Origin of the sequence: Microbacterium sp. NPDC089186 (assembly GCF_040685115.1) — a bacterium.
In the GTDB taxonomy this organism is placed as follows: Bacteria; Actinomycetota; Actinomycetes; order Actinomycetales; family Microbacteriaceae; genus Microbacterium; species Microbacterium galbum.
The window spans coordinates 564056-648271 of the sequence record NZ_JBFBHJ010000004.1; the positions used below are offsets into that span (position 1 = coordinate 564056).

Annotated in this window: 69 protein-coding genes and 1 riboswitch (1 of these 70 running past the window's edge); of the genes, 37 read left to right on the plus strand and 32 right to left on the minus strand. The window is 71.0% G+C overall.

Translation table 11 applies throughout. From position 1 onward, the window contains the following. A protein-coding gene (locus AB0N82_RS16485; protein WP_363393188.1) for a response regulator crosses the window boundary here: on the plus strand, positions 1–109 show its end. Its footprint begins 572 nt before the window's first position; 109 of the gene's 681 nt are visible here — the last part of the coding sequence; its start codon lies off the left edge, out of view; the stop codon is at positions 107–109. A 296-nt stretch (positions 110–405) separates the two neighbouring features. Here AB0N82_RS16485 and AB0N82_RS16490 read toward each other — a convergent pair whose 3' ends face one another. From AB0N82_RS16490 to AB0N82_RS16525, 8 genes are all read right to left on the minus strand, one after another. Then, on the minus strand, positions 406–1518 hold the full coding sequence (locus AB0N82_RS16490; protein WP_363393191.1) for an adenosine deaminase: 1113 nt from the start codon (positions 1516–1518) through the stop codon (positions 406–408). Between the two features lie 26 nt (positions 1519–1544). Continuing rightward, a complete protein-coding gene (locus tag AB0N82_RS16495; RefSeq protein ID WP_363393194.1) occupies positions 1545–2846 on the minus strand; it encodes a thymidine phosphorylase in 1302 nt (433 codons plus the stop codon). Next, positions 2843–3244 (minus strand): cytidine deaminase, encoded by a 402-nt coding sequence (locus tag AB0N82_RS16500; protein ID WP_298874382.1) that lies wholly within the window; start codon positions 3242–3244, stop codon positions 2843–2845. The genes AB0N82_RS16495 and AB0N82_RS16500 overlap by 4 nt, the downstream gene beginning before the upstream one ends. A 43-nt stretch (positions 3245–3287) precedes the next feature. After that, on the minus strand, positions 3288–4583 hold the full coding sequence (locus AB0N82_RS16505; RefSeq protein ID WP_315993375.1) for an ABC transporter permease: 1296 nt from the start codon (positions 4581–4583) through the stop codon (positions 3288–3290). After that, on the minus strand, positions 4580–5944 hold the full coding sequence (locus AB0N82_RS16510; protein WP_315993376.1) for an ABC transporter permease: 1365 nt from the start codon (positions 5942–5944) through the stop codon (positions 4580–4582). Before AB0N82_RS16510 ends, AB0N82_RS16505 begins: the two co-directional genes overlap by 4 nt. Next, entirely contained in the window at positions 5941–7461 is a 1521-nt protein-coding gene (locus AB0N82_RS16515) for an ABC transporter ATP-binding protein (RefSeq protein ID WP_363393199.1), read from the minus strand. The genes AB0N82_RS16510 and AB0N82_RS16515 overlap by 4 nt, the downstream gene beginning before the upstream one ends. Positions 7462–7624: 163 nt before the next feature. Then, entirely contained in the window at positions 7625–8731 is a 1107-nt protein-coding gene (locus AB0N82_RS16520) for a BMP family ABC transporter substrate-binding protein (protein WP_315993378.1), read from the minus strand. Positions 8732–8955: 224 nt separating this feature from the next. Then, positions 8956–10074 carry a mannose-1-phosphate guanylyltransferase gene (locus AB0N82_RS16525; RefSeq protein ID WP_076674157.1) on the minus strand — a complete coding sequence of 373 codons (1119 nt, stop codon included), beginning with the start codon at positions 10072–10074 and terminating at the stop codon, positions 8956–8958. Between the two features lie 227 nt (positions 10075–10301). On the opposite strand from AB0N82_RS16525, the gene sdhC reads away from it, so the two are divergent. The 15 genes from sdhC (at position 10302) to AB0N82_RS16600 (ending at position 26670) form a co-directional block, all read left to right on the plus strand. After that, a complete protein-coding gene (gene sdhC / locus AB0N82_RS16530) occupies positions 10302–10736 on the plus strand; it encodes a succinate dehydrogenase, cytochrome b556 subunit (protein WP_074615813.1) in 435 nt (144 codons plus the stop codon). Next, positions 10736–11194, plus strand: coding sequence for a succinate dehydrogenase hydrophobic membrane anchor subunit (locus AB0N82_RS16535; RefSeq protein WP_315993379.1), 459 nt, complete (start codon positions 10736–10738; stop codon positions 11192–11194). The genes sdhC and AB0N82_RS16535 overlap by 1 nt, the downstream gene beginning before the upstream one ends. Before the next feature lie 46 nt (positions 11195–11240). Then, the gene (gene sdhA / locus AB0N82_RS16540) at positions 11241–13070 is read left to right on the plus strand and encodes a succinate dehydrogenase flavoprotein subunit (RefSeq protein ID WP_363393205.1); all 1830 of its coding nucleotides are present in this window, start codon (positions 11241–11243) and stop codon (positions 13068–13070) included. Between the two features lies 1 nt (position 13071). Next, positions 13072–13857: a succinate dehydrogenase iron-sulfur subunit gene (locus tag AB0N82_RS16545; protein ID WP_363393207.1), complete on the plus strand. Its 786-nt coding sequence runs from the start codon at positions 13072–13074 to the stop codon at positions 13855–13857. A gap of 201 nt (positions 13858–14058) precedes the next feature. Further along, complete coding sequence (locus AB0N82_RS16550; RefSeq protein ID WP_363393210.1) at positions 14059–15258, plus strand: YihY/virulence factor BrkB family protein; 1200 nt, start codon at positions 14059–14061, stop codon at positions 15256–15258. Between the two features lie 59 nt (positions 15259–15317). After that, a complete protein-coding gene (locus AB0N82_RS16555) occupies positions 15318–16166 on the plus strand; it encodes an exodeoxyribonuclease III (protein ID WP_363393213.1) in 849 nt (282 codons plus the stop codon). A gap of 43 nt (positions 16167–16209) precedes the next feature. Continuing rightward, entirely contained in the window at positions 16210–17214 is a 1005-nt protein-coding gene (trpS, locus tag AB0N82_RS16560) for a tryptophan--tRNA ligase (RefSeq protein WP_363393216.1), read from the plus strand. Positions 17215–17396: 182 nt separating this feature from the next. Continuing rightward, positions 17397–18260, plus strand: a complete 864-nt coding sequence (locus tag AB0N82_RS16565; protein ID WP_315993384.1) for a DNA-formamidopyrimidine glycosylase family protein — start codon at positions 17397–17399, stop codon at positions 18258–18260. Between the two features lie 424 nt (positions 18261–18684). Next, positions 18685–19758: a bifunctional diaminohydroxyphosphoribosylaminopyrimidine deaminase/5-amino-6-(5-phosphoribosylamino)uracil reductase RibD gene (gene ribD, locus AB0N82_RS16570; RefSeq protein WP_363393219.1), complete on the plus strand. Its 1074-nt coding sequence runs from the start codon at positions 18685–18687 to the stop codon at positions 19756–19758. Continuing rightward, positions 19758–20414 (plus strand): riboflavin synthase, encoded by a 657-nt coding sequence (locus AB0N82_RS16575; protein WP_315993386.1) that lies wholly within the window; start codon positions 19758–19760, stop codon positions 20412–20414. The genes ribD and AB0N82_RS16575 overlap by 1 nt, the downstream gene beginning before the upstream one ends. After that, complete coding sequence (gene ribA, locus AB0N82_RS16580) at positions 20411–21679, plus strand: GTP cyclohydrolase II (RefSeq protein WP_315993387.1); 1269 nt, start codon at positions 20411–20413, stop codon at positions 21677–21679. Before AB0N82_RS16575 ends, ribA begins: the two co-directional genes overlap by 4 nt. Beyond that, a complete protein-coding gene (gene ribH, locus AB0N82_RS16585) occupies positions 21679–22152 on the plus strand; it encodes a 6,7-dimethyl-8-ribityllumazine synthase (protein ID WP_315993388.1) in 474 nt (157 codons plus the stop codon). Before ribA ends, ribH begins: the two co-directional genes overlap by 1 nt. Before the next feature lie 325 nt (positions 22153–22477). Further along, positions 22478–22831, plus strand: a complete 354-nt coding sequence (locus AB0N82_RS16590) for a Fe-S protein (protein ID WP_363393223.1) — start codon at positions 22478–22480, stop codon at positions 22829–22831. Positions 22832–23035: 204 nt separating this feature from the next. Next, complete coding sequence (locus tag AB0N82_RS16595) at positions 23036–24487, plus strand: MFS transporter (protein ID WP_315993390.1); 1452 nt, start codon at positions 23036–23038, stop codon at positions 24485–24487. Between the two features lie 308 nt (positions 24488–24795). Beyond that, positions 24796–26670: an ABC transporter ATP-binding protein gene (locus AB0N82_RS16600; protein ID WP_363393226.1), complete on the plus strand. Its 1875-nt coding sequence runs from the start codon at positions 24796–24798 to the stop codon at positions 26668–26670. A gap of 139 nt (positions 26671–26809) precedes the next feature. On the opposite strand, the gene AB0N82_RS16605 is transcribed toward AB0N82_RS16600, so the two are convergent. After that, positions 26810–28699 (minus strand): phosphoenolpyruvate carboxykinase (GTP), encoded by a 1890-nt coding sequence (locus tag AB0N82_RS16605; protein ID WP_363393229.1) that lies wholly within the window; start codon positions 28697–28699, stop codon positions 26810–26812. Between the two features lie 116 nt (positions 28700–28815). Between AB0N82_RS16605 and AB0N82_RS16610 the strand changes: the two genes are divergently transcribed. Then, entirely contained in the window at positions 28816–30255 is a 1440-nt protein-coding gene (locus AB0N82_RS16610) for a helix-turn-helix domain-containing protein (RefSeq protein WP_315993393.1), read from the plus strand. Positions 30256–30400: 145 nt separating this feature from the next. On the opposite strand, the gene AB0N82_RS16615 is transcribed toward AB0N82_RS16610, so the two are convergent. After that, positions 30401–31873, minus strand: coding sequence for an NAD-dependent succinate-semialdehyde dehydrogenase (locus tag AB0N82_RS16615; RefSeq protein WP_363393233.1), 1473 nt, complete (start codon positions 31871–31873; stop codon positions 30401–30403). Between the two features lie 255 nt (positions 31874–32128). After that, a complete protein-coding gene (locus AB0N82_RS16620; RefSeq protein ID WP_363393236.1) occupies positions 32129–33964 on the minus strand; it encodes an FAD-dependent monooxygenase in 1836 nt (611 codons plus the stop codon). A gap of 96 nt (positions 33965–34060) precedes the next feature. Between AB0N82_RS16620 and AB0N82_RS16625 the strand changes: the two genes are divergently transcribed. The 4 genes from AB0N82_RS16625 (at position 34061) to AB0N82_RS16640 (ending at position 39634) form a co-directional block, all read left to right on the plus strand. Beyond that, on the plus strand, positions 34061–34765 hold the full coding sequence (locus AB0N82_RS16625; protein WP_315993396.1) for a helix-turn-helix domain-containing protein: 705 nt from the start codon (positions 34061–34063) through the stop codon (positions 34763–34765). Positions 34766–35079: 314 nt separating this feature from the next. Then, positions 35080–36732, plus strand: coding sequence for a thiamine pyrophosphate-binding protein (locus AB0N82_RS16630; protein WP_363393239.1), 1653 nt, complete (start codon positions 35080–35082; stop codon positions 36730–36732). After that, complete coding sequence (locus AB0N82_RS16635; RefSeq protein ID WP_363393242.1) at positions 36729–38198, plus strand: FAD-linked oxidase C-terminal domain-containing protein; 1470 nt, start codon at positions 36729–36731, stop codon at positions 38196–38198. The genes AB0N82_RS16630 and AB0N82_RS16635 overlap by 4 nt, the downstream gene beginning before the upstream one ends. Before the next feature lie 668 nt (positions 38199–38866). Continuing rightward, positions 38867–39634 carry a hypothetical protein gene (locus AB0N82_RS16640; protein WP_363393245.1) on the plus strand — a complete coding sequence of 256 codons (768 nt, stop codon included), beginning with the start codon at positions 38867–38869 and terminating at the stop codon, positions 39632–39634. Positions 39635–39890: 256 nt separating this feature from the next. Here the strand turns inward: AB0N82_RS16640 and AB0N82_RS16645 are convergent, their stop codons facing one another. Next, positions 39891–41273, minus strand: a complete 1383-nt coding sequence (locus tag AB0N82_RS16645) for an MFS transporter (protein ID WP_315993400.1) — start codon at positions 41271–41273, stop codon at positions 39891–39893. Between the two features lie 118 nt (positions 41274–41391). On the opposite strand from AB0N82_RS16645, the gene AB0N82_RS16650 reads away from it, so the two are divergent. The 6 genes from AB0N82_RS16650 (at position 41392) to AB0N82_RS16675 (ending at position 48359) form a co-directional block, all read left to right on the plus strand. Next, a complete protein-coding gene (locus AB0N82_RS16650) occupies positions 41392–43041 on the plus strand; it encodes a fumarylacetoacetate hydrolase family protein (RefSeq protein ID WP_363393248.1) in 1650 nt (549 codons plus the stop codon). After that, complete coding sequence (locus AB0N82_RS16655; protein ID WP_315993402.1) at positions 43038–43724, plus strand: GntR family transcriptional regulator; 687 nt, start codon at positions 43038–43040, stop codon at positions 43722–43724. Before AB0N82_RS16650 ends, AB0N82_RS16655 begins: the two co-directional genes overlap by 4 nt. 73 nt (positions 43725–43797) lie before the next feature. Continuing rightward, positions 43798–45318, plus strand: a complete 1521-nt coding sequence (gene hpaE, locus AB0N82_RS16660) for a 5-carboxymethyl-2-hydroxymuconate semialdehyde dehydrogenase (RefSeq protein WP_315993403.1) — start codon at positions 43798–43800, stop codon at positions 45316–45318. 71 nt (positions 45319–45389) lie between these two features. Beyond that, positions 45390–46538, plus strand: a complete 1149-nt coding sequence (gene hpaD / locus AB0N82_RS16665) for a 3,4-dihydroxyphenylacetate 2,3-dioxygenase (protein WP_315993404.1) — start codon at positions 45390–45392, stop codon at positions 46536–46538. A 250-nt stretch (positions 46539–46788) separates the two neighbouring features. Then, positions 46789–47574: a fumarylacetoacetate hydrolase family protein gene (locus AB0N82_RS16670; RefSeq protein WP_363393253.1), complete on the plus strand. Its 786-nt coding sequence runs from the start codon at positions 46789–46791 to the stop codon at positions 47572–47574. Then, positions 47559–48359 (plus strand): HpcH/HpaI aldolase/citrate lyase family protein, encoded by an 801-nt coding sequence (locus tag AB0N82_RS16675; protein ID WP_315993406.1) that lies wholly within the window; start codon positions 47559–47561, stop codon positions 48357–48359. The genes AB0N82_RS16670 and AB0N82_RS16675 overlap by 16 nt, the downstream gene beginning before the upstream one ends. On the opposite strand, the gene AB0N82_RS16680 is transcribed toward AB0N82_RS16675, so the two are convergent. Then, entirely contained in the window at positions 48353–49192 is an 840-nt protein-coding gene (locus AB0N82_RS16680) for a helix-turn-helix transcriptional regulator (RefSeq protein ID WP_315993407.1), read from the minus strand. The genes AB0N82_RS16675 and AB0N82_RS16680 overlap by 7 nt on opposite strands. Before the next feature lie 102 nt (positions 49193–49294). On the opposite strand from AB0N82_RS16680, the gene hxlB reads away from it, so the two are divergent. After that, on the plus strand, positions 49295–49867 hold the full coding sequence (gene hxlB, locus AB0N82_RS16685; RefSeq protein ID WP_315993408.1) for a 6-phospho-3-hexuloisomerase: 573 nt from the start codon (positions 49295–49297) through the stop codon (positions 49865–49867). Positions 49868–49896: 29 nt separating this feature from the next. After that, positions 49897–50520, plus strand: coding sequence for a 3-hexulose-6-phosphate synthase (gene hxlA, locus AB0N82_RS16690; protein WP_144782503.1), 624 nt, complete (start codon positions 49897–49899; stop codon positions 50518–50520). 70 nt (positions 50521–50590) lie between these two features. Here hxlA and AB0N82_RS16695 read toward each other — a convergent pair whose 3' ends face one another. The 3 genes from AB0N82_RS16695 to glyA all read right to left on the minus strand — a co-directional run bounded on the left by AB0N82_RS16695 (position 50591) and on the right by glyA (position 53634). Then, the gene (locus AB0N82_RS16695; protein WP_144829129.1) at positions 50591–51073 is read right to left on the minus strand and encodes a cytochrome C5; all 483 of its coding nucleotides are present in this window, start codon (positions 51071–51073) and stop codon (positions 50591–50593) included. Between the two features lie 149 nt (positions 51074–51222). After that, positions 51223–52104 carry a bifunctional methylenetetrahydrofolate dehydrogenase/methenyltetrahydrofolate cyclohydrolase gene (locus AB0N82_RS16700; RefSeq protein ID WP_363393258.1) on the minus strand — a complete coding sequence of 294 codons (882 nt, stop codon included), beginning with the start codon at positions 52102–52104 and terminating at the stop codon, positions 51223–51225. A gap of 255 nt (positions 52105–52359) precedes the next feature. Further along, positions 52360–53634: a serine hydroxymethyltransferase gene (gene glyA / locus AB0N82_RS16705; protein WP_363393261.1), complete on the minus strand. Its 1275-nt coding sequence runs from the start codon at positions 53632–53634 to the stop codon at positions 52360–52362. Positions 53635–53691: 57 nt separating this feature from the next. Then, positions 53692–53777, minus strand: a riboswitch (ZMP/ZTP riboswitch). Between the two features lie 352 nt (positions 53778–54129). Between glyA and AB0N82_RS16710 the strand changes: the two genes are divergently transcribed. The 3 genes from AB0N82_RS16710 (at position 54130) to AB0N82_RS16720 (ending at position 57441) form a co-directional block, all read left to right on the plus strand. After that, positions 54130–54516, plus strand: a complete 387-nt coding sequence (locus tag AB0N82_RS16710) for a YrdB family protein (RefSeq protein WP_363393264.1) — start codon at positions 54130–54132, stop codon at positions 54514–54516. Continuing rightward, positions 54513–55916: an FAD-linked oxidase C-terminal domain-containing protein gene (locus AB0N82_RS16715; RefSeq protein WP_363393267.1), complete on the plus strand. Its 1404-nt coding sequence runs from the start codon at positions 54513–54515 to the stop codon at positions 55914–55916. The genes AB0N82_RS16710 and AB0N82_RS16715 overlap by 4 nt, the downstream gene beginning before the upstream one ends. A 124-nt stretch (positions 55917–56040) precedes the next feature. After that, the gene (locus AB0N82_RS16720; protein ID WP_315993414.1) at positions 56041–57441 is read left to right on the plus strand and encodes a L,D-transpeptidase family protein; all 1401 of its coding nucleotides are present in this window, start codon (positions 56041–56043) and stop codon (positions 57439–57441) included. Positions 57442–57822: 381 nt separating this feature from the next. On the opposite strand, the gene AB0N82_RS16725 is transcribed toward AB0N82_RS16720, so the two are convergent. Continuing rightward, positions 57823–60042 (minus strand): NADP-dependent isocitrate dehydrogenase, encoded by a 2220-nt coding sequence (locus AB0N82_RS16725; RefSeq protein WP_363393270.1) that lies wholly within the window; start codon positions 60040–60042, stop codon positions 57823–57825. Positions 60043–60156: 114 nt separating this feature from the next. Continuing rightward, complete coding sequence (locus AB0N82_RS16730; protein WP_363393273.1) at positions 60157–60702, minus strand: hypothetical protein; 546 nt, start codon at positions 60700–60702, stop codon at positions 60157–60159. A 128-nt stretch (positions 60703–60830) separates the two neighbouring features. Between AB0N82_RS16730 and AB0N82_RS16735 the strand changes: the two genes are divergently transcribed. Both AB0N82_RS16735 and AB0N82_RS16740 read left to right on the plus strand, forming a co-directional pair. Then, a complete protein-coding gene (locus AB0N82_RS16735; RefSeq protein WP_315993417.1) occupies positions 60831–61283 on the plus strand; it encodes a GNAT family N-acetyltransferase in 453 nt (150 codons plus the stop codon). A gap of 78 nt (positions 61284–61361) precedes the next feature. Next, positions 61362–61547 (plus strand): hypothetical protein, encoded by a 186-nt coding sequence (locus AB0N82_RS16740; protein ID WP_363393276.1) that lies wholly within the window; start codon positions 61362–61364, stop codon positions 61545–61547. Between the two features lie 64 nt (positions 61548–61611). On the opposite strand, the gene AB0N82_RS16745 is transcribed toward AB0N82_RS16740, so the two are convergent. The 4 genes from AB0N82_RS16745 to AB0N82_RS16760 form a co-directional block, all read right to left on the minus strand. Then, positions 61612–63429 (minus strand): ABC transporter ATP-binding protein, encoded by a 1818-nt coding sequence (locus tag AB0N82_RS16745; RefSeq protein ID WP_315993419.1) that lies wholly within the window; start codon positions 63427–63429, stop codon positions 61612–61614. Continuing rightward, on the minus strand, positions 63426–65345 hold the full coding sequence (locus AB0N82_RS16750) for an ABC transporter ATP-binding protein (RefSeq protein WP_363393279.1): 1920 nt from the start codon (positions 65343–65345) through the stop codon (positions 63426–63428). Before AB0N82_RS16750 ends, AB0N82_RS16745 begins: the two co-directional genes overlap by 4 nt. A 286-nt stretch (positions 65346–65631) precedes the next feature. After that, positions 65632–66129 (minus strand): methylated-DNA--[protein]-cysteine S-methyltransferase, encoded by a 498-nt coding sequence (locus tag AB0N82_RS16755; RefSeq protein WP_363393282.1) that lies wholly within the window; start codon positions 66127–66129, stop codon positions 65632–65634. Beyond that, positions 66126–67838: an AlkA N-terminal domain-containing protein gene (locus tag AB0N82_RS16760; RefSeq protein ID WP_363393285.1), complete on the minus strand. Its 1713-nt coding sequence runs from the start codon at positions 67836–67838 to the stop codon at positions 66126–66128. The genes AB0N82_RS16755 and AB0N82_RS16760 overlap by 4 nt, the downstream gene beginning before the upstream one ends. A 287-nt stretch (positions 67839–68125) precedes the next feature. On the opposite strand from AB0N82_RS16760, the gene AB0N82_RS16765 reads away from it, so the two are divergent. Further along, positions 68126–69553, plus strand: a complete 1428-nt coding sequence (locus tag AB0N82_RS16765; protein ID WP_363393288.1) for an NAD(P)/FAD-dependent oxidoreductase — start codon at positions 68126–68128, stop codon at positions 69551–69553. A 64-nt stretch (positions 69554–69617) separates the two neighbouring features. Beyond that, positions 69618–70133, plus strand: coding sequence for a DUF1697 domain-containing protein (locus tag AB0N82_RS16770; RefSeq protein ID WP_363393290.1), 516 nt, complete (start codon positions 69618–69620; stop codon positions 70131–70133). Here AB0N82_RS16770 and AB0N82_RS16775 read toward each other — a convergent pair. From AB0N82_RS16775 to AB0N82_RS16820, 10 genes are all read right to left on the minus strand, one after another. Continuing rightward, the gene (locus AB0N82_RS16775; protein ID WP_363393293.1) at positions 70114–71094 is read right to left on the minus strand and encodes a DMT family transporter; all 981 of its coding nucleotides are present in this window, start codon (positions 71092–71094) and stop codon (positions 70114–70116) included. The two genes, AB0N82_RS16770 and AB0N82_RS16775, sit on opposite strands and share 20 nt — an antisense overlap. A 420-nt stretch (positions 71095–71514) precedes the next feature. Beyond that, positions 71515–73125, minus strand: a complete 1611-nt coding sequence (gene purH / locus AB0N82_RS16780; protein WP_315993425.1) for a bifunctional phosphoribosylaminoimidazolecarboxamide formyltransferase/IMP cyclohydrolase — start codon at positions 73123–73125, stop codon at positions 71515–71517. A gap of 62 nt (positions 73126–73187) precedes the next feature. Then, positions 73188–73787, minus strand: a complete 600-nt coding sequence (purN, locus tag AB0N82_RS16785) for a phosphoribosylglycinamide formyltransferase (protein WP_363393297.1) — start codon at positions 73785–73787, stop codon at positions 73188–73190. 139 nt (positions 73788–73926) lie between these two features. Further along, positions 73927–75417 (minus strand): DUF6350 family protein, encoded by a 1491-nt coding sequence (locus AB0N82_RS16790; protein WP_363393300.1) that lies wholly within the window; start codon positions 75415–75417, stop codon positions 73927–73929. Positions 75418–75457: 40 nt separating this feature from the next. Next, the gene (locus AB0N82_RS16795) at positions 75458–76363 is read right to left on the minus strand and encodes a CbiX/SirB N-terminal domain-containing protein (RefSeq protein ID WP_363393303.1); all 906 of its coding nucleotides are present in this window, start codon (positions 76361–76363) and stop codon (positions 75458–75460) included. Beyond that, complete coding sequence (locus tag AB0N82_RS16800) at positions 76360–77499, minus strand: uroporphyrinogen-III synthase (RefSeq protein ID WP_363393306.1); 1140 nt, start codon at positions 77497–77499, stop codon at positions 76360–76362. Before AB0N82_RS16800 ends, AB0N82_RS16795 begins: the two co-directional genes overlap by 4 nt. After that, positions 77496–78755 carry a uroporphyrinogen-III C-methyltransferase gene (gene cobA / locus AB0N82_RS16805; RefSeq protein WP_363393309.1) on the minus strand — a complete coding sequence of 420 codons (1260 nt, stop codon included), beginning with the start codon at positions 78753–78755 and terminating at the stop codon, positions 77496–77498. The genes AB0N82_RS16800 and cobA overlap by 4 nt, the downstream gene beginning before the upstream one ends. Further along, the gene (gene nirD, locus AB0N82_RS16810) at positions 78752–79285 is read right to left on the minus strand and encodes a nitrite reductase small subunit NirD (protein WP_363393312.1); all 534 of its coding nucleotides are present in this window, start codon (positions 79283–79285) and stop codon (positions 78752–78754) included. Before nirD ends, cobA begins: the two co-directional genes overlap by 4 nt. Continuing rightward, positions 79282–81861: a nitrite reductase large subunit NirB gene (gene nirB / locus AB0N82_RS16815; protein WP_363393315.1), complete on the minus strand. Its 2580-nt coding sequence runs from the start codon at positions 81859–81861 to the stop codon at positions 79282–79284. Before nirB ends, nirD begins: the two co-directional genes overlap by 4 nt. 314 nt (positions 81862–82175) lie before the next feature. Continuing rightward, positions 82176–82613, minus strand: coding sequence for a nitroreductase family deazaflavin-dependent oxidoreductase (locus AB0N82_RS16820; protein ID WP_076674042.1), 438 nt, complete (start codon positions 82611–82613; stop codon positions 82176–82178). Positions 82614–82689: 76 nt separating this feature from the next. Here AB0N82_RS16820 and AB0N82_RS16825 point away from each other — a divergent pair. Further along, positions 82690–84216 (plus strand): NCS2 family permease (locus tag AB0N82_RS16825; protein WP_363393318.1); only part of this gene is annotated, 1527 nt, incomplete at its 3' end.

Below are 84216 nucleotides of genomic sequence, written 5' to 3' on the forward strand. Positions count from 1 at the left end.
GCGGTATCTGGAGCACCTCGCCGACGACGGCGAGTGCGTCCGCAGCCTCGACTACTCCACCGCCGGTCGCCCGAGCACCCGCTACACGCTCGCGACCCCGCCGGCGTAGTCCCCGGCCCCCGTCCGGCCCGGCGCGGCGCGGCGCCTTGCAGGCTCTCGCCCTCCCCCCGGCATCCCCTTCGTCGAGTGTCCAGGACACCCCGCATCCCGGCGCGAGGCGCGGCGTGTCCCGGACACTCGCACGCGCTGACGCGAGCGAGACGCGTGGGTCCCCCTTCATCGAGTGTCCAGGACACGCCGCGTTCCGGTGCCCGGGACGGCGTGTCCTGGACACTCGACAGGGGCGAGGGCATCGCACGACGACGTGGCGCGCACCCGCGGGTACGCGCCACTCGACGCCGCGACTCAGCGCTGGAAGCCGTCCGAGATGATCTCGATGAGCTCTTCGCGCTCCTCCACCGGGAGGAACGCCCCGGCAGCGGCGTTGAGCTGGAAGGCCTCGAGATCGTCGAGGCCGTACTCGAACGCCTCCGCCAGCAGCCCCAGCTCGCGCGTGAGCGTCGTCGCACTCATCAGGCGGTTGTCGACGTTCACCGTGACCGAGAAGTCGAGCTGGTACAGCAGGTCGAAGGGGTGGGCGTCCATGGTGTCGCCCCAGGCTTTGACGGCGCCCGACTGCAGGTTCGACGTCGGCGACAGCTCGAGCGTGATCTCGCGGTCGCGCACCCAGCGCGCCAGGTCGCCGAACGTGACCTGCACGTCTTCTCCCTCGCGGGACACGACGTCGAGGTCGTTGGCGATGCGCACACCGTGGCCGAGGCGGAGGGCGCGCCCGTCGATCAGTGCGGAGCGGATGGACGCCAGACCGGCGCCCTCCCCCGCGTGCACCGTGGTCGGGAAGAACTGCTCGGCGAGGTACTCGAACGCGGCACGGTGGCGGCTGGGGAGGAACCCGTCCTCCGCCCCCGCGAGGTCGAACCCGACCACGCCCCGCCCGCGCCACGAGACGGCGAGCTCGGCGATCTCGCGCGAATTGTCGGCGTGGCGCATCGCGGTGAGGAGCTGGCCGACGCGGATGTCGTGTCCGCGGGCGTCCGCGGCATCCTCTCCTTCCTCGATGCCCTCCTGCACGGCGTCCACGACGTCGTCGAGGCTGAGACCGCGGGTGAGGTGCTGCTCGGGCGCCCAGCGCACCTCGCCGTACACGACGCCGTCGGCGGCGAGGTCTTCGACGAACTCTTTCGCGACGCGCACGAGACCCTCGCGCGTCTGCATGACGCCCACCGTGACGTCGAACTTCTCGAGGTAGTCCTCGAGCGAGCCGCCGTCGATGTGGTCGCTGAACCAGGCCTTCAAGCCCTTCGCATCGTCGGCGGGGAGGTCGAGGTCGATCTCGTCCGCGAGCTCGAGCACGGTCTGCGGACGCAGTCCCCCGTCGAGATGATCGTGCAGCGACACCTTCGGGAGGTTCTTCACCTTCACGCCGTCGACGCGGAAGTCCTCGGTGGCTGTGCCCATGGGGGTGCTCCTCTTGCTGGATGCCATCACGCGGTGATGCGTTCGCGCACGATCGACGTCGCCGCCGGGGCGGTGTCGCCGATCTCCCACGCACCGTCGACCGCGTCAAGGGCGCGCGCGAAGCGCGTCTCATCGTCGGCCGACAGGGTGAACAGCGGCTGGCCGGCGGCGATGGACTGGCCCACCGTCACGTGCAGGTCGATACCCGCCGCGTGCACGACGGCATCCTCCGCCCGCGCGCGACCCGCGCCCAGACGCCAGGCCCCGATGCCGAAGGGCAGGGCGTCGACGCGCGTGACGACACCGGAGCGATCGGCGACGACCGTGTGCGTCTCGCGCGGAGTGGGGAGGGCGGCATCGGGGTCGCCGTCCTGGGCACGGATCATGCGCTTCCACACGTCCATCGCGCGACCGTCGCGAAGCGCCGCCTCGACGTCGGCATCGGGCCGGCCCGCCAGCGTGAGCATCTCGCGGGCGAGGGCCACGGTCAGCTCGACCACGTCGGCGGGTCCGCCTCCCGCCAGCACCTCGACCGACTCGCGCACCTCGTTGGCGTTGCCGATGGCGAGGCCCAGCGGGGTGTTCATGTCGGTGAGCAGCGCGGTGGTGTTCACACCCGAGTCGGTGCCGAGCGCGACCATCGTCTCGGCGAGCTCGCGCGCGCGGTCGATGTCCTGCATGAAGGCACCCGAGCCGAACTTCACGTCGAGCACGAGCGAGTCGGTGCCCTCGGCGATCTTCTTCGACATGATGCTGGAGGCGATGAGCGGGATGGCCTCCACTGTGCCGGTGACGTCGCGAAGCGCGTAGAGCTTCTTGTCGGCGGGGGCGAGCCCCGTGCCCGCGGCGCAGATGACCGCGCCCACGTCACGCAATTGGGCCATGATCTCGTCGTTCGACAGCGCCGCACGCCAGCCGGGGATCGACTCGAGCTTGTCGAGAGTGCCACCGGTGTGGCCGAGCCCCCGGCCCGAGAGCTGCGGCACGGCGACACCGAAAGCGGCCACCAGCGGCGCGAGCGGCAGGGTGATCTTGTCGCCCACGCCTCCCGTCGAGTGCTTGTCGACGGTCACCTTGCCGAGGGAGGAGAAGTCCATGCGCTCGCCCGACGCGATCATGGCGTCGGTGAGCACGCGGATCTGGTCGCGACCGAGGCCGTTCAGCAGCACTGCCATCGTGAACGCCGACATCTGCGCGTCCATGACGTAGCCGCGCGTGTAGGCGTCGACGAGCCAGCGGATCTCGCCCTCGGTGATCGCGCGTCCGTCGCGCTGAGCGCGGATGATGTCGACGGCGTCGTACGACTCCACCGATCCCTGACCGCTCATCGCGCCGCCTCCTCGAGGTCGCGGGGCCCGAACGCGTCGGGCAGCACCTCGTCGATCGTCCGGATGCCGCTGACCGTTTCGAGCAGCATCCCGGGGATCGCGTGCTCGAAGAGCAGCTGACGGCAGCGACCGCACGGCATGAGGGTGCGTCCCTCGCCGTCGACGCAGACGAAGGCCACCAGCTGACCGCCGCCCGACATGTGCAGCTCGGAGACCAGGCCGCACTCGGCGCACAGCGTCACGCCGTACGAGGCGTTCTCGACGTTGCAGCCCGAGACGATGCGCCCGTCGGCGACGAGCGCTGCGGCGCCCACCTTGAAGCGGGAGTAGGGCGCATAGGCGCGGTGCATGGCATCCGTCGCCGCGGCGCGGAGTTCATCCCAATCGATGTCGGTCATCGTGGTGCGGGGGGTCCTCTCGTGAAGGGGGAAGCGGGCTGGGTCAGCCCTTGATGTACGGTTTGCCGGCGGCCGCGGGTCCGCGGACCTTTCCGACGAGACCGGCGACGGCGAAGATCGTCACGACGTACGGCAGCATGAGCATGAACTCGCTGGGCACGGGCGATCCGATCACGCCGAGGGTGTTCTGCAGGTTCGATGCGAAGCCGAACAGCAGAGCCGCGAGCGTGGCCCGGATCGGGTCCCACTGGCCGAAGATGACCGCGGCGAGCGCGATGTAACCGGCACCCGCCGTCATCTCCTTGTTGAAGGCGCCGACCGAGCCGAGCGTGAAGAACGCGCCGCCGAGGCCCGCGATGGCCCCGCCCAGCGAGACGTTCCAGAAGCGCGTCTTGGCGATGTTGATGCCGACGGTGTCGGCGGCCTGGGGGTGCTCTCCCACCGCGCGCAGGCGCAGGCCCCAGCGCGTGTGGAACAGCCCGAGGTAGACCAAGGCGACCGTGACGTACATCAGGTAGACGATGACGGTCTGGTTGAACAGCATCGGTCCGATGATCGGGATGTCGGCCAGGAAGGGGATGGGCAGACGCGGGAAGCGAGGCGGCGAGTTCAGCGTCGCGGCGTTGGGCGCGAGGACCTGCGAGAACAGGAAGCTCGTCAGGCCCACCACGAGCACGTTGAGCACGACACCGACGATGACCTGGTCGACGAAGTACTTGATCGCGAAGGCAGCCAGCACGAACGACACGAGCACGCCGGAGACCCCGGCCGCGAGCAGCCCGATGAACGGGTTGCCCGTCGCGGTGGCCACGATCGCGGAGGTGAACGCCCCCGCGAGCAGCTGACCCTCGATGGCGATGTTCACGACGCCGACGCGCTCGCTGAGCACACCCGCCATGGCACCGAAGATGAGCGGAACCGACAGGCTGAGTCCACCGGCCAGCAGACCGGTCAGCGGGATCACCGAGGTGGTCGCCCCCGCGGCCGCCCAGGTGAGGAAGCCGACCATGAAGACGAGGGCGAAGATCACGGCGAGCCAGATCGGGGGGCGGCGGCGTGCCCGCACCATCATCACGCTCGCGAGCGTGACCACGGCGAGCAGCACCGTGCAGACGATGCCGGTGACGACGCCGCCGAGGACGACCTCGGGCAGTTGCAGGAACTCACCGGGACTCGAGATGCGGAAGACGGCATCGCCGTCCTGCCGGGCGACGATGAACAGCACGGCGGCCAGCACCGTGATGACGCCGTAGACGATGGGCGCCTTCCAGCTGACGACGACAGCGGTGTCGAGCGTCTCCGGAGCCGTGGCCTCGGGGTGTGCGGCGGTGGTGCTCACCGGGCCGCCTCCTTCTTCTTGGCGGCGCGCACCTTGGGCTGGCGCGCCCCGGGGGCCGGCAGACGGAAGATCGCGCGCACCAGCGGCGGCGCCGCGATGAAGAGCACGATGAGCGACTGCACGACCAGGACGATGTCGACCGGAACGCCGTTGGCCGCCTGCATGGCGAAGCCGCCGGCCTTGAACGCGCCGAACAGGATGCCGGCGACCAGCACGCCGACGGGGGTGGAACGACCGAGCAGGGCCACGGTGATGGCGTCGAAGCCGATACCGGCGTCGATGCCGCTCGAGAAGCCGGTGGTCACCGTGCCGAGCACCTGGTCGACGCCCGCGAGGCCCACGAGGGCTCCCGAGATGAGCATCGCGTAGACGTACATCGACTTCACGTTGATGCCGGCCACGCGCGCCGCGTTCGGGTTCAGGCCCACGGCGCGGAAGCGGAAGCCGAGCGACGAGCGCTCGAGGATCCACCAGACCACCGCGACGGCGACGAGCGAGAGCACGAAACCGAAGTGCAGGTTGTACCCGGAGCCGAAGAGGTCGGGGAACACCGCGGTGTCCTTCATCGGAGGGGTCGTGGGGTTGTTCGATCCCGGTGCCTGCAGCAGCCCGGGGGTGCGCAGGAGGTAGTACACGATGTAGAACGCGACGTAGTTCAGCATGATCGTCACGATCACCTCGTGCGCCCCGGTGCGCGCCTTGAGCACACCGGCGATACCGGCCCAGACGGCTCCCGCGACGACACCCGCGACGAGGGCGACGATCATGTGGATGCCCCACGGCAGGTCGAACGCGAAGGCGACCCATCCGCCGGCAGCGGCGGCGACGAGCATCTGGCCGCGACCACCGATGTTGAACATGCCGACGCGGAAGGCCAGGGCGACACCGAGACCGGCCGCGATGAGCGGCGTGGCGAAGGTGAGCGTCTCGGTCAACGGCCGGATGCCGGTGGCGAACTCCGGACGACGGAAGTTGTAGATCGCGCCCTGGAAGAACGACGAGTACGCACCGGAGACCGACTGCCAGATGGCGGCGAGGGTGTCGCCCGGTCGCGCGAAGAAGTACCCCGCTGCGGCCTGCACGTTCTCGTCGGTGGCGGCGATCATGATGGCGCCGACGAGCAGCGCCAGGATGACGGCCAGCACCGAGATGATGGCGTTGCCGGTGGCGATCTCGCGGAACGCCCGCCGCCAGCGGTTCTCGTCGTCCGCCGGTTCGGGGGCGACCACGCGTGCCTCCGTGGCGGGATCGATGCGGGATTCGCCCTCGAGGGCGAGGTCGGCCTGACCGGCCTCGGCGACCTCCGCGGCGCGCTCGGCGCGCGCGGCGGTCGGGTCGTGCGGGCTGTGCGGATCGCTCACGCCGCGACTCCTTCGTTCTGGGGCGCTTCGCCGGCCATCATGAGGCCCAGCACGTCGCGCGAGGTGTCGCCGGGGACGATGCCCACGACGCGACCGCGGTACATCACCATGATGCGGTCGGCGAGGGCGGTCACCTCGTCGAGCTCGGTGGAGACCACGATGACGGGGACTCCGGCGTCGCGCGTCTCGATGACGCGCTTGTGGATGAATTCGATGGAGCCGACGTCGACGCCACGGGTCGGCTGGGCCGCGACGAACAGGCGCAGGTCACGGCTCAACTCGCGCGCCAGCACGACCTTCTGCTGGTTGCCGCCCGACAGACGCCCCACCGGGGTCTCGATCGAGGGAGTGCGCACATCGAACTCGGTGACCTTCTCGCGCGCGAAGTCGGAGAGGGTGGACAGCTGGATCGCGCCGCCCTTGACGAACGGCGCGCCGTCGGCGCGGTCGAGCATGAGGTTCTCGGCGATGGAGAACTCCCCCACCAGACCGTCTTCCTTGCGGTCTTCGGGGACGAAGCCCACCCCCGCGTCGAGGACCGCGCGCACGCTCCGTCCGTTCAGCTCCGTCCCGTCGAGAACGACGGAACCCTCGACGCGCTCCTGCAGCCCGAGCAGCGCCTCGGTGAGCTCGGTCTGACCGTTGCCCTGCACACCGGCGATGGCGAGCACCTCGCCCCGACGCACGTCGAAGCTCACGTCGTTGACGACGAGCTGTCCGATGGGGTCGACGACCGTGAGGTTCGACACCGAGAGGCCGACGTCGCCGAGCGTCGGCTCCTCCTTCTGCACGGTGAGCTCGACCGCGCGGCCGACCATGAGCGAGGCCAGCTCGGCGTTCGAGGCGCGCGGGTCGGCCTCGCCCACGACCTTGCCGAGACGGATGACCGTGATGCGGTCTGCGACCTCGCGCACCTCGCGGAGCTTGTGGGTGATGAAGACGATCGAGGTCCCCGCGGCCTTGAGCTGGCGCATGATCGCCATCAGCTCGTCGGTCTCCTGCGGGGTGAGCACGGCCGTGGGCTCGTCGAAGACGAGCACCTTGGCATCCCGGGAGAGAGCCTTGATGATCTCGACGCGCTGCTGCACGCCGACGGGCAGGTCGTCGACGAGGGCGTCGGGGTCGACGTCGAACCCGAAGCGATCGGAGATCTCGCGCACCTTCGCGCGGGCGGCCGCGAGGTCGAGGCGACCGCCGACCTTGGTGGGCTCGTGGCCGAGCATGACGTTCTCAGCCACCGTGAAGACGGGGATGAGCATGAAGTGCTGGTGCACCATGCCGATTCCCGCGCGCATCGCGTCGCCGGGACCGGAGAAATGCTGGACGGCGTCGTCGAGCAGGATCTCTCCCCCGTCGGCCTGGTAGAGGCCGTAGAGGACGTTCATCAGGGTGGACTTGCCGGCACCGTTCTCGCCGAGCAGGCAGTGGATCTCTCCGGCCTCGACGGTGAGGTCGATGTGATCGTTCGCCACCAGGGACCCGAAGGTTTTCGTGATCCCGCGGAGTTCGAGCTTCATGTTCCCGATCCTAAGTTCTGTGGCATCGGACGAGGGAGGCGTCCGACGAGACCGACCCGCCTCGTGAGCGGATCGGCGTCTGGGGAGGAGGGGCGCAGGGCGCCCGCTCCATGAGGAGGGGAGGCCGGCATCGCGCCGGCCTCCCCTGGAGAGTGGAGTTCTCTCAGCCGGCCAGGTAGGACTCGACCTTGATCTTCCCGCTGATGACGTCGGCCTTCAGCGCGTCGACCTTCGACGACAGGTCGGCCGGGACACGGTCGGACCAGTCGTGGAACGGGGCCAGGCCCACGCCGTCGTTCTCGAGCGTGCCGACGAACGGGGCGGTGTCGAACGAGCCCTCGCCCGCGGCGACGATCGCGTCCTTGGTGCCCACGTCGATGCCCTTGAGGATCGAGGTCAGCAGCAGGTCGCCGATGCCGGGGTCGGTCTCGTACACGTCGGCGTCCACGCCGACGAGCGCGATCTCGCGGCCGGAGTCCTGGATGGCGACGGCGGCCGACTGGTAGATCGGGCCACCGACGGGCAGCAGCACGTCGACGTTCTGGTCGATGATCGCCTGCGCGGTCTGGCGCGCGGTGTCGTTGGCCTCGAAGCCACCGGTGAACGAGCCGTCCTTGGCGGTGCGGTCCCACCCGACGACGCGCACGGACGCGTTGTTGTCGGTGTTGTACTTCTCGACGCCCTGGGCGAAGCCGTCCATGAAGATCGTCACGGTCGGGATGTTCATGCCGCCGAAGGTGCCGACGACGCCGGTCTTCGACGTGCCCGCGGCCAGGTAGCCGGCGAGGTACGCCGCCTGAGCGGTGTCGAAGATGATCGGCTTGATGTTCGGGGCGTCGGTGGTGCCGTCGAAGTTCTGGTCGACGGTGTCGTCGATCGAGACGTACTGCAGGTCGGGGTTCGCCGTGGCGGACTCCAGCGCGGCGGGGGCGAGCAGGAAGCCGACGGTGATGATGGTGTTGCAGCCCTGGTCGACGAGGTTCTGCAGGTTCGACGCGAAGTCGGTCTCGGACTGCGACTGCACCTCGATGGGCTTCTTCGAGCCGAGCTCGGAAGCGGCGGCGTCGAGGCCCTCCTTGCCGAGCTGGTTGAACGACTTGTCGTCGAATCCACCCGAGTCGGACACCATGCAGGGCAGGTAGTCGCTGGCGCCGGCGGCGGCACCACCGGATGCGCCGTTGCTCTCGGGTGCGGCGCCGCAACCGGCGAGCAGCGCCGCGGCGCCGATCATGGCGAGGCCGCTGACGACGGCCTTCTTCGTGGTCTTCACGAATGGTCCTCCAAGACGGATGCCCCCAACGGGTTCGGGGGACGATCCCGTCACGTTACCTACTGTGTCGGCGGGCTTGCGTCCCCGAGAGCCTCGCGCGCATCAATGGTTACAAAGACGCAATCTCGCGTCACGCGACCGCCACACGCCACAGCGGGCGAGACACTGGATGCCACGCGGGGCGGCATCCGGTGTCAGCGGCGTCCGAGCCGAGGCCTCTCGTGTCAGAGGACGTCGCCGCGGCCGGTGAGCTTGAGGGCGTCGACGACGCCCTTCACGCGCTGCGCGTTCTCGCTCGTGGTCACCAGGAGCGCGTCGGGGGTGTCGACCACGACGATGTCGCGCACGCCGATGAGGCTAATCACGCGCTTGGTCTGCGAGACGACGATGCCGCTGGAGGCGTCGGAGAGCACGCGGGCGTCCTCACCGAGGATCGCCAGCTCGTTGCGGCCGCCCGAGGAGTTGAGTTTCGACAGGCTCGCGAAGTCCCCCACGTCGTCCCAATCGAAGTGCCCCGGGATGACCGCCAGGCGCCCCTTCTCGGCGGCGGGCTCGGCGACGGAGTAGTCGATGGCGATCTTCTTCAGTCCCGGCCAGATGCGGTCGACCGCGGGGCCGCGACGATCGCGGTCGTCCCACGCCTCGGCGAGCTCGAGCAGCCCCGCATGCAGCTCGGGCTCGTTTACGGCGAGCTCGGCGAGCAGCACGTCGGCGCGGGTGATGAACATGCCCGCGTTCCAGAGGTACGCGCGGTCCGAGAAGTACTCCTTCGCGGTGTCGAGGTCGGGCTTCTCGACGAAGCGCTCGACCATGTACGCCTCGGGGGCGTCGTCGACGATGAGCTCGTCGGACTGCTTGATGTAGCCGAAGCCGACGGAGGGCTCGCTCGGCTGTATGCCGATGGTGCAGATGTATCCGGCCCGTGCGACGGCCACGGCCTGACGAACGGCGAAGTCGAACTGACGGGTCTGGCGGATGACGTGGTCGGCGGCGAACGAGCCGATGATGACGTCGGGCTCGCGGCGCACGAGGATGGCGGCGGCGAGACCGATCGCCGCGGAGGAGTCGCGCGGCTCCGATTCGAGGAAGACGTTGTGGTCGGGGACGCCGGGGAGCTCCCGTTCGACGGCCGCGCGGTGGGCACGGCCCGTCACGACGGCGATGCGGTCGGCACCCGAGAGCGGGGCGAGGCGATCCCACGTGTCGCGCAGCAGCGTCTGGCCCGACCCGGTGAGGTCGTGGAGGAACTTGGGGGCGTCGGCGCGCGACAGCGGCCACAGGCGGCTGCCGATCCCACCGGCGGGGATCACGGCGTAGAAGTCGTCGATAGCGATGTCGGCCATGGCTCCGACCCTACTGCCCGCGCGCACGCGCGCTTTTCCGCGCGGTGACGGGTGATCGACGGCACCGGAACGCGGCGTCGGCGGCATCCGAAGATATCTCGATGTCGAGAGAGTCTTAGGCGGCCCTAATCCCCGCCGTTCATAGGCCGGACGTAGTATTCGATGGCGCCCGTGTGACGCTCGGACCCGCGTGGGTCCCACACCGTGTTCGATCAGGGAGGACGACCGTGTCAGCACCAGCACGTGCCACGCCGTCGGTGAAAGAGACCACTTCGAAGAGGCCTCGCGGCACTCTCTACCGCGGCCGTGAGGGCATGTGGTCGTGGGTCCTTCACCGCATCACCGGCGTGGCGATCTTCTTCTTCCTCCTCGTGCACATCCTCGACACGGCGCTCATCCGGGTCTCGCCCGAGGCGTACGACGCCGTCATCGGCACCTACAAGAACCCGGTCATGGGTCTCGGCGAGGTGGCCCTGGTCGGCGCGATCGCGTACCACGCGTTCAACGGCCTGCGCATCATCCTGGTCGACTTCTGGCCGTGGGCCACGCGCCACCAGCGCCAGCTGTGGTGGGGCGTGCTCGGTCTCTGGGTCGTCACCATGCTCGGGTTCACCCCGCGCCACCTGATCAACGTCTTCAGCGCCGTCACCGGGAGCCACTGATGTCCGTCGCCCAAGAAGCCGCCACGATCCCCGCGCCCCGCACGCCCTCCGTGCGCAAGAAGGGCACCAACCTCGAGAAGTGGGGCTGGATCTACATGCGCGCCTCCGGCGTGCTGCTGATCGTCCTGATCTTCGGCCACCTCTTCGTCAACCTCATGACGGGCGAGGGCATCCACCAGATCGACTTCGCGTTCGTCGCGGGCAAGCTCGCCTCGCCGTTCTGGCAGTGGTGGGACGTGCTGATGCTCTGGCTGGCCCTCATCCACGGCGCCAACGGCATGCGCACGATCGTGAACGACTACGTCACGAACGCCCGCATCCGCACGATTCTCGTGGGCTCGCTGTGGGTGTCGGCCGGGTTCCTCATCCTGCTCGGCACGCTCGTCGTCTTCACCTTCGACCCCTGCCTCGGCGTGACCGAGAGCAGCTCCCTGTGGGACGTGTGCCAGGCGGCCTGAGCCGACGGCATCCCTTCTTTCCCCTGACAGCAGAGGTATCGCACACGTGAGCACTCAGACCAGCTCGGACTCGATCGTCAAAGACGGCGTCCACTACCACCAGTTCGACGTCGTCATCGTCGGCGCGGGCGGCGCAGGAATGCGCGCGGCCATCGAGGCCGGCCCCGGCGCGAAGACCGCCGTCATCTCGAAGCTCTACCCCACGCGCTCGCACACCGGTGCGGCGCAGGGCGGCATGGCGGCCGCGCTCGCGAACGTCGAAGAGGACTCCTGGGAGTGGCACACCTTCGACACCATCAAGGGCGGCGACTACCTCGTCGACCAGGATGCCGCGGAGATCCTCGCCAAAGAGGCCATCGACGCCGTCATCGACCTCGAGAACATGGGCCTGCCCTTCAACCGCACCCCCGAGGGCAAGATCGACCAGCGCCGCTTCGGCGGGCACACGGCCGACCACGGCAAGACGCCCGTGCGCCGCGCATGCTACGCCGCCGACCGCACCGGCCACATGATCCTGCAGACGCTGTTCCAGAACTGCGTGAAGCTCGGCATCAACTTCTTCAACGAGTTCTACGTGCTCGACCTCATCACGGTGAAGGATGCCGCGGGCAAGACGCAGGTCGCCGGCGTCGTCGCCTACGACCTCGCCACCGGCGAACTGCACGTGTTCCAGTCCAAGGCCGTGGTCTTCGCCACCGGCGGCTTCGGCAAGATCTTCAAGACCACCTCCAACGCGCACACGCTCACCGGCGACGGCGTCGGCATCGTCTGGCGCAAGGGCCTGCCGCTGGAGGACATGGAGTTCTTCCAGTTCCACCCGACCGGTCTCGCCGGTCTCGGCATCCTGCTGACCGAAGGTGCCCGCGGGGAGGGCGCGATCCTGCGCAACGCCAGCGGTGAGCGCTTCATGGAGCGCTACGCCCCCACCATCAAAGACCTCGCGCCCCGCGACATCGTCGCCCGCTGCATGGTCCAGGAGGTGGCCGAGGGCCGCGGCGCCGGTCCCCACCGCGACTACGTGCTGCTGGACTGCACCCACCTGGGCGCCGAGGTGCTGGAGACCAAGCTCCCCGACATCACCGAGTTCGCCCGCACCTACCTGGGCGTCGACCCGGTCGTCGAGCCGGTCCCGGTCATGCCGACCGCGCACTACGCGATGGGCGGCATCCCGACCAACATCAAGGCCGAGGTGCTCGCCGACAACGACACGGTCGTGCCGGGCCTCTACGCGGCCGGCGAGTGCGCGTGCGTCTCGGTGCACGGCTCGAACCGTCTGGGCACCAACTCGCTGCTCGACATCAACGTCTTCGGCAAGCGCGCCGGCCGCAACGCCGTCGAGTACGTCAAGACCGCCGACTTCGTGCCGCTGCCCGAAGACCCCGCCGCCGAGGTGCGCGGCCTCATCGAGGGCCTGCGCAACAACAACGGCACCGAGCGCATCGCGGTGCTGCGCAAGACGCTGCAGGACGAGATGGACAAGGGCGCGCAGGTGTTCCGCACGCACGAGTCGCTCTCGAATGTGCTCGACGTGATCGCCGACCTGCGCGAGCGCTACAAGAACATCCACGTCGACGACAAGGGCAAGCGCTTCAACACCGACCTGCTCGAGGCCGTCGAACTGGGCTTCCTGCTCGATCTCGCCGAGGTCGTCGTCTACTCGGCGCAGAACCGCGAGGAGAGCCGCGGCGGTCACATGCGCGACGACTTCCCGACGCGCGACGACGAGAACTACATGCAGCACACCATGGCGTACCTGTCGGGCGACCCCCACTCGTCGCACCCCGCCGACCACATCGAACTCGGCTGGAAGCCCGTGGTCTTCACCAAGAACGAGGCCGGGGAGCTGCGCTACCCGCCGCTGGAGAGGAAGTACTGAGATGGCATCCACCGTCATCGAGCAGGTCGACACCTCGGAAGAGGTCGAGCAGACTCCTGAGGACACCGGCATCCAGTCGTTCCTCGTCACCTTCAACATCCGCCGCTTCGACCCCGAGGTCGACCACGAGCCCCGCTGGGTCGACTACGACGTGGAGCTGTACTCCACCGACCGCGTGCTCGACGCCCTGCACAAGATCAAGTGGGAGGTCGACGGCTCGCTGTCGTTCCGCCGCTCGTGCGCGCACGGCATCTGCGGTTCGGATGCCATGCGCATCAACGGTCGCAACCGCCTCGCCTGCAAGACCCTGATCAAGGATCTCGACATCTCGCAGCCGATCTACGTCGAGGCGATCAAGGGTCTCCCCCTCGAGAAGGACCTCATCGTCGACATGGAGCCGTTCTTCGCCTCCTACCGCGAGGTGCAGCCCTTCCTGATCTCGAACTCGAAGCCCGAGGCGGGCAAGGAGCGGGTGCAGTCGATCGTCGACCGCGAGGTCTTCGACGACACCACGAAGTGCATCCTGTGCGCCGCGTGCACCTCGTCGTGCCCCGTGTTCTGGACCGACGGGCAGTACTTCGGCCCCGCTGCGATCGTCAACGCGCACCGCTTCATCTTCGACTCGCGCGACGACGCGGGCGACGTGCGCCTCGACATCCTCAACGACAAAGAGGGCGTGTGGCGCTGCCGCACCACCTTCAACTGCACCGAGGCGTGCCCCCGTGGCATCGAGGTCACCAAGGCCATCGCCGAGGTCAAGCAGGCCGTCCTCCGCGGCGGTCGCTGACCCCTCCCCTCTCGAACGGCGGGTGCGCGCAGGCGGACCCGCCGTTCGGCGTTCGTGGCGACCCTCTCTCGCGTGAGTCGCCGGAAATCGTCGCGTCGATGCCCGCGAAAGCGACAGATCCTGGCGACTCACGCAGGGGCGGGCGGATGCTGTGGCCCGGGGGCCGCCGAGGCCTCGGCATCCCTTCAGTAGGCTCGACGGGTGACCGAGACGCACGCCGACCCGCGACCGCTGCCCGCGGTGCGCGACGACGACCCGTCCCTGCGCAACAGGTTCGAAGCGGCGCAGGTCGCGGTGCGGGAGCGGCTGGATCAGCCGATCGCGCGCGCGGCGAAGATCGCGCAGTGGTTCCCGATCCGGGTGTGGCGGCACTTCCTGCGGCACAACGGGTTCCTGCTCGCCGCGGGGATGAGCTACCAGGGACTCTTCGCGGTGTTCTCGGCGCTCTATCTCGCGTTCGCGGGCGTGGGGATCTGGCTGGGCGGCAGCACCGCCGCGATCGACGGTCTCATCCGCATCATCAACAGCTACATCCCGGGCTTGATCAGCAAGAACGGCCTCGTCGACCGCGACCAGGTCGAGGCCGTCGCCCAGGAGAGCGGACGTCTGCTGACCATCACCGGCATCGTGGCCGTCGTCGTGGTCGTGTGGACCGCGATCGGGTTCGTCACGTTCACCCGGCGCGCCGTGCGCGACACCTTCGGCCTGCCCTTCGACCTGCGCAACTACGTCATGCTCAAGGCGCGCGACTTCGTGGCATCCGTGCTCTTCGGGGTCTCTCTGCTCGTGGGTGCCCTGCTGGGGTCGGTCACGACCGGCGCCGTGGACCTGATCTTCGGCCTCATCGGCTGGGACCGCGAAACCCTCGGTTGGTCGATCGGCGCACGTCTGGTGTCGCTCGTCGTCGCGTTCGGCATCAACACGGTGGCGCTCGCCTCGCTGTTCCGTTTCCTGACGGGGACGACGCTGTCGTGGCGCCGCGCCTGGCCGGGAGCCGTCGTCGGGGCGACGGGCATCGTGGTGCTGCAGGTCGGCGCCGGGTTCCTGTTCGTGTACACGCCGTCGAACCCGCTCCTGGCGACCTTCACAGTGCTCATCGGCTTCCTGCTGTGGTTCCGGTTCATCGGCATCGTCATCCTCGTGTCGGCCGCCTGGATCGCCGTGGCCGCGGGCGACCGCGACGTCCCCCTGCGCTCCCCCGAGGACCGCCGGGCGATGGAGCAGGCGGCGCTCGTCATCGCCGCGCAGGTGGGGGTGCGCGAGGCGGAGAAGGCGCTGGCGCTGGCGCGCTGGCCCTGGCGATGGCGCGCACGCCGACGGCTCGCGGCGGCCGAGAAGGTGCTCGCCCGCGCCGAGGCCGACGTGCCGGCCCCACGGCGCACGACGCTCGTCCTCGACTGAGGACCGCGGGCGGCTGTCCAGCCCGGAGGGATGTCGGAGGTCGCGGTTAGGCTCGTCGGGTGGCTCGTTCCGTGCGTATCGTCTCCGTCAACGTCAATGGCATCCGTGCCGCCGTCCGCAAGGGCATGGTCGAGTGGCTCGACGCCTCCGGCGCCGACATCGTCACCCTGCAAGAGGTCCGCGCCTCCGCCGAGCAGCTCGCCGAGGCCCTTCCCGGCTGGGAGATCGTCAACGACGAGGCGCTCGCGAAGGGGCGCGCCGGCGTCGCGATCATCAGCCGCCTCCCCGGCGTCGAGACCCGCACGCACCTCGGTCCCGAGCCGCTCGACGCGTCGGGCCGCTGGATCGAGACCGACTTCGACATCGACGGCGAGACCCTCACCATCGTCAGCGCCTACGTGCACAGCGGCGAGGTCGACACCCCGAAGCAAGACGCCAAGTGGTTGTTCCTGGATGCCATGGAGCAGCGCCTCGCCGCGCTGAAGGCCGAGCGCGAGCTGGCTCTCGTCACCGGCGACCTGAATGTCGGCCACCGCGAGCTCGACATCAAGAACTGGCGGGGCAACCGCAAGAACGCCGGCTTCCTCCCGCGCGAGCGTGCGTACTTCGATCGCTTCTTCGGCCCCGCGGGCGAGCAGGTCGAGGGCGTCGACGGCTCGACCGGCACGGGCCTGGGCTGGGTCGACGTCGGCCGCCGCGTCATGGGCGAGGTCGACGGTCCGTACACGTTCTGGTCGATGCGGGGGAAGGCGTTCGACACCGACAGCGGCTGGCGCATCGATTACCACGTCGCCACCCCTGAGCTCGCCGAGCGGGTCACGGCGTACCGCGTCGACCGCGCGCCGTCGTACGACACGCGATGGAGCGACCACTCCCCCGTCGTCGTGGACTACATGCTAGGGCGCTGAGCCGGCGACCACCGCCGCGCAGCGCGCCGCCTAGGATCGTACGGTGACCACCGAGCGCCTCTACTCCGGAATGCAGCCCTCCGCCGACAGCCTCCAGATCGGTAACTACATCGGGGCCCTGCTGCAGTGGCGCGACCTGCAGGATCAGTACGACGCCTTCTTCTCCGTCGTCGACCTGCACGCCCTCACCCAGCCCGGCGACCCCGCCGAGCGTCGGGAGAAAACCCGCCGCACCGCCGCCCAGTACATCGCCGCGGGCATCGAGCCCTCCCGCTCGACGCTGTACGTGCAGTCGCACGTGCCCGCCCACGCAGAGCTGCAGTGGGTGCTCTCGACGCTCACCGGCTTCGGCGAGGCCGGACGCATGACGCAGTTCAAGGACAAGTCGGCGCGCTACGGCACGGATGCCACCAACGTCGGCCTCTTCACCTATCCGGTGCTGATGGCCGCCGACATCCTGCTCTACCAGACCGACGTCGTACCCGTCGGCGACGACCAGAAGCAGCACATCGAGCTCACGCGCGACCTCGCCGAGCGCTTCAACCAGCGCTTCGGCGAGACCTTCACGATTCCCAAGCCCGTGATCCAACGCGAGACCGCCCGCATCTACGACCTGCAGAACCCGACCTCGAAGATGTCGAAGTCGGCCGAGTCCGACGCGGGCGTGCTGTGGCTGCTCGACGACCCCAAGGTCAGCGCGAAGAAGATCATGCGCGCCGTCACCGACTCCGAGGGTGCGGTGCGCTTCGACCGCGACGAGAAGCCGGGCGTCTCGAATCTGCTCGTGATCTACTCGGCTCTGACCGGCCGCGAGATCACCGCGATCGAGGACGAGTACGCCGGCCGCGGGTACGGCGACTTCAAGAAGGGCCTGGCCGAGGTGGTCGTGAACGAGTTCGAGCCGGTGCGCACGCGCGCCCTCGAGCTGCTCGACGACCCCGCCGAGCTCGACCGCGTGCTGGCCGTCAACGCCGGGAAGGCGGCATCCGTCGCCGAGAAGACCCTCTCCGACGTATACGACCGCATCGGCCTGCTCCGCCGCGGCTGATCCGTTCCGTTCGACGCCCGTGCGACTCTCCGCGAGTCGTGCGGGCGTCGTCGTTCCGCCCGGGTGCTGCCGCCTCGGGCGAGCTGCCGCACGACGACGACCCCCCGCCGCGGTCGTGGGCGGTGCTCGGCTAGGGCGCAAGGCCCGTCCCCGATGTCGGAGGTGCGTGGCAGCATGGGCGCATGCCGGAGATGCCTGAGGTCGAGGGGCTCGTCGAGTTCCTGCGCGATCGCGTCACGGGGCTGCGCATCGACAAGGCCACCGTGTCGGCGATCAACGCGCTCAAGACGTTCGACCCGCCGCTGTCGGCGCTCGTGGGCTCCGCGGTGATCGACGCCAGGAGGCACGGCAAGTTCGTCGACCTCACGACCGATGCCGGCATCCACCTCGTCTTCCATCTCGCCAAGGCGGGATGGCTGCGGTGGTACGACACGCTTCCGGCGACGATCATCAAGCCCGGCAAGACCCCGATCGCCCTGCGCGTCGGCTTCGACGACGGGTCGGGCTTCGACCTCACCGAGGCGGGCACGAAGAAGTCGCTGGCCGTGTACGCGGTCCGCTCCCCCGACGACGTCCCGGGTATCGCCCGCCTCGGCCCCGACCCGCTGAGCGAAGGCTTCGACCGCCAAGCCTTCGGCGCGCTCCTCATCGGCCGCCGCACGCAGATCAAGGGCGTGCTGCGCGACCAGTCGGTCATCGCGGGCGTCGGCAACGCGTACTCCGACGAGATCCTGCACGCGGCGAAGATGTCGCCCTACGCGCTCGCGGCGACCCTCGCGGACGACGAGGTCGATCGCCTGTTCTCCGCGATGACGACGACGCTCACAGAAGCGGTCGAGGCCGCGCGCGGCAAGCCGCCCGCCGAATTGAAGGATGCCAAGCGGCGGGGCATGCGCGTGCACGGGCGGCGCGGCGAGGCGTGCCCCGTGTGCGGCGACGAGGTGCGCAGCGTCTTCTTCGCTGACAACTCGCTCGAGTACTGCCCCACCTGTCAGACCGGCGGCAAACTGCTGGCCGACCGGCGGTTGTCGCGCCTGCTGAAGTGAGACCGCGGCGCGAGGGCCGCCGACCGACCGGAGCGCACGCGCGGGCGCGTTGCCACTCCGGGGCCTTCCACGACGCTGCCCGTGCGCGCAACGCCGGTGCCACCGCGATCGAGGCCCGCATCCGCCCTGTCATCGCCGCGCGGGATACCGGAAAACGTCGTCAGAAGTCGGGGAATGAAACCGCAAACCCCGCGTTGACTACACTTCGAAGAGCAAACAACGTGCTCCGGGGTCGGTGAGAATCCGAACCGGCGGTGATAGTCCGCGAACCCTTCCGCCCATGGCGGTGGGGCCGATCCGGTGGAACTCCGGGACCGACGGTGATGCGGGGGTCTCCCCTCGCTAGTCCGGATAGGAGGCAGCACGGACGGCGCGTCGCGCCTTCCCGCTGGCCCTGCCCCGACGGCGCGGGAAGGACAGGGAAATGGCATCCGCCGTCGAGATCGACGCCATGCGGCGAGCGCTGCAGCTCGCCCGGCGCGGCCCGCGCGGGCTCAACCCGCAGGTGGGCGCCGTTATCCTGTCCCCCGCCGGCGAGATCCTCGCGGAGGGCTTCCATCGCGGCGCCGGCACGGCGCACGCCGAAGTCGACGCCCTCTCCCAGCTCGCGCCCGGCGCCGCCCGCGGCGCCACCGCCGTCGTGACCCTCGAGCCGTGCAATCACACCGGTCGCACCGGTCCGTGCGCCCTCGCTCTCATCGAGGCGGGCGTCGCTCGCGTGGTCTACGCGCTCGACGACCCGACCGATGCCGCGTCCGGAGGAGCCGACCGGCTGCGTACGGCCGGCGTCGACGTCGAGTCGGGACCCGAGGCGGATGCCGCAGAGGCGCTCGTGCGCGATTGGACCCACCTGCAGCGCACCGGCCGCCCGCGCGTCACGGTCAAGTGGGCCCAGAGCCTCGACGGCCGCGCCGCGGCCGACGACGGCACGAGCCAGTGGATCACCGGGCCCGACGCCCGCCGCGACGTGCACGCCCGCCGCGCGGCGGCCGACGCGATCGTCGCCGGAACCGGCACCGTGCGCACCGACGACCCCGCCCTGACCGCCCGGGACGACGACGGTTCGCTCCTCGCGGATCAGCCGATGCCGGTCATCATCGGTGAGAGCGAGACGGCACCGGATGCCGCCGTGCGCCGCCATCCGCGAGACCCCTTGTTCTACACGACGCACGATCTGCACGCGGTGCTCGCCGATCTCGCCGAGCGGGGCGTGCAGCGCGTCTTCGTCGAGGGCGGACCGACCCTCGCGAGCGCGTTCGTGCGCGAGGGTCTCGCCGATGAACTGCTCGTCTACGTCGCCCCCGTGCTGCTCGGCGGCTCGCGCCTGGCGCTGGGCGATGTGGGAGTGCCGAGCATCGGCGCGGCCAAACGGCTGGTGGTGGCATCCGTCACTCCCCTCGGCGACGATCTGGTCATCGTCGCCCGCCCGGCCGAGGCCGGACCCCGAAGCCCCGAGACTGTGCCCGCGGCCGCGGGCGAGAACGAAGGAGACGCCTGATGTTCACCGGAATCGTCGAAGAGATCGGCGCCGTCACCGCCGTCGAGCCGTCGGGCGACGGCGTGCGTCTGACACTGCGCGCCCCCCTGTCGGTGTCGGACGCCGGTCACGGCGACTCGATCTCGGTCAGCGGCGTGTGCCTCACCGTCGTCGACCAGGGCGACGACTGGTTCACCGCCGATGTGATGAAGCAGACCCTCGACATGTCGACCCTCGCCGATGTGGCCCCCGGTCGCGCGGTGAACCTCGAACGGGCCACCGCCGCCCACGGTCGCCTGGGCGGGCACATCGTGCAGGGCCACATCGACGGCACGGGCGTCGTGCGCGAGGTGCGACCCGGCGCGCAGTGGAGCGTCGTACGCATCGGCATCCCGGCCCCCCTCGCCCCGCTCGTCGTCGACAAGGGCTCGATCGCGATCGACGGCGTCTCGCTGACCGTCAGCGCCGTGAGCGCAGCCTCCGAGCCCGAGCCGTGGCTGGAGGTCTCGCTCATCCCCGAGACCCTCGAGGCCACGACCCTCGGACGCGCCGAGGCCGGAACGCCCGTCAACCTCGAGACCGACATCCTGGCCCGTCATGTGCAGCGCATGCTCGCCTTCCGCACGACAGAGAACCCCGCGGCGACCGCCGCACAGACCGAGAGGGGCTCCGAATGAGCCTGTCCACCATCCCCGAGGCCCTGGAGGCTCTCCGTCAGGGCCGACCGATCCTGGTCGCCGACGACGAGAACCGCGAGAACGAGGGCGACGTCATCATCTCGGCCCAGCTCGCGACACCCGAGTGGCTCGCCTGGACCGTCCGCTGGTCGAGCGGCTACGTCTGCGCGCCCATGCCCGCCGAGTGGGCCGACCGCCTCGACCTGCCCCCGATGGTCGAGGTCAACCAGGACGCCCGCGGCACCGCCTACACGGTCAGCGTCGACGCGGCATCCGGGGTCACCACCGGCATCAGCGCCGCCGACCGCGCGCGCACCCTCAACGTGCTCGCTGCACCCGACTCCGAGCCGTCGAGCCTGATCCGGCCCGGACACGTGCTCCCCCTGCGCGCGGTGGACGGCGGCGTGCGCGAGCGCGCGGGGCACACGGAGGCCGCCGTCGATCTCATGCGCCTCGCGGGGCTCGAGCCCGTCGGTGCGATCGCCGAGGTCGTCGCCGAGGACGGCAGCATGATGCGCCTGCCCGGACTGTTCGAGCTCGGCGAGCGCGACGGCATCCCGGTGATCACGATCGAGCAGCTCATCGCCCACCTGAACGACACCGACCCGCTGCCCGCCACGGCGGCGCCGAGGCGTCGCGTGAGCCTGCGCGCCGAATCCAATGTGCCCACCTCGCACGGCACGTTCCGCTTCCTCGCGTACAAGGACCGCGTCACCGGCACCGACCACCTGGCTGTCGTCTCGGGCGACCTGACCGAAGAGGCGCCCCTCGTGCGCGTGCACTCGGAGTGCCTGACCGGCGAGGCGTTCGGCTCGCTGAAGTGCGAGTGCGGACCGCAGCTCGAGGCGGCACTCGACACGATCGATCGCGACGGCGGCATCGTCATCTACATGCGCGGTCACGAGGGTCGCGGCATCGGCCTCATCAACAAGCTGCGCGCGTACAACCTGCAGGAGCGCGGCATGGATACGGTGGATGCCAACCTCGCCCTGGGCCTCCCCGCCGACGCGCGCGACTACGCCGCCGCCGCCGGCATCCTGACCGACCTCGGCGTCGAGAAGGTGCGCCTGCTGACGAACAACACCGACAAGGTCGCGCAGCTGCGCGGCTTCGGCCTCGACGTCGTCGAGCAGGTCCCCCTGCTCGTGGGCGTCGGCCCCAACAACCACCAGTACCTCGAGACGAAGCGCGACCGGATGGGTCACATCATCGCCGAGGACGACCTGCGCGACGCCCTCGCGCACATGAAGGAAGAGAGCGCCTGATGGCCGGCAGTGGAGCACCCGAGACCGGCGGCGTCGACGCGTCGGGACTGAACGTCGTCGTCATCGCCGGTACTTGGCACGAGGTCATCACGAACGGCCTCATCGCCGGAGCGGAGCGCGTGCTGGATGCCACCGGCGCGACCTACCGCGTCGTGCGCGTGCCGGGGTCGTTCGAGCTGCCCGTGGCCGCCAAGGCGGCCCTCGACGCCGGGGCGGACGCCGTGGTGGCGCTGGGCGTGATCATCCGCGGCGGGACCCCGCACTTCGACTTCGTCTCGTCGGCCGCGACCGACGGACTGACGCGCGTCGCGCTCGACACGGGCAAGCCCGTCGGTTTCGGCGTGCTCACCCTCGACGACGAGCAGCAGGGGCTGGACCGCGCGGGGCTCGAGGGCTCCAAGGAGGACAAGGGCGAGGAGGCCGCGGACGCGGCGATCCGCACCGCCCTCGTGCTGCGGGAGCTGCGCGGCTGAGACGGTCTGATCACGGGCCCGGCGACCACTGCGGTCGCCGGGCCCGTTCTCGTTCGCGGGGCGGGACGGAAGTGGCTGAGCCTGTCGAAGCCAACGGGGGTCCGCGGGTCGGGGGCGGGCCCTTCGACGAGCTCAGCGACCGCGCGCGGGGCTCAGGGACCGCGCGCGGGGCTCACGGGCCACGCGCAGGGCTCACGGGCCACGCGCAGGGCTCACGGGCCACGCGTAGGGCTCACGGGCCACGCGTAGGGCTCGGTCAGGACCGCGCGCGGGGTGAGGACCGCCTTGCTGGCGGCGCACCCGCGCCGTCCCTACCCTGACGGGTATGGAGATCCTGCGGAACGTCGTCGTCCTCGTCCACCTCGTCGGCTTCGCGATCCTCTTCGGGGCCTGGGTCGTCGAGGCGGTCTCCCGGCGCGTGCGCGTGACGCCGCTGATGAACTACGCGCTCGTGATCTCCCTCATCACGGGCGTCGCTCTGTCGGCGCCGTGGGGCCTGGACCACGACCTCAATTACGCCAAAATCGGCATCAAGCTCGTCGTGCTGCTCGTGATCGGCGCGCTGCTGGGCATCGGGTCCGCACGTCAGAAGCGCACGGGCTCGCTCTCCCCCGCGATCTTCTGGCCCATCGGCATCCTGGCTCTGCTCAACGCGGGCCTCGCGGTCATCTGGCGCTGACGACTTCCGCGGTCTCGCGCGACCTGCCTGCGGGACGGGGCACGTTCAGCGCGCGCATAGACTGGAGGGTCTAGACGCCCCTCACTCGGGGACGTCGCCGGTGCCCCCGCCCGCGCGCTCTCTCACCACCACCCCCGTGACCGCTGCGTGCCACCGCTGCGCCCCACCCCGGACGCGAACGAAGAATCTTCCCGTCAGGCAGTCATGACCACGTCATCCCCCTCCACCCGTTCGGCCTCGGCCCCGGCCAATCCGCGTTCGCGCGTCATCACCGCGAGCCTCATCGGCACCACGATCGAGTTCTACGACTTCTACGCGTACGCGACCGCGGCCGTGCTCGTCTTCCCGATCCTCTTCTTCCCGACCGGCAACGAGACCACCTCGCTGCTGCTGTCGTTCAGCGTCTTCGGCGCCGCCATGGTTGCGCGTCCCCTCGGTGCCGTCGTCTTCGGCCACTTCGGCGACCGCTTCGGCCGCAAGGCGACCCTCGTGGCATCCCTGCTGACGATGGGCGTCGCGACCTTCCTCATCGGTCTGCTGCCGACCTTCAACGAGATCGGTGTGTGGGCGGCGATCCTGCTGCTCATCATGCGCCTCGCGCAGGGCTTCGCCCTCGGCGGCGAGTGGTCGGGCGCGGCGCTCGTGGCGACCGAGAACGCTCCGAAGGGCAAGCGCGCCCTGTTCGGCACGTTCCCCCAGCTGGGCGCCCCCATCGGCTTCATCATCGCCAACGGCATCTTCCTCATCATCAACTTCGCCCTGCCGCACCCCGACGGCACGGCGCAGCGCTCCGCGGAGTTCCTCGCGTGGGGCTGGCGCGTGCCGTTCCTCTTCTCGGCCGTCATGGTCATCGTGGGCCTCTGGGTGCGCCTGCGGCTCGTCGAGAGCGAGTCGTTCTCGAAGGCCGAGAAGAGCGGCGTGATCCGCAAGTTCCCGCTCGGCGAGGTCATCCGCCGCAACTGGAAGCAGCTGATCCTCGGCACGTTCATCATGCTGGCGACCTACGTGCTCTTCTACCTCATGACCAGCTTCACGCTGTCGTACGGCACCAAGCCGACCGCCGAGGGCGCGGCGGCCGCCGCGGAGAAGGCCGGAACCGCCTTCGACGCCGCCGCCTACGTTCCGGGCCTGGGCTTCGGCTACACCGACTTCGTCATCATGCAGATCATCGGCGTGGTGTTCTTCGGCGTCTTCACGATGTTGTCCGGGCCGCTCGCCGACCGCTTCGGTCGCAAGCGCCTGCTCATCGTGGTGACCGCGGCGATCATCGTGTTCGGTCTGACCTTCGCGTTCTTCCTGCTCCCGCAGGCCGACGCGACGCTGACCCACGTGTACGTGCAGGCGTTCCTCATCATCGGGTTCCTGCTCATGGGCTCGACGTTCGGCCCCATGGGTGCCGTGCTGCCCGAGCTGTTCCCCACGAACACCCGCTACACGGGTTCGGCCATCTCGTACAACGTCTCGTCGATCCTGGGCGCGGCGCTCGCACCCATCGTCGCCGTCGCGCTGTGGGCCGCCGGTGACGGCAACCCCTGGCTGGTGGGCGTCTACCTGTCGGCGATGGGTGTGCTGACCCTCGTCGCCCTCGTGCTCTCGCCCGAGACGAAGGACGTCGACTATGACGACAACATCGCCGCCGGAGCGACCGCACCGTAACGCGGAGTTCTCGACGACGGATGCCACGGGGCCTCGGCCTCGTGGCATCCGTCGTTCCCGGCGCGGGACTCCTGCTCATCCGGCACCGATGGGTCGTGACGGGCCGGAGGGGCCGCCTTCGCCGGAGGTGTGCGCCGAAGGACCGTTCCGCCGCGATGGGCCCTCCGCCTCGTCGGCGCGGACGGGCGCTGCACTCCTCCCCACCCGGGGCCCCCACCGAGTTCTCCCCCATCACGCCTCGCGGGGGCGAAGCGCACAGCCGCGGAAGGTACGGTCGAAGTACCCCGATCCCTTTCCCGAGGATGAGCATGTCTTCACCCGCTCTCGCGCGCGGTCGGCGCGGCCGCCGCACCCCCGAAGGTCCGCGCGCGTCGTTCCGTCAGCTGCTGCCGTTCCTGCTCGAGCACAAGCGCACGCTCGCTGTGGTCGCAGTCCTCAGCGTCCTCGGGGCGGGGGCGACGCTCGCCCAGCCACTGCTGGTCGGTCAGGTCATCACGCGCGTGCAGAACAGCATCCCGCTCGGCGCCCTCGTCTGGCTGCTGGTCGCGTTCGTCGTGCTGTCGTCGGTGATCTCGGGCTTCCAGCACTATCTGCTCCAGCGCACCGGCACCGCGGTGGTGTACTCCTCGCGGCGCCGGCTGATCGCGCGCATCCTGCGCCTGCCCATCAGCGAGTTCGACGCGCGTCGCACGGGCGACCTCGTCTCGCGCGTGGGCACCGACACCACGCTCCTGTACGCCGTGCTGACGCAGGGCTTCGCGGATGCCGTGGGCAACGCGCTGATCCTGCTCGGCGCCGTCATCGCGATGGCGTTCATCGACCCCCTGCTGCTGGTGCTCATCGTCGTGGTCGTCGGAGCGTCGCTCGGCATCGTGGTGCTCCTCAGCACGCGCATCCGCGCGGCATCCGCGATCCAGCAGGAGAAGGTCGGCGAGCTGTCGTCCGGTGTGGAGCGCGCGGTCGGGTCGGTCCGCACCATCCGCGCATCCGGCGCGACCGGGCGTGAGACCACCGCCGTGACGGAGAGCGCGACCGCCGCCTACGACGCGGGAGTGCGCATCGCCCGCGTGTCGGCGCTGATCGTGCCGATCGCCTTCGTCGCCCTGCAGGTGTCGTTGCTCGTCGTGCTCGGTGTCGGCGGGTACCGCGTGGCATCCGGGGCCATCGACGTCGCCTCGCTGGTGACGTTCGTGATCTTCCTGTTCCTGCTCGTGCAGCCGCTCGCCTCGGCGATCGGAGCCATCACGTCGGTGAACCAGGCCCTCGGCGCGCTGGGGCGCATCCAGGAGGTGCTCGACCTTCCGCTCGAAGACGACGGCGATCGACCGACGTCGGCGGCGACGGTTCCGGATGCCGCGGCGATCGCGTTCCGCGACGTGCGCTTCCGCTATCCCGACCACGTCGTCCGGGCACGGGAGGCGGCGGCGAAGGAGGCCCGATCGGTGCTCGCCGAGGTGCACCTGGACGCCGCCCCGAGCGAGGCGCCAGCTCCCGAGACCGACCGCGACGTGCTGCGCGGAGTGTCGTTCACCGTGCCGCGCGGCGCGCGCGTCGCTCTGGTCGGGCCGTCGGGGGCGGGCAAGAGCACGATCCTCTCGCTCGTCGAGCGCTTCTACGACCCCACGGACGGGGAGATCCTCGTCGACGGCATCGACGCCCGCGACCTTCCGCGCGACGACCTGCGCGCCCGCTTCGGCTACGTCGAGCAGGACGCCCCGACCCTGGCCGGAACCATCGCCGACAACCTGCGTCTGTCCTCTCCCGACGCGACCGACGCCGACTGCGAGCGCGTGCTGCAGGCCGTGAACCTCGGCGAGGTGCTCGAGCGCAACCCGCTCGGCGTCGACGCCCCCGTCGGCGAAGACGGCGTGATGCTGTCGGGCGGAGAACGTCAGCGCCTCGCGATCGCCCGTGCGCTGCTCGCCGCTCCCCCGGTCCTGCTGCTGGACGAGTCGACGTCGTCACTCGACGGCGTGAACGAACAGCGCATGCGCGAGGCGATCGACGCCGTGGCGACCGGGCGCACGCTGCTCGTCATCGCGCACCGCCTGTCGACGGTCGTGGACAGCGACCTCATCGTGGTGCTCGAGAACGGCCGCGTCGTCGGCCAGGGCACGCACAGCGAGCTGGTGGCATCCACTCCCCTGTACCGCGACCTGGCGAAGCACCAGCTGCTCGTGTGAGCAGCGGCGTGGGGCCGCGGCTCCCTCGAACGCACCGACGCCCCTCCCGCGCGCCAAGAACGGGAGGGGCGTCGATTCCAGGGCTCGCCCCGCGGCGCGGCACGGGTCAGGACCGTGCGGCGCGGCGGGCGAGCCGGTCTCAGGAGCGCTGCAGGCGGTAGCGCAGCGACGCGAGCTCGGCGCGCAGCGCGGCCGGCAGGTGCGCGCCGAAGGTGTCGTAGAACTCCTCGGTCAGCTCGGCCTCCGCCAGCCACGAGTCGCGGTCGATCGCGAACAGTTCGGCGAGGTCGGCGGCGGGCAGGTCCAGGCACGACAGGTCGAGGTCTTCGGTGCGGGGCAGGCGTCCGATCGGGCTGTCCACGGCATCCACCTGTCCGTCGACGCGACGGATGATCCAGTCGATCACGCGGGCATTGTCGCCGAAGCCGGGCCAGAGGAAGCGGCCGTCGTCGCCCTTGCGGAACCAGTTGACCTGGAAGATGCGCGGTGCGCGGTCGAAACGCAGCTTCTCGCCGACCTTCAGCCAGTGGCCGAAGTAGTCGCCCATGTTGTAGCCGCAGAACGGGAGCATGGCGAACGGGTCGCGGCGGAGCTCCCCGACGGTGCCCTCCTGCGCGGCCGTCTTCTCGCTCGAGACGGTCGAGCCCAGGAAGACGCCGTGCGACCAATCGGTGGCCTCGAGCACGAGCGGGACGTTGGTCGCGCGGCGACCGCCGAACAGGATGACGTCGAGGGGCACGCCCTCGGGGGTCTCCCAGTCCTCCGCGATCTGCGGGCACTGCGCCGCGCCGACGGTGAAGCGCGAGTTGGGGTGGGCGGCGGGGCGGCCCGACGCGGGCGTCCAGGGGTTGCCCTCCCAGTCGGTGAGGTGCGGGGGCGCCTCGTCGGTCAGCCCCTCCCACCAGACGTCGCCGTCGGGACGCAGGGCGACGTTCGTGAAGATCGTGTTGCCCCAGAGGGTCTCGATCGCGGTGACGTTGGTGGACTCGCCGGTGCCGGGTGCGACACCGAAGAAACCGGCCTCGGGGTTGATCGCCCAGAGGCGTCCGTCCTCACCGGGGCGGATCCATGTGATGTCGTCGCCGAGCGTTTCGACGCGCCACCCCGGGATGGTCGGGCGCAGCATCGCCAGGTTGGTCTTGCCGCAGGCCGAGGGGAATGCGGCCGCGACGTGGTACGCCTTGCCCGTCGGGTCGATCACGCGGATGAGCAGCATGTGCTCGGCGAGCCAGCCCTCGTCGCGACCGATGACCGACGCGATGCGCAGGGCGAAGCACTTCTTGGCGAGGATCGCGTTGCCACCGTATCCCGACCCGAACGACCAGACCTCGAGGGTGTCGGGGAAGTGCACGATGTACTTGTCGTCGTTGCAGGGCCACGCCACATCCGCCTGGCCCGGGCCCAGAGGGGCACCGACCGAGTGCACGGTCTTGACCCACGGCGCGCCCTGGGCGATCTGCTCCGTGACGGCCGTGCCGACGCGGGTCATGACGCCGATGGATGCCACGGCGTAGGCGCTGTCGGTGATCTGCACGCCGATGTGGCTGAGGGGGCCGCCGACGGCGCCCATCGAGAACGGCACCACGTACATCGTGCGACCGCGCATCGAGCCCTCGAAGACGCCGTTCAGCGTCTCGCGGATCTCGGCCGGCGCGATCCAGTTGTTGGTGGGGCCGGCGTCCTCTTCGCTCTCGGAGGCGATGTAGGTGCGCGACTCGAGGCGCGCGACGTCGCCGGGGTGCGAGCGGGCGAGGTAGGAGCCGGGGCGCCACTCGGGGTTCAGCTTGATGAGCTTGCCCTCGTCGACCATCTCGCGCAGCAGCGCGTCGTTCTCGGCGGCGGAGCCGTCGACCCAGTGGATGCGGTCGGGCTTCGTGAGGGCCGCGACCTGGTCCACCCACGCGGTGAGGGCGGCCAGGCCGGGACCGTCGACGGCCGGCTTCACGCCGTATCCGGGACGGGCCGGGGCGACGGAGACCGCGGCGGCGCGGCCGGTGGAGCGGGAAGCGAAGATATCGGCGAGAGCCATGTCGTTCTCCTCGGTTGAGAGCGAATTCGGTGTTATCCCCATCTTGAGGGCCTGGTCGCCGGTCTTTCGAGGAAGATTGCGTGTAAGAAACTCGGTTCTTTCGATATGGTCAAGGAATGGCCTCGTCCTTCGAACTCACCACGCTCGGTCACCGCATCCGCCATCATCGACTCGCGCGCGGGTACACCCTCGACGAGCTCGGCGCGCTGGTGGGCGTGGCCGGCAGCCAGCTGAGCCTCATCGAGAACGGCAAGCGCGAGCCGAAGCTCTCCCTGCTGCAGGAGATCGCGCGCGCGACCGAGACCGAGGTGACCGAGCTCCTCTCCCGCGAACCTCCGAACCGTCGCGCGGCCCTGGAGATCGAGCTCGAACGGGCGCAGACCAGTCCGTTCTTCCACCAGCTCGGCATCCCGCCCGTCAAGGTCACCAAGGGCACCAGCGACGAGACCATCGAGGCGGTCCTCGGCCTGCACCGCGAACTCCTGCGGCGCGAGCGCGCGACGATCGCGAGCCCGGAGGAAGCCCGTCGCGCCAACACCGAGCTGCGTCTGCGGATGCGCGAGACCGCCAACCACCTGCCTGAAATCGAGCGCCTCGCCGAGAAGCAGCTCAAGGCGGCGGGCCACTCGACCGGCGCTCTCACCCACCGCACGGTGAGCATCATGGCCGAGCAACTGGGCTTCGAGCTCATCTACGTCGCCGACCTCCCGCACTCGGCGCGATCGGTCACCGACCTCGAGCACGGCCGCATCTACCTGCCCCCCGCGTCGATTCCGGGCGGCCACGGCCTCCGCTCCATGGCGCTGCAGGCGATGGCGCACCGGCTCCTCGGACACCGCCCTCCCACCGACTACGCCGACTTCCTCCAGCAGCGGCTCGAGATCAACTACTACGCCGCCTGCTGCCTCATGCCCGAGACCAGCGCGGTGGCGTTCCTCGCGCAGGCGAAGAAGGACCGCAACCTCGCGGTCGAAGACTTCCGCGACGCGTTCGGCGTCACCCACGAAGCCGCCGCGATGCGCATGACCAATCTGATGACCACGCACCTCGGCATCCATCTGCACTTCCTGCGCGTCGACGGCGACGGGGCGATCTCGCGCGTGTACGAGAACGACGGACTGCCGCTGCCCACCGACGTCACGGGCAGCGTCGAAGGCCAGGTCGTGTGCAAGAAGTTCTCGGCGCGCTCCGCGTTCGCCGAGCACAACCGCACGACGGAGCACTACCAGTACACCGACACCCCCGCCGGGACGTTCTGGTGCTCGACGCAGACGGGGAGCACCAGCGACGGAGACTTCTCGATCACCGTCGGCGTGCCCTTCGACGACGCGCGGTGGTTCCGCGGTCGCGACACCGCCAAGCGCGGCGTCTCGCACTGCCCCGACGAGTCGTGCTGCCGGCGCCCCGACGCCGAGGCCGCGGAGCGCTGGCAGGGCAAGGCCTGGCCGAGCGCGCGCGTGCACCGCCACATGTTCTCACCGCTGCCGCGGGGCATGTTCCCCGGCGTCGACGACGCCGAGGTGTTCGCCTTCCTCGACCGTCACGCGGACGGCTGACGCCCCCTTCCGGCGAGTCGCCATTTCTTGTCGCTTCGCACGGCCCGGAAGCGACAAAATTTGGCGACCCGTGCGCAAGGGCGGATCGACGGATGCCACGACCCCGGGCCCTCGCGGCGCGCCGGGATCGTGGCATCGGAACGTGTTACGCGTAGGGGTTCGCCGTCAGCGTGTACTTCGTCTGCAGGTACTCGTGGATGCCCTCGTCGCCGCCCTCGCGGCCGAGGCCCGACTGCTTCCAGCCGCCGAAGGGAGCGGCGGCATTGGAGACGACGCCGACGTTCAGGCCCATCATCCCGGTCTCGAGCTTGTCGATCATGCGCTGACCGCGCGAGAGCGACTCGGTGAAGACGTACGAGACGAGACCGTACTCGGTGTCGTTGGCGAGGCGCACGGCGTCGTCCTCGTCGTCGAAGGGGATGATCGCGAGCACCGGCCCGAAGATCTCCTCCCGGAGGATGTCGCTGCCCGGCTTCACGTCGGACACGACGGTCGGCTCGAAGAACGTGCCGGGGCCGTCGATGGGCGAACCACCGACGGTGACGGTCGCGCCGCGCTCGACGGCATCCCCCACCAGCGTCTTGGCCTTGTCGACGGCGCGGTCGTCGATCAGGGGCCCGATCTGCACGCCCTCCTCGGTGCCGCGACCGATCTTCATGCCCTGGACGCGGTCGGTGACGCGTCGGGTGAACTCCTCGACGACGCTGCGCTGCACGATGAAGCGGTTGGCGGCGGTGCAGGCCTGGCCGATGTTGCGGAACTTCGCGAGCATCGCACCCTCGACGGCCTTGTCCATGTCGGCGTCGTCGAACACGACGAAGGGGGCGTTGCCGCCGAGCTCCATCGAGGTGCGGAGCACGCCCGGGGCTGCTTGCTGCAGCAGCTTCACGCCGACCGGGGTCGAGCCGGTGAAGGAGAGCTTGCGCAGGCGGGGGTCGGAGATGATGCGTTCCGACACGGGGCCGGTGTTCGTGGTGGTGATGACGTTCACGACGCCGGCGGGGAGCCCGGCATCCTGCAGGATCTGCGCGAAGAAGAGCGTCGTCAGCGGCGTGAGGGTGGCCGGCTTGATGACGACCGTGCAGCCGGCGGCGAGCGCGGGGGCGATCTTGCGGGTGGCCATCGCGAGGGGGAAGTTCCAGGGGGTGATGAGGTAGCAGGGACCCACGGGGTGCTGCGAGACGATCATGCGACCCGTGCCCTCGGGATTCGCGCCGTAGCGGCCCTGGGTGTGGGCGGTGACCTCGCTGAACCAGCGGAGGAACTCCCCGCCGTAGCCGACCTCGCCGCGCGCTTCGGCGAGCGGCTTGCCCATCTCGAGCGTCATGAGCAGCGCGATGTCCTCCTTGCGCTCCTGCAGCAGGTCGAACGCCCGGCGGAGGATCTCGGCACGCTCACGCGACGGAGTGGCCGCCCACGACGGGAACGCCTCGGCCGCGGCATCCATCGCCGCGACGCCGTCGTCGATGGACGCGTCGGCGATCTCGAGCAGGACGTCACCGGTGGCGGGATCGTTCACCGCCACGGTCTTGTCGGCCTCGGCTGTGCGCCACTCCCCGTTGATCAAGAGGCCGGTGGGTACGGATGCCAGCAGTTCGCTCTCGCGCGAATCGGTCATGAATCCTCCTGGATCGGGGCGGGGTGTCCCGCCCATTCTCGTCAGCCCGCGAAGCGGTGCCGATATACGTCGTGTACAAACCGGATGACGCGGTGGCCTCGGTGGACACGCGGAGGGAGCGAACCGGCGCATGCCGCGGCACTCCGCCCGAGCGTCTCCTCCCGGGTCGCTCCACTCACCCTGCGCGTGTGAACGCTCCGCACCGGGAGGAACGCCATGTCACCGCGTTTCTCGCTCGGGGGAGCGTTCACAGGGTCAACCCGCCGTCGGCTCCGCCATCGCCCCGGCGAGGAAGCGCTCGAGGCCGGCCGGGTCGGTCAGCGGCAGCACGTGCGCCACGTACTGGTCGGGGCGCACGAGCACCACCGCCCCCTCCGGGCCGATGCCGCGCTCCGCGAAGATGTCGGCGGTCGTCCAGGCCGACGGTGCGGCGGCGAAGACCTTCTCGAGATCGGTCAGGCCCAGCGGCCCCGAGCGCGGGCGGAAGAGCGCGGGCGCGTCGACCACGTCCTCCCATCGGCCGGAGAACACCGCCTTCACGTCGAACACCGCGTCGAGGTCGGCCCCTGCGGGCGTGAACCGCTCGACGATCTCCTGCGCGGCTTCGGCCCAGGCGCGCAGGGCCGAGCCGTCGGCATCCGCGAAGGCGTACACGCGCCACCGGCCATCGGCCTTCGCGTGATGGCCGAGGTGCACGGCGTTGCCGTCGCACACCCGCACGACCTCGACGCTCTTGAAGCGCTTGCCGACCGGGAATCCGGATGCCAGGTCCTGAGCGGGCGAGCCGGAGGTGATCGCCGAGGGGGCGTACTGCGTCATGAATCCCGAGGGGAACTCGGCCGTGGCCAGGTAGTAGGTCGACAGCTCCGCGGGGTCGGTGATCTCGCCGGGCTTGCGCGCCATGAGCGATGACCACTCCCGGTCGAAGTCGATGAGCTGCTGGGCCACCGGGCGCCGCTCGTCGTCGTAGGTGCGCAGCAGATCGGCGGGAGCCAGGCCGGTCAGCACGTGACCGAGCTTCCAGCCGAGGTTGAACCCGTCCTGCATCGACACATTCATGCCCTGGCCCGCCTTGGCGCTGTGGGTGTGGCAGGCATCGCCGGCGAGGAAGACACGCGGGGCGTCGAGGTCGTCGACGAACCGGTCGGTCACCCGGTGCCCCACCTCGTACACGCTGTGCCACGCGACCTGCTTCACGTCGATCGAGTAGGGGTGCAGGATCTCGTTGGCCCGCCGGATGACCTCCTCGATCGGGGTCTGACGCACGCGGTGGTCGTCGTCGGCCGCGACCTCGCCGAGGTCGATGTACATGCGGCTGAGATAGCCGCCCTCGCGCGGGATGTGCAGGATGTTCCCCGCCGCGGCGTTGATCGCGCACTTGATGCGCCAGTCGGGGAAGTCGGTCTCGACGAGAACGTCCATCACTCCCCACGCGTGACGGGCGGCGGCTCCGACATGAGTGCGGCCGATCGCCTGACGCACGCCACTGCGCGCTCCGTCGCACCCCACGACGTACCGCGCGCGGACGGTCCGCTCGCCCGCGGCATCCGCCACGCGCACCTCGACGCCGTCGTCGACGACCGTCAGACCGCGGAACTCCACGCCGTAGTCGGGCACGATCCGCGCGGGACCCTGCGCGGCCGCCTCGGCGAAGTAGTCGAGCACGCGCGCCTGATTGACGATGAGGTGCGGGAACTCGCTGATCTTCAGGCCGTAGTCCTCGGTGCGCGTCGTCCGCACGATGCGGTCGGGGTTCTCGGGGTCGGGCGCCCAGAAGTTCATCCAGCCGATGTTGTACGCCTCGGCGGTGATGCGGTCGGCGAAGCCGAAGGCCTGGAAGGTCTCGACGCTGCGGGGTTGGATGCCGTCGGCCTGACCGAGCGCGAGACGACCATCGCGTTTCTCGATGAGGCGCGTGGTGATCTGGGGGAACTGCGACAGCTGCGCCGCGAGCAGCATCCCCGCGGGGCCCGAGCCCACGATGAGCACGTCGACATCGTCGGGCACCGCCGCGGGGCGGTCGACGCCGGTGCCGGCGGCGTTCTGCACGCGCGGATCGCCCGAGACGTAGCCGTGGTGGTGGAACTGCATCGTTTCTCCTGACGTCGATGTCGGGTTGCGGCACCCTCGTCACTGTTCTATATTCGAACGCAACGTTCCGCTATCGAACGAGAGGCTAACCGACCGATGCCGCCACGGCAAGACGCCGCTCCCGCCTCGCAGACGCTGAGCCGCGGCATCCGCCTGCTCGAAGAGCTCGCCGATGCGCGGACACCGCTGTCGATCGACGACCTCGCAGCCCGCGTCGACCTGCATCGCTCCGTCGCGTATCGATTGCTGCGGACGCTCGAGGACCACGGTCTGGTGAGCCGGGATTCCGCGGGGGCCGTGCGCCTGGGGACGGGCCTGGCGGCGCTGGCCGCCGGGGTCGCCGCCGACCTGCAGGCCGAGGCCCTGCCCGAACTCACCGCGGCCGCCAACGATCTCGGCATGACGTGCTTCCTCGTGGTGCTCGATCACGACGAGTGCGTGACCCTCGCGAGCGTCGAACCCCGGCACACGGTGACGGCGGTGGCGCAGCGGCCCGGGTCGCGGCATCCGGTCACCCGGGGTGCCCCCGGGCGCGCGATCCTCGCGCAGCTCCCGCCGCGCCGCTGGCCCGACGAGGTCGATGCGCGGCTGGCGTCGGAGGTGGCGGATGCCGCGGAGCGCGGCTGGGCGACGAGTCATGACGAGGTGATCCCGTCGCTGCACGCCGTGGCGGTCCCCCTGCAAGTGCAGGGGCGGGAGCCCGCGGCGATCGCCGCGGTGCACGTGGCGACCGACCTCGATGAGGCGGCGATCGCCGCGCGGCTCGGGGCCGCGGCATCCGCGATCCGGGGAGCGCTGTAGGTCGGGTCCCGCACGCGGTGCGCCGCCCGGGTTCTTCGTCCGGAGCCCGCGCCCGGGATCCGCCGGGACGGCATCCTGCTGCCGAGCCCGCATCAGCCCGCACGGGCGTGTCGGCGACGAGCGGTCTCGTCTCCGGGTGCGGCAGCCTCGGTCACGCGCCCCGCGGACCCCACGGGGCCCGCGCGATCGTATATGATCGCTCCCGTCAGGCGCACGAGGTCGTGCGTCGCTGCTCGAAAAAGGGGCACGTAGCGCGAGACCCGCGCGAGACACATACGGCTCATTCCCGTTCCTGTTTCGCGAAAGGCTTCCGCATGCCCATCGTCTCCGCGCACGTCGCCCACACCCTCGGCCGCCACCTCGACCACGTCTTCGGCGTGATGGGCAACGGCAATGCGTACTTCCTCGACGCCCTGCACCGGCACACCGACGCCGTCATCACCGCGATGCGGCACGAGGCCGGCGGGGTCGTCGCCGCCGACGCGCACTATCGCGCGTCGGGTCGCATCGCCGCCGCCACCGCCACCTACGGCGCCGGCTTCACCAACACCCTGACCGCTCTGGCCGAGTCGGCGCAGGCGCGCATCCCCCTGCTGCTCGTGGTCGGCGACGAGCCCACCTCGGGCCCACGCCCGTGGGGCGTCGACCAGGTCGCGCTCGCCTCGGCCGTGGGCGTGCGCACCTACACCGTCGGCGACCGCGACGCCTCGGCCACCGTGCTCATCGCGCTCGAGCACGCGCTGACGTATCGCGTCCCCGTGGTGCTGGCGATCCCCTACGACGTGGTCACCCGCGAGGCCGGAGAGCTGACGGATGCCGGGACCGTGACGATCCCCGCTCCCCTGGCCCCGCAGGGCCCCTCGGCGAGTGCCGCGCTCGACCGCATCGCCGATGCCCTCGCCGGAGCCGAGCGCCCGTTCCTGCTCGCCGGCCGCGGAGCCTGGCTCGCCGACGCCGGCCCCGCGCTCGGGCGCCTCGCCGAGACGACCGGGGCGATCACGGCATCCACCGCCCTCGGCCGGGGCATCTTCCCCGCGTCCGAGCACGACCTCGGCGTCACGGGCGGATTCGGCGCCGCGGGAGCGATGGAACTCGTGCGCGAAGCCGACGTCGCCGTGGTCTTCGGCGCGGGGCTCAACCAGTTCACGATGCGCTTCGGCGAGCTCTTCGCCCCGGGCACCGATGTCTTCCAGGTCGACGTGGCGACCACCGCGACCCACGCCCAGGTGGGGGGATTCGTGCGGGCGGATGCCGCGGTGGCGGCCGAGGAGATCACCAGCCGCCTGCGCTCCCGCGGCGCGATGTCGTCGGGCTGGCGCGATCGCGTCGACGTCGCCCCGCTGCGCGAGCAGGAGGCGGGCGAGGGCCTCGCGCCGGATGGCCGGCTCGACCCCCGCTCCGCCGCCGCACGGATCGGGGAGCTGCTGCCCGAAGACCGCGTCGTCGTCTCGGACGGCGGACACTTCCTCGGCTGGTCGAACATGTACTGGCCCGTCGCCTCCCCCGATCGCGTGATGATGGTCGGCACCGCGTACCAGTCGATCGGCCTCGGCTTCCCCTCGGTCGCGGGAGCGATCGCCGCCCGCCCCGACGCGACGGTCGTTCTCACCACCGGCGACGGCGGTGGCCTCATGGCGATCGCCGACCTCGAGAGCGCCGTGCGCACGGCCGCCGGCCGAGGCATCGCGGTGGTGTGGAACGACGCCGCCTACGGCGCCGAGATCAACCTCTACGGCCTGAAGGGCCTCGCCCGCGAGCCGATGCTCATCCCCGAGGTCGACTTCGCCGCGGTCGCCCGCGGCTTCGGCGCCGAGGGCGTGGTGGTACGCGAGGTCGCCGATCTCGAGGCGCTGGCGGAATGGACCCGCCGCGACCCCGCCGAGCGGCCGTTCCTGCTGCTCGACCTGCGCATCAGCGGTGCCGTCATCGCGCCGTACCAGCGCGAGATCATCAAGGTGAACTCGTGAGCGAGTCCGCGGCGGGGGCCGGCCCCGTACCGGGCTTCGCGGGCACCGCCGGACACAGGCCCACGGGTGCTGCCGGCGCAGGGCACGACGCCTCGACCGCGTCCGCGACGGACACCCCGACCGACACCCTCGACGACCTCCGCACCGCCCTCGGCGACCGCCTCCTCACCGACGCGGACAACCTCGCCGCCTACGCCGTCGACAGTTCGCGCGCGCAACCCGAGGGGCTGCCCCTCGCCGTCGTGCGGGCGACCTCGACCGGCGACGTGTCGACGGCTCTCGCGTGGGCACACGCCCGCGGCATCCGGGTCTCCGTCCGCGGAGCGGGCACCGGGCTCTCCGGCGGGGCCGTGGCGTACGCCGGCGGCCTGGTCGTCTCGCTCGAGGCGATGACCCGCATCGTCGACATCGACGTCGACAACCGCCTCGCCGACGTCGAGGCGGGGGTGATCACCGCGGACCTGGATGCCGCAGCCCTGGCCCACGGCCTGTTCTTCCCGCCCGACCCGGCGAGTGCGCAGTGGTCGACGATCGGCGGCAACATCGCCACGAACGCCGGCGGCCTGCGCTGCGTCGCGCACGGCGTGACCACGGACGTCGTGGCCGCCCTCGAGGTGGTGCTCGCCGACGGCCGTGTCCTGCGCACCGGCGCCCGCACGCGCAAGAACACCACCGGCTACGACCTCGCGAGCTTGTTCACCGGCTCCGAGGGCACCCTCGGAGTGATCACCGCGGCAACCGTGCGCCTCAAGCCCGTGCCGCCGGGGCAGCCGCGTACCTTCCGGGCGAGCTTCGACGACATCGAGGATGCCGGACGCGCGGTCACCGCGATCGTCTCGGGACCGGCCGCCCCCGAAGTGCTCGAGCTGATCGATGCGCGCAGCGTCGAGATCATCGAGGCGTTCCACCCGAGCGGCCTCCCCTCCCCCGTCGCCGCGATGCTCGTCGGCCAGACCGTGGGACTCGCCGCGCCCGAGACCGCGGAGGCCATCGTGGAGATCTGCCGGACGCACGGCGCGGTCGAGACCGAGATCAGCGATTCCGACAGCCTGCTCGAGGCCCGCCGCCTGGCGAACCCCGCGCTCACCGCGCAGGGATTGCGCGTCTCGTGCGACGTCGGCGTGCCGGTCGCGCAGCTCGCGACCGTGTTCCGCGGCATCGGTGAGCTGGCCGAGCGCCACGGCCGACGCATCGCCGTGGTCGCGCACGCGGGTGACGGCAATCTCCACCCCACGGTCGAAGCGGGCGACACCCCCGACGAGTACGCCGCGGCCGAACTCGTGATCGACGACATCACGCGCCTCGCGCTCTCGCTCGGCGGCACCATCTCGGGCGAGCACGGCATCGGGTCGGTCAAACGCCACGAACTCCCCTGGCAGCAGGATGCCGTGGCTCTCGACGTGCAGCGGGCGATCAAGGCCGCGCTGGACCCGCGCGGCATCCTGACACCGGGGCGGGCGATCTGAGCCCGGGCGTCGGGCCGCCTCTCCCTCTCCTCCCTTGCCGCAGACGGCCGCATCACGACCGTATGAGCGACAAACCGCGGCAAACGACGCTCAGCCACCGACGCTCACCTGACGCACACGGCCGCACCACGACCGTATGAGCGACAAACCGCGGCAAACGACGCTCAGCCACCGACGCTCACCTGACGCACACGGCCAGGAGCTCGGCGAGAGACGAGCCGAACGACCCGAGGCGAGGATCGTGCGCTCGTCGCGGACGGGCCCGACCGCAAATGGCGCCGACAAGAGTTGAGCAACCGTAGGCACGTATTGCCCACTCGCCGCGCAGGACCGAAGCTGAACCAGGGCGACCGGCAATCTGAGGCGAATGGAGAAGCGGGCCGCGGCGCCCCCCATCGAACGAATGGGCGGTTGTCCACAGATCGCGGATGCCGCGCCGCGGGCCATGCGCTCTGTGCGATGTTTCGGGAGTGAGAGCTGCACCCCTGCCCGCCGAGCTGCCCGAGGCCTTCTCGGTCGGTGCGGCAACGCAGCTGGGAGTGTCACGGCGACGACTTCGGGCTGCGGACCTCTCCTCTCCCTTCTCCGGGGTGCGGACGCGTTCAGCCCCGCCGGACGACGCGTTGGAGGCATCCGTTCGGCATCGATCAGCCGCCTACGTCGCACGGATGCGAGAGTGCGAGTTCTTCTGCCTGGTCGCCGCAGCAGTGGCGTGGGGCGCGCCGCTGCCCGCGTCGGTCTTCCATCACCGCGACGGGAGCCGGCTGGTCGAGCGCCCCCTCGACGTCGGAGTGTTCCTGCCTTCGCGCGCGAGCAGGGCGCGGGGAGTGCGCGGCACCTCCATCTCGGAGGGGATGGGCAGCGTCCGCACCGAACCCGTGAGCGGGCTGCGGGTGACGAGCCCCGCGACGACCTGGGCCATGATGGGCGCCATGTTGTGCCGGGACGACCTCGTCGCGCTGGGCGACGCCTTCGTTCGCGAGCCCATGCGCAGGGGTGACCCGCCCGCGCTCGCGACGATCGCCGAGCTCGCGGCCTCGCTCGAGGCAGGTCGCCGACGGGGCGCCACGGCGCTGCGCGAAGCGCTCTCCCTGACTCGCACACGCTCGCGGTCGAGGAAAGAGACCGAGACCAGACTCGTGCTCGTGGCCGCGGGTCTGCCCGAACCGTCGCTGAACCATCCCGTGGTCGTCGAGGGGAAAGTGGTGGCGCTCGTCGACCTCGCCTATCCCGACCGCAAGGTCGGCATCGAGTACGAGGGTGAGCAACACCTCACCGACCCACGACAGTGGGCACGCGACATACGGCGCTACGAGATGCTCGCCGACCTCGAATGGCGCATCATCCGCGTGACCGCGTCCGACCTCGCGCAGCACCGCGAGGAGCTCGTGGCGAGGGTGCGCGGGGCGCTCTCCGGTGGAGTGCGCCCCGGTTGACCCGCACCGACGTCGGCAGCCCACGCATTCGTTCGCCTCGAATGGTCGGCCGTCCGAGCAACATCGACCATCTCAGGCAAATCAGCCGGCAGCCTCCGCGCTCACGTGCCGCAGACGGCCGGTCGCTCACGCAACACCGACCATCTCGGGCGAACGGGCCCCGCCTCGCTGAGAACGGGCGAGCCCGCGCGCTCGAGTGGCAGCACCCACGGAACGGCCCCACCGCGCCGGAGCGCGACAGGGCCGTTCGATCGGGTCAGACCTTCGACAGCCCGCGGATCGGGCTCACCTCCTGCTCGGCCTCGTGATCAGGACCCAACGGGATGCCGCTGCGGTCGCGCAGCAGCAGCGTCGCGACGAGACCGAGCACGGCCATGATCGCCAGGTACACCGTGACCGACACGGTCGTCCCCGTCGCGTCGACGAGCGCCGTCGCAATCGTCGGGGCGAAGGCGCCGCCCAGGATCGCGCCGATGGCGTAGGCGATCGACACCCCCGAGAAGCGGATGGATGCCGGGAACAGCTCGGCGTACAGCGCCGCCTGGGGCCCGTAGGTCAGGCCGAGGCCGACGGTGAGCAGCATGAGGCCGACCGCCAGCAGCACGATGCTGCCGGAGTTGACCAGCGGGAACAGCGCCACGATCGCGACGAGCATCGAGATCCAGCCGATGATGTAGGTGTTGCGGCGCCCGATCTTGTCGCCGAGCCACCCGCCGAGCCACGTGAAGATCAGCCACGTCACGGCCGAGAGCGTCACGGCGCCGAGCACGTCGGCGGTCGCGAGCCCCAGAGGGCCGTCGGGGTTGGTCGCGTAGCGCTGGATGTAGCCGCCGGTGGTCATGTAGCCCACGGCGTTGTTGCCGGCGAAGACGAACGCGGCGATGATCACGAGCAGCGAGTGCTTGCGGAACAGCTGCACGATCGGCATCCGGGTCTGCTCCTTGCGCTCGGAGAGCTCGACGAACACCGGGCTCTCCTCGACCTTCTTGCGCACGTAGTAGCCGACCAGGATCAGCACGAACGACAGCAGGAACGGCACGCGCCAGCCCCACGCGAGGAAGGCGTCACCCGGGGCGATCAGCGCCATGAGCGCGAGCATGCCGCTCGCGAGCAGCAGACCGAGGGGCACGCCGAGCTGCGGCGAAGCGCCGAAGAGGCTGCGCTTGGTCTTCGGCGCATGCTCGACGGCCATGAGCACTGCGCCACCCCACTCGCCACCGGCCGAGATGCCCTGCAGCACGCGCAGGAGGATGAGCAGCACGGGGGCGGCGACGCCGATGACCTCATAGGTCGGCAGCACGCCGATGAGCGTGGTCGAGGCGCCCATCATGATGAGCGTCAGCATGAGCACGACGCGACGACCGTATTTGTCGCCGAGGTGCCCGGCGAGGAAGGCGCCCAGCGGACGGAACAGGAAGCTCAGACCCACCGTGAGGAATGACAGGATCTGCGCGATCCCGGGGCCGGCGGGCGCGAAGAACAGCTGACCGAACACGAGACCGGCAGCCGAGGCGTACAGGAAGAAGTCGTACCACTCGACGGTGGTGCCGACGACCGTGGCGAAGACCACCCGGCGGCGGTCCGTGGACGTGGAGATGGTGCCGGTGGGGGTGAACCCCGGCGATTGCGAGCGGGACATGGAACTCCTTCGAGACGTCATCGTCAGACCCCCGGACGTCGTCGTCGGCGACGAGGCGTGGTCTTGCTGGGGTGGGCAACATCGTATACGATTTCGAATACGACGCAAGGGAGCATCTATGACCGACACCGACCCCCGGTTCACCGCCCTCGGTGAGCGCCCCGGCAAGATCGTGGCCGTCCACCTCTCCTACGCCTCGCGCGCCGATCAGCGCGGACGCCGCCCCGCCGCCCCGTCGTACTTCTTCAAGCCGTCGAGCTCGCTCGCCGCGTCCGGCGCCGAGATCGTCCGCCCGGCCGGCACCGAACTCCTCGCCTTCGAGGGGGAGATCGCGCTCGTCATCGGCGAGCCCGCGCGGTGGGTGACCCCGGATGCCGCGTGGTCGCACGTGGCATCCGTCACCGCCGCGAACGACTTCGGCCTGTACGACCTCCGCGCGAACGACAAGGGGTCGAACGTCCGCTCCAAGGGCGGCGACGGCTACACGCCGATCGGCCCGGCGCTCATCGACGCCCGCGACATCGACCCCGCCGCCCTGCGCCTGCGCACCTGGGTGAACGGCGACCTCGTGCAGGACGACTCGACGGCGGGCCTCATCTTCCCGCTCGCCCAGATCGTCGCCGACCTTTCGCAGCACTTCACCCTCGAGACCGGCGACGTGATCCTCACCGGCACGCCGGCCGGCTCGTCGGTCGTCGTCCCCGGCGATGTGGTGGAGGTGCAGGTGGATGCCGGCTCCCTGACGACCGGCAGACTCCGCACGACGGTGGTCCCGGGCGCCCAGCCCTTCGATCCCGCGATCGGATCCGTGCCCGCGATCGACGAGACGCAGCGCGTCGAAGCCTGGGGCTCGGCCGAAGCGGCCGCCACCGCCGCCTCGAGAACAGGCGATGTCACCGCAACAGGCGAAAACCCGACGGATCAGCCTGTTCCCGTCGCATCCCCTGTCCTCGTGACGGATGCCGCGACGCCCCCCGCCGCGCCCGAAACAGGCGATGTCACCAGAACAGGCGAAAACTCGACGAATCAGCCCGTTCCCGCCGCATCCCCTGTTCCGGTGACGGATGCCGCGGCCCCGCGCCTCTCCCCCACGCTCCGCGGCAAGCTCGAGCGCGTCCCGGTCGCCGCCCTCAGCGGACAGCTGCGCAAGCGCGGCCTCAACGACGTCACCATCGACGGGGTGCACGCCCTCACTCCCGGTAGCCGCTTCGTCGGCACCGCCCGTACGCTGCGCTTCGTCCCCCACCGCGAAGACCTCTTCGCCTCCCACGGCGGCGGGCAGAACGCGCAGAAGCGGGCGTTCGACGCGGTCGGCGAGGGCGAGGTCATCGTCATCGAGGCCCGCGGCGAGACCGGCTCCGGCACGCTCGGCGACATCCTCGCGATCCGCGCCCACGCGCGGGGAGCCGCCGCGATCGTCACCGACGGCGGAGTGCGGGATGCCGAGGCCGTCGCCGCTGTCGGCATCCCCGTCTTCACCGCCGGCCCGCACCCGGCCGTCCTCGGGCGTCGTCACGTGCCGTGGGAGACCGACGTCGCCGTCGGCTGCGGCGGCACCACGGTCGAGCCGGGCGACATCCTCGTCGGCGACGGCGACGGCGTGATCGTGATCCCGCCCGCGATCGCCGAGGAGGTGGTCGACGCCGCGCTCGCGCAAGAGACCGAAGATGCGTGGATCGCCGAGCAGGTGGCATCCGGTCACCCGATCGAGGGACTGTTCCCGATGAACGCCGAATGGCGCGCTCGCTACGAGAGCGCCACCCGATGAGCGAGGTCACCGCGAGCAGGAGCAAGTCGCAGCAGGCCTACCACTGGATCAAGCAGCGCATCGCGTCGCAGGAATTCTCTCCGGGCTACCGGCTCGTGCTCGGCACGATCGCGGGCGAGCTCGATATGAGCGTCGTCCCGGTGCGCGAGGCCATCCGCCAGCTCGAGGCCGAGGGCCTGGTGATGTTCGAGCGCAACGTCGGCGCGCGCGTGTCGATGGTCGACGACACCGCCTACCGGTTCAGCATGCAGGCGCTCAGCCTGCTCGAGGGAGCCGCGACAGCCCTGTCGGCGCGCGCACTCACCGCCGACGACGTGCGGCGCGCGCGTTCCGTCAACGACCTCATGGTCGAGACGCTCGAGCACTTCGACCCGCGCGCCTTCACCGCGCTGAACCAGGAGTTCCACGCGATCCTCTTCGAGAAGTGCGCCAACCCCCGCATGCTCGAACTCGTCCAGGCCGAATGGGCCCGCCTCGGGCACCTGCGCGACTCGACGTTCAGCTTCGTCCCCGGCCGCGCCGCCGAATCGGTGCGCGAGCACGAGAACATCCTCGTCCTCATCGAGAACGGCGCCCCGCTCGCCGAGATCGAGAAGGTGTCGCGCCGCCACCGCTCGGCCACTCTCGACGCCTACATGATCCACGAGCACCCCGATGAGGTGCTCGGCCTTCCCGCTTTCTGACGTTCCGCCCACCCGACATCGCCGTCGCGGATCGCCGGCCGCCGGCATCCACCCCTCCCACAAAGGAGCAGCCATGACCACCCCTCTCACCACCACACGCCGGACCCCGGCCGACCTGCCCGAGCACATCCAGCACTACATCGGCGGATCGTTCGTCGACTCCGTCGACGGCGACACGTTCGACGTGCTCGACCCGGTGACGAATCAGACCTACCTGCGCGCAGCCGCGGGCAAGAAGGCCGATATCGACCTCGCGGTCGCCGCCGCCCGGAAGGCGTTCACGGAAGGCCCCTGGCCCCGGATGCTGCCGCGCGAGCGCTCGCGGGTGCTCCACCGCATCGCCGACATCGTCGAGTCGCGCGACGAGCGCCTCGCGGAGCTGGAGTCGTTCGACTCGGGGCTCCCGATCACGCAAGCCCTCGGTCAGGCCCGCCGCGCGGCCGAGAACTTCCGCTTCTTCGCCGATCTGATCGTGGCGCAGACCGACGACGCCTTCAAGGTGCCCGGCCGTCAGCTCAACTACGTCAACCGCAAGCCGATCGGCGTCGCCGGCCTCATCACGCCGTGGAACACGCCCTTCATGCTCGAGTCCTGGAAGCTGGGACCGGCGCTCGCCACCGGCAACACGGTGGTGCTCAAGCCCGCGGAGTTCACGCCCCTCTCGGCATCCCTGTGGGCGGGGATCTTCGAGGAGGCGGGCCTGCCCGAGGGCGTGTTCAACCTCGTCAACGGCCTCGGCGAAGACGCCGGTGACGCGCTGGTGAAGCACCCCGATGTTCCGCTCATCTCCTTCACGGGCGAGAGCAGCACCGGGCAGCTCATCTTCGCCAATGCGGCGCCCTTCCTGAAGGGCCTGTCGATGGAGTTGGGCGGCAAGAGCCCCGCGATCGTCTTCGCGGATGCCGACCTGGATGCCGCGATCGACGCGACCATCTTCGGGGTGTTCTCCCTCAACGGCGAGCGCTGCACCGCGGGCAGCCGCATCCTCGTGCAGCGCGACGTGTACGACGCCTTCGTCGAGCGGTACGCGGCCCAGGCCGATCGCGTGAAGGTCGGGCTCCCCGACGACCCCGCGACCGAGGTCGGCGCGCTTGTGCACCCCGAGCACTACGCCAAGGTCATGTCGTACGTCGAGCTCGGCAAGACCGAGGGGCGCCTGGTCGCCGGCGGCGGCCGTCCCGAGGAGTTCCCGGAGGGAAACTTCGTCCGCCCCACGGTGTTCGCCGACGTCTCCCCCGAGGCGCGGATCTTCCAGGAGGAGATCTTCGGCCCCGTCGTGGCGATCACCCCCTTCGACACCGACGAAGAGGCACTCGCCCTCGCGAACAACACGAAGTACGGCCTGGCCGCCTACGTCTGGACGAACGATCTGAAGCGCGCCCACCTCTTCGCGCAGAACGTCGAGGCCGGGATGGTGTGGCTGAACTCCAACAACGTCCGCGACCTCCGCACCCCGTTCGGCGGCGTGAAGGCCTCGGGCCTCGGGCACGAGGGCGGCTACCGCTCGATCGACTTCTACACCGACCAGCAGGCCGTGCACATCACGCTCGGCCCCGCGCACAACCCCACGTTCGGCAAGGCGCAGGCGCACTGAGCCCCACCGGTGGCTGAGCCCGTCGAAGCCACCCCCGACCCGCAGAACACTCCACGCAAGGACGCGACCCCATGGCAAAGCACACCGAAGAACAGAAGACCTCCTCCGGGTTCTGGGTGACCGAAGAGGCACCGATCCAGTCGGACAACCCCATCCCCACGCCCACCTCACCGGCGCCCGACATCCTGCGCTGCGCGTACATGGAGCTCGTGGTGACCGACCTCGCGGCATCCCGTGTCTTCTACGTCGACATCCTGGGCCTGCACATCACCGAGGAGAACGACGAGGCGATCTACCTCCGCTCGACCGAGGAGTTCATCCACCACAACCTGGTGCTGCGTCAGGGTCCGGTCGCGGCCGTCGCCGCCTTCTCGTACCGCGTGCGCAGCGCCGACGACCTCGACAAGGCCGTCGCGTTCTACGAGGAGCTCGGCTGCGAGGTGCGCCGCGAGCCGAACGGGTTCACCAAGGGCATCGGCGACTCGGTGCGCGTGGTCGATCCCCTCGGCTTCCCGTACGAGTTCTTCTTCGACACCGAGCACCAGGAGCGCCTGTCCTGGCGCTACGACCTCTATTCCCCCGGCGAGCTCGTGCGCCTCGACCACTTCAACCAGATCACCCCCGACGTGCCGCGCGCGGTGAACTTCATGCAGTCGCTCGGCTTCCGCGTGACCGAGGACATCCAGGACGAGGAGGGCGTCGTCTACGCGGCCTGGATGCGCCGCAAGCCCACCGTGCACGACACCGCCATGACCGGCGGCGACGGACCTCGCATGCACCACGTGTGCTTCGCCACGCACGAGAAGCACAACATCCTCGCCATCTGCGACAAGCTCGGCGCCCTGCGCCGATCGGATGCCATCGAGCGCGGTCCCGGCCGCCACGGCGTCTCGAACGCGTTCTACCTGTACCTGCGCGACCCCGACGGCCACCGCGTCGAGATCTACACGCAGGACTACTACACCGGCGACCCCGACAACCCGGTCATCACGTGGGACGTGCACGACAACCAGCGCCGCGACTGGTGGGGCAACCCCGTCGTGCCGTCGTGGTACACCGAGGGCTCGCTCGTGCTCGACCTCGACGGCACCCCGCAGCCGGTGCGCGCGCGCACCGACTCGAGCGAGATGGCCGTGACCATCGGCGCCGACGGCTTCAGCTACACCCGCGCGCCCGAAGAGGTCGGTGCCGGCGAGTTCAAGCTGGGCAACCAGCTCTGACCCGCCGCCGCGCCAGCCCTGCCAGCGCCGGCGCCCGCCCACCGATGTCCCACTTATGGCTGGTTGGGCGCCCCTCAACCAGCCGAATTCGGGACACGCTCCACCAAAAGTGGGACGCGCGCACAGCCGCAGCTCGTCCAGCCCGTCCATGTCCCACTTCTGGCTGGTTGGGCACCCCTCAACCAGCCAGAAGTGGGACACGCTCCACCAGAAGTGGGACGAGGTTCGTGAGACCGACCAAGGAGACCCCATGCTCACCGACGCACAGATCGACGCCATCGCGGCCGAGCTCGCCGAGGCCGACCGCACGCACGCGGTGATACCGCGGATCACGGCGAGGTATCCGGATGCCGTGGTCGAAGACTCCTACGCGATCCAGGGCCGCTGGCGCGATACGCAGATCGCCGCGGGACGCACCCTCGTCGGGCGAAAGATCGGCTTGACCTCGAAGGCGATGCAGCAGGCGACGGGCATCACCGAGCCCGACTACGGCGTGATGTTCGACGACACGGTCTACCGCTCGGGAGACGAGATCCCGGTCGCCCTGTTCTCGAACGTGCGCATCGAGGTCGAACTCGCGTTCGTTCTCAAGACCCCGCTCGAGGGCCCCGACTGCACGCTCGACGACGCCCTCGCCGCGATCGACTACGCCGTGCCCGCGCTCGAGGTGCTCAACTCGCACATCGAGCTCGAGGGCCGCACGATCGTCGACACGATCAGCGACAACGCCGCCTACGGGGCGATGGTGCTCGGCGACGTGCACAAGCGCCCCGACGAGATCGACCTGCGGTGGGTCCCGGGCGTGCTCAGCCGCAACGGCGAGATCGAAGAGACCGGCGTCGCCGCGGGCGTCCTCGGCCACCCGGCGACCGGCGTGGCGTGGCTGGCGAACAAGTTCCACCAGCACGGCGCGCGCCTGGAGGCGGGCGAGATCATCCTGGCAGGATCGTTCACGCGCCCGATGTGGGTGTCGCAGGGCGACGACGTGCTGTGCGATTACGGACCGATGGGAACGATCTCGTGCCGCTTCGTCTGACCCCGACCTTCCGCGCCGCCCTCGCGGCATCCGATCGCTCCCTCGCGGGCATGTGGGTGTGTTCGGGCAACGCCACGATTACCGAGGTCGCCGCCGGCTCGGGCCTCGACTGGCTGCTGCTCGACATGGAGCACTCGGCGACCTCGCTCGAGTCGGTGCTGACCCAGCTGCAGGTGGCCGCGGCGTATCCGGTCACGCCGGTCGTGCGCGTGCCGTGGAACGACCCCGTGACCATCAAGCGGGTGCTCGACCTGGGTGCGCAGAACATCATCGTGCCGATGGTCTCGACCGCCGACGAAGCCCGCGCCGCAGTCGCCGCCACGCGGTACCCGCCGCAGGGCGTGCGCGGTGTCGGCAGCGCCCTCGCCCGCAGCGCCCGCTGGAACCGCGTCGACGGCTACCTCACCGAGGCCGCCCAGCACGTCTCGCTCACGGTGCAGATCGAGACGACGACGGGAGTCGACAACGCGGCTGCGATCGCCGCGGTCGAGGGGGTGGATGCCGTCTTCGTCGGCCCCAGCGACCTCTCGGCCTCGATGGGCCTGCTCGGGCAGCAGTCGCATCCCGATGTCGTGGCGGCGGTGCATCGCGTGTTCGCCGCAGCGGCGGATGCCGGGACCCCGGTCGGCGTGAACGCTTTCGATCCCGCGGTGGCCGAGGCCTACCTCGACGCCGGAGCGGATTTCGTCGCGGTCGGCGCCGACGTCGCTCTGCTGGCCCGCGCGTCCGAGGCGCTGGCGGCGCGGTTCGTCACCGCCCGCGCGGAGCAGCGCGACAGCTACTGAGCGCGCGCCGTCCCGAGGGCCGCGAGCTCGGCCCGCGTGGAGACGCCGGCTTTGCGCAGCAGGTTCGACACGTGGAACTTCGCGGTGTTCTCGCTGATGCCGAGGCGTTCGGCGATCGCGCGATTGCGTGAGCCCGCGACGACCAGGCTGAGCACCTCGCTCTCGCGGGGGCTGAGGTCGACCGCCTCGTCGAGGAAGTCGGGGCGCGGGGGCGGATCGAGCGGCAGCACGACCGACAGCTCCGACCCCCACCCGGGAGTCGAGGCGACGTCGAACGCGCCGTTGAGCGCGCTGACCCGCTCGACGATCGGTCCCAGCGAGTCGTCGTGAGCGGTGAGGGTGCCCGCTCCGTCGTCGCGGATGCCGATGAGCAGGTTCAGCCCGTCGCAGTCCCATTGGATGCGCACGCGGTGTGGAGTGCCCCGGTCGAGTAGGGCGAGCACGGCGCTGCGGACGATCGCCCGGGCCTCGTGCGCGACTTCACCCGGCAAGGCGCGCCCGGTCGCCGGAGGCTCGACGAACTGCACGTCGAGGTCGCCGTGCCGGACGAGCGGACGGAGATCGGTGCGCAACCGGGCGAAGGCCCCGGTGACGGGCTCGAGCAGGGCGCTGCGCTGCTGATCGGTGGAGGTCCGCAGCACGACGAGGGCGGCGGCCGCGGTCTCCACGGCGAGGGCGCGCGCGGCCCGGTCGTCGAGACGCGTGGACCGCAGGATCGCCAGCACCGATTCGAGCGTCACGGCGTGGCGGTCGGCCTGCTCGGCGACGACGCGTTCGTGCTCGATGACGAGGGCGCGGGACGCGGGAGACGACAACTCGGCGGACGACTTCACCCGCCCAAACCTAGCCGACGGAGCCGAACCTACCCGATCGGGTAGGTCGACCTCTGCCGTCGACCGGCCTCGCGCTCCGCTCCCCCGGCGAAGCATGGACACATGACCTCCCCCGACGCCGGCATCGCGGCATCCCTCACCCGCATCTCGGGCGAGCTGACCTCGGTCGTCGACAGCCTCGCCACCGGCGACGGCGCGGACGACGTGCTCGAGGTGCTGGGCGGCGCCGACCGCGTCTTCGTCCTCGGCGCCGGACGCTCGGGCCTCGCGCTGCAGATGACGGCGATGCGCCTCATGCACCTCGGCCTCGCCGTGCACGTCGTCGGCGAGACCACCGCCCCCGCGATCCGCGCCGGCGACGTGCTCCTCACCGCCAGCGGCTCGGGGACGACGGCCGGCATCGTCCGCGCCGTCGAGACGGCCACCGAGGTCGGCGCGCGCGTCGTGGCGATCACCACCGCGCCCGACTCGCCCCTCGGGCGAGCGGCGGACGCCCTCGTCGTGGTGCCCGCCGCGACGAAGCTCGATCGCTCGGGCACGGCCTCCACCCAATACGCCGGCGGTCTGTTCGAGCAGGCCGTCGTCCTCGTCGGCGATGCGGTCTTCGACGCGCTCTGGCAGCGCTCGGGCCTCTCGGCCGACGACCTGTGGCCCCGCCACGCGAACCTCGAATGACCCTCCGCCCCGACAGTCAGGACCCCCGAATGAAGCTGCAGTTCGCCATGGACACCCTCACCACCGAGGCCGCCCTCGACCTCGCCGCCGCCGCGGCGCCGCACGTCGACATCCTCGAGCTCGGCACCCCGCTCATCAAGAGCGAGGGCCTCTCGGCCATCACCGCCATCAAGAAGGCGCACCCCGACAAGATCGTCTTCGCCGATCTGAAGACGATGGATGCCGGCGAGCTCGAGGCCGACATCGCCTTCGGCGCCGGAGCCGACCTCGTGACGGTGCTCGGCAGCGCCGGCGACAGCACGATCGTCGGAGCCGTCACCGCCGCCAAGAAGCACGGCAAGGGCGTCGTCGTCGACCTCATCGGGGTCGCCGACAAGCCGGCCCGCGCCAAGGAGGTCATCGCCCTCGGCGTCGAGTTCGTCGAGATGCACGCCGGCCTCGACGAGCAGGCCGAAGAGGGCTTCACCTTCGCCACGCTGCTGCGCGACGGAGAAGCCTCGGGCGTGCCGTTCTCGGTCGCCGGAGGCGTCAACGCGTCGAGCATCGCCGACGTGCAGAAGGCGGGCGCCCAGGTCGCCGTCGCCGGCAGCGCCATCTACAGCGCCCCCGATGTGGGCGCCGCCGCCGCCGAACTGCGCGCCGCGATCGTCTGAGCGCCGACCGCATCCCGAGAACGACGAAGGGCCGGACGATCGCTCGTCCGGCCCTTCGTGGTGTCGAGGGTCAGTCCTCGTCTTCGTCGTCTTCGTCGTCGTCGCCGACGATCTCGATGTCTTCGACCTCGAGCTCGGGCGTGAGCTGCACGTGCACGAGAGCGTCGGGGAACGAGGTCTGACCGGCGAAGACCACGATGATCGCGTCGGCGAAGACGCCCACCCCGATCGCCTCGAGGTCGGTGCGCAGGTCGACGTCGGCATCGAGCTCGTCGTCGTCGAGGGCGTCTTCGATGTCGCTCGCGACCTCTTCGACGATCGCACGCCAGCGCTCCTCGCCGACCGAGAGCACGTCCTTGAGGTTGCTCATGATCGCGTCGAGGTCGGGGGCATCTTCCTCGTCGATCTCGGGGTCGAGGTCGACCTCCACCTCGACGCCGGCGGCATCCAGGTGTCCCGACCCGATGACGCTGTCTTCGTCGATCTGGGCGTCGTCGAGCAGGCCGCTCTCGGTGACGCGGCGGAGGAGGTCGTTCAGCACGGACTCAGTCATGTACAAACTCTGACACGTCCGGAGAGCTCTCGCCTCCCCCATTGCGGGCGATGCTCCGTGTGTTCAACCGGCGGCAGGTCGTGGTTCACCGTTCGGCGGTGGTGAGGGGACGCCGGCGACACCGCCCGGGAGCACGTCGGGCGAGACCGTCAGGCCGACGCGCGCTCCGCCGCCTCGACGACGTTCGTCATGAGCAGGGCGACCGTCATCGGACCGACGCCCCCGGGGTTCGGCGAGACGAATCCGGCGACCTCGGCCACGTCGGGGTGAACGTCGCCGTATACGCGCGACTTTCCGGTCTCGGGGTCGGTCTCGCGCGTGACGCCCACGTCGAGCACCGCGGCGCCCGGCTTGACGTCGGCGGCCTGCACGATGTGCTTCACTCCCGCGGCGGCGACGATGACGTCGGCCTCGCGCAGGTGCTTCGCCAGGTCGGCCGTGCCGGTGTGGGTGAGGGTCACGGTGGCGTTGATCTCGCGGCGGGTCAGCAGCAGCCCGATCGAGCGGCCGATCGTGACGCCGCGGCCGACGACGACGACCTCTTTGCCCTTCAGGTCGTAGCCGCCTCGCAGCAGCAGCTCGATGACCCCGCGCGGCGTGCACGGCAGGGGCGTGTGGATCGGCGCGTTGACGTTGAGCACCAGACGACCGAGGTTCGTGGGATGCAGGCCGTCGGCATCCTTCGCCGGATCGATGCGCTCGAGGATCGCGTCGGTGTCGATGTGCTTCGGCAGCGGCAGCTGCACGATGTAGCCGTGGCAGGCGGGGTCGGCGTTGAGCCGGTCGATGACGGCCTCGACCTCCTCCTGCGTGGCCTCGGCGGGCAGCTCGACCTGGATCGAGTTCATGCCGATCGCCTCGGACTGCTTGTGCTTCATGCCGACGTACAGCTGCGAAGCGGGGTCCGCGCCCACGAGCACCGTGGCGATGCCCGGCACGACGCCGCGTTCGCGGAGTGCCGCGACCCGCTCGGTGAGCTCGGCCTTGATCGCCGCCGACGCGGCCTTACCGTCGAGAATCGTCGCCGTCATGGCATCCCTCGTTCTGTGTGTGTCGTTCGTGTCATGAAGTGGTGCGGTGCCGCGCCCCGCCGCCGCCGGGTGGCACGGCACCGCAGCGATAAACGCTGATCCTCGTGAGACACGCGGCGTCGCACCGTGTTTCGACAGAATCAGCGTTTATCGCGGCCCTGCGCCGGACGAATGCGACGCCGGGGACCGCGCCGCGAAAAGCGGACACCGGATGCCGGGGCGGGGCCGCCTGCGCGACGCCCGCCCCGGCACGGCTCACTGCTGCAGGTCGGGGTACAGCGGGAAGGCCTCGGTCAGCGTCGCCACGCGGGCGCGGAGAGCCTCGACGTCGGCGCCCGGGATCAGCGCGAGGGCGATGATGTCGGCCACCTCGGTGAACTCCACGTCGCCGAAGCCGCGGGTCGCGAGCGCCGGGGTGCCGATGCGAAGGCCCGAGGTCACCATCGGCGGACGCGGGTCGTTCGGCACGGCGTTGCGGTTGACGGTGATGTGGATGTCGTGGAGGAGGTCTTCGGCCTGCTTGCCGTCGATCTCGGCCTCGCGGAGATCGACGAGCACGAGGTGCACGTCGGTGCCGCCCGAGCGCACGGCGATGCCGGCGTTCTTCACGTCGTCCTGGGTGAGACGGTCGGCGAGGATCGCCGCTCCGCGGAGCGTGCGCTCCTGACGTTCCTTGAACTCGGGCGTCATCGCGAGCTTGAACGCCGTCGCCTTCGCCGCGATGACGTGCATGAGCGGACCGCCCTGCTGCCCGGGGAAGACCGCGGTGTTGATCTTCTTGGCGATGTCGGCGTCGTTGGTGAGGATCAGGCCCGAGCGGGGGCCGCCGATCGTCTTGTGCACGGTGGTGGAGACGACGTGCGCGTGCGGGATCGGACTCGGGTGCACGCCCGCGGCCACGAGACCGGCGAAGTGCGCCATGTCGACCCAGAGGAGGGCGCCTACCTCGTCGGCGATCGCGCGGAACGCTTCGAAGTCGAGCTGACGCGGGTATGCCGACCAGCCGGCGATGATGACCTTCGGCTTGTGCTCGACGGCGAGACGGCGCACCTCGTCCATGTCGATGACCGAGGTCTCGGGGTCGACGCCGTACGCGACGATGTCGTAGAGACGGCCCGAGAAGTTGATCTTCATGCCGTGCGTCAGGTGGCCGCCCTGGTCGAGGGCGAGACCGAGCAGCGTCTCGCCGGGGCGCGCGATCGCGTGCAGCACCGCAGCGTTGGCGGAGGCGCCCGAGTGCGGCTGGACGTTGGCGAACTCGGCGCCGAACAGCTGCTTGGCGCGCGCGATCGCGAGCGACTCGGCGACGTCGACCTCTTCGCAGCCGCCGTAGTAGCGGCGTCCGGGGTAGCCCTCGGCGTACTTGTTGGTCAGCACCGAGCCCTGCGACTGCAGCACCGAGACGGGCACGAAGTTCTCCGACGCGATCATCTCGAGGAAGCCGCGCTGGCGGTTCAGTTCGCGCTCGAGGACCTCGGCGATCTCGGGGTCGACCTCCGAGAGAGGGGCGTTGAAGTACGGATCGGTCATGCGATCTCCTTGACGATGGTTCCGGATGCCGCGGACTCGGCGAGTCCGCGGAGATACCGCATCGACCCAGGCGTGCGGTCGAATACCGTCAAGCGGTCGCTCCCCGGTGGTGTCCCACCTCAACGCCAGTCGCGACGGTGCCACTGTATCGCGTATCACGTGCGCGGCCTCGCGTGACCCGGCATCCACCGTTGCTCCACAGGTTCCTCTCGACGCGGAGGGGGCTGAGAATGTCGAAGGCGCCACGGTCCGCGTCAGCCCTGTCCGACGCAGAGGTGGCGGAGCTCGTCGAAGCCACCGGGGCCTCTGCGGGTCCCGGTGGCTTCGACAGGCTCAGGGACCTGAGCTGGGCGAGGGGGCTGAGCGTGCCGACGCCGCCGCGGTCGGCGCGGGCCCGGTCCCTTCGACAGGCTCAGGGACCTCGGTTGCGGCGCGATCGGCTCGACGGTGAGCGATCCCGGATGCCGAGCCCGCGGGCCCGCGTAAAATGGCGGGGTGACCGACTCCCCCAACGTCCGCGCGCAGGCGCCCCTCGCTCCCGGCATGCGCCCGCGGCCGACGGCGGTCGAGATCGGCAGCGTCGTCTGCGGCCTCTTCGCCTTCGTGACGCTCGCCATCTGGGGCTTCACCGCGTGGCCGCTGCCGTGGAACATCGTGGCCGGCATCGGCGCCCCGGCCCTGGCCGTGGTCGTCTGGGCCCTGTTCGTCTCACCCCGCGCGGTGCTCGCCGTGCACCCCTTCGTGCGCGCCATCGTCGAGCTGTTCGTCTACGCCGCGGCCACCGTGGCGTGGTGGAGCATGGGCCAGGCCTGGATCGGCCTCGGTTTCGCCATCGTCGCCGTCGTCTTCGGCGCCCTGAACGGCCGCCGGCGCCTGGCATGACAGACGAGACGGCGCACCTCACGCCGTCGCAGCGCGCGGGTGACGACGTCCTCGCGCTGCTCCGGGCCGAACTCGGCGCGCGCGTCGACACCGCCCCCGCCGCCCTCGAGGCGGCTCGCGCCGACAAATCGGGCCACGCGGCCGAGGGCCTCCCCCTCGCGGTGGTGCACGCGGCATCCGTCGCCGACGTCCAGGCCGTCATGCGCATCGCCACCGCCACGCGCACGCCCGTCGTGCCGCGCGGAGCGGGGACGGGACTCGCGGGCGGCGCCAACACCGGCGGCGGTGAGATCAGCCTGTCGGTGCGCGCGATGGACCGCGTGCTCGAGGTGCGCCCCGACGATCTGCTGGCCGTCGTCGAACCCGGCATCCTGAACGCCGACCTCAACACCCACCTCGAATCTCACGGAGTCTGGTGGGCCCCCGACCCCGCGAGCCGGGCCATCTCCACCGTCGGCGGCAACATCGCCACCGGTGCGGGTGGCCTGCTGTGCGCGAAGTACGGCGTGGTGCGCGACGCTGTGCTCGGCGTCGACCTCGTGCTCGCCGACGGCCGCCTCCTCCACCTCGGCCACCGCAGCGTGAAGGGGGTGACCGGCCTCGACCTCACCTCGCTCGTGATCGGATCCGAGGGCACACTCGGCGTGGTGGTGGGCGCGACCCTCAAGCTCCGCCGCCTCGTCGAAGGCGAGCGTGTGACCCTGACGGCCCTGTTCGACGGCGTGCGCGCCGCCGCCGTCGCCTGCGCCGCGGTCACGGCATCCGGAGTGCAGCCCGCGATCATGGAGCTGATGGATGCCACGAGCCTCGCCGCCGTGCACCGCCTGCTCTCGCTGCCCGCCCCTCCCGCGGGCGCGGCGCAGGTGACGATCCAGACCGACGGCCCCGCCGCGGTCGATGAAGCGCGGGCGATCGCCGCGGTGCTCGAGGCCGAGGGAGGGCGCGTGTCGGTCGCGGCCGACGCGGCCCAGGGCGAGGAGCTGCTCGCGGTGCGGCGGGCCATGCACCCGGCGATGGAGACGCTCGGCACCCCCCTCATCGAGGACGTGTCGGTACCCCGCAGCGCGCTTCCCGACATGTTCGACGAGATCGCCCGCATCGAACGGCAGTACGGCCTCGTCATCCCCGCCGTCGCCCACGCGGGCGACGGCAACCTGCATCCGAACTTCGTCTTCGAGGGGCCCGAGGTCCCCCCGGTGGTGTGGGAGGCGGCGGAGGAGCTGTTCCGCGCGGCGCTCGCGCTCGGCGGCACGCTCACCGGTGAGCACGGCATCGGCGTGCTCAAGCGACGCTGGCTCGCCGAGGAGTTGGGCGACGATCAGTGGGCCCTGCAACGAGACATCGCCCGCGTCTTCGATCCCCTCGGCATCCTGAACCCCGGCAAGGTGTTCGCTCCCTGAGTCGCGCTTCCCGGCCGGCACGGCCGCGTCGCGCCACGGGCGTGATCAGACCGTGATATTGCTCAGGGCAGACGCGCAGTGTGCGCCTCTACCATGGGAAGACTGACTTCCGGGGGGTTTGACTATGACCGACGGCGCACCTGGCACCGACGGCGCGACGTACGCCTGGGCTCCCGCCGAGCCCCAGCCGCGCAAGAACCGCTCCGGCCTGTGGATCGGCATCCCCGCCGGTGCCACGGCCGTGGCCCTCATCGCCGCGTCGCTCGTGCTGATCGCCCCCGGGGCCTCGGTCGCCGGCGTGCAGATCGGCGGTCTCACGGCCGGCGCTGCGGCGCAGGCCATCGAGTCGCGTCTGGCGCAGACGGCCGTCACGGTCGAGAGCCCCGCGGGCGAGGTCGTCGTGACCGGTGCCGACCTCGGCGCGACCGTCGACGCGGCAGCCCTCGCCGACAAGGCCTTCGCCGACAACCCGATGTGGAAGCCCTCGTCGTGGTTCCCGCAGGGGACGGGCGTGTCCGTCCAGATCGACGAGGCCGAGGCCGCCGCAGCTCTTCGCGACAAGGCCCCCGGCGCGTACCGCGCTCCCGTCGACGCGACCGTCGCGTATGACGCCGGGTCGCAGGCCTACGTGACCACCCCCGCCGAGGCCGGCGAAGGCATCGATGTCACAGCGGTTACCGCGGCGCTGCAGTCGGCATTCGACGCCGGCACCGCTGCGACCACCGTCGAGGCCTCGCTCGTGCCCGTCGACGCCCCCGTCTCCACCGACGAGGCCGCGGCCGCGGTCGGCACGCTCAACGGCATTCTCGATTCGGCCGGCTTCTACGTCGGCGACGAGCGCACCGTCACCGTCGACCGCGCCACCGCCGCCTCGTGGCTCACCGTCACTCCCGACGGCAAGGGCGCGTTCGCGATCTCGGCCGACGAGGCCGCGATCCAGGATGCGGTCGCCGGGCTCCCCGCCGCGGTCGATCGTGGGGCGATCAACGCCGACGTGATCGTCGACACCGGCGGAGAGGTCATCCACACCAACACCGAGGGTCAGACCGGACGCTCGCTCGGCGACACCGCCGGCATCGCCGCGGCCTTCGCCACGCAGCTCGCCGAGGGCAACGGGCGGTACGCCCTGACCGTGGCCGAGACGCCGTTCGAGACGACGAAGACCGAGCGCCGTATCGACGTCAACCTCAGCACGCAGACCACGACGCTCTGGCAGAACGGGCAGGTGTACCGCACCTACACGATCTCGTCGGGCGCGGGCGACCACGCCACCCACACCGGCGAGTTCCGCATCGGCTGGAAGACGGCCATGCAGGACATGGGCTGCGTCCCCGGTTACGACTACTGCACGAAGGACGTCCCCTGGGTCGCCTACTTCAACGGCGACGAGGGCTTCCACGGCACCTACTGGCACAACAACTTCGGTACGCCGATGAGCCACGGCTGCATCAACATGACCATCCCGCAGGCCAAGGAGCTGTACGACTGGGCCTACCGCGGCACCGAGGTGTCGGTCCACTACTGAGCCCGGATCCTTCAGAAGAGGGGCGGATGCCATTCGGCATCCGCCCCTCGTCCCGTTTCGGGGCCCCTCCCTCGAGTGGGCGTGCGACAGCCCGTCCGCTCACGCGGGCGCGACATCACGCGGGCCGTCCCCGTGGGCGCGACGCACCGCAGGAGTTCCCCTCCTCGGCCGGCCCGTCCGCCCCGGGATCGGGTCCCTCGCGCGCACAACTCCTGCGCTACGGCTCGGCCGAATGTTCATCGCCAGCGGGAGCGGCGGCTCTGCAGGAGCTGTGCACGCCGACCCGGGCCGACGGATCGGCCCAGCGCACGGTCTCGGGGCGGGGCGACGACGAAAGAGGGGCGGATGCCGATGGCATCCGCCCCTCTCGGGATCAGGCGATCAACGCAGCGCGTCGATGACCGCGTTCAGCGTGGCCGAGGGGCGCATGACCTTCTCGACGAGCGCCGTGTCGGGGCGGTAGTAGCCGCCGATCTCGGCGTGGTGGCCCTGGACCGCGTTGAGCTCGGACACGATGGTCTGCTCCTCCGCCTCCAGCTTCTCGGCGACAGGGGCGAAGACGGCGGCCAGGTCGGCATCCGTCGTCTGCTTCGCCAGCTCCTCAGCCCAGTACAGCGCGAGGTAGAAGTGGCTGCCGCGGTTGTCGATCGTGCCGAGCGCACGGCCCGGCGACTTGTCGTTCTCGAGGAACGTGCCGGTCGCGGCATCCAGCGTCTGCGCGAGCACGCGGGCGCGGTCGTTGCCCGTCGTGTCGGCGAGGTGCTCGAGAGAGGCCGCGAGGGCGAAGAACTCACCCAGCGAGTCCCAGCGGAGGTAGTCCTCCTCGACGAGCTGCTGCACGTGCTTGGGGGCGGAGCCACCGGCACCGGTCTCGAACAGGCCACCGCCCGCGAGCAGCGGCACGATCGAGAGCATCTTGGCGCTCGTGCCCACCTCGAGGATCGGGAACAGGTCGGTGAGGTAGTCACGCAGCACGTTGCCGGTGACCGAGATCGTGTCCTCACCGCGGCGGATGCGCTCGAGCGAGTACCGCGTGGCCTCGGCCGGAGCGAGGATCTCGATGGTGAGGCCCTCGGTGTCGTGGTCGGCGAGGTACTCGTGCACCTTGGCGATGAGGTTGCGATCGTGCGCGCGGGTCTCGTCGAGCCAGAACACGGCCGGAACGCCGGTCGCGCGGGCGCGCGTGACGGCGAGCTTCACCCAGTCGCGGACAGCCACGTCTTTGGTCTGCGTCGCGCGCCAGATGTCGCCCGTGCTCACCTCGTGCTCGAGCAGCACGTCGCCGTTCGAGGCGACGACCTGCACGCGGCCCGGGGCCGGGATCTCGAAGGTCTTGTCGTGGCTGCCGTACTCCTCGGCGGCCTGAGCCATGAGACCGACGTTCGGTACCGAGCCGATGGTCGCCGGGTCGAGCGGACCGTTGGCGATGACGTCCTCGATGGTCGCCTGGTAGACACCGGCGTACGAGGAGTCGGGGATGACGGCGAGGGTGTCGTCTTCTCCCCCGTCGGCGCCCCACAGCTTGCCGCCGTTGCGGATGAGCGCGGGCATCGAGGCGTCGACGATGACGTCGGAGGGCACGTGCAGGTTGGTGATGCCCTTGTCGCTGTTCACGTACGAGAGGCGGGGGCCGTTCTCGAGACCGGCGCGGATCTCGGCCGCGATGGCCTCGCCGCCCTCGACGTTCGCCAGACCCGCGAGGATCGAGCCGAGGCCGTCGTTCGGGGTGAGCCCGGCGGCCGCGAGGGCGTCGCCGTGACGGTCGAAGACATCGGCGAAGAAGGCCTTCACGACGTGACCGAAGATGATCGGGTCGCTGACCTTCATCATCGTGGCCTTGAGGTGCACCGAGTAGAGCACGTCGTCGGCCTTGGCCTCGGCCAGCGTGTCGGCGAGGAACGCGTCGAGGGCCGCGGCCGAGAGGAACGTGGCATCCACGATCTCGCCCTGGAGGACCTTGAGGCCGTCCTTGAGGGTCTTCGTGGTGCCGTCGGCCGAGACGTGCTGGATGGTGAGCACGTCGTCGTCGGCGATGACGACCGACTTCTCGTTCGAGCGGAAGTCGTCGTGGCCGAGGGTCGCGACGCGGGTCTTCGAGCCCTCGCCGAACGCCTTGTTGCGGTGCGGGTGCTTCTTGGCGTAGTTCTTCACCGCCAGGGGCGCGCGGCGGTCGCTGTTGCCCTCGCGCAGCACGGGGTTCACGGCCGAGCCCTTGATGCGGTCGTACCGGGCGCGGACGTCCTTCTCATCGACGCTCGACGCCTCGTCGGGGTAGTCGGGGATGTCGTAGCCCTGCGCCTGCAGCTCGGCGATCGCCGCCTTGAGCTGAGGGATGGATGCCGAGATGTTCGGCAGCTTGATGATGTTCGCCTCGGGCAGCGTCGCGAGACCGCCGAGCTCGGCGAGGGCGTCGCCCACCTGCTGCTCGGGAGTGAGGCGCTGCGGGAAGGCCGCGAGGATGCGGCCGGCGAGCGAGATGTCGCGGGTCTCGACGTCGACGCCCGCCTGCTTCGTGACGGCCTGCACGATGGGCAGGAACGACGCGGTGGCGAGAGCCGGCGCCTCGTCGGTGTACGTGTAGATGATGGTGGAATCGGGCACGTCAGATCTCTCCGTAGAGGCGGCCAGGGTTGCGAACCAGCCTATCGCACCAGGGCAAAGTCTCTTGATGTCGAGATAGTTCCACTCGGCGCCCCCCTGTCGTGTGGACTCCGTTCAGGCGCGGATGCCGTGCTCCCGGGCCGTCTTCGGATGCGCCATGGTGTCGCGAGGAAGGTCGGCGACGCGCATCCACCCCGGCCCCTCGATCCGGGCGCCCTTCGCGGCGAGACCGTCGATCGCAGCATCCACCTCGCGGGAGATCTCGTCGGCGAGCTGACTGCCGACCACCATCGACACGATCACGCGGCACTCCTCTCGCTCGACGCGCGCCGTCACGACGACCACGGCCTTCAGGGAGAACGGCCCGATGCGCGTCGTGAACAGGGACAACCCGGTGTTGTTCAACAGCGCCTCGCTGACGACGTCGCCGCGCTCCCACACCCAGAGACTCTCGCCCGTCGCCCCCGGATCGGCGGAGCTCGTGCGTTCCGGCGCCGGGCGCAGGTGCGCCCGCGCCAGAGCAGCCGACACCGCGTCGACCGTGGCGCCCTGCGCCTCTCGCGCCACGTGGAGGACGCACGCGCGGGCGATCTTCCATCGGCCCGCCGGTCCGTCTTCGGCGCGGGGAGGGCGCGCGGGCGGCGGGGTGGCGGCATCCATCGATTCAGCCTACGGCGGGTGTCCGGGGCGGGGCGGCGGGCGGGCGGGGGCGCGAAAACCATGACGCCGAACGCATGCGGTGGCATGGGATCTTGGGGCCGGGACGACGGTGCCGCTAGCCTGGGCGCATGGCTGACCTGCGTCTCGTCGAACTGTCCGCCGCCACGATCGTGGCCGTGAACAATCTCTCGCTCAAGCCCGGCCAGGAGCAGTTCCTCGCCCCGGTCAGCTACGGCATCGCCGCGACCGTGATGAACCCGTCGACGTCGTGGCAGCGCGTCGTGCTCGACGGCGACGAGGTCGTCGGCTTCGTGAGCGCCAACTTCGACGGCGAGGCGCCCGAGGAGCACTTCCGTTCCGTCCTGTGGCGCATCAACGTCGACGCCGACGACCAGGGCCGCGGTGTGGGCAGCTTCGCGCTCGGGCAGCTCCTCGAAGAGGCGCGCCGTCGCGGCATGGACCACGTCGATGTCATCTACGAGCCCGGCGTCGGCGGCCCGGAGGCCTTCTTCCAGCGCGTCGGCTTCGAGCCCGTCGACGAGACGGAGTACGGCGAGGTCATCGCGCGCGTTCGCGTGTGAGGCGAACCACTTCTGCTTCCCGGGTGAGGTTGTAGCCTCCGGGCGTACGGAGGATCCGCTTCCTCGTACGGTGTCCCCGTGTCCGGACCGTGGTTCTCCATCCCCTTCGGGGTCGCGCTCGCGGCCTACAGCCTCGTTCAGCTGGGCTCGACTCCGCACTGGTGGAGCATCGCCACCACGGCCATTCTGCTTTCCGCTGCCGTGACGTCCGTCCTGCGGGGCGTCCTCGACCTACGGGCTCGCCGCCGCGCTCCGCGTGACTGACGACGGATGCCACGCGCCCCGCGTCAGGCGGGGGCGTGGCATCCGATGTTCTCGGCGCCCGGGGTCAGACGAGCGACTCCCGCCAGGCCGCGTGCAGCTGCGCGAACTTGCCCGTCCCGGCGATGAGGGCGGCGGGGGTGTCGTCCTCGATGATGCGACCGTGCTCCATCACCAGCACGCGGTCGGCGATCGCGACCGTCGACAGGCGGTGCGCGATGATGATCGCCGTGCGGTCGGCCAGCAACGTCTGCAGCGCATCCTGGATGAGACGCTCGCTCGGGATGTCGAGCGACGCCGTCGCCTCGTCGAGGATCAGCACCGCGGGGTCGGCGAGGAAGGCGCGCGCGAAGGAGATCAGCTGACGCTGGCCCGCAGAGACCCGACCGCCGCGCTTGTTCACGTCGGTGTCGTAGCCGTCGGGCAGCTTCGAGATGAAGCCGTCGGCGCCCACCGCACGGGCGGCGGCGCGGATCTCGTCCATCGTGGCGTCGGGCTTGCCGAGCGCGATGTTGTCGGCGACCGTTCCGCTGAAGAGGTACGCCTCCTGGGTGACCATGACGATCGCGCGGCGGAGATCCTTCGGATGCAGGCGACGCAGATCGACCTCGTCGAGGGTGACGGCACCCTGCGTCGGGTCGTAGAAGCGCGAGATGAGCTTCGCGAGCGTCGTCTTGCCGGCGCCGGTGGTGCCGACGAGGGCGATCGTCTGCCCCGCGGGGATGTCGAGCGTGAAGTTCGGCAGGATGACCCGACCCTCGGTGTAGCCGAAGGTGACCTCGTCGAAGCGGACGTGCCCGCGGGCACTCCACAGGTCGACGGGGTCGGTCGGGTCGGGAACCGTCGGCTCCTCCTCGAGGACGCCCGACACCTTCTCCAGTGCCGCGGTGGCGGACTGGTAGGAGTTCAGGAAGAACGCGACCTCCTGCAGGGGCGAGAAGAAGTTGCGCACGTACAGCACGGCGGCCGTCAGTACGCCGATCTCGAGCGGACCGGCGATGACGCGACCGCCGCCCCACAGCAGCACGACGGCCACCGAGACGGCGGCGACCGCCATGATCCCCGGCTCGAACGTTCCGAACAGACGGATCGAGCGCATGTTGACGTCGCGGTAATCCGCGGCGAGCGCGCCGAACTCGGCGTCGTTGCGGGGTTCCTTGCGGAACGCCTTCACGGCGCGGATACCCGTCATGGTCTCGACGAACTTGACGATGACCTGCGCACTGATGACGCGCGACTCCCGGTAGATGACCTGCGAGCGCGTGTAGAACCAGCGCATGAGCAGGTACATCGGGATGCCCATGACGGTGAGGATCAGCCCCGACTGCCAGTCGATGAGGAAGAGCGCGGCGAGGGTGAACAGGCCGTAGAGCACCCCCGACACCAGCTCGTTCAGTCCGCCGTCGAGCAGCTCGCGGATGGTGTCGAGGTCGCTCGTCTGACGCGAGATGATGCGGCCGGAGGTGTACGACTCGTGGAATTCGAGGCTGAGCTTCTGCGTGTGCAGGAAGATGCGCTTGCGCAGGTCGAGCATGATCGCCTGCGTCAGACGCGCGGCGACGACCACGTACCAGCCGATCAGCACGGCACCGCCGATGCCCGCGAGCAGGTACACGCCGACAACGCCGTAGGTCGGCATCCAATCGCTGCGCTCGATGACGGCGGGCAGCGCGTTGTCGATGCCGTAGGCGATCAGCGCGGGACCGGCCACACGCAGTGCCGTCGAGACGACGAGCACGGCCGCAGCCAGCACGAGCTGCCACCGCAGCGGTGACACGAGCGATCCGAGCAGGCGGAGGGAGCGCTGCCGGATGGCCTTGCTCTCGGCGCGCGTGTAGTCGGAGCGGTCTTCGCCGCTGGTCCCGGACACGGTCGCGGTGCTCATCGGGTCGCCTCCTTCTCGGTGAGGGCGTCGTCGGTGGGGGCGTCTCCGGATGCCGTGGCCCGGCGCCCGTCGGTGTCCGCGAAGTCCTCGTCGGGAGCGATGATCGAGATGGCTCCCGTCCGCGCCTCGCGCTCGGCTTCTTCGAGGCTCGAGATGACGTAGCGGTAGTGCTCGCTCTCGCGCAGCAGCTCGGAATGGGTGCCGACCGCCGTGACGCGCCCGTTCTCCAGCAGCGCGACGCGATCGGCCAGGGTGACCGTCGAGGGCCGGTGGGCGACGACCAGGGCCGTCGTCTCGCTGAGGACCTCGCGCAGGGCGTCTTCGACGAGGGCCTCGGTGTCGACGTCGAGCGCCGACAGCGGATCGTCGAGCACGAGGACGGCGGGGCGGGCGGCGACCGCTCGCGCAAGGGCGAGACGCTGACGCTGGCCGCCCGAGAGGCTGAGCCCCTCCTCGCCGATGACGGTGTCGACACCGTCGGGCAGGTCGTGCACGAACTGGGCCTGAGCGACCTGCAGGGCTTCGCGCAGGATCTCCTCCGCCTCGGGCGAGCCCGGGACGAGGTCTTCGCGCCCGAGGAGGACGTTGTCGCGCACCGTCTGCGAGAACAGGGTCGCGTCTTCGAAGGCCATGCCGACCTGGCGCCGCAGCTCGGCGAGCGACAGCTCGCGCACGTCGACGCCGTCGAGCAGCACGCGTCCGCCCGTGACGTCGTAGAGCCGGCCAGGCAGGGTCGTGAGCGTGGTCTTGCCGGAGCCGGTCAGGCCCACGAGGGCCATCGTCTCGCCCGGGCGCAGCGTCAGATCGATCCCGTCGAGCAGATCGGGCTCGGTGCCGGCGGCATCCTGATAGCGGAAGTGGGCGCCCTCGAAGGTGAGCTCGCCGCGCGGTGCGGCGATCGAACGCGGGTTCTCCGGGTCGACGATCGTGTTCTGCTCGTCGAACACCTCGAAGATGCGGTCGGTCGCGGTGCGCGCGTCGAGCAGGAACGAGAAGAGGAAGCCGATCGACTCCATCGGCCAGCGCAGCACGGTGGCCATGGCGAAGAAGGCCACGAGCTCGGCGACCTGCAGCTGCTCGAGTTGCGCCAGCACGATCCCCGCGCCGAGGCAGACGGCGAAGGCGATGTCGGGCAGCAGCACGAGCCAGAACCAGATCCAGCCGACCGCGCGGGCCTTGTCGATCTCGGTCTCACGCAGCGACTCCGCCTGGCGGGTGAACTTCTGCAGCGCGTGCTTTCCGCGGCCGAAGGCCTTGAGCACGCGGATGCCGTGGACGCTCTCTTCGACGGAGGTCGCGAGATCGCCCGCCTGATCCTGGCTCTGACGGGTGAGGGCGCCGTACCGCTTCTCGAAGCGGAAGCCGACGTAGATCACCGGGGCCGAGGTGACGAGGAACAGTGCTCCGAGCAGCCAGTGCCAGCGGAAGAGCAGAATCGCGCCGATCGCGATCGTCAGCATGTTGACGACGAGCAGGATGACACCGAAGGCGAGCCACCGGCGCAGCATGCTGATGTCCTGCATCATGCGGGAGAGGAGCTGCCCCGACTGCCACCGGTCGTGGAAGGCGACGGGCAGCCGCTGCAGGCGCGAGTAGAACGACTGGCGCAGGTCGTATTCGACCTTGGTCGCCGGCGCGAGCACGAACCACCGACGCAGCCACACCATCGCCGCCTCGGCGAGGCCGAGCGCGAGCACGGCGAGCGAGCCCCACACGAGCGCGGCGGGGTCGAGGGAGGCGATGGGGCCCGCGACGATCTGCTCGAGGACGAGCGGGATGGCGAGGGCGAGGAGGCTCGCGATGAGCGCCGTGACGGCGCCCGCGATGAGGCGCGGCAGCACCGGCCGCGCGATGGGCAGCAACCGCGCGAGAGCGCGCGGCGTGGAGAGACGTTTCGGAGTCGTCGAGGTGGTCATGATCCTCAGGGGGTCGAAGCGGGCGCCGGGATCGGGCGCGGACAGGGAAGCCGAGGGCGCGACGGGTTTCGTCGGTCAGGGCGGAAGCGCGAGCGCCGGAGCGCGGACGCGGGCCCTAGGAGCGTCGGCCGGGACGCGCGGCGACGGAGAACGCGGCGGCCGGGGCGACGGGGGCGTCGATCTGGTCCATGGCATCCTCCTTGATCTGGTGAAGCCATCGCCGGGGGAACGACAGCCCTCCAGAGTATCCCTGTGAGAACGCTGAAGGCAAGGGTGTCTTCGCCGCTCAGGCCGCCGCTTCCCGCGCGAGGAGGCTCTGCTTGACCGCGGTGCCCCACGCGAATCCGCCCATCGTCCCGTCTCCTCGCAGAACGCGGTGGCACGGGACGAACAGGGCGACCGCATTGCGGGCGCAGACGGATGCCGCGGCCCGCACCGCGGTGGGCGAGCCCAGCGCCGCGGCGAACCCGGTGTAGGTCAGCGGGGAACCGGGCGCGATACGGCGCAGGCCCTGCCACCCGGCGAGCTGGAGGGCCGTACCGTGCTGCGCGACCTCGACGTCGTCGATCGCCGCGACATCGCCCGCGTAGTAGGCGCGGACCGCCTCGGCCGCGGCGGTCTCGCCCGGGGACACGAGGTCGGGACGGCGGTCGGGCCGCAGGCGGGCGAGGACGGCGTCGCGGTCGTCGGTCCATCCCGACACGATCACGCGATCGGCGGCGTCGGCAAGGATCGCGAAGGGGCCGTCGGGGGTGTCGACGAACTGCAGGGTGGCCGTGGTCATGCGGGGGTCTCGCTTTCTGCGTCGGGGGCGGGGATCGGTGCGGGGCGGGATGCGGGGGTGGGCCGCGCCGCGGCCGCGGCGGCGGGTGCCGCGGGTGCCGCTGGGGCGGCGGGTGCCACGGGGGCGGCGTCATCGATCGCCACGGCGAGACCGTTCGCGACGACGTCGACCCCCGCGGCGCGGCGCCGCGGCCGGTCGACAGCCGCCGCAGCCGCCGTCTCGGCGGGCGAGCGCCAGGCCTGGGTCACCGGGGCGGCGTACCAGTAGTGCGCCATCGCGTAGCTGCGCCACGGAGCCAGGCGCTGCGACCAGGCGGTGAACCCGGCGGGATCGGACGGCAGACCGAGCTGCGCGGCACCGGCGCGCGCTGCGACGTCTCCGGGGAGCAGCACGTCGGGGTCGCCGAGGACACGCATGCGCACGTAGTCGGCGGTCCACGGGCCGATCCCCCGCCGGGCGAGGAGCCGCTCCCGCTGCTCGGCGCCGTCGTCGCCGGGCCCGATCTCGAGTGAGCCGTCGGCCAAGGCTGCGGCGGCCTCGACGATCGCGCGCATGCGCGCGGCCGGCCCCCGCAGCACCTCGAGTCCGCGTTCGGCGATCACGGCCGGCGGGGGGAACAGCGTCATCGGCTCGGGCGCCACGCTCGCGGACTCACCCAGCTCGGCGGCGAGTCGCCCCTGCATGGTGCGGGCCGAGGCGACGCTGATCTGCTGGCCGATCATGGCGCGTAACAGCATCTCGTCGGCATCCATCGCCCCCGGCACCCGGACACCGGGGATCGCGGCGACGGCGGGAGCGAGTTCGGGATGCCGCGCGAGGGCGTCGTCGATCGCGCGCGGGTCGGCATCGAGATCGAACAGTCGCCTGACCCGTGCGATGAGCGTGCCGAGATCGGCGAGCGCGCTCAGCCGCGCGCGCAGGCGCAGCTTGTCGTCGGCGCGGCGCACCTCGAACCACGCGGGGCCACCGGGAAGGCGCACCACCCGTGCGAACGAGCGGTCGTCGCCGACTTCGACACCCGGGATCGCGTGCGCCCGCATCCATCCGAAGAGCCCGACCGTGTCGATGGGCCCGCGTACCGGAAGCGCCAGATCGATCTCGCCCGCCGCCGCCTCGGCGCGCGCGGTCGCCGAACGGCGCGCGCGCAGGGCGCTGGGCGTCATCCCGAACACCTCGCCGATGGTCTCGGTGAATTGACGGACGCTCGAGAATCCTGCCGAGAAGGCCACGTCGGCCGACGACAGGTCGGTGCCCACGAGCAGGGCCCGCGCGGTGTGGGCGCGATGGGCTCGCGCGAGGGCGAGCGGACCCGCACCGAGCTCGGCGGCGAGGAGTCGCGTAAGGTGACGCGACGAATACCCCAGGCGGCGGGCGAGGCCCGGGACGCCCTCGCGATCGACCACTCCGTCGGCGATGAGGCGCATGGCGCGGGCCACGACGTCTCCGCGTACGTCCCACAGGGGCGAACCCGGGGCGGCTTCGGGCAGACACCTCTTGCACGCGCGATAGCCCGCCTCGTGCGCTGCGGCGGAGGTGGCGTAGAAGGTGACGTTCTCTTCGTTCGGGGTGCGCGCCGGACAGCTCGGACGGCAGTAGATGCCCGTCGATCGCACGGCCGTGACGAACTGCCCGTCGAAGCGTCGGTCGCGCGACTGGATCACGCGGTAGCGCTCGGTGAAGCCCGGCGCGTCGGCGGTGGTGGGGGTCATGGCATCCACCCTGCCACCGACCTCCGACATCGGCTGGCGGAAATCGGACACGGCCGTGGGCGGCCGCGAAAGCGCGGGCGGAGACGGGGTGGCGACAAGGGCGCAGGTGGCCCCGGGGCGACGGAGGTGGCCCTGGGGCCACCCTGCGCCCCGACTCGGCGCGCCCGACTCCCCCCGGGGCGACGGAAGTGGCCCCCGGGCGGCCGCGCCGGCCCCGGGGCCATCCAGCGACGAGGCCATCGCCGCAACCCCTCCCCGATGTCGGTGCCCGTCGCTAGCGTGAGGGCATGAGCGAACGCGAATACGACCTGATCGTCATCGGCGCGGGCCCCGTGGGCGAGAACGTGGCCGACCGCGCCGTGCAGGCCGGTCTCACCGCCGTCATCGTGGAGTCCGAGCTCGTCGGCGGCGAGTGCTCCTACTGGGCATGCATGCCGTCGAAGGCACTCCTGCGCAGCGGCGCGGCCCTCCGCGCCGCACGTGACGTCGACGGCGCGAAGCAGGCGGTCACGGGCGAGCTCGACGTGGCCGCTGTTCTGCGACGCCGCGACACGATGACGAGCAACTGGGACGACTCGGGTCAGGTGCAGTGGCTGCAGGGCGCCGGCATCGACCTCGTCCGCGGACACGGGCGGCTCACGGGCGAGAAGACGGTGCGCGTCACCGCCGCCGACGGCACCACGACCGATCTCGTCGCTCGGCACGCGGTCGCCGTGTGCACGGGTTCCGCCGCACTCCTCCCCGACATCCCCGGCCTCGCCGACGTCTCGCCCTGGACGAGCCGCGAAGCGACCGCCGTCGAACGGATCCCCGGCTCGCTCGCCATCATCGGCGGTGGCGTCGTCGGTGCCGAGATGGCCACCGCGTTCCAGAGCCTCGGCACACAGGTCACCATCATCGCGCGCTCCGGACTGCTGGGCGGAAACGAGCCGTTCGCCGGCGAGCTCGTCGCATCCTCCCTCCGCGACCGCGGTGCGACCGTCAAGACGGGGGCGGATGCCGCGTCGGCGCGCCGCGACGACGACGGCCGCGTCGTGCTCGAGCTGTCCGACGGCACGACCGTCACCGCCGACGAGGTGCTCGTGGCGACCGGACGCGTCCCCCGCACCGACGACCTGGGAGTGGAGGCCGTCGGACTCGTCCCGGGCGAGTGGCTCGACGTCGACGACACCCTCCGCGTGCGGGGCTCGGACTGGCTGTACGCGGTCGGAGACGTCAACCACCGCGCGCTCCTCACCCACCAGGGCAAGTACCAGGCGCGGGCCGCGGGCGACGTCATCGCCGCACGCGCGAAGGGCGACGAGGTCGACGACGCCCCGTGGGGCGCTCACGTCGCCACCGCCGACCACGACGCCGTGCCCCAGGTCACGTTCACCGATCCCGAGGTGGCATCCGTCGGTCTCACCGCCGCGAAGGCGGAAGACAGGGGCCTCAACGTCACGGTGCTCGACTACGACCTGGCCAGCGTCGCGGGCTCGAGCGAGCAGTCCGACGCCTACGTCGGCAAGGCCCGCGCGATCGTCGACACCGATCGCGGCGTGCTCGTGGGGGCGACCTTCGTCGGCCCCGACATCGCCGAGCTGCTGCACTCCGCGACGATCGCCGTGGTGGGCGAGGTCCCCGTGAAGCGCCTCTGGCACGCGGTGCCGTCGTACCCGACGGTGAGCGAGGTCTGGCTGCGCCTGCTCGAGACGTTGGGGCGCGACTCGGCGTGAGACACGGCGCGGTGCTGTCGTCGGCCCCCTTCGAACCGACCGCTCGATGGAGGAGGGCCGCACCATGCCGCGCGTCGTGGCGCTGATCCGCGGGGTCGGTGGCCCCACGGCCCTGAAGATGCCCGCGCTGCGCGAGGCGCTGGCATCCGCCGGCCTCGGAGACGTCGACACGCTGCAGGTCGCCGGCAACCTCGTGCTCGACGACGACGGCCGCGCCGCCGACGATCTCGCGGCGGTGATCCGCGACACCGTCCGAGACGCCTTCGGCTTCGATCTGCCCGTGCTCGTGCGCACGCACCGCGAACTCGTCGACGCCCGGGCGCGCAACCCCTGGGCCGATGCGGCCGAGGGGCGATGGGTGCAGACCGTGTTCCTCGACGGCGAGGCGACGACGACGCTCGAGCTGCCGCAGGGCGTTCCCGAAGAGGCGGTGGTCGACGGCCGTGAGGTCTTCGTGCGCTACCCGGAGGGGATCGGCGGATCGAAGCTGCAGGCCGGGTGGTTCGAGAGACGTCTCGGCGTCGTCGGTACCGCGCGCAACAACAACACCGTCGCCAAGCTCATCGAGATGAGCGCGTGAACGCGGCGGCATCCGTCGCGCCCCGAGTCGGCGCGCTCGCTCGCGCCGTCGATCGCTGACGGACCGTCACGGCGATCGCCGCGCACGCGATCACCGCGAGTCCCCCCACGACGGTGACGGCGGTCAGCTGCTCCCCGAGCAGCAGAGCCGCCCACGCGAGGGAGAGCACCGGTTGAGCGAGCTGGAGTTGGCTGACGCGGGCCATCGGTCCGATGGCGAGCCCGCGGTACCAGGCGACGAATCCGAGGAACATGCTGACCACGGCGAGGTAGGCGAACGAGCCCCACGCGGCCGGGTCCGCCATGATCGGCGTGCGCATCGCGGAGACGGCGGTGAGGGCCACCATGACCGGGCTCGACAGCACCAGGGCCCACGAGATCGTCTGCCAGGCGCCGAGCTCGCGAGAGAGCACCCCACCCTCGGCGTAGCCGATGGCGGCGGCGACGACCGCTCCGAGCAGCAGCAGGTCGGAAGCGTGCACGCCACCGGCACCCCCCGCCAGGGCGAAGGTCACGGCGACGACGGCCCCGACCACCGCCGCGATCCAGAACGCCCGCCCCGGCGACTCCTGCGTGCGGATGACCGCGGCCACCGCGGTGGCGGCGGGGAGCACGGCGATCACGACGGCGCCGTGGCTCGCCGGTGCCGTGGTCAAGGCGAACGAGGTGAGCAGCGGGAACCCCAGCACCACTCCCCCGCCCACGATCACGAGGCGCGCAGCCTGGCGGGGCGACGGGAGCCGCGACCGCGTCGCGACGAGCGCGATCCCCGCGATCGCCGCGGCCACCACGGCCCGCCCCGCGCCCACGAAGAGCGGATCGAGCTGCGCGACCGCGATGCGGGTGAAGATGACCGTGAACGAGAAGGCGAGCACGCCGAGACCACCCCACACGAGCCCACCCCGCAGGAGGCCACCCGTCACGGGGCCCCCGCGCACCACGAAACCGGACGCTCTCTGCATCCGCCCACTCTGCTGGCCGGGTGCCGCGCATCGCGCGGTCCACTCGCCGTCGCGTGGCACCATCGCCTCCCGCCCCGACCTCGTGCCGCGCCCCGCCGAGGGCGACCGAGCCGGTTCGACGGGCGCGCGGGCGTCCGGGGCGCACGCGCCGCGGAAGGCGGCCGAGTCGGTTCGACGGGCGCGCGGGCGTCCGGGGCGCACGCGCCGCGGAAGGCGGCCGAGCCGGTTCGGGGCGTCATCGCGCGTTCGGGGCGGGTACCTTCCGCCCCGAACGAAAGAACACGCCCCCACCCAGCCCACACCCGCACCACCGCCACGCGGCCCACACCCGCACCCGCACCGCCACGACGGAGCACGCCCCGCACACGCGACGACGCCGCCGCAACCGGAGCTGCGACGGCGTCGAACGACGACCGGAGGTCAGTGGAAGAAGTGACGCTCCCCCGTGAAGAACATGGTCACCCCGGCGGCGCGCGCGGCGTCGACGACCTCGGCATCCCGCACCGATCCACCGGGCTGGATGATCGCCGAGATGCCCGCGTCGATCAGCACCTGCGGGCCGTCGGCGAAGGGGAAGAACGCATCGGATGCCGCGATCGAACCGCGAGCGCGGTCGCCCGCACGCTCGACGGCGAGACGGCACGAGTCGACACGGTTGACCTGGCCCATGCCGATGCCGACCGTGGCCGAGGCCTGGGCGAGCACGATCGCGTTGGACTTCACCGCGCGGCACGACTTCCACGCGAAGATCAGGCTCTCCATGTCGGCCTCGGCAGGTCGCTCGCCCGAGACGAGCTCCCAGTTCTTCGCGACCGACTCGATGTCGTCGGGGAAGCGGTCGGCGTCCTGCAGCAGCAGTCCGCCCGAGACCAGGCGCACATCCATGCGCTCCTGCTGCCAGTCGGTGGGCAGCTGCAGCACGCGCAGGTTCTTCTTCAGCTTGAACACCTCGAGCGCTTCGGGCTCGAAGTCGGGGGCGATGATGACCTCGGTGAAGATGTCGCGCAGGTTCTCGGCCATCTTCAGCGTCACGGTGCGATTCGCCGCGATCACGCCGCCGAACGCCGAGACGGGGTCGCACTCGTGCGCGCGCAGGTGCGCCGACGCGATCGGGTCGAGGGCGTTGGGCGCCGCGACCGCGATACCGCAGGGGTTGGCGTGCTTGATGATCGCCACCGCGGGCTTGACCATGTCGAAGGCCGCGCGAAGGGCCGCGTCGGCGTCGACGTAGTTGTTGTACGACATCTCCTTGCCCTGCAGCTGCGTGGCCTGGGCGATGCCGTGTCCGCCGACGCGCGTGTAGATCGCGGCGCGCTGGTGCGAGTTCTCGCCGTAACGCAGGGTCGACAGGCGCTCGGCCTGGATCGTGAGGTGCGCGGGCAGATCGATGTCGTCGCCGAGGGTGCCCTCGGCGAACCAGGTCGACACCGCGGTGTCGTACGCGGCGGTGTGCGAGAAGGCCCGCGCGGCGAGCTCGCGGCGCTGCACGAGAGTGGTTCCGCCCTGCGCCTGCAGCGCGTCGATGATCGCGGGGTACGACTCGGGCGAGACGACGATGGCGACGTTGGCGTGGTTCTTCGCCGAGGCGCGCACCATGGCGGGGCCGCCGATGTCGATCTGCTCCACGACGTCGTCGCCCTCGGCACCGGATGCCACGGTCTCGACGAACGGGTAGAGGTTGACCACGACGAGCTCGAAGGGACGGATGCCGAGGTCCTCGAGCTGCGCCTCGTGCGACGCGAGACGCAGGTCGGCGAGCAGGCCCGCGTGGACGTTCGGGTGCAGCGTCTTCACGCGCCCGTCGAGCGACTCCGGGAAGCCGGTGACGGCCGACACGTCGGTGACGTCGTATCCGGCCTCGCGCAGCAGCGTGGCCGAGCCGCCGGTGGAGACGATCTCGACGCCGGCGGCGGCGAGGGCCTCGCCGAGGGCGAGCAGGCCGGTCTTGTCGCTCACCGACACCAGCGCGCGGCGGATCGGGACGACGTCGCGGGGACGGTAGTCGGCGGGGTCGTGTCGGGGTCCGGCCATGGCGTTCGGCTCCTGTGTCTCGAGTCGGGTTCGATCGCGGCGGGCGAGCACCCGCCGCACGGTCAGGCGGTTCGGGATGCCGAGTCGGCGAGGTCGAGCTCGCCCTCGGCGATGCGTCGCACCACGTCGATCAGCAGACGCCGCTCGACGGGCTTGATGCGCTCGTGCAGGGTGTCCTCGTCGTCGCCGGGGAGGACGGGGATGCGCTCCTGGGCGAGGATCGGACCGGTGTCGACACCCGAGTCGACGACGATGACGCTCGCCCCCGTCTGGTCGACGCCCGCGGCGAGCGCGTCGCGCACACCGTGCGCGCCCGGGAACTCGGGCAGATACGCGGGGTGGGTGTTGATGATGCGCGGCTCCCACGCGGCGACGAGGTCGGCCGGCAGCAGGCGCATCATGCCGCTGAGCACGACGAGGTCGGGGTTCCACACCGACAGCTGCTCCCCGAGCTCCGCGCCCCACTCCTCGCGCGTGGCGAACGAGCGGAAGGGCACGAGGAAGGTGGGGATGCCGAAGTGCTCGGCGTGCGCGAAGCCCTCGGCCTCGCGATCGGCACCGACCGCGACCACGCGCGCCGGGAAGTCGGGGGCGGAGGCCGCCTCGAGCAGGGCGCGGAGGTTGGAGCCGGTGCCGGAGATGAGGACGGCGACCGTGAGCACGGAGGTCAGTCTACGCAGGTGCGCCGGAGCGCGCCGAGCGGGGCGGCGGGCGGCTCAGGAGCGCGGGCTGCGCTCCGGAAGCGGAGCCCGCGGCTCCTCCCCCGGAGCCGGATCGGCGCGCTCGCGCGCGGGGTCCGGCTCAGCGCCGGGGCTCGTCGTCGTTCGACTCGGCCCAGGCGGCACGGATGCGTGCCCGCACCTCGTCGTCGCCGGCGGTGGACGGGCCGGCGGCGGACGGGTCGGAGTCGTCGGGTCCGCGGTAGGAGCTCGGCCACACGTCGTGCGCGATGCCCGTCCCGGGAGCGGACACGGCCGGGGCGGGACCGGTGGCGTGCTCGTCGCGGTCGAAGGGCGTTCGATCGCGCGGCGCGAACGAGAACGCGGGGGCCTCGTCGCGGTGCGGGGCGAAGACGTCGGCGTCGTCGGGGCGGGCACCGAAGCGCGGGCTCAGCAGCAGGATGGCGAGGCCCACCAGCACCTCGATCCCGAGGGCGAGGGCGAGCGGCCCCGGCTGCGGTCCCGTGTCGGCGAGCCGACCGGGTCCGATGGCCCCGGCGGAGGCCAGAGCGGCGAGGGCGCCGACCCCGCCGGTCAACGCGGCGACGGCGAGAGCGACGACGAGACGCGGCGCCAGTGGTTCGGGTTCGACGCTCGACGGCATCCGCGATCGCAGGATCCACCCGGTCAGCGCGCCGACCCCCACCGGCAGCAGCACGAGCAGCAGCAGCCACGACGACGTGGAGTCGGGCACCGCGCCCAGCACCGGGATGCCGGGGAGCGCGCCGACCTGCGTCGCGGCGGGCGTGACGGCGGTGTCGGTGCCCAGGGCGAACCCCGGTCCGGCGGTGAAGGCGACCGCCCACAGCAGGAGGGTCGGCAGGTACACGAGCTGGCCGAGTGCGATGACGGTCGCGCCGATGCCGTCGGCGTTGCTGGCCTGGTAGAGCCCGATCACCTGGGTCGAGCGCGTGATGAGACCCGCGACCACGACGACGCCGCCGACGGCGACGAGGCCCAGCGTGGTGAGGGCGAGTCCGCGCAGCACGAGTCCGGGCACGGGCGCCCAAGCGGCCGGCATCCGTTCGATCCGATCGCGGACGGCGTCGACCGGACCGTCGTCGCCCACGCGCCAGGCACCGACGACCGCGCCGATGAACGACGGGACGAGGAAGAGCAGCGCCGGCAGCAGGATCGCCAGCCACGTCTCGGATTCCACGAGGTCGGCGTTCGAGGTGAGGGCGACGAGGCTCGCCAGCCCGGCGAACACCAGGGAGCCCGACAGCCAGCCGGTGACGGCGGCGCCCGCCTCACCGGCGCGCACGCCCGAGCGGGCGGCGAAGAGGGCGGTGAAGGCGGCGAACGCCAACGGGGCGAGAGAGAGGGTGAAGGTCGCGAACGACGGATCGATGCCGGTGGCGGCCAGATACGCGTCGGGCAGCGTCACCGTCACCGGGACGAGGTGCCCGAGATGCCACACGGCCGCCGACGCCGGCCACAGCGCTCCCCAGTCGGGGGCGCCCAGTCCGAAGACCCACAGCAGGGTGAGGGGGGCGAGCACGACGGCGATGCCGCCCGCGGCGGCCAGGACGGCGTCGAGGGCGGCCAAGAGGGCGACGAGGAGGCGATGCATGGGCGACTGCGACCCTACCCGCGCTGCCCCGGAGCGCCGCTCAGGCGCGGCGGCGAGCGCGCGAGAACAGCGCAAGCAGGCGTGCGCGCGCGCCGCGGGGCGTGCCGGCGGAGGGCCCAACACCCACCGAGGACCCTGAGCCCGTCGAAGGGTCCGGACCCACCGCACCGCCGGGGGCTTCGACGGGCGCCGCCACCTCCGCCCGTGACGCCACCGCACGATCGGAGGCTTCGACAGGCGCAGCCGCGTCGGCGGCGTCGGGCTCGCGCACCGCGCCGCGCGCGGCCGCCCACCGCTCCCACACCACCGTGGCCAGGCGCGGATCCGCGCCGATCGGTGCCGAGGTCAGGTCGGCCTCCGCCTTCTCGATCACGCGTGAGAAGTGCCCGGGCGCCAGCACGTAGCTCGCGGCCACCGTGCGCCGCCCTTCCGCGCGCGCCGCGTGCACGGCATCCGGAATCCGGGGCTCTGAGGCGGCGGCGTAGGCCGTCACGACGGGGCCGGCGATGCCGGCTGCGCGCATCAACCCGGCCATGCGCTCGACATCGACGACCGCACCGGGGCGCGTCGACCCCGCAGCGGCGAGCACGACGGTGTCGTCCGGTCCCGCGCCCGTCGCCTCGACGCGATCGACGAGGATCTCGGCCAGCACGGGGTGCGGCCCCAGCGCTGCAGCGACGGGGAGGCCGTCGGCGGCTTCCACGAGGTCGACCTCGGTGTGATACCCCGTCGAGAGCAGCAGCGGCACGATGACGATGTCGTCCGTCCGCTCGCGCGCGGCGGCCACCACGTCCGCGACGTACGGCCCGTGCACATCGACGTAGGCCTCGTGCACCTCGACGCCCGCGGGGGCGGTCGCCCGCAGCACCTCGAGCAGTTCGCGCACGACGACGCGTCCCTCTTCGAACCTCGTGCCGTGTGCGCAGGCGATGAGCACCGCGGTCATGCGTCCTCCTCGTCGACGATGTCGAGCCGGTATCCGCGCTTGTACACCGTGCGGATGAGGTCGATCCCCCCGAGCGCCTCGCGGGTGCGCGCCACGGCGACCTCGACGGCGTGTCCGCTCGCGTCGGCGGTCGGCAGCGCGGCGATCAGGTCGGCGCGCGAGACCACCGCTCCGGGGTGTCGGGCGAGCGCCCGCAGGATCTCGACGCCGGTCCGCGGCAGGGCGGTGAAGACGCCCTCGAGCACGATGCCCGTCGAGCGGATGCCGAGCCGCCCGGCGCTCGTGCGCAGCACGGCCGCGTCGGGGCCGCCGTAGTGCGTCACGACGGCCCGGACGAGAGCGCCCAGGCGCCCGCGATCGGGGACGAGCGGGTCGATGCCGACGTCGCGCAGCGGTCCGGCGGTGATCGGGCCGACCGCGGCGACGAGCACGCGACCGTCGGCGGTGCGGGCGGCGACCCCCGCCAGGGCGTCGGCGCGGTCGGCGGCCAGGACCCACTCGCGAGCCGCGGGTGCCGAGGTGAACAGCACGGCGTCGATCTCGCCGCGCGCGACCTGACGGGTGGAGGCGGCGACGACCTCGGGGTCGGGGGGTGGCCCCCACCGGTAGATCGTCAGGCTCGTGACGCGGGCGCCCGCCGCCTCGAACGCCTCGTCGAGGCCGTCGGCTCCCGAGCCGTGGTGCTGCACGGCGACGTGCAGACCCTGTACGCCCTCGGCGACGAGGAAGTCCCGCAGCTCCGCCGAGGTCTCGCTCTCGGCGACCCAGTCGGCGTCGAAGCCCGCCTGCTGGATCGCCCCGCGCGCCTTCGGGCCGCGGGCGACGATGCGCGCCCGGTCCATCACGGCGCTGAGCTCGTCGTGCAGGCCCGCTTCGTCAGCGGTCTCCATCCATCCGCGGAACCCGACCCCGGTCGTGGCGACGACCACGTCGGGCGGGTCTGTGACAAGGCGCCGCGTCTGGGCGATGAGGTGCTCGTCGTCGACGTGCGGCACGATCGTCAACGCCGGCGCGACGCGGACGCGCGCGCCGTGGCGCTCGAGCGCGGCCGACAGCTCCCCCGACCGGCGATCGACGGGAAGCAGCACGGTGCAGCCCTGGAGCACCGTGCTGATCGTCCGCGCGGGTGTCGTCACCCGATGCCTTCCCCGCGCGCCCCGGCCGAAGCCGCGGCCGCAGCGGGCTCCACGGCCGGGAGCAGCAGGTCGGGTCGGGCGACCTCGCCGAACACCAGGACCGCGGGGTTCGCGAGGCGGTGGATATCGGCATCCTGAATCGCCGTTGCGAGCGTCGTGCGGATCGTCCGCTGCGCGGGCGTGTGTCCGTTCTCGACGAACGCGACGGGGCGGTCCGCGGGGGCCCCCGCGGCCCGGGCCGCCGCGACGAAGCGCGGCAGGGCGCTCACGCCCATCAGCGCGACGACCGTGGCCGAGTCGTCGCGGAGGGCCGCGAGGGTGGCCTCGCTCGGCGTCTCCTGACCGTTCACGACGTGAAGGGTACCGGCCACGCCGCGGTGCGTCACGGGGATCCCGGCCGCCGACGGCACGGCGATCGAGCTCGAGATGCCGGGGACGACCTCGACCGGGATGCCGGCTTCGCGGCACGCCAGGACCTCTTCGCCGCCGCGTCCGTAGACGAACGGGTCGCCGCCTTTGAGCCGGACGACGCGCAAGCCCTTCGCGGCGCGGTCCACGATCAGGGCGTTGATCTCTTCCTGCGGCACCGGGTGGTGCTGCGGGCGCTTGCCCACGTCGATCAGTTCGACGTCGTCGCCGAGCTCGGCGAGCACGCCGGTGGGGCCGAGGCGGTCGTGCACGACGACGTCGGCCTCGGCGAGCAGAGCGCGAGCGCGGACGGTCATCAGGTCGATCGGGCCGGGGCCGCCGCCGACGAGCGCCACGCTCCCCACGAGCGGGCGACGTCGGCGGCGGAGCGGAAGGGCGCCTTCGGCGAGGCGCTGGGCGATGGCGTCGCGGACCGCGACGGTGCGGCGCGGGTCGGCGCCCGCTGTCGAGACGACGCCCACCATGACGTCGCCGCTCGTGGTCTCGGCGGCGAGGCGCGCAGTACCCCTGCCCCCGTGCCCGGCGTTGACGCACCACACTCGGCGGGCCTCCGCCGCGGCGACGACGGACGCGTCGACGGATGCCGAGCCGGTGGCGGTGTGGCAGAACCAGGCGTCGTCGAGGTCGCGGGGTTCGAAGGCGCGCTCGTGCCACTCGATGTCGCCGGCGACGGCGAGCGCCGTGAGCCCCGCGGTGGCGACCGGCGCGACCAGGCGCACGCGGGCACCGGCGGCGCGGAGCCGCGCGATGCGCTTCTCGGCGACGGATCCGGCGCCGACGCACACGACGAGCCGGTCGGTGAGGTCGAGTCCTGCGAGAGCGATCATCGGGGGTCCTTTCCTGCGCCGGCGGCAGCAGCCGCGGGGGCGAGCTTGACGAACACGACGCCGTCGGTCACCGCGACCGGGTGGACCCGGACGCTCAGCGGCTCCTTGCCCTGCGTGTCGAGGCACTGGCCGGTGCGCAGGTCGAACACCTGCTTGTACATCGGGGATGCCACGGTGGGCACGCCCGCGCGATCGCCGACGATCCCCCGCGAGAGGACGGCCGCCCCACTGAACGGGTCGATCTGGTCGGTGGCGAAGAGGCGGCCGTCGTAGGTGCGGAACAGCGCGATCTGGTGCCCGTGGACGAGAGCGGCCGCCCCGCGCTCGACCAGGAGGTCGTCGACGCGGCAGATCCGGGTCCAGCCGTGCGGGGCGTCGGCCGCGGGGGTCGCGCTCGCCTCATCGCCGGGCCCTGCGGTCGTCGCCGACGCGGCGGCGGCGGGGGCCGTCACACCGGGGGCGGCGGGCGCGGGGCTCGGCGTCGCGGCCGGGGTCTCGGCATCCATCGTCATCGCCTGCGACATCGTCATGACCGCACCGCCAGCGTCGTACCGCCGATGAACACGGCGCCGGACGCGCGCTCCTCGTCGGTGGCGGGGCGGGCCTGGCCGCGCTCGGCGACGTAGGCGAGCGAGGGGTCGGCGACCTCAGGGGCGTTCACGAAGCTCTGGAAGCGCGTGAGCTTCTCGGGGTCGGCGAGGGTCGCGGCCCACTCGTCTTCGTAGGCGTCGATGTGGGAGGCCATGGCGCGGTCGAGATCCTCGGCGATGCCGAGGGAGTCGTCGAAGACGACGGCCTTGAGCGCGTCGAGGCCGCCCTCGTATTCGGCGGCCCAGGGCGCGGTGCGCTGCAGCCGGTCGGCGGTGCGGATGTAGAACATGAGGAACCGGTCGATGGCCCGCAGCAGCCCTTCGTCATCGAGACCCTCGGCGAAGAGAACCGCGTGGCGGGGCGTGAAGCCGCCGTTGCCGCCGACGTAGAGGTTCCAGCCCGCCTCGGTCGCGATGACCCCGATGTCCTTCCCGCGGGCCTCGGCGCACTCGCGCGCGCAGCCCGAGACGCCGAACTTCAGCTTGTGCGGCGAGCGCAGGCCCCGGTAGCGCAGCTCGAGCTGCACGGCCATGCCGACCGAGTCCTGCACGCCGTAGCGGCACCAGGTCGAGCCGACGCACGACTTCACCGTGCGCAGCGACTTGCCGTAGGCGTGGCCCGACTCGAAACCGGCGTCGACGAGGCGCTTCCAGATGTCGGGCAACTGATCGAGGCGGGCGCCGAACAGGTCGATGCGCTGGCCCCCGGTGATCTTCGTGTACAGCCCGAAGTCGCGCGCGACCTCGCCGATCACGACGAGCCCCTCGGGGGTGATCTCGCCTCCCGGGATGCGCGGCACGACGCTGTAGCTGCCGTCGCGCTGGATGTTCGCCATGACGTGGTCGTTGGTGTCCTGCATCGTCGCGAGCTCGCCGGCGAGCACGTGTTCCGAGTAGAGGCTGGCGAGGATGCTCGCGAGCGCCGGCTTGCAGATGTCGCAGCCGCGTCCCGTTCCGAAACGCTCGACGATGGCCGTGAAGGTCTTGAGCCCCGACACGCGCACGGCGTCGAAGAGCTGCGCCCGCGTGAACGAGAAGTGCTCGCACAGGCCGTTCGAGACCTCTTTTCCGGATGCCGCGAGCTCGGTCGCCACGAGCTTCTTCACCAGCGCGAAGCACGAACCGCACGCCGCCCCGGCCTTGGTGCAGGCCTTGACCTCGGCGGCATCCGCGCACTGGTGTTCGGTCACCGCGCCGCGGACGGTGCCGGCCGTGACGCCGTTGCACGAGCAGACGATCGCGTCGTCGGGGAGGTCGCCCTGCGGGGCCGGCGCGAGGTCGCTCGGCATGAGGTACGCGGCCGGGTCTCCGCCCAGCGCGCGACCGACGAGCGGACGCAGTGAGGTGTATGCCGAGGCGTCGCCGACGAGGATGCCACCGAGCAGCGTCTGTGCGTCGTCGCTCAACACGAGCTTCTTGTACACGCCCGACACCGGATCGGCGTAGGTGACGTCGAGGGCGTTCGGCGTCTCGGCGAACGCGTCGCCGAAGCTGGCGACCTCGACGCCCGAGAGCTTGAGTTTGGCCGAGGTGTCGAAGCCGTCGAACGCGGCCTCCCCGCCGAGCAGGCGGGTCGCGGCGACCTCCGCCATCGCGTAGCCCGGAGCGACCAGGCCGATGCACTGACCGTCGAAGCTCGCGACCTCGCCGATGGCCATGATCGCCGGGTCCGACGTATCGCAGCCCCCGTCGATCACGACACCGCCGCGCGCGTCGACGGCGAGGTCCGCGGTGCGCGCGAGCTCGTCACGGGGGCGCACGCCGACCGTGAAGACGACGATGTCGACGGCCTCCCACGTGCCGTCGCGCAGCTCGAGGCCGCACACGGCGCCGGACTTGTCGGCATCCACCCGGGTCGTCACCGCCCGCGTGCGCACCTCGATGCCGCGCGCCTCGATGAGCCGCTGCAGCGCCTTCGCGCCGCCGAGGTCGAGCTGCGCCGACATGAGGCGCTCGTTCGACTGGAGCACGAACGGCGAGACGCCCTCGGCCTGAAGCGCTCCCGCTGCCTCGAGTCCGAGCAGACCGCCGCCGACGACGGCGCCGCGCAGGGGCCGGCCGAGCTGCGCAGAGCGCTGCGCGACCCACGCGCGCATGCCGGCGACATCGTCGAGGGTGCGGTAGACGAAGCAGCCCCGGTGGTCGAAGCCGTCGAGCGCGAGGCGTGCGGCGTAGGAGCCGGTTGCCAGGACGAGGCGGTCGTAGGCGTGCGTGGAGCCGCCCGCGGTGGTGACGGTGCGCGCCGCGCGGTCGATCCTGGTGACGCGGGCGTCGGTCTCGACGCGCACCCGCTCGTGAGCGAGCACCGCGGGATCGAGCGCGAGGTCATCGGGGGTCCTGCCGCTGAAGACGCCGGTCAGTCCGACCCGGTCGTAGGGCCCGCGGGCTTCGTCACCGAGCACCGTGATCGACCAGCGGCCGTCGGTGTCGCGGCTGGTGAGGCTCTCGACGAAGCGGTGGGCCACCATCCCGGCACCCACGACCACGACGGATCCGGATGGAGCGGGGTGGAGCATGCCGTCACGGTACGCGGCGGACTTTGCCGACGCGTCAGCGCCGTGTTTCGTTCCGGTTGCGGGGTTCGAGCGGGCCATGCCCCGACGCTAAGCAGCCGAGGTTTCCCCCGCCCTCGCCCCGGCGTTACCCCGGGCGAACGTTTCCCTCACGCGGCGGTGGCGCTCGTGTGAGGTTTGGCCGCCGGCATCCGTCCCGCTCTTCCGTGCCCGGCGCGCTCTCGCGCTTCTCACCCGTTGAGTGTCCAAAACACCCGGACGGATTTTCGCGACGTCCGGGTGTCTTGGACACTCAACGCCCACCGAGGGACGCCGCGTCAGTCGACCGGCTCCAGCACGAACAGCTCGATGCGCCGCTCCGTCTTCTTCTGGTACTCGTCGTAGTCGGGCCAGACCTCGGTCGCGTAGCCCCACCACTCCTCGCGCTCGGCGCCCTCGGCCTGGTGCGCGTCGTACTCCTTCTTCACGTCGCCGTCCTGGAGGGCGACGCGCGGGTTCTTCACGAGGTTGTAGAACCACGCGGGATGCTCGGGTGCCCCACCCTTGGATGCCACGACCGCGTACTTTCCGTCGTGCTCGACGCGCATGAGGGCGGTCTTGCGCAGGCCGCCCGTTTTGGCGCCGACGGTGGTGAGGACGATGATGGGTACGCCCCGCAGTTCGGCGGATTCCTGGCCTCCCGAGGCCTCGAACGTCTCGGCCTGCTGGCGGGCCCATTCGCTGGTGCTGGGCAGATACTCTCCTGAGAGCGACATGTCTCCCACGATACGTCGGCGTCTTCCCCTCCGGTCCTCACCCTCCCCTGTTTCTCTCCCGTTTCCTGGAGCCTTCATGAGCGCTTCCGCTCCCGAGACCACGGCCACCCCCGCACCGAAGAACGGCCTCGACCGCTTCTTCGAGATCACCGCCCGCGGCTCGACCGTGAGCGCGGAGGTGCGCGGTGGCGTCGTCACGTTCGTGACGATGGCGTACATCGTCATCCTGAACCCGATCATCCTGTCGGGCACCCCCGACGTCTCCGGCAACGCCCTCGGCTTCCCGCAGGTCGCCGCGGTCACCGCCCTCACCGCGGGCGTGATGACCATGCTCTTCGGGCTCGTCACCCGGCTGCCCTTCGCCTTCGCCGCGGGCCTCGGCATCAACTCGTTCCTCGCCGTCGGCATCGTCGGCGAGGTCACCTGGCCCGAGGCGATGGGCCTGGTCGTCATCAACGGCCTCATCATCGTGCTGCTGGCGGTCACGGGCCTCCGCCGCATGATCTTCGAGGCCGTCCCGCTGGCGCTGAAGACCGCGATCACCGTCGGCATCGGCCTCTTCATCGCCTTCATCGGCTTCGTCGACAGCGGCCTCGTCACCTCGACCGGGCTCAACTCTCCCCCGGTCGGCCTGGGCGTGGGCGGCTCGATCGCCACGATCCCGACGGCCCTGTTCGTGCTGACCCTCGTCATCACCGCCGTGCTGCTGGTGCGCAAGGTCAAGGCCGCGCTGCTGATCGGCCTGCTCTCGGGCACCGTCATCGCGGTGATCGTCGAGGCCGTCATGGGCCTCGGCGCGAAGGCCGACGGCAACCCCGGCGGCTGGGGCCTGAGCGTGCCGACGCTGCCCTCGCAGTGGGTGAGCCTGCCCGACCTGTCGCTCGTCGGACAGGTCGACCTCGCCGGATCCTTCGGCCGCATCGGCGCCCTCGCGGCCCTGATGCTCGTCTTCACCCTCGTTTTCACCAACTTCTTCGACGCCATGGGCACGATGACCGGCCTCTCGCGCGAGGCGGGCCTCGCCGCCCCCGACGGCACCTTCCCGCGCCTGCGCTCCGCGCTGGTGATCGAGGGCATCGGCGCCGTGGCGGGTGGGGCGACCTCCTCGTCGTCGAACACCGTCTTCATCGAGTCGGGCTCCGGCATCGGCGAGGGCGCCCGCACGGGCCTCGCCAACGTCGTCACGGGCGGGCTGTTCCTGCTCGCGATGTTCTTCACTCCGCTGACGAGCATCGTTCCCACCGAGATCGCCGCCGCAGCGCTGGTGATCGTCGGCGCGCTGATGATGGCGCAGATCCGCCACGTCGACCTCAGCGACATGTCGGTGCTCATCCCGGTCTTCCTGACCGTGACGGTCATGCCCCTGACCTACTCGATCGCCAACGGCATCGGTGCGGGCTTCGTCAGCTGGGTCCTCATCCAGGCGCTGTCGGGCCGCGCCCGCCGCGTGAGCCCGCTGTTGTGGATCGTCGCCGCCGGCTTCGTGATCTTCTTCGCGCGTGGTCCCTGTGAGACGGCCAGGCCCAGGCCGACGCCGAGCATGGCGCGGATGCGCAGTGGGATCGCCCCGTGGCTGAAGGGCGGAGCGATGACCAGGAACGCC

What these genes read in the sequence shown, in the direction of transcription:
- AB0N82_RS16790 (WP_363393300.1), bottom strand. Translation starts at nt 75,417, where the DNA reads ATGCATCGCCTCCTCGTCGCCCTCTTGGCCGCCCTCGACGCCGTCCTG.
- AB0N82_RS16575 (WP_315993386.1), top strand. Translation starts at nt 19,758, where the DNA reads ATGTTCACCGGAATCGTCGAAGAGATCGGCGCCGTCACCGCCGTCGAG.
- AB0N82_RS16535 (WP_315993379.1), top strand. Translation starts at nt 10,736, where the DNA reads ATGTCCGTCGCCCAAGAAGCCGCCACGATCCCCGCGCCCCGCACGCCC.
- AB0N82_RS16730 (WP_363393273.1), bottom strand. Translation starts at nt 60,702, where the DNA reads ATGGATGCCGCCACCCCGCCGCCCGCGCGCCCTCCCCGCGCCGAAGAC.
- ribD (WP_363393219.1), top strand. Translation starts at nt 18,685, where the DNA reads ATGGCATCCGCCGTCGAGATCGACGCCATGCGGCGAGCGCTGCAGCTC.
- AB0N82_RS16765 (WP_363393288.1), top strand. Translation starts at nt 68,126, where the DNA reads ATGAGCGAACGCGAATACGACCTGATCGTCATCGGCGCGGGCCCCGTG.
- AB0N82_RS16760 (WP_363393285.1), bottom strand. Translation starts at nt 67,838, where the DNA reads ATGACCCCCACCACCGCCGACGCGCCGGGCTTCACCGAGCGCTACCGC.
- AB0N82_RS16500 (WP_298874382.1), bottom strand. Translation starts at nt 3,244, where the DNA reads ATGACCGACATCGATTGGGATGAACTCCGCGCCGCGGCGACGGATGCC.
- AB0N82_RS16545 (WP_363393207.1), top strand. Translation starts at nt 13,072, where the DNA reads ATGGCATCCACCGTCATCGAGCAGGTCGACACCTCGGAAGAGGTCGAG.
- AB0N82_RS16615 (WP_363393233.1), bottom strand. Translation starts at nt 31,873, where the DNA reads ATGACCGATTCGCGCGAGAGCGAACTGCTGGCATCCGTACCCACCGGC.
- nirD (WP_363393312.1), bottom strand. Translation starts at nt 79,285, where the DNA reads ATGACGATGTCGCAGGCGATGACGATGGATGCCGAGACCCCGGCCGCG.
- glyA (WP_363393261.1), bottom strand. Translation starts at nt 53,634, where the DNA reads ATGACCGATCCGTACTTCAACGCCCCTCTCTCGGAGGTCGACCCCGAG.
- AB0N82_RS16590 (WP_363393223.1), top strand. Translation starts at nt 22,478, where the DNA reads ATGGAGATCCTGCGGAACGTCGTCGTCCTCGTCCACCTCGTCGGCTTC.
- hpaE (WP_315993403.1), top strand. Translation starts at nt 43,798, where the DNA reads ATGACCACCCCTCTCACCACCACACGCCGGACCCCGGCCGACCTGCCC.
- AB0N82_RS16600 (WP_363393226.1), top strand. Translation starts at nt 24,796, where the DNA reads ATGTCTTCACCCGCTCTCGCGCGCGGTCGGCGCGGCCGCCGCACCCCC.
- AB0N82_RS16820 (WP_076674042.1), bottom strand. Translation starts at nt 82,613, where the DNA reads ATGTCGCTCTCAGGAGAGTATCTGCCCAGCACCAGCGAATGGGCCCGC.
- cobA (WP_363393309.1), bottom strand. Translation starts at nt 78,755, where the DNA reads ATGATCGCTCTCGCAGGACTCGACCTCACCGACCGGCTCGTCGTGTGC.
- AB0N82_RS16595 (WP_315993390.1), top strand. Translation starts at nt 23,036, where the DNA reads ATGACCACGTCATCCCCCTCCACCCGTTCGGCCTCGGCCCCGGCCAAT.
- AB0N82_RS16745 (WP_315993419.1), bottom strand. Translation starts at nt 63,429, where the DNA reads ATGAGCACCGCGACCGTGTCCGGGACCAGCGGCGAAGACCGCTCCGAC.
- AB0N82_RS16795 (WP_363393303.1), bottom strand. Translation starts at nt 76,363, where the DNA reads ATGACCGCGGTGCTCATCGCCTGCGCACACGGCACGAGGTTCGAAGAG.
- purH (WP_315993425.1), bottom strand. Translation starts at nt 73,125, where the DNA reads ATGGCCGGACCCCGACACGACCCCGCCGACTACCGTCCCCGCGACGTC.
- nirB (WP_363393315.1), bottom strand. Translation starts at nt 81,861, where the DNA reads ATGCTCCACCCCGCTCCATCCGGATCCGTCGTGGTCGTGGGTGCCGGG.
- AB0N82_RS16610 (WP_315993393.1), top strand. Translation starts at nt 28,816, where the DNA reads ATGGCCTCGTCCTTCGAACTCACCACGCTCGGTCACCGCATCCGCCAT.
- hpaD (WP_315993404.1), top strand. Translation starts at nt 45,390, where the DNA reads ATGGCAAAGCACACCGAAGAACAGAAGACCTCCTCCGGGTTCTGGGTG.
- AB0N82_RS16515 (WP_363393199.1), bottom strand. Translation starts at nt 7,461, where the DNA reads ATGAAGCTCGAACTCCGCGGGATCACGAAAACCTTCGGGTCCCTGGTG.
- hxlA (WP_144782503.1), top strand. Translation starts at nt 49,897, where the DNA reads ATGAAGCTGCAGTTCGCCATGGACACCCTCACCACCGAGGCCGCCCTC.
- hxlB (WP_315993408.1), top strand. Translation starts at nt 49,295, where the DNA reads ATGACCTCCCCCGACGCCGGCATCGCGGCATCCCTCACCCGCATCTCG.
- AB0N82_RS16735 (WP_315993417.1), top strand. Translation starts at nt 60,831, where the DNA reads ATGGCTGACCTGCGTCTCGTCGAACTGTCCGCCGCCACGATCGTGGCC.
- AB0N82_RS16775 (WP_363393293.1), bottom strand. Translation starts at nt 71,094, where the DNA reads ATGCAGAGAGCGTCCGGTTTCGTGGTGCGCGGGGGCCCCGTGACGGGT.
- AB0N82_RS16670 (WP_363393253.1), top strand. Translation starts at nt 46,789, where the DNA reads ATGCTCACCGACGCACAGATCGACGCCATCGCGGCCGAGCTCGCCGAG.
- AB0N82_RS16565 (WP_315993384.1), top strand. Translation starts at nt 17,397, where the DNA reads ATGCCGGAGATGCCTGAGGTCGAGGGGCTCGTCGAGTTCCTGCGCGAT.
- AB0N82_RS16715 (WP_363393267.1), top strand. Translation starts at nt 54,513, where the DNA reads ATGACAGACGAGACGGCGCACCTCACGCCGTCGCAGCGCGCGGGTGAC.
- AB0N82_RS16650 (WP_363393248.1), top strand. Translation starts at nt 41,392, where the DNA reads ATGACCGACACCGACCCCCGGTTCACCGCCCTCGGTGAGCGCCCCGGC.
- AB0N82_RS16605 (WP_363393229.1), bottom strand. Translation starts at nt 28,699, where the DNA reads ATGGCTCTCGCCGATATCTTCGCTTCCCGCTCCACCGGCCGCGCCGCC.
- AB0N82_RS16755 (WP_363393282.1), bottom strand. Translation starts at nt 66,129, where the DNA reads ATGACCACGGCCACCCTGCAGTTCGTCGACACCCCCGACGGCCCCTTC.
- AB0N82_RS16645 (WP_315993400.1), bottom strand. Translation starts at nt 41,273, where the DNA reads ATGTCCCGCTCGCAATCGCCGGGGTTCACCCCCACCGGCACCATCTCC.
- AB0N82_RS16490 (WP_363393191.1), bottom strand. Translation starts at nt 1,518, where the DNA reads ATGGGCACAGCCACCGAGGACTTCCGCGTCGACGGCGTGAAGGTGAAG.
- AB0N82_RS16630 (WP_363393239.1), top strand. Translation starts at nt 35,080, where the DNA reads ATGCCCATCGTCTCCGCGCACGTCGCCCACACCCTCGGCCGCCACCTC.
- AB0N82_RS16495 (WP_363393194.1), bottom strand. Translation starts at nt 2,846, where the DNA reads ATGAGCGGTCAGGGATCGGTGGAGTCGTACGACGCCGTCGACATCATC.
- AB0N82_RS16750 (WP_363393279.1), bottom strand. Translation starts at nt 65,345, where the DNA reads ATGACCACCTCGACGACTCCGAAACGTCTCTCCACGCCGCGCGCTCTC.
- AB0N82_RS16640 (WP_363393245.1), top strand. Translation starts at nt 38,867, where the DNA reads ATGCGAGAGTGCGAGTTCTTCTGCCTGGTCGCCGCAGCAGTGGCGTGG.
- AB0N82_RS16620 (WP_363393236.1), bottom strand. Translation starts at nt 33,964, where the DNA reads ATGCAGTTCCACCACCACGGCTACGTCTCGGGCGATCCGCGCGTGCAG.
- AB0N82_RS16695 (WP_144829129.1), bottom strand. Translation starts at nt 51,073, where the DNA reads ATGACTGAGTCCGTGCTGAACGACCTCCTCCGCCGCGTCACCGAGAGC.
- AB0N82_RS16720 (WP_315993414.1), top strand. Translation starts at nt 56,041, where the DNA reads ATGACCGACGGCGCACCTGGCACCGACGGCGCGACGTACGCCTGGGCT.
- AB0N82_RS16655 (WP_315993402.1), top strand. Translation starts at nt 43,038, where the DNA reads ATGAGCGAGGTCACCGCGAGCAGGAGCAAGTCGCAGCAGGCCTACCAC.
- AB0N82_RS16770 (WP_363393290.1), top strand. Translation starts at nt 69,618, where the DNA reads ATGCCGCGCGTCGTGGCGCTGATCCGCGGGGTCGGTGGCCCCACGGCC.
- AB0N82_RS16625 (WP_315993396.1), top strand. Translation starts at nt 34,061, where the DNA reads ATGCCGCCACGGCAAGACGCCGCTCCCGCCTCGCAGACGCTGAGCCGC.
- AB0N82_RS16700 (WP_363393258.1), bottom strand. Translation starts at nt 52,104, where the DNA reads ATGACGGCGACGATTCTCGACGGTAAGGCCGCGTCGGCGGCGATCAAG.
- ribA (WP_315993387.1), top strand. Translation starts at nt 20,411, where the DNA reads ATGAGCCTGTCCACCATCCCCGAGGCCCTGGAGGCTCTCCGTCAGGGC.
- AB0N82_RS16525 (WP_076674157.1), bottom strand. Translation starts at nt 10,074, where the DNA reads ATGGCCGACATCGCTATCGACGACTTCTACGCCGTGATCCCCGCCGGT.
- ribH (WP_315993388.1), top strand. Translation starts at nt 21,679, where the DNA reads ATGGCCGGCAGTGGAGCACCCGAGACCGGCGGCGTCGACGCGTCGGGA.